This window comes from Motilimonas cestriensis, assembly GCF_021295315.1.
GTDB lineage: Bacteria > Pseudomonadota > Gammaproteobacteria > Enterobacterales > CBDFNC01 > Motilimonas > Motilimonas cestriensis.
On record NZ_JAIMJA010000001.1, the window covers coordinates 230,685 to 346,027 of the forward strand.

Annotated in this window: 104 protein-coding genes and 6 tRNA genes (2 of these 110 cut by a window edge); 51 read left to right on the forward strand and 59 right to left on the reverse strand. The window is 43.3% G+C overall.

The genetic code is table 11. From position 1 onward, the window contains the following. Window positions 1–794, reverse strand: the 5' portion of a protein-coding gene (locus K6Y31_RS01015) for a beta-ketoacyl-ACP synthase III (protein WP_233051012.1). It extends 310 nt beyond the left edge of the window; the window shows 794 of its 1,104 coding nt (coding positions 1–794); its start codon is at window positions 792–794; the stop codon falls past the left edge of the window. Between the two features lie 214 nt (window positions 795–1,008). On the opposite strand from K6Y31_RS01015, the gene cysK reads away from it, so the two are divergent. The 9 genes from cysK (at window position 1,009) to K6Y31_RS01060 (ending at window position 8,059) form a co-directional block, all read left to right on the forward strand. Then, the gene (cysK, locus tag K6Y31_RS01020; protein ID WP_233051013.1) at window positions 1,009–1,977 is read left to right on the forward strand and encodes a cysteine synthase A; all 969 of its coding nucleotides are present in this window, start codon (window positions 1,009–1,011) and stop codon (window positions 1,975–1,977) included. Window positions 1,978–2,401: 424 nt separating this feature from the next. Then, window positions 2,402–2,659, forward strand: coding sequence for an HPr family phosphocarrier protein (locus tag K6Y31_RS01025; protein ID WP_232801137.1), 258 nt, complete (start codon window positions 2,402–2,404; stop codon window positions 2,657–2,659). A 44-nt stretch (window positions 2,660–2,703) separates the two neighbouring features. Further along, window positions 2,704–4,425, forward strand: a complete 1,722-nt coding sequence (gene ptsI / locus K6Y31_RS01030; protein ID WP_233051014.1) for a phosphoenolpyruvate-protein phosphotransferase PtsI — start codon at window positions 2,704–2,706, stop codon at window positions 4,423–4,425. Window positions 4,426–4,460: 35 nt separating this feature from the next. Further along, window positions 4,461–4,970, forward strand: a complete 510-nt coding sequence (gene crr, locus K6Y31_RS01035) for a PTS glucose transporter subunit IIA (RefSeq protein ID WP_233051015.1) — start codon at window positions 4,461–4,463, stop codon at window positions 4,968–4,970. A 156-nt stretch (window positions 4,971–5,126) separates the two neighbouring features. Next, a complete protein-coding gene (locus tag K6Y31_RS01040) occupies window positions 5,127–5,471 on the forward strand; it encodes an ArsC family reductase (RefSeq protein ID WP_233051016.1) in 345 nt (114 codons plus the stop codon). Between the two features lie 33 nt (window positions 5,472–5,504). After that, window positions 5,505–6,650 (forward strand): succinyl-diaminopimelate desuccinylase, encoded by a 1,146-nt coding sequence (gene dapE / locus K6Y31_RS01045; RefSeq protein WP_427901885.1) that lies wholly within the window; start codon window positions 5,505–5,507, stop codon window positions 6,648–6,650. Between the two features lie 2 nt (window positions 6,651–6,652). Next, window positions 6,653–7,342, forward strand: coding sequence for a M15 family metallopeptidase (locus tag K6Y31_RS01050; RefSeq protein ID WP_233051018.1), 690 nt, complete (start codon window positions 6,653–6,655; stop codon window positions 7,340–7,342). Beyond that, window positions 7,342–7,479: a DUF2897 family protein gene (locus K6Y31_RS01055; RefSeq protein ID WP_232801130.1), complete on the forward strand. Its 138-nt coding sequence runs from the start codon at window positions 7,342–7,344 to the stop codon at window positions 7,477–7,479. The genes K6Y31_RS01050 and K6Y31_RS01055 overlap by 1 nt, the downstream gene beginning before the upstream one ends. Window positions 7,480–7,555: 76 nt before the next feature. Next, window positions 7,556–8,059 carry a TIGR00645 family protein gene (locus K6Y31_RS01060; protein WP_232801129.1) on the forward strand — a complete coding sequence of 168 codons (504 nt, stop codon included), beginning with the start codon at window positions 7,556–7,558 and terminating at the stop codon, window positions 8,057–8,059. Window positions 8,060–8,128: 69 nt separating this feature from the next. Here K6Y31_RS01060 and K6Y31_RS01065 read toward each other — a convergent pair whose 3' ends face one another. The 3 genes from K6Y31_RS01065 to dapA all read right to left on the reverse strand — a co-directional run bounded on the left by K6Y31_RS01065 (window position 8,129) and on the right by dapA (window position 11,313). Beyond that, window positions 8,129–9,235 (reverse strand): phosphoribosylaminoimidazolesuccinocarboxamide synthase, encoded by a 1,107-nt coding sequence (locus tag K6Y31_RS01065; protein WP_233051019.1) that lies wholly within the window; start codon window positions 9,233–9,235, stop codon window positions 8,129–8,131. An 86-nt stretch (window positions 9,236–9,321) separates the two neighbouring features. Beyond that, entirely contained in the window at window positions 9,322–10,419 is a 1,098-nt protein-coding gene (gene bamC, locus K6Y31_RS01070) for an NlpB/DapX family lipoprotein (RefSeq protein ID WP_233051020.1), read from the reverse strand. A 12-nt stretch (window positions 10,420–10,431) separates the two neighbouring features. Next, a complete protein-coding gene (gene dapA / locus K6Y31_RS01075; RefSeq protein ID WP_233051021.1) occupies window positions 10,432–11,313 on the reverse strand; it encodes a 4-hydroxy-tetrahydrodipicolinate synthase in 882 nt (293 codons plus the stop codon). Window positions 11,314–11,716: 403 nt separating this feature from the next. Here dapA and bcp point away from each other — a divergent pair, with 403 nt between their 5' ends. Further along, complete coding sequence (bcp, locus tag K6Y31_RS01080) at window positions 11,717–12,184, forward strand: thioredoxin-dependent thiol peroxidase (protein ID WP_233051022.1); 468 nt, start codon at window positions 11,717–11,719, stop codon at window positions 12,182–12,184. 40 nt (window positions 12,185–12,224) lie between these two features. On the opposite strand, the gene K6Y31_RS01085 is transcribed toward bcp, so the two are convergent. Next, window positions 12,225–13,307 carry an AI-2E family transporter gene (locus tag K6Y31_RS01085; RefSeq protein WP_233051023.1) on the reverse strand — a complete coding sequence of 361 codons (1,083 nt, stop codon included), beginning with the start codon at window positions 13,305–13,307 and terminating at the stop codon, window positions 12,225–12,227. 32 nt (window positions 13,308–13,339) lie between these two features. Next, complete coding sequence (locus K6Y31_RS01090) at window positions 13,340–13,558, reverse strand: sulfurtransferase TusA family protein (RefSeq protein WP_233051024.1); 219 nt, start codon at window positions 13,556–13,558, stop codon at window positions 13,340–13,342. Between the two features lie 185 nt (window positions 13,559–13,743). Between K6Y31_RS01090 and bepA the strand changes: the two genes are divergently transcribed. Continuing rightward, window positions 13,744–15,189, forward strand: a complete 1,446-nt coding sequence (bepA, locus tag K6Y31_RS01095; RefSeq protein ID WP_486624563.1) for a beta-barrel assembly-enhancing protease — start codon at window positions 13,744–13,746, stop codon at window positions 15,187–15,189. Here bepA and K6Y31_RS01100 read toward each other — a convergent pair. Continuing rightward, window positions 15,186–15,641, reverse strand: a complete 456-nt coding sequence (locus K6Y31_RS01100; protein ID WP_233051131.1) for a TlpA disulfide reductase family protein — start codon at window positions 15,639–15,641, stop codon at window positions 15,186–15,188. The two genes, bepA and K6Y31_RS01100, sit on opposite strands and share 4 nt — an antisense overlap. Before the next feature lie 61 nt (window positions 15,642–15,702). On the opposite strand from K6Y31_RS01100, the gene arsC reads away from it, so the two are divergent. Next, on the forward strand, window positions 15,703–16,053 hold the full coding sequence (gene arsC, locus K6Y31_RS01105; protein WP_233051026.1) for an arsenate reductase (glutaredoxin): 351 nt from the start codon (window positions 15,703–15,705) through the stop codon (window positions 16,051–16,053). Further along, window positions 16,053–16,442 carry a DUF2069 domain-containing protein gene (locus tag K6Y31_RS01110; RefSeq protein ID WP_233051027.1) on the forward strand — a complete coding sequence of 130 codons (390 nt, stop codon included), beginning with the start codon at window positions 16,053–16,055 and terminating at the stop codon, window positions 16,440–16,442. Before arsC ends, K6Y31_RS01110 begins: the two co-directional genes overlap by 1 nt. A 42-nt stretch (window positions 16,443–16,484) precedes the next feature. Here K6Y31_RS01110 and hda read toward each other — a convergent pair whose 3' ends face one another. The 4 genes from hda to upp form a co-directional block, all read right to left on the reverse strand. Beyond that, window positions 16,485–17,207 (reverse strand): DnaA inactivator Hda, encoded by a 723-nt coding sequence (gene hda / locus K6Y31_RS01115; protein ID WP_233051028.1) that lies wholly within the window; start codon window positions 17,205–17,207, stop codon window positions 16,485–16,487. A gap of 89 nt (window positions 17,208–17,296) precedes the next feature. Beyond that, the gene (locus K6Y31_RS01120) at window positions 17,297–18,346 is read right to left on the reverse strand and encodes a DUF2066 domain-containing protein (RefSeq protein ID WP_233051029.1); all 1,050 of its coding nucleotides are present in this window, start codon (window positions 18,344–18,346) and stop codon (window positions 17,297–17,299) included. 98 nt (window positions 18,347–18,444) lie between these two features. Next, entirely contained in the window at window positions 18,445–19,656 is a 1,212-nt protein-coding gene (locus tag K6Y31_RS01125) for a uracil-xanthine permease family protein (protein WP_233051132.1), read from the reverse strand. Between the two features lie 96 nt (window positions 19,657–19,752). After that, the gene (gene upp, locus K6Y31_RS01130) at window positions 19,753–20,379 is read right to left on the reverse strand and encodes a uracil phosphoribosyltransferase (protein ID WP_233051030.1); all 627 of its coding nucleotides are present in this window, start codon (window positions 20,377–20,379) and stop codon (window positions 19,753–19,755) included. 212 nt (window positions 20,380–20,591) lie between these two features. On the opposite strand from upp, the gene purM reads away from it, so the two are divergent. The 4 genes from purM (at window position 20,592) to K6Y31_RS01150 (ending at window position 26,516) form a co-directional block, all read left to right on the forward strand. Continuing rightward, complete coding sequence (purM, locus tag K6Y31_RS01135; RefSeq protein ID WP_233051031.1) at window positions 20,592–21,632, forward strand: phosphoribosylformylglycinamidine cyclo-ligase; 1,041 nt, start codon at window positions 20,592–20,594, stop codon at window positions 21,630–21,632. An 8-nt stretch (window positions 21,633–21,640) separates the two neighbouring features. Beyond that, on the forward strand, window positions 21,641–22,285 hold the full coding sequence (purN, locus tag K6Y31_RS01140) for a phosphoribosylglycinamide formyltransferase (RefSeq protein WP_233051032.1): 645 nt from the start codon (window positions 21,641–21,643) through the stop codon (window positions 22,283–22,285). Between the two features lie 138 nt (window positions 22,286–22,423). Beyond that, entirely contained in the window at window positions 22,424–24,406 is a 1,983-nt protein-coding gene (locus K6Y31_RS01145) for a S9 family peptidase (RefSeq protein ID WP_233051033.1), read from the forward strand. A 244-nt stretch (window positions 24,407–24,650) separates the two neighbouring features. After that, window positions 24,651–26,516, forward strand: coding sequence for an alpha/beta hydrolase family protein (locus K6Y31_RS01150; protein ID WP_233051034.1), 1,866 nt, complete (start codon window positions 24,651–24,653; stop codon window positions 26,514–26,516). A 59-nt stretch (window positions 26,517–26,575) separates the two neighbouring features. Here K6Y31_RS01150 and K6Y31_RS01155 read toward each other — a convergent pair whose 3' ends face one another. The 4 genes from K6Y31_RS01155 to K6Y31_RS01170 all read right to left on the reverse strand — a co-directional run bounded on the left by K6Y31_RS01155 (window position 26,576) and on the right by K6Y31_RS01170 (window position 30,871). Continuing rightward, the gene (locus K6Y31_RS01155) at window positions 26,576–28,393 is read right to left on the reverse strand and encodes a class I poly(R)-hydroxyalkanoic acid synthase (protein WP_233051035.1); all 1,818 of its coding nucleotides are present in this window, start codon (window positions 28,391–28,393) and stop codon (window positions 26,576–26,578) included. Window positions 28,394–28,451: 58 nt separating this feature from the next. Continuing rightward, window positions 28,452–28,799: a phasin family protein gene (locus K6Y31_RS01160; RefSeq protein ID WP_233051036.1), complete on the reverse strand. Its 348-nt coding sequence runs from the start codon at window positions 28,797–28,799 to the stop codon at window positions 28,452–28,454. Window positions 28,800–28,886: 87 nt separating this feature from the next. Beyond that, window positions 28,887–30,095 (reverse strand): acetyl-CoA C-acetyltransferase, encoded by a 1,209-nt coding sequence (locus K6Y31_RS01165; RefSeq protein WP_233051037.1) that lies wholly within the window; start codon window positions 30,093–30,095, stop codon window positions 28,887–28,889. Between the two features lie 35 nt (window positions 30,096–30,130). After that, entirely contained in the window at window positions 30,131–30,871 is a 741-nt protein-coding gene (locus K6Y31_RS01170) for an SDR family oxidoreductase (RefSeq protein ID WP_233051038.1), read from the reverse strand. Between the two features lie 525 nt (window positions 30,872–31,396). Between K6Y31_RS01170 and K6Y31_RS01175 the strand changes: the two genes are divergently transcribed. From K6Y31_RS01175 to K6Y31_RS01190, 4 genes are all read left to right on the forward strand, one after another. Then, a complete protein-coding gene (locus tag K6Y31_RS01175; RefSeq protein WP_233051039.1) occupies window positions 31,397–31,918 on the forward strand; it encodes a hypothetical protein in 522 nt (173 codons plus the stop codon). 163 nt (window positions 31,919–32,081) lie between these two features. After that, window positions 32,082–32,516 (forward strand): hypothetical protein, encoded by a 435-nt coding sequence (locus K6Y31_RS01180; protein ID WP_233051040.1) that lies wholly within the window; start codon window positions 32,082–32,084, stop codon window positions 32,514–32,516. Window positions 32,517–32,528: 12 nt separating this feature from the next. Then, a complete protein-coding gene (locus tag K6Y31_RS01185; protein WP_233051041.1) occupies window positions 32,529–33,803 on the forward strand; it encodes a hypothetical protein in 1,275 nt (424 codons plus the stop codon). Between the two features lie 604 nt (window positions 33,804–34,407). Beyond that, a complete protein-coding gene (locus K6Y31_RS01190; RefSeq protein ID WP_233051042.1) occupies window positions 34,408–35,934 on the forward strand; it encodes a GGDEF domain-containing protein in 1,527 nt (508 codons plus the stop codon). Window positions 35,935–35,983: 49 nt separating this feature from the next. Here K6Y31_RS01190 and ubiG read toward each other — a convergent pair whose 3' ends face one another. Beyond that, a complete protein-coding gene (ubiG, locus tag K6Y31_RS01195; RefSeq protein ID WP_233051043.1) occupies window positions 35,984–36,769 on the reverse strand; it encodes a bifunctional 2-polyprenyl-6-hydroxyphenol methylase/3-demethylubiquinol 3-O-methyltransferase UbiG in 786 nt (261 codons plus the stop codon). Window positions 36,770–36,825: 56 nt separating this feature from the next. Between ubiG and K6Y31_RS01200 the strand changes: the two genes are divergently transcribed. Beyond that, window positions 36,826–37,188, forward strand: a complete 363-nt coding sequence (locus K6Y31_RS01200; RefSeq protein ID WP_233051044.1) for a DUF2237 family protein — start codon at window positions 36,826–36,828, stop codon at window positions 37,186–37,188. A 36-nt stretch (window positions 37,189–37,224) separates the two neighbouring features. Continuing rightward, on the forward strand, window positions 37,225–37,665 hold the full coding sequence (locus tag K6Y31_RS01205; RefSeq protein ID WP_233051045.1) for a 5' nucleotidase, NT5C type: 441 nt from the start codon (window positions 37,225–37,227) through the stop codon (window positions 37,663–37,665). Between the two features lie 44 nt (window positions 37,666–37,709). Here K6Y31_RS01205 and K6Y31_RS01210 read toward each other — a convergent pair whose 3' ends face one another. Together K6Y31_RS01210 and K6Y31_RS01215 are read right to left on the reverse strand one after the other, a co-directional pair. Next, window positions 37,710–37,961, reverse strand: a complete 252-nt coding sequence (locus K6Y31_RS01210) for a DUF2999 family protein (RefSeq protein WP_233051046.1) — start codon at window positions 37,959–37,961, stop codon at window positions 37,710–37,712. A gap of 116 nt (window positions 37,962–38,077) precedes the next feature. Then, window positions 38,078–38,500 (reverse strand): secondary thiamine-phosphate synthase enzyme YjbQ, encoded by a 423-nt coding sequence (locus K6Y31_RS01215; RefSeq protein ID WP_233051047.1) that lies wholly within the window; start codon window positions 38,498–38,500, stop codon window positions 38,078–38,080. Between the two features lie 263 nt (window positions 38,501–38,763). Between K6Y31_RS01215 and K6Y31_RS01220 the strand changes: the two genes are divergently transcribed. Continuing rightward, window positions 38,764–40,470 carry a protein adenylyltransferase SelO gene (locus tag K6Y31_RS01220; RefSeq protein ID WP_233051048.1) on the forward strand — a complete coding sequence of 569 codons (1,707 nt, stop codon included), beginning with the start codon at window positions 38,764–38,766 and terminating at the stop codon, window positions 40,468–40,470. A 149-nt stretch (window positions 40,471–40,619) separates the two neighbouring features. Then, entirely contained in the window at window positions 40,620–40,892 is a 273-nt protein-coding gene (locus tag K6Y31_RS01225; protein WP_232801082.1) for a DUF3081 family protein, read from the forward strand. A gap of 185 nt (window positions 40,893–41,077) precedes the next feature. Here K6Y31_RS01225 and K6Y31_RS01230 read toward each other — a convergent pair. The 6 genes from K6Y31_RS01230 to K6Y31_RS01255 all read right to left on the reverse strand — a co-directional run bounded on the left by K6Y31_RS01230 (window position 41,078) and on the right by K6Y31_RS01255 (window position 41,954). Next, window positions 41,078–41,154 (reverse strand) — tRNA-Pro (locus tag K6Y31_RS01230). A 154-nt stretch (window positions 41,155–41,308) separates the two neighbouring features. Then, window positions 41,309–41,384, reverse strand: a tRNA-His gene (locus K6Y31_RS01235). A gap of 9 nt (window positions 41,385–41,393) precedes the next feature. Next, window positions 41,394–41,470 (reverse strand) — tRNA-Pro (locus tag K6Y31_RS01240). A 180-nt stretch (window positions 41,471–41,650) separates the two neighbouring features. Then, window positions 41,651–41,735, reverse strand: a tRNA-Leu gene (locus K6Y31_RS01245). A gap of 21 nt (window positions 41,736–41,756) precedes the next feature. Beyond that, a tRNA-His gene (locus tag K6Y31_RS01250) sits at window positions 41,757–41,832 on the reverse strand. Between the two features lie 45 nt (window positions 41,833–41,877). Further along, a tRNA-Arg gene (locus K6Y31_RS01255) sits at window positions 41,878–41,954 on the reverse strand. 222 nt (window positions 41,955–42,176) lie between these two features. Here K6Y31_RS01255 and folD point away from each other — a divergent pair. Continuing rightward, on the forward strand, window positions 42,177–43,034 hold the full coding sequence (gene folD, locus K6Y31_RS01260) for a bifunctional methylenetetrahydrofolate dehydrogenase/methenyltetrahydrofolate cyclohydrolase FolD (RefSeq protein WP_233051049.1): 858 nt from the start codon (window positions 42,177–42,179) through the stop codon (window positions 43,032–43,034). Between the two features lie 85 nt (window positions 43,035–43,119). On the opposite strand, the gene cysS is transcribed toward folD, so the two are convergent. Then, window positions 43,120–44,496 (reverse strand): cysteine--tRNA ligase, encoded by a 1,377-nt coding sequence (cysS, locus tag K6Y31_RS01265; protein ID WP_233051050.1) that lies wholly within the window; start codon window positions 44,494–44,496, stop codon window positions 43,120–43,122. A gap of 274 nt (window positions 44,497–44,770) precedes the next feature. On the opposite strand from cysS, the gene K6Y31_RS01270 reads away from it, so the two are divergent. The 3 genes from K6Y31_RS01270 (at window position 44,771) to K6Y31_RS01280 (ending at window position 46,763) form a co-directional block, all read left to right on the forward strand. Continuing rightward, window positions 44,771–45,265, forward strand: a complete 495-nt coding sequence (locus K6Y31_RS01270; protein WP_233051051.1) for a peptidylprolyl isomerase — start codon at window positions 44,771–44,773, stop codon at window positions 45,263–45,265. 10 nt (window positions 45,266–45,275) lie between these two features. Beyond that, window positions 45,276–46,022, forward strand: coding sequence for a UDP-2,3-diacylglucosamine diphosphatase (gene lpxH, locus K6Y31_RS01275; RefSeq protein ID WP_251080726.1), 747 nt, complete (start codon window positions 45,276–45,278; stop codon window positions 46,020–46,022). Window positions 46,023–46,166: 144 nt separating this feature from the next. Further along, window positions 46,167–46,763, forward strand: a complete 597-nt coding sequence (locus K6Y31_RS01280; protein ID WP_233051052.1) for a Yip1 family protein — start codon at window positions 46,167–46,169, stop codon at window positions 46,761–46,763. Between the two features lie 67 nt (window positions 46,764–46,830). On the opposite strand, the gene purF is transcribed toward K6Y31_RS01280, so the two are convergent. The 9 genes from purF to fabB all read right to left on the reverse strand — a co-directional run bounded on the left by purF (window position 46,831) and on the right by fabB (window position 57,983). Next, window positions 46,831–48,348: an amidophosphoribosyltransferase gene (gene purF / locus K6Y31_RS01285; protein WP_233051053.1), complete on the reverse strand. Its 1,518-nt coding sequence runs from the start codon at window positions 48,346–48,348 to the stop codon at window positions 46,831–46,833. Window positions 48,349–48,366: 18 nt separating this feature from the next. After that, on the reverse strand, window positions 48,367–48,855 hold the full coding sequence (locus K6Y31_RS01290; protein WP_233051054.1) for a CvpA family protein: 489 nt from the start codon (window positions 48,853–48,855) through the stop codon (window positions 48,367–48,369). Window positions 48,856–48,963: 108 nt separating this feature from the next. Beyond that, window positions 48,964–49,749: a cell division protein DedD gene (gene dedD / locus K6Y31_RS01295; protein WP_233051055.1), complete on the reverse strand. Its 786-nt coding sequence runs from the start codon at window positions 49,747–49,749 to the stop codon at window positions 48,964–48,966. 3 nt (window positions 49,750–49,752) lie between these two features. Continuing rightward, on the reverse strand, window positions 49,753–50,988 hold the full coding sequence (gene folC, locus K6Y31_RS01300) for a bifunctional tetrahydrofolate synthase/dihydrofolate synthase (RefSeq protein ID WP_233051056.1): 1,236 nt from the start codon (window positions 50,986–50,988) through the stop codon (window positions 49,753–49,755). 9 nt (window positions 50,989–50,997) lie between these two features. Next, window positions 50,998–51,786, reverse strand: a complete 789-nt coding sequence (truA, locus tag K6Y31_RS01305; protein WP_233051057.1) for a tRNA pseudouridine(38-40) synthase TruA — start codon at window positions 51,784–51,786, stop codon at window positions 50,998–51,000. 126 nt (window positions 51,787–51,912) lie between these two features. After that, complete coding sequence (locus K6Y31_RS01310; RefSeq protein ID WP_233051058.1) at window positions 51,913–54,264, reverse strand: FimV/HubP family polar landmark protein; 2,352 nt, start codon at window positions 54,262–54,264, stop codon at window positions 51,913–51,915. Between the two features lie 222 nt (window positions 54,265–54,486). Next, a complete protein-coding gene (locus tag K6Y31_RS01315; protein WP_233051059.1) occupies window positions 54,487–55,503 on the reverse strand; it encodes an aspartate-semialdehyde dehydrogenase in 1,017 nt (338 codons plus the stop codon). Window positions 55,504–55,555: 52 nt separating this feature from the next. Further along, window positions 55,556–56,680, reverse strand: a complete 1,125-nt coding sequence (locus K6Y31_RS01320; RefSeq protein WP_233051060.1) for a 4-phosphoerythronate dehydrogenase — start codon at window positions 56,678–56,680, stop codon at window positions 55,556–55,558. A gap of 91 nt (window positions 56,681–56,771) precedes the next feature. Then, a complete protein-coding gene (gene fabB, locus K6Y31_RS01325) occupies window positions 56,772–57,983 on the reverse strand; it encodes a beta-ketoacyl-ACP synthase I (RefSeq protein WP_233051061.1) in 1,212 nt (403 codons plus the stop codon). A gap of 122 nt (window positions 57,984–58,105) precedes the next feature. Here fabB and mnmC point away from each other — a divergent pair, with 122 nt between their 5' ends. Next, complete coding sequence (gene mnmC, locus K6Y31_RS01330) at window positions 58,106–60,085, forward strand: bifunctional tRNA (5-methylaminomethyl-2-thiouridine)(34)-methyltransferase MnmC2/FAD-dependent 5-carboxymethylaminomethyl-2-thiouridine(34) oxidoreductase MnmC1 (protein WP_233051062.1); 1,980 nt, start codon at window positions 58,106–58,108, stop codon at window positions 60,083–60,085. 36 nt (window positions 60,086–60,121) lie between these two features. Here the strand turns inward: mnmC and K6Y31_RS01335 are convergent, their stop codons facing one another. Next, the gene (locus K6Y31_RS01335) at window positions 60,122–60,721 is read right to left on the reverse strand and encodes a DUF922 domain-containing protein (protein WP_233051063.1); all 600 of its coding nucleotides are present in this window, start codon (window positions 60,719–60,721) and stop codon (window positions 60,122–60,124) included. Window positions 60,722–61,078: 357 nt separating this feature from the next. On the opposite strand from K6Y31_RS01335, the gene K6Y31_RS01340 reads away from it, so the two are divergent. Together K6Y31_RS01340 and K6Y31_RS01345 are read left to right on the forward strand one after the other, a co-directional pair. Further along, a complete protein-coding gene (locus K6Y31_RS01340; protein WP_233051064.1) occupies window positions 61,079–62,149 on the forward strand; it encodes a response regulator in 1,071 nt (356 codons plus the stop codon). A 3-nt stretch (window positions 62,150–62,152) separates the two neighbouring features. Further along, window positions 62,153–63,127: a sensor domain-containing diguanylate cyclase gene (locus K6Y31_RS01345; protein WP_233051065.1), complete on the forward strand. Its 975-nt coding sequence runs from the start codon at window positions 62,153–62,155 to the stop codon at window positions 63,125–63,127. Window positions 63,128–63,157: 30 nt separating this feature from the next. On the opposite strand, the gene K6Y31_RS01350 is transcribed toward K6Y31_RS01345, so the two are convergent. Together K6Y31_RS01350 and K6Y31_RS01355 are read right to left on the reverse strand one after the other, a co-directional pair. After that, on the reverse strand, window positions 63,158–63,421 hold the full coding sequence (locus K6Y31_RS01350; protein WP_233051066.1) for a YfcL family protein: 264 nt from the start codon (window positions 63,419–63,421) through the stop codon (window positions 63,158–63,160). A 5-nt stretch (window positions 63,422–63,426) separates the two neighbouring features. After that, the gene (locus K6Y31_RS01355) at window positions 63,427–63,966 is read right to left on the reverse strand and encodes an elongation factor P hydroxylase (protein WP_233051067.1); all 540 of its coding nucleotides are present in this window, start codon (window positions 63,964–63,966) and stop codon (window positions 63,427–63,429) included. A 222-nt stretch (window positions 63,967–64,188) separates the two neighbouring features. Here K6Y31_RS01355 and K6Y31_RS01360 point away from each other — a divergent pair, with 222 nt between their 5' ends. Beyond that, window positions 64,189–65,241: a 3-deoxy-7-phosphoheptulonate synthase gene (locus K6Y31_RS01360; RefSeq protein WP_233051068.1), complete on the forward strand. Its 1,053-nt coding sequence runs from the start codon at window positions 64,189–64,191 to the stop codon at window positions 65,239–65,241. A 43-nt stretch (window positions 65,242–65,284) separates the two neighbouring features. Here the strand turns inward: K6Y31_RS01360 and K6Y31_RS01365 are convergent, their stop codons facing one another. From K6Y31_RS01365 to K6Y31_RS01380, 4 genes are all read right to left on the reverse strand, one after another. Beyond that, window positions 65,285–66,265 carry a succinylglutamate desuccinylase gene (locus tag K6Y31_RS01365; RefSeq protein ID WP_233051069.1) on the reverse strand — a complete coding sequence of 327 codons (981 nt, stop codon included), beginning with the start codon at window positions 66,263–66,265 and terminating at the stop codon, window positions 65,285–65,287. A 90-nt stretch (window positions 66,266–66,355) separates the two neighbouring features. Beyond that, complete coding sequence (locus K6Y31_RS01370; protein ID WP_233051070.1) at window positions 66,356–68,830, reverse strand: glycogen/starch/alpha-glucan phosphorylase; 2,475 nt, start codon at window positions 68,828–68,830, stop codon at window positions 66,356–66,358. A 218-nt stretch (window positions 68,831–69,048) separates the two neighbouring features. Continuing rightward, complete coding sequence (gene pgm, locus K6Y31_RS01375; RefSeq protein WP_233051071.1) at window positions 69,049–70,695, reverse strand: phosphoglucomutase (alpha-D-glucose-1,6-bisphosphate-dependent); 1,647 nt, start codon at window positions 70,693–70,695, stop codon at window positions 69,049–69,051. Between the two features lie 21 nt (window positions 70,696–70,716). Beyond that, complete coding sequence (locus K6Y31_RS01380) at window positions 70,717–71,289, reverse strand: replication initiation regulator SeqA (RefSeq protein ID WP_233051072.1); 573 nt, start codon at window positions 71,287–71,289, stop codon at window positions 70,717–70,719. Window positions 71,290–71,676: 387 nt separating this feature from the next. Between K6Y31_RS01380 and K6Y31_RS01385 the strand changes: the two genes are divergently transcribed. The 5 genes from K6Y31_RS01385 (at window position 71,677) to fur (ending at window position 74,227) form a co-directional block, all read left to right on the forward strand. Next, window positions 71,677–72,444: an alpha/beta fold hydrolase gene (locus tag K6Y31_RS01385; protein WP_233051073.1), complete on the forward strand. Its 768-nt coding sequence runs from the start codon at window positions 71,677–71,679 to the stop codon at window positions 72,442–72,444. Between the two features lie 120 nt (window positions 72,445–72,564). Next, window positions 72,565–72,786, forward strand: a complete 222-nt coding sequence (locus tag K6Y31_RS01390; RefSeq protein WP_232801032.1) for a DUF2788 domain-containing protein — start codon at window positions 72,565–72,567, stop codon at window positions 72,784–72,786. 12 nt (window positions 72,787–72,798) lie between these two features. After that, on the forward strand, window positions 72,799–73,074 hold the full coding sequence (gene ybfE / locus K6Y31_RS01395) for a LexA regulated protein (protein WP_233051074.1): 276 nt from the start codon (window positions 72,799–72,801) through the stop codon (window positions 73,072–73,074). Between the two features lie 27 nt (window positions 73,075–73,101). Beyond that, the gene (gene fldA, locus K6Y31_RS01400) at window positions 73,102–73,629 is read left to right on the forward strand and encodes a flavodoxin FldA (RefSeq protein WP_233051075.1); all 528 of its coding nucleotides are present in this window, start codon (window positions 73,102–73,104) and stop codon (window positions 73,627–73,629) included. Between the two features lie 175 nt (window positions 73,630–73,804). Beyond that, window positions 73,805–74,227, forward strand: a complete 423-nt coding sequence (gene fur, locus K6Y31_RS01405) for a ferric iron uptake transcriptional regulator (protein WP_233051076.1) — start codon at window positions 73,805–73,807, stop codon at window positions 74,225–74,227. 93 nt (window positions 74,228–74,320) lie between these two features. Here fur and glnS read toward each other — a convergent pair whose 3' ends face one another. Further along, window positions 74,321–75,994 carry a glutamine--tRNA ligase gene (gene glnS / locus K6Y31_RS01410; RefSeq protein WP_233051077.1) on the reverse strand — a complete coding sequence of 558 codons (1,674 nt, stop codon included), beginning with the start codon at window positions 75,992–75,994 and terminating at the stop codon, window positions 74,321–74,323. A gap of 161 nt (window positions 75,995–76,155) precedes the next feature. Then, window positions 76,156–77,679, reverse strand: a complete 1,524-nt coding sequence (gene nagE, locus K6Y31_RS01415; RefSeq protein WP_282560132.1) for an N-acetylglucosamine-specific PTS transporter subunit IIBC — start codon at window positions 77,677–77,679, stop codon at window positions 76,156–76,158. Window positions 77,680–78,276: 597 nt separating this feature from the next. On the opposite strand from nagE, the gene nagB reads away from it, so the two are divergent. From nagB to K6Y31_RS01430, 3 genes are read left to right on the forward strand one after another with little or no spacing between them, the layout of a single operon-like run. After that, window positions 78,277–79,077, forward strand: a complete 801-nt coding sequence (gene nagB, locus K6Y31_RS01420; protein WP_233051078.1) for a glucosamine-6-phosphate deaminase — start codon at window positions 78,277–78,279, stop codon at window positions 79,075–79,077. A gap of 17 nt (window positions 79,078–79,094) precedes the next feature. Further along, the gene (gene nagA, locus K6Y31_RS01425) at window positions 79,095–80,231 is read left to right on the forward strand and encodes an N-acetylglucosamine-6-phosphate deacetylase (RefSeq protein ID WP_233051079.1); all 1,137 of its coding nucleotides are present in this window, start codon (window positions 79,095–79,097) and stop codon (window positions 80,229–80,231) included. A 3-nt stretch (window positions 80,232–80,234) separates the two neighbouring features. Further along, entirely contained in the window at window positions 80,235–81,458 is a 1,224-nt protein-coding gene (locus tag K6Y31_RS01430) for an ROK family protein (protein ID WP_233051080.1), read from the forward strand. A gap of 275 nt (window positions 81,459–81,733) precedes the next feature. Here the strand turns inward: K6Y31_RS01430 and ileS are convergent, their stop codons facing one another. Continuing rightward, window positions 81,734–84,868, reverse strand: a complete 3,135-nt coding sequence (ileS, locus tag K6Y31_RS01435; protein WP_233051081.1) for an isoleucine--tRNA ligase — start codon at window positions 84,866–84,868, stop codon at window positions 81,734–81,736. A gap of 361 nt (window positions 84,869–85,229) precedes the next feature. Further along, entirely contained in the window at window positions 85,230–86,033 is an 804-nt protein-coding gene (locus K6Y31_RS01440; protein ID WP_233051082.1) for an AraC family transcriptional regulator, read from the reverse strand. A 99-nt stretch (window positions 86,034–86,132) separates the two neighbouring features. On the opposite strand from K6Y31_RS01440, the gene K6Y31_RS01445 reads away from it, so the two are divergent. Further along, on the forward strand, window positions 86,133–86,849 hold the full coding sequence (locus K6Y31_RS01445; RefSeq protein ID WP_233051083.1) for a type 1 glutamine amidotransferase: 717 nt from the start codon (window positions 86,133–86,135) through the stop codon (window positions 86,847–86,849). A gap of 81 nt (window positions 86,850–86,930) precedes the next feature. Here K6Y31_RS01445 and yfcE read toward each other — a convergent pair whose 3' ends face one another. The 4 genes from yfcE to K6Y31_RS01465 are packed head-to-tail and all read right to left on the reverse strand — an operon-like array spanning window position 86,931 to window position 90,289. After that, window positions 86,931–87,479 carry a phosphodiesterase gene (gene yfcE / locus K6Y31_RS01450; RefSeq protein WP_233051084.1) on the reverse strand — a complete coding sequence of 183 codons (549 nt, stop codon included), beginning with the start codon at window positions 87,477–87,479 and terminating at the stop codon, window positions 86,931–86,933. 53 nt (window positions 87,480–87,532) lie between these two features. After that, window positions 87,533–87,778 (reverse strand): FeoC-like transcriptional regulator, encoded by a 246-nt coding sequence (locus tag K6Y31_RS01455; RefSeq protein ID WP_233051085.1) that lies wholly within the window; start codon window positions 87,776–87,778, stop codon window positions 87,533–87,535. Further along, the gene (gene feoB / locus K6Y31_RS01460; protein ID WP_233051086.1) at window positions 87,759–90,062 is read right to left on the reverse strand and encodes a Fe(2+) transporter permease subunit FeoB; all 2,304 of its coding nucleotides are present in this window, start codon (window positions 90,060–90,062) and stop codon (window positions 87,759–87,761) included. Before feoB ends, K6Y31_RS01455 begins: the two co-directional genes overlap by 20 nt. Next, entirely contained in the window at window positions 90,062–90,289 is a 228-nt protein-coding gene (locus K6Y31_RS01465; protein ID WP_233051087.1) for a FeoA family protein, read from the reverse strand. The genes feoB and K6Y31_RS01465 overlap by 1 nt, the downstream gene beginning before the upstream one ends. A gap of 222 nt (window positions 90,290–90,511) precedes the next feature. Between K6Y31_RS01465 and yciH the strand changes: the two genes are divergently transcribed. Continuing rightward, window positions 90,512–90,835, forward strand: coding sequence for a stress response translation initiation inhibitor YciH (gene yciH / locus K6Y31_RS01470; protein WP_233051088.1), 324 nt, complete (start codon window positions 90,512–90,514; stop codon window positions 90,833–90,835). Window positions 90,836–90,910: 75 nt separating this feature from the next. Then, on the forward strand, window positions 90,911–91,468 hold the full coding sequence (locus tag K6Y31_RS01475; protein WP_233051089.1) for a TMEM165/GDT1 family protein: 558 nt from the start codon (window positions 90,911–90,913) through the stop codon (window positions 91,466–91,468). 8 nt (window positions 91,469–91,476) lie between these two features. Here the strand turns inward: K6Y31_RS01475 and K6Y31_RS01480 are convergent, their stop codons facing one another. From K6Y31_RS01480 to K6Y31_RS01515, 8 genes are all read right to left on the reverse strand, one after another. Next, entirely contained in the window at window positions 91,477–93,825 is a 2,349-nt protein-coding gene (locus tag K6Y31_RS01480; RefSeq protein ID WP_233051090.1) for a DNA polymerase II, read from the reverse strand. A gap of 303 nt (window positions 93,826–94,128) precedes the next feature. After that, complete coding sequence (locus tag K6Y31_RS01485) at window positions 94,129–94,686, reverse strand: phospholipase D-like domain-containing protein (protein WP_233051091.1); 558 nt, start codon at window positions 94,684–94,686, stop codon at window positions 94,129–94,131. Window positions 94,687–94,785: 99 nt separating this feature from the next. Further along, window positions 94,786–95,232: an NUDIX hydrolase gene (locus K6Y31_RS01490; RefSeq protein WP_232804075.1), complete on the reverse strand. Its 447-nt coding sequence runs from the start codon at window positions 95,230–95,232 to the stop codon at window positions 94,786–94,788. Between the two features lie 122 nt (window positions 95,233–95,354). Next, window positions 95,355–95,612: a hypothetical protein gene (locus K6Y31_RS01495; protein WP_233051092.1), complete on the reverse strand. Its 258-nt coding sequence runs from the start codon at window positions 95,610–95,612 to the stop codon at window positions 95,355–95,357. A gap of 413 nt (window positions 95,613–96,025) precedes the next feature. Further along, window positions 96,026–97,468 carry a sodium:proton antiporter NhaD gene (gene nhaD, locus K6Y31_RS01500; protein WP_233051093.1) on the reverse strand — a complete coding sequence of 481 codons (1,443 nt, stop codon included), beginning with the start codon at window positions 97,466–97,468 and terminating at the stop codon, window positions 96,026–96,028. A gap of 297 nt (window positions 97,469–97,765) precedes the next feature. Beyond that, entirely contained in the window at window positions 97,766–99,628 is a 1,863-nt protein-coding gene (locus tag K6Y31_RS01505) for a formylglycine-generating enzyme family protein (protein ID WP_233051094.1), read from the reverse strand. Window positions 99,629–100,055: 427 nt separating this feature from the next. Continuing rightward, entirely contained in the window at window positions 100,056–100,568 is a 513-nt protein-coding gene (locus K6Y31_RS01510) for an NlpC/P60 family protein (RefSeq protein WP_233051095.1), read from the reverse strand. Between the two features lie 21 nt (window positions 100,569–100,589). Next, the gene (locus K6Y31_RS01515; protein ID WP_233051096.1) at window positions 100,590–100,877 is read right to left on the reverse strand and encodes a DUF406 family protein; all 288 of its coding nucleotides are present in this window, start codon (window positions 100,875–100,877) and stop codon (window positions 100,590–100,592) included. Window positions 100,878–101,163: 286 nt separating this feature from the next. On the opposite strand from K6Y31_RS01515, the gene K6Y31_RS01520 reads away from it, so the two are divergent. Continuing rightward, a complete protein-coding gene (locus K6Y31_RS01520; protein WP_233051097.1) occupies window positions 101,164–102,174 on the forward strand; it encodes a M14 family zinc carboxypeptidase in 1,011 nt (336 codons plus the stop codon). Window positions 102,175–102,410: 236 nt separating this feature from the next. Next, window positions 102,411–103,184 (forward strand): alpha/beta fold hydrolase, encoded by a 774-nt coding sequence (locus K6Y31_RS01525; protein ID WP_233051098.1) that lies wholly within the window; start codon window positions 102,411–102,413, stop codon window positions 103,182–103,184. Here the strand turns inward: K6Y31_RS01525 and K6Y31_RS01530 are convergent. Further along, the gene (locus K6Y31_RS01530) at window positions 103,174–103,794 is read right to left on the reverse strand and encodes a TetR/AcrR family transcriptional regulator (protein ID WP_233051099.1); all 621 of its coding nucleotides are present in this window, start codon (window positions 103,792–103,794) and stop codon (window positions 103,174–103,176) included. The two genes, K6Y31_RS01525 and K6Y31_RS01530, sit on opposite strands and share 11 nt — an antisense overlap. Before the next feature lie 536 nt (window positions 103,795–104,330). Between K6Y31_RS01530 and adhE the strand changes: the two genes are divergently transcribed. Both adhE and K6Y31_RS01540 read left to right on the forward strand, forming a co-directional pair. Then, entirely contained in the window at window positions 104,331–107,000 is a 2,670-nt protein-coding gene (gene adhE / locus K6Y31_RS01535) for a bifunctional acetaldehyde-CoA/alcohol dehydrogenase (RefSeq protein ID WP_233051100.1), read from the forward strand. A gap of 112 nt (window positions 107,001–107,112) precedes the next feature. Next, entirely contained in the window at window positions 107,113–108,384 is a 1,272-nt protein-coding gene (locus K6Y31_RS01540; protein WP_233051101.1) for a cyclic di-GMP phosphodiesterase, read from the forward strand. Between the two features lie 11 nt (window positions 108,385–108,395). Here the strand turns inward: K6Y31_RS01540 and K6Y31_RS01545 are convergent, their stop codons facing one another. After that, on the reverse strand, window positions 108,396–109,211 hold the full coding sequence (locus K6Y31_RS01545; RefSeq protein WP_233051102.1) for a helix-turn-helix domain-containing protein: 816 nt from the start codon (window positions 109,209–109,211) through the stop codon (window positions 108,396–108,398). A 675-nt stretch (window positions 109,212–109,886) separates the two neighbouring features. Between K6Y31_RS01545 and K6Y31_RS01550 the strand changes: the two genes are divergently transcribed. The 3 genes from K6Y31_RS01550 to K6Y31_RS01560 all read left to right on the forward strand — a co-directional run. Further along, entirely contained in the window at window positions 109,887–110,717 is an 831-nt protein-coding gene (locus tag K6Y31_RS01550) for a hypothetical protein (protein ID WP_233051103.1), read from the forward strand. 46 nt (window positions 110,718–110,763) lie between these two features. After that, window positions 110,764–114,732 (forward strand): zinc-dependent metalloprotease, encoded by a 3,969-nt coding sequence (locus K6Y31_RS01555; RefSeq protein ID WP_233051104.1) that lies wholly within the window; start codon window positions 110,764–110,766, stop codon window positions 114,730–114,732. Between the two features lie 246 nt (window positions 114,733–114,978). Then, window positions 114,979–115,343 carry the 5' portion of an ABC-F family ATPase gene (locus K6Y31_RS01560; protein WP_233051105.1) on the forward strand. 1,240 nt of this gene lie beyond the right edge of the window, so 365 of the gene's 1,605 nt are visible here — the first part of the coding sequence; the start codon lies at window positions 114,979–114,981; its stop codon lies off the right edge, out of view.

Consider the following 115,343-nt stretch of genomic DNA (forward strand, 5'->3'; position numbering starts at 1 on the left):
GCAGGGAAGCTCGGCGGCGTTTGGTGAAAGAGCTTGTCTTTGCTGTACAGAGAGTCGGGTGCTAAACGATTCAGAAAACCAAAATTATTGCGTATTTGGTTTGAAAACTGACTGGCAATATTGAAGTTAACGATTTCCAACGCATCAGTTTTAGCAATATTTTCAACTAGTAATGCACTGCAGGCATCCCCCAGTAAAAAGTGGGTTTCACGATCTCTAAAATCCGTTTGCGCCGAGCCAATTTCAGGGCTAATAATCAGCGCCTTGGTTGCAGTGCCACAGGCGATAGCTTGACTCGCTAACTGCATTGCCATCACCGCAGAACACTCTGCGCCGCACAAATCAAAGGCTAACCCAGATGCGCCTAATAAATCTTGAATTTCAATGGCTAAAGCCGGATAAGCGCGTTGCACGTTGCTAGCCGCAACAATAATCAAATCAACTTCATGGCCTTGAACCGACGCTTGATGTAACGCATCAAGGGCTGCATTTTTACCCATTTCAGCCATTAATGAAGTATGTTCTTCATCAATTTCTGGCAATAATGGACACATCACATCAGGATCAAGTACGCCTTCAGCAGTGACGTAATAACGCTGTAAAATACCTGAATGGCGTAAAATAAAATCATCATCGGATCGGAGTTTGGCTGCTACCTGCCCGACATCAATGGATGCCGCATTCTCGAGATTAAAAAATTGCGCGTATTGGTTATAAGCCACCACTAAGTCTTGGTTTTTTACACAAAATGGCGGGATGAAGATACCTGTTGCGGTGAGAAAAGATGGCACCATGAAAAACCCCTTTAAAAAGTGTGACAAAGCCAGCAGCAGCTCAATTCACAAGATGAAATAAACAGTAAAACCGATTAGGCTAGCCTCTAAAATAAAGTGATAAAAATTTAGTTTTTAATAACATAACGTTATAACAAATTGTCACTTCAAATCTTTTAGCATCAGGGTATGCTAACTAAGTTTTATTGCCATTTACTGCATATAAGGAATATCCATGAGCAAAATTTATGATGACAATACTCAAACTATAGGTAAAACACCGTTAGTTCGCCTTAACCGTGTAGCTAAAGGTAATGTATTTGCAAAAATAGAAAGTCGCAACCCAAGCTTCAGTGTCAAATGTCGCATTGGCGCCAACATGATCTGGGATGCAGAGAAAAAAGGCACCCTCACCAAAGAAAAAGAGCTGATCGAACCAACCAGTGGTAATACCGGTATTGCTCTTGCGTTTGTGGCTGCGGCTCGTGGCTACAAAATCACCCTGACTATGCCCAATACCATGAGTTTAGAGCGTCGCAAACTACTGAAAGCATTAGGCGCTAACCTGATCCTAACCGATGGCGCGAAAGGCATGAAAGGCGCAATCAATAAAGCCGAAGAAGTGGTGGCTGAGAACCCAGAAAAGTTTGTACTGCTTCAACAGTTCGATAACCCAGCTAACCCAGAAATTCATGAACAAACCACTGGACCTGAAATTTGGGAAGATACCGATGGTGAGGTAGATGTATTCGTAGCAGGTGTCGGTACGGGCGGCACCTTATCGGGTGTAAGCCGCTACATTAAACTGAAGCAAGGTAAACAAATCACCACAGTAGCCGTTGAACCAACTGACTCGCCAGTTATCACGCAGACGTTAGCCGGTGAAGAAGTTAAACCAGGTCCACACAAGATCCAGGGCATTGGCGCGGGTTTTGTACCAAAGAACTTAGATCTCTCGATGGTTGACCGTACCGCTCTGGTTACTAACGATGAAGCAATCGACATGGCGCGTCGTTTGATGGAAGAAGAAGGTATTTTAGCCGGAATTTCATCTGGCGCTGCCGTTGTTGCTGCGAATCAAATTGCCGCTTTACCAGAATTTGCTGATAAAAATATTGTAGTAATTTTACCAAGTTCTGGTGAACGCTACTTATCATCTGCATTATTTGCTGGAATTTTCACCGATCAAGAGCTAGAAGCCTAATCAGGCATTAAACCTGCTTTCAAGGCGCACTTGTGCGCCTTTTTCTTTTAAAAAGAATAACAAAGATAGACTATGCTATATAAACGTAAGACTTTTTTACGGCTTATTCGGCAGAAAAATCTGTGACATACTTATAAAAACATTGATCTTCTAGCACTAATTTAGGATGATTTTTTACTTAATAAAATGAAGTATTCTTATAATATGTTAATCCATGATGACAATCGGCAATATCTGAGTCATCATCAGTCTGATAGGCTAAAAACAGGATTTTCATAGCAGGTCGCAAAAAACTTGACGTGGATTAAACTTCTCAACGTCGTTTTTCGTTACTTTATTTCAAAATCAAAAAAGCAGAATTTGTCAGAAAGGTGCAATGTTCTTTCAAATATCTGCGACATTCAAACTAAAAATGGGGAAAACCATGTATAACAAGACTGTAACTATTACTGCTGAAAACGGCCTACACACTCGTCCAGCAGCTCAATTTGTTAAAGAAGCAAAATCATTTTCATCTGACATCACTGTCGAAGTAGGCGGTAAATCTGCAAGTGCAAAAAGCCTGTTCAAACTACAAACTCTTGGCCTAACCAAAGGCACCAGCGTTGTAATCAAAGCTGAAGGTGCTGATGAGCAAAAAGCGGTTGATACTTTAGTTGCGTTAATGGCGGAACTTGAATAAGCACGCTCCATCACCCGACATTTTTTGCAGTTAAAGGATAGGTTATGATATCAGGTATTCAAGCATCACCTGGCATAGCGTTTGGTAAAGCGCTATTGCTCCAAGAAGACGAAATTATCATCAACACCAATCGTGTTGAGGATAGTGAAAAAGAAATTAAATGCTTCTTAGAAGCACGAGACAAAGCATCTGCTCAGCTTGAACTCATCAAGCAAAAAGCACTTGAAACATTTGGTGAAGAAAAAGAAGCGATCTTCGAAGGGCATATAATGCTGCTTGAAGATGAAGAGTTAGAACAGGATATCATAACCTACTTAAAGGAAAATAAGAGTTCTGCTGGCGCGGCAATCCAATTCGTAATTGAACAAAATGCGAAGATGTTGCAAGAGCTAGATGATCCCTATTTACGTGAACGCGCAACTGATTTTCGCGATATTGGAAATCGTTTACTTAAAAATGCCTTAGGCATTGATATTGTGTCTTTGAGCACGATTCAAGATGAAGTCATTCTCATTGCTAATGACTTAACTCCTTCTGAAACAGCACAAATCAACTTAGATAAAGTGCTTGGTTTCATCACTGACATTGGTGGCCGTACTTCTCATACGTCAATCATGGCGCGTTCTTTAGAACTTCCTGCCATTGTCGGTACCAATGACATTACTAAACTCGTTAAAAACGGCGATACGGTTGTTTTAGATGCGTTAAACAATCAAGTCATCATTAACCCTTCTGATGCAGACTTAGCTCGCTTTAAGACTATTCAAGCTAAATTCCTCGCAGAAAAAGCTGAGTTAGCTAAATTAAAGGACTTACCCGCCATCACCTTAGATGGTCACCAAGTTGAAGTATGTGCCAATGTAGGTACAGTAAAGGACTGTGATGGTGCGGAGCGTAATGGTGCTGAAGGCATCGGCCTATATCGAACAGAGTTCTTGTTTATGGATCGTGACCAACTACCAACGGAAGAAGAGCAATTTGTTGCTTATAAAGCCGTAGTTGAAGCGATGCCAAATCAACCTGTGATTATCCGTACTATGGATATTGGCGGTGATAAAGATTTGCCATACATGGACCTGCCTGAAGAAATGAATCCATTTTTAGGCTGGCGCGCAATCCGTATTTGTTTTGATCGTCCAGAGATCATGAACCCTCAATTACGTGCTTTATTACGTGCATCAGCATTTGGTAAAGTTCGCATTATGTTCCCAATGATCATCGCGGTTGAAGAAATTCGTGCGCTAAAAGACATTTTAGAAACATTAAAAGCTGAACTTCGTGAAGAAAACTTAGCGTTTGATGAAAATGTTGAAATTGGTGTGATGATTGAAACACCTGCTGCTGCAGCGATTGCACACCATTTAATTAAAGAAGTTGACTTCTTCAGTATTGGCACCAACGATTTAACACAATATACACTTGCAGTAGACCGTGGTAATGAGCTAATTTCTAAGCTATACAATCCATTAACGCCATCTGTATTAACGTTAATTAAACGTGTTATTGACGCATCTCATGAAGCGGGTAAATGGACTGGTATGTGTGGTGAGTTAGCTGGTGATGACCGTGCAACTTTACTACTATTGGGTATGGGCTTAGATGAATTTTCAATGAGTTCAATTTCCATTCCAACGGTGAAAAAGCTAATCCGTAATACCAACTACAAAACAGCAAAAGAGCTGGCTGACAAAGCATTATCTGTTGCCACTGCTGCTGAAATTGAAGCGTTAGTTGATGACTTTATTAAACAGCAAGCTGTGTGTTAAGTAACGCTGCATAGATTAAATTTAGGAGCAATAAAATGGGTTTTTTCGATAAACTAAAAAAAATGGTTTCAGATCCAACACCCGAAGCGGGTGGCATTGAAATTTTTGCCCCACTATCTGGTGAGATAGTGCCAATTGAAGATGTGCCTGACGTTGTTTTTGCTGAAAAGATTGTAGGTGACGGTATCGCGATTAAACCAACGGGTGACAAGATGGTTGCTCCTTGTGACGGTACTATTGGTAAAATTTTTGAAACCAATCATGCATTCTCTATCGAGTCTGACACGGGTCTAGAGCTGTTTGTTCACTTTGGTATCGACACTGTTGAGCTAAAAGGTGAAGGCTTTACGCGTATCGCGCAAGAAGGCCAATCAGTGAAAAAAGGCGACACTATCATTGAGTTCGATCTTGCGCTACTAGAAGCAAAAGCAAAGTCGACATTAACGCCTGTTGTTATTTCAAACATGGATGAAATAAAAGATCTACACAAGCTTGCTGGCACAGTGACCTTGTCTGATTCAGTGATTTTGCGTATTACTAAATAAAACGAGTTAAAGTTCACACTTAACTTCTCAAGCCCAGCATTGCTGGGCTTTTTTGTGCCTGCTTGTTGTGCCGCTCACTAGAAACCAAACTTGATAATTTATGATAATAAAAGAGCGTGTTATGATGTTGTCAATTAATTGTAGTAAGAGGCCAAAATGACCGTTGTATATGGCATAAAAAACTGTGACACCATCAAAAAAGCCAAAGCTTGGCTTACTAAAAATGACATTGCATTTGAGTTTCATGACTATCGTGTTGAAGGGATTAACGAGAAAATGATCGCGGACTTTTTTGCTCATTTACCATGGCAAGAGGTGGTTAATAAGCGCGGCACAACCTATCGACAGTTGAGCGATGAGGCCAAAGCGAATTTATCCGCCGAAACCGCATTAGCCCTTTTAGTCGAACATCCGGCCATGATCAAGCGTCCGCTACTGATCCACAATGGCCAATATTACCTAGGCTTTAAAGCCGATCAATACGCTGAAATCTTTGCTTAATCTCGCAAAAATTGAATGAATAAAGGAATTATCATGCCAGACAGTGCCGTACTTAGCTTAGCAAAAGATTTAATTAGCCGAGAATCTGTTACCCCAGAAGATGCGGGTTGCCAACAAATGATGATCGAGTATCTTGAAGCCCTTGGTTTTGAATGTGAAACCATGGTCTTCGATGATACCACCAACTTATGGGCTCGACGTGGCACCGCTAAGCCACTTTTTTGCTTTGCCGGCCATACTGATGTCGTCCCCACCGGGCCACTTGCAGACTGGCATACACCACCATTTGAGCCAACAGTTATCGACGGCTTCTTACATGGCCGTGGCGCGGCTGACATGAAGGGCTCGATTGCTGCCTTTATGGTGGCGGTAAAACAATTTGTTGAGCAACATGATGATCACCAAGGCTCCATTGCTTTTTTAATCACCAGTGACGAAGAAGGCCCATTTATTAATGGCACAGTCAAAGTGGTTGAGGTGCTAGAAGCACGCAATGAAAAAATTGATTATTGTATTGTGGGTGAGCCATCAAGTACCCGTGAAGTGGGTGATATTGTAAAAAATGGCCGCCGTGGCTCACTAACCGGTGATTTAGTCATTAAGGGGATTCAAGGTCATATCGCCTACCCGCACTTAGTGGATAACCCAATCCATAAAGCAGGCCCAGTGATTGCCGAATTATCACAAAAAGTGTGGGACAACGGTAATGAGTTTTTCCCGCCAACCAGTTTCCAAATATCTAATATTCAATCAGGTACGGGCGCATCCAACATCGTACCGGGCGCATTAACGGCGCAGTTTAATTTCCGTTACTCTACGGAATGTACGGCTGCTGACTTGGTGGCGCGCACACATAACGTATTGGACTCGCAAGGCCTAGACTATGAGCTTAATTGGACCTACAACGGCGTACCATTTATTACTGGTGAAGGTGAGCTGATTGATGCCGTTAAAACAGCAATCAAAGAGGTGACTAAATTTGATGCTGAGCTTTCTACCTCTGGCGGTACCTCCGACGGGCGTTTTATTGCTCCAACCGGAGCACAACTGGTAGAACTAGGCCCAATTAATGCCACCATTCATAAAGTGAATGAATGCGTTAAAATTGCCGATTTAGAAAAGCTGGTTGATATGTACCGCCTTACCCTCACTAAATTACTTAGCCGTGATCCGGTATAGCCGTGAAACTGTCTAAGCGTGATATAGCCCTTAAATTAACTGGCCAAGTGAGTGAACATTTGGCGCCTTATGGGCCTTATCACTGGCTAGAGGCCAACGCCCTTGCCGCTTTTCTGTCAATGCAACAAGCGGCAAAAAATGATGGACTCGAACTGGATATAGCCAGTAGCTTTCGTGGTTTTTCTCGGCAACAACTTATTTGGGATGGGAAAATGAGTGGGAAAAGACCTGTACTGGATTGCCACTCCCGTCCCCTTGACACAGCTTTATTGACCCCACGAGATAAAATCCTCGCCATTTTACATTGGTCAGCCTTGCCCGGTGCCAGCCGACACCATTGGGGCACCGATATCGATGTATACAGCCCAGCACTGCTGCCTGATAACTATCAGTTGCAACTTGTTCCCAGTGAATATCAACTGGGAGGATGTCAGCATCCTCTTGCATTATGGCTTGAGAAAAACATGGCCAAATTTGGCTTTTATTTACCCTATCAAAAGCAGCTAGGCGGCGTCGCTATTGAGCCCTGGCATTTAAGCTATCACCCTGTCGCTGCTCGCTACCAACAGATGTTTACCATTGATATGCTAGATAGCGTATTAGCTCAGTCGAGTGTTTTGGGTAAATCAACACTGCGGATAATGTTACCCACGATATGGCAGCGTTTTATCACTCAGATCAGCACACCATAATGAGTACAATTTGGATTGTCATCATCATCGCTTTAGTACTTGGCATCATTGCCAGTAATATTATGTTACTTAAACACACTGCAAAGATGGATTTTAAAGCTAAAGACAAAAACAACGATAAAACAGATGACAACTAAACAACTCGGGATAGAATGAACTTTAGATACCAGATCCCTCTATTTTTTACCTTTTAACAAATTGTTAGGAAGACTTGTGTTGGAAAAAAAGATTGAAGCCGTCATATTTCAAGGCCGCTGGCTGTTAGCGCCCTTTTTTATCGGGCTGTTTGTGGCCATTATTATACTGTTAATTAAGTTTACTAAATCCTTATACTTAATGGTGCTAACGGCTTTTACTGCCAGCTCTGAAGAAACCATTATTAATATTTTAACCCTTGTAGATACCGCTCTATTAGCAGGATTGCTACTGATAATCATCTTTAGCGGTTATGAAAATTTTGTGTCTAAGCTTGATATTGATGATCATGAAGACAGACCATCTTGGATGGGAAAAGTAGGATTTTCGGGCTTAAAACAGAAATTGATTGGCGCTATCGTAGCGATTTCTGCTGTCGAACTGCTAAAGCTCTTTATTCACGCAGAAGCCTTAACCGAAGCCCAGATATTCTGGAAAATTATGGTGCACTTAACCTTTGTGATCTCGGGCGTATTGTTCGCCCTCACCGATTACATTGTTGAAAAAGCAAAAAGTCACTAACACTTTTACCGGAACAAAAAAGCCAAACATCAGTTTGGCTTTTTATAAAGATATTTCTCGGCGCGCTATTTAATCAGCGATTAGCTGATACTGCTCACGTAGGATCTCAATAATCTCGGCTTTTGGATTATCCGATAAGATAATCTTTTCACCGGTGATTTTTTCTGCCACACCTAAGTAGATTTCCGATACTTTCATGAGCACTGCTTCTGGAAGTGCATTATCACGCGCTAGTGCTTCGCGCTCTGGCATGCGATCTTTATTCAGCAAGATGTCCGGATCGGGGAAATGATTGAGCAGTAATTGACGGAATTGCTCTTTTGAGTTTTCGACCACGTTGCCATTGGCAAACTCAGCGGCATCCCAAATACGTGATGAATCCGGCGTACCTACTTCATCCATGTAAATCAATTTTTCTTGACCGTTTTTATCGGTGACGTAACCAAATTCAAACTTGGTATCGACAAACATCTGACCGATATTTTCTAGCGCTTCACTGATCACATTAAAGCCTTCTTTAAGCAGCTTCTCATAAAGGTTAATGTCTTCAGCCTTGGTAAAATTAAACGCTGCGAAGTTGTCTTCTATGTTCTTGCGCGTCACGTTTACATCATCAGCTTCTGGAACGCCCGGAATACCACGTAAAATACCTTTAGTCGATGGCGTGATCAGTAGTTCAGGTAGCTTTTGGTCTTTTTTCAAACCATCCGGTAGCTGAATACCACAAAACTCACGCTCACCCTTTTCATAAGCACGCCACATCGAACCGGTAATATACTGGCGACAAATCGCCTCTATCATCACAGGACGTGCTTTTTGTACTATCCATACAAACGGGTGAGGTATATCTAGAATATGGCTGTCTGCTAAGCCTTGCTCTTTGAATAAACGAAACCAATTATTTGAAATCGCATTCAACGCAGCGCCTTTACCCGGCACGCCATTCATGCCACCTTCTCCGTGCCAGATGCAGTCAAAAGCTGAAATTCGATCACTAATAACCATGATAGCCAATGGTGTATCGGGCGCCACGTCGTAATTTTTTTCCGCAATTAAACGGCGACTGTCAGCTTCGGTTAACCAGTAAACCGAACGAACTTTACCACTGTGAACGGATTTATCGGTACGGATTGGAAGATCATTATTGACTGCCAATACCTTGTCAGCAAGACTCATGTTCGTATGCCTTCTTAAATAGCAATAACTGAAATACAGCTAGTATTGTTAATTAAAAAAGGCGCGATATTATCGCGCCCTGTTGGTTATTTTGTTTCGACTCGCATGTGCTTTTGCATTAAATCGACAATGCTTAAATACATTTTACTCACTTGTTGTACAGACAACGGCTCTTTGTCACGACCAAAAATAGTGATCACCGTATCGCCTTGCTTAGATTGACCCAGCTGGAAAGTATAAGAGCCTTTTCTTAACTCAAAGCCTCGTACACCTTTCTCACGCCAATAGCTGTCAGACGGCTGTTTAAAGCTCATGACATACGCACCCAAGTTTTTATTGCTCGATTCATATTCAAAATTGAGTGCAGCTAAAGCCAAAGGTAATTTTGCCCATACAATATCGAAGTTTTTCTTCGTTACCCAAGCGGGTAAACCATTGTCATCAAAGCCTAAATCTAGTGGAACTCGATTATCGTGTGATTGCAATGATGCGTTTTTACGTTGATTTTCTGCTAGTGCAAATACCAACAAACGGTTAACCATGCCTGTTTCATAACGTTGTTTTTCAGCATCAAGTAATGGTTTAGTCTTTACTTCACCATTAACCGATTCTTTAGAGCTTAGTAGCTCCACACTTAAGCTTGCGGCGCGCGATGACGCAGCTTCTTGTAATGTGAATTTGTATTGCTCTTCAGAACGATAACGTGTTTTATTCCAAAATGAACCGAATTCTTGTTCAAAAACAAACGTCCCTGAGACCAATTCACCCTTAAATTTGTCAATGCTCTCAGCGGATACATTGAACTGAGCCATGAAATTGAGTAACAAAGCCCACGCGTCATCTTTTGCCACTACACCACGATCACGAGCCGTAAAAATCACCGTCACATTCTCTGCGGTGTCATCAGTTCGGGTACCTTCAAAAACGGTCAGCACTTGAGCAGGTGAGCGAACATCCACTTTTCCACCTAAATAGCTCGGCAATGCACCTTTACCTAATGGGGGCACGTTATAAGTAGGATCAAAAGCAACATCACCGATACCAACAGTTGAAATTGGCTGAGCTAAAGAAGCTTCCAAATAGTCAAAATCCTCTACGGCTTTCTTTCGTGACTCATGACTACTACAACCTGCCAGTACTGTTAACAACAGACCGCCAATGAGAATACCTTGTTTTTTTAGCACGCAATAACCGCCTTAATCGATGAGACTTGCTTGTTTTAACGCTGCTTCCACTTCCGGCTGCAACGGTGAAGAAAGAGTGGTTAAAGGTAACCGCAATGTGTCATTTGGGATCAATCCTAAACGACAACAAGCCCATTTTACTGGGATTGGGTTGGCTTCAACAAATAATTTGTCATGTACCGGCATTAAACGTTGATCTATCGCTTTGGCTGCTTCGGTTTCGCCCGCTTGCGCATGTTGGCACATCTTCGCCATTTGCGCTGCTGCCACGTTAGTCGTAACAGAAATAACGCCATGGCCACCTTGCAACATAAAATCAAGACCTGTGGCATCATCACCGCTGTACAGGGCAAAGTCGTCACTTACTAACGCTTTAATATCCGCTAAACGTTGTAGGTCACCGGTCGCTTCTTTAATGCCAATAATATTGTCTAGCTTAGCTAAACGCGCAACGGTTTCAGGTTTCATGTCTACAGCTGTACGACCAGGTACATTATATAAAATTTGCGGTAATGTAGAAGATTCAGCAATGGTTTTATAATGCAGAAATAAACCTTCTTGGGTCGGTTTATTGTAATAAGGAGTGACACTTAAGCCAGCCGCAACACCACTACTTTGAAATAGTTTACTTAGGGCGATAGCCTCGGAAGTTGAGTTTGCACCATTACCGGCAATGACAGGGATACGTCCATCTGCAAATTCTAACGTCTTCATGACCACTTTAACGTGGTCATCCACATTAAGTGTCGCTGACTCACCTGTCGTCCCCACAGAAACAATTGCAGCAGTGCCTGCTTCAACGTGGTAATCCACTAAACTTTTCAGCGCTTGAAAATCGATTTCACCGGCATCATCCATCGGCGTGATTAAAGCAACAATACTACCCGTTAGCATTTAGACATCTCCTTATAATCGAGCGAAATATGGTACTTTTCCAACTGACTAAAAACAAGCATCAGATATGAATAGCCAAATGAAAAGCCAAACAAGCTGGATTTTAGCGTACTAATTAAACTAAGCCCTTAACAATAAGCGATAAAACAGTGCGGCTTAGTCGGTATTTTCTGTCAAAATATCACTAAACTCGCTCTGTCAATAGAGCTAGCTCGTCACACTCTTGCAATAAATTGGAAAACTGCGACAAAAGATACCACAGTACAACAAATGACAGATACGTTTTCTAACACGAACCCTTGCGAGAAAAGTCTGTCAAAGTAAAATATTACTATTTATTGATCCAATAACTTGGTGAAATAGGTATAGAAGGAAAAACTTACCTAATAATATGGAGTAGAACATGCAAACACTTGTTGCTGGTGATAAAGCCCCTCTGTTTAGTTTACAAAACCAAGCCGACCAAACCGTGTCCTTGGCTGATTTAAAAGGTAAGAAAGTACTGGTTTACTTCTACCCTAAAGCCATGACTCCCGGCTGTACCACCCAAGCTTGTGGCTTACGTGACAGTAAAGCGCAGTGGGATGAAAAAAACTTAGTTGTATTGGGTATTAGCCCTGATGCGGTTAAACGTTTAACTAAGTTTGTTGAACGAGACGAATTAAACTTTGACTTGCTTTCAGATGAAGATCATCAAGTTGCAGATGCTTTTGGCGTATGGGGCTTGAAGAAATTCATGGGTAAGGAATATGACGGAATTCATCGCATCAGTTTTCTGATTGATGAACAAGGCAACATTGAGCATGTGTTTAATAAATTTAAAACCAAAGAGCACCATCAAGTCGTAATGGATTACTTAGCAAGCAAATAAAACCATTGCTCCCGCTCAATCAGGCGGGAGCAACATTTATTTACTCGGCAGAAGCTAACGACTCAGCCGCTTTGGCTTTATCCGATGGCCAAGCATTAACAACTGCTTTCACTAAGGTTGCTAAAGGAATTGCAAAAAATATTCCCCAAAAACCCCATACCCCACCAAATACAAGTACCGCAACAATAATAGCAACAGGATGTAAGTTCACCGCTTCAGAGAATAAAACCGGCACGAGTACGTTGCCATCAAGAGCTTGAATGACACCATAAGCTATCATTAAGTAGAGAAACTCAGAAGTAAAGCCCCACTGAAATACGCCCACTAACGCCACTGGCACTGTCACTGCTGCTGCGCCAATAAAGGGAATTAAAACCGACAGTCCCACCAGCACCGCCAATAAAGCAGAGTAACGTAAGTCAAGTACAGCAAATGCCACGTAACTAACACTACCAACAATCAAAATTTCAACCACTTTACCACGAATATAATTGATAATTTGACTGTTCATTTCAACCCAAACTTGGGTCGCTAACTGGCGATTTTCCGGCAAAAAACGCGTAACACTTTGGGTTAGCTCCGTTTTATCTTTGAGCATAAAAAACACCAGTAATGGCACTAAAATACAATAAACCAACAGGGCCGCGATGTTGATCAAAGAGCCCAAGGAAAACGACACAATCGCTTCACCACTGCTAATTAACTTATCTCGCACATTATCGACTAACGTAGACACCATTTCAGCATCCACCATTTCTGGATACTTTTCTGGCAAAGTCAGTAAATACCCTTGAGTTTGATTTAACATATAAGGTAGCTCACGTATAAAGTTGGCTCCTTGTTTAACCACGGTCGGCACCAAACCAAGCAATGCCAGAACCGTAAACCCAACAAAAGCCAATAACACGATAATGGCGGCACCGGTACGATTCACCCCCCAACGTTGCAGTGAGCTGACGGGCCAATCGAGCAAATAGGCGATAACAATCGCCGCAAGCAATGGCGCTAATAACGAGCCAAAAAAGAACACCACACTAAAGCCAAAAACCAACAAAATGGTTAATGTCACCGCGTGAGGGTCAGAAAACCTATCTTTATACCATCGAGAAAAAACATCTAACATAAGCCGAACCGACTCCTATAAAAACTCATTTATCACGCTAAAAAAATAATCAGCGACAATACTGCGCTGGGCAGCTCTTCACGCTCAAATTGAATACCGTGCTTAATTAAATAGCGTGGAACATCCTGTTTTGAACCGGGATCACTGACCAACAAAGTTAACTGTGCGGGAGGATGGGCTTTCGCCAACCATTGGCGCATATTGATTAAAGGCATTGGACAAGAAAGATCTCGGCAATCTAAAGTGGTCATATTTTACTCATTGTTCCCCATCACAAAACAACATGGTCATTATCAGTGCAATCAAATAACAACACAAATAATATCCTCACGCTAAGCCTATTTAGTTGTTAGCTGCCTTTTTTAATTCCACTAACCTTGCACCCGCCCTACAAGAGCGTTTATGCTGCAGTTATCACCGTAATTGAGATGACTTCGTGTTTGCAAAATCAGCCTTAACCTCACTCTTATCAGGCATCCTCTTGTTAACTTCAAGTAGCGCGACTTATGCCAATTTACCTGAAATTGGTACTGCGGGCGCCAGTGCGTTAACCATTAATAAAGAGATCCAATACGGTAAAGCATTTAGTGTAATGGCTCGTGGCGGCCTTCCTGTGGTAGATGATCCAGTATTAGTGGAATATATTAACGACCTTGGCCATACCTTGGTGGCTCACGCCGATTCGGTTAAATTCCCATTTAATTTTTTCTTAATCCAAGACAATGAAATTAACGCCGCTGCTTTCTTTGGGGGTTACGTCAAAATCCATACTGGCTTATTTTTATACGCAGACAACGAAAGCCAATTGGCCTCAGTCATCGCACACGAAATAGCCCATGTCACGCAGCGCCATTTAGCGCGGATGATGGAAGCGCAATCACGCAGTAACCCAGCAACACTCGCCGCTATGGCAGGCTCATTGCTATTAACACTAGTATCACCTGAAGCGGGCATCGCCATGCTGCAAACCACAGTGGCAGCCAATATGCAGGCCAGCATCAACTACACCCGCACCCATGAGTTTGAAGCAGATCGTATCGGTATTAACACCTTGAGCCAAAGTGGCTTTGACCCGAGGGAAATGGCCGGTTTTTTTGGTAAGTTATCGGCGCAATATCGCTATGCCAGCAAGCCGCCACAAATGCTGTTAACTCACCCTTTACCGGAAACGCGGGTCGCTGAATCACGTAACCGCGCCGCTCAGTTTCCGAGTGTAAAATTACCAGCTAGCCTGCCTTACCAATTAGCTAAGGCACGAATTGAAGCCAGATATTCATCCATGTCGGGTAACACTAGCTTAAGCTTTTTTAATAATCAGCTTAAGAATAAAGACTACTCGCTTGAAGCTGCCGCATTGTACGGCAAAAGCTTAGCGTTAATACAAATGGATAATTACCCTGAAGCAGATAAAATAATTGATGAATTGTTAGCGCAATCACCACGAAACCTGTTTTATATCGATGTAAAAACAGATCTAGACAACGCGCAAAACCGTCACCAGCAAGCGATTGAGCGTTTAGCAGCGCTTTATAAAGAGATGCCAAACAACTCAGTGGTGGTAATAAACCTTATTAATACCTACATGGAGAAAAAGGATTTTGCAGCAGCATTAACCGTACTCGACAAGTTCTTGCGTCAGCAACCCGACAACACCTTAGCTTGGTCGATGGCGATTAAAGTAAATCAAGGTCTTGGCAATTTAGGTAAAGCTTACCAAGCCCGGGCTGAATACCTTGCTCTACATGGTGATTATAAAAAAGCCATAAACGAATTAACCAGCGCCGCAGCCGAAACCAATAACAACCTAGACCGCGCCAGAATAGATGCGCGCATTGAGCAATTTAAGCAAGCACAAGCATCACTGGACGAACTGCGCTCTTAGGGCGCTGTCGAATCCGTAAGGCTCAGCCAGTGTTGGTTCAAACTGGTTAAGTCCTGCTCGCCGACGAGTGTTTGCACTAACTCACCTTGTGGGTTGATGACATAAGTGGTAGGAAGCACTTTCGGCCTTGGCAGCATAAAGTCATCCACCTCAACCCGCGCAAACAAAAAAGAAACATTTCGCGCCTGCCAGCTGGCTTGTAGCTCTGGCAAGGCCAGATCATCGAAAGTAATGGCAATAACTTGGCGTTGGTCTGAAACTAAATCAAACTCATTAAGTGCGGGCAGTTCTTTAATACAGGGCTTACACCAATCCGCATAATAATTCACCAACAGCCATTGGCCACGATAATCCGCCAAACTAGCCGGTTGGCCATTTGATAAGGTTAATTCTGTTTGACCACAAGCAGTCAAAAACAAAACACCAAGCAAGATCAGGTTGCGTATTTTCATCACTACTAAACTCTTGTTCCTTTGGTTACAATGCCAACATCACTGAAAATGGAGCGTCAGCATGTCACAAGTGCAAATTTATCACAATCCACGTTGCTCAAAGAGCAGAGAAACTCTCGCCTTATTAGAAGCACATGGTCAGCAACCTGAAATAGTATTGTATCTCACTGCACCACTAAGCATCGAACTGCTCAGTGAAATTATCCAAAAACTGGGATTTGATACCGCTCGCCAACTCATGCGTACTAAAGAAACCTTATACAAAGAACTGGCGCTAAAAGATGAAGTTGACGAAAAAGTATTGCTTAACGCCATGATCGAAAACCCGAAACTGATTGAGCGCCCTATCGTTATCAACGGCGATAAAGCTGTCTTAGGTCGCCCCCCAGAGCAAGTATTGGATCTTTTTTAATGCAAACGCAACATTACCAAACTATCGCCAGAGTCGGCTATTTCAGCTTACTGATTTACGTGCCCCTTTGGCATCTCTGGCTTTCGCCGCCACCTGTGGGCATAAGCCCTGTTCTAATGCTCGCGATGTGGCTGGTGCCTTTATTATTCCCGTTACGTGGCATTTTGAAGGGTAATCCATATACTTACGCTTGGGCGAGTTTTATTAGCTTGTGGTATTTTCTACATAGTATCACCTTGATCATAGCCGATCCGAATGAACGCTGGTTGGCTGTTATTGAGCTAATACTAGCAACCACTTTTTTCACTGGTAGTGTCTACTACGCTAAATACCGTGGCCGTGAATTAGGTTTAAGTATTCGCAAGCCAAAAGAGCCAAAAAAGAAGTAAAGCCGTGGCGCTGGTAAAGACATCAGCGCCAATTAGCAAAGACTATAAATGAAGGGTTTCTTTAACGAAGGGAATGGTCAGTTTACGTTGCGCTGCAATTGATGCGCTATCAAGGTGATCTAAGGTTTTCAGTAACATTGCCATTTCGCGACTCAACCTATTAAGCAAAAAGCGCCCCACTTCTACAGGCAATTTAAAACCGCGCAGTTGCGCACGTAATTGTAGTGCACCAAGCTTGGCTTCGTCATCTAAATGGTTGATTCTATAGCCAGTACCCCATTCCAGCCGCGATATTAAATCTTGCAATGAAATACCTAAATTCTTCGGGCTATTATTACCCGTAAAAATCAGACAATTCGTTAGCTCGGTGTGGGCTTTTTTCTCTAAACAGCGATTATAAAGATTAAATAACGCTTGTTCCCATTGCGCATTGCCCGCGATAGCTTCCAGAGAATCAATACAAATAAGAGGCATGTTCTCCATACCATCTAGCATGGCTGGGTTCATCATATGATGTAAATCGAGAGGGACATAAGCGGCGGCTTGACCACTGTCATTGGCCTCTGCGCAAGTAGCATGGAGTAAATGAGAACGACCTGAGCCTTCCGTTCCCCATAAGTAAATGACGTCGTCTCCCTGTCCGATGGCTGCATTTTTCAGTGCAGTTAACAGTTGGGAATTATCGCCCGGATAAAAACTGGCAAAGGTTTCATCATCCGGTAATTGCACTGACAGCGAAAGCTGTGAAGGGTTATGCTGTTCCACTAATCATTCTTAATCACATCGTGTGAGCTTAAGTGTAACATTAGCAACAATAATGGGCAAAAGGCATCACCTGAATAAAATTCAAATTATCATTCATTATCCATCACTTGCCAGCGCCAGCTCAGATCAACCCCGGCAATACCTGGCTCAATAGCGGTCATATTAGCTTGCATGTCAACGGTTTGTTTCAACTCGTTTTGGCTACCAATAAGTTGTAACTGCAATTGCATGTTGCCCGGTGAGATGGTTTTGAGTGTTACCTTACTCACATTAGTCAATTGTTGAAAATAGCGTTTTACCATCACCACATCGGCCATGGCTTTAACATTTTCAATTTGTACCACGATATAATCGTCATCACTGGCTTCCAGTACACGTGAAGATTGGCCGGCAAAATAATCCGCCAGTTGATTACTCACTTGCACGCCACTGTCTGCAACTAAGCCCGTTTCTTCACCTTGTAATAATGGCAAGCCTTGAGCATCCACCAACTGCCAAGTGAGCAGACTTTGTTCTGCCGCTAAGGTGACTTTAACGAGGACAATATAATCAACGTTATAACGTTGACTCGCCGTGACAACTGGCGCTAAAAAGCGGCCCCAAACATCGGTTAGAGAGAGTTGATTAAGATCGTCAAAGTCGAGTAGTGGAAAAAGAATGGGCATAGCGCGCCCTTGCTCCCCCTCCTTTAGCCCTGCGATCAAACTGCCACCATCATGCTCAGAGACTAAGCTTTTCTGGCCTTCTTGTTCTTGCGCTATCCAAAATAGGGTATTGGGCCTAGGCGTCGGCCAAACTGGGATTTGTGCTTGGCGCAGTAATTGATTCACTTTAAAAGGGTTAAACTCAATAAGGGTTCGTCCATCACCACTAACGGTTTGCTGATGGACAAGATCAGGTAAAGGGGGTAACTGCTTAAGTAGCATGTCGTTGTCCAATGTATCGTAGTGACCTGTCACTTTAAGCAAAACCCGCTCAAATGCTGTATTGATAAGCTCATTGTTCGAAGCATTCGCCCCACTATTCACTTCTACTTGATACATATTTTCTGCAGACGCAGCATTTAACCAGCTCGCCACCAACATCAAACAGCTAATAACACCTTTCACCTTAAACACGAGCACTGATTTCCTATTCATAAAATACACAGCCCGAGATCTTAACAGAGCTCGGGCTTTTTCTTAACATCAATTCTGGCAAATAAAGCAGCGACTAACAGCTGCGCCCTTTGACCAAATTAATTTCTTGGTAACAATAAATTAAGGGCGATGGCCACCAAACCACACAAGCTCACACCTTGTAAGCTAAATGAGCCCACCCCAAATGCCATGCCACCGATACCAAAAATCAATACCACTGACACAATACAAAGGTTACGCGCCTTGCTTAAATCTACTTGGTGGCGGATCAACGTGTTTAAACCAACCGAAGCGATAGTACCAAACAACAGCATCATGATCCCGCCCATCACAGCAGGAGGGATGGTTTGTAATACCGCGCCAAATTTGCCAACAAAGGCCAAAGCAATAGCAAACACCGCTGCCCAAGTCATTACAACAGGATTAAAGTTACGCGTTAGCATCACCGCCCCAGTCACTTCTGAATAAGTAGTATTAGGGGGGCCGCCAAAACAAGCTGCTGCCGCCGTTGCGACGCCATCACCAAATAAAGTGCGATGTAAACCGGGCTTTTTCAAATAGTCCTTTTTCGTCACATTACCGATTGCTAATATGTCACCGACATGCTCCACAGCAGGAGCGATAGCCACCGGCAACATAAATAAAATAGCTTGCCAGCTAAATTCTGGCGCCACAAAGTTAGGGATGCCAAACCATTTAGCATTAGTAATAGGAGAAAAATCCACTTGGCCAAACATAATGGCCAGAATATACCCCACCACCACTCCGGCGAAAATAGGCACTAATTTGAAAATGCCTTTCGCCATGGTCGACATTAATAAGGTAACGACTAAGGCCGATAAGGAAATGATCATCGCTGTGCTTTGTTCCATTAACACAGCCGAGCCATCACCGGTTTTACCTATAGCCATATTCACCGCAACCGGCGCAAGACCAAGGCCGATCACCATGATCACAGGGCCTACTACCACAGGAGGTAAAATGCGATGAATAAATTCACTGCCACGTACTTTAACAAAGCCCGCCATTAGCATGTAAACCACACCCGCAGCCATTAAGCCCGACATAGTCGCGGGAATGCCCCAAGTTTGTACGCCGTATAAAATAGGCGCAATAAAAGCAAATGACGATGCTAAAAATATCGGCACTTGACGCTTAGTGACCCATTGAAACAATAACGTACCTATACCCGCGGTGAACAATGCCACGTTGGGGTCTAACCCAGTGATCAGTGGCATGAGCACCAGCGCACCAAAGGCAACAAAGAGCATTTGTGAACCCGCTAACGCGGTTTGCCACTGGCTCGTCATCACCACTTCCTGTTCTATGCTCGACTCACTTGCAGTTGCCGACTCGTCTATCTGAGCCATAGTTCCTCCTGAATAATAGATTGCAACGTGAGTTGATTATTTGGTACCAAAAATCTTATCGCCAGCATCACCAAGGCCCGGCATAATATACCCCTGCTTGTTTAAGCCATCATCAATAGAGGCTGTGTATAGTTCAATATCCGGATGCACCGCTTCCACTGCGGCTAATCCTTCAGGTGCTGCAACGATGACCAGCACTTTAATATTAGTGCAGCCTTTTTTCTTTAATAGATCAAGCGTGGCTATCATAGAACCGCCCGTTGCCAGCATAGGATCAACCACCAGCGCCAAACGATCATCGATTTGATTCACTAATTTTTCAAAGTAAGGTACAGGCTGCAGGGTTTCTTCATCACGGTAAATGCCAACCATGCTAATTTTGGCACTCGGCATGTGCTCAAGCACACCATCCATCATGCCTAAACCAGCACGCAAAATCGGCACCACGGTAATTTTTTTACCCTTAATTTGTTGCACGGTAATTTCTTCAGACCAACCTTGAATATTGACATCTTCAAGAGCTAAATCGGAAGTTGCTTCATAAGTAAGCAAAGCAGACACTTCACGGGCCAATTCACGGAAACGTTTAGTGCTAATATTGGCCTCACGCATCAACCCTAGTTTATGTTGAATTAGCGGGTGTTTAACTTCAGTAACTTTCATTTTCTACTCCAATACACGATAAAACTGCAAAAATTCCGCCAATATTAGCAAAAACAGCCCCTACAGCCTCGCTATATTTATAAATTTGCGCATTAATACACAGAAAAATTTCTACTCGTGCTCTAGCCCTGCTAAAATACTCGCGAATTTTTACCAGTTAGTGGCACACTGCCATTAACAATACAATGTCTGGTTATGGGTGAGGGACTTCTGTGAGCAACAAAACCACTTCCTTGAGTTATAAAGATGCTGGCGTAGATATCGACGCGGGTAACGCTCTTGTAGAACGCATCAAAGGTGTAAGCAAACGAACTAAACGACCTGAAGTTATGGGTGGTCTAGGTGGTTTTGGCGCGCTTTGCCAAATTCCTGCAGGTTACAAAGAGCCATTATTGGTTGCTGGCACAGATGGTGTAGGTACTAAACTACGTCTCGCCATTGACTTGAAAAAGCACGACACAGTCGGTATAGACTTAGTGGCTATGTGTGTGAATGACTTAATTGTTCAAGGTGCTGAGCCACTCTTTTTCCTTGACTACTACGCAACCGGCAAACTAAATGTGGATGTTGCTGCTGAGGTTGTTACGGGTATTGGCGCAGGTTGTGAACTATCCAACTGTTCATTAATCGGTGGCGAAACCGCTGAAATGCCAGGCATGTACGAAGGCGACGATTTTGACATCGCTGGTTTTTGTGTTGGCGTAGTTGAAAAATCAGAAGTGATTGATGGCACTAAAGTAGCCGCTGGCGATGCATTAATCGCTTTGGGCTCAAGTGGTCCACACTCAAACGGTTATTCATTAGTGCGTAAAATCCTAGAAGTGTCTGGTGCTGATACCAGCCAAGCTTTTGGTGATACCACATTAGGTGAAGCGCTACTTGAGCCAACACGTATCTACGTTAAGCAAGTGCTTGAGCTGATCAAACAAACTGACGTACATGCCCTATCACACATTACGGGTGGTGGCTTCTGGGAAAATATCCCACGTGTATTACCTGCGAACACTAAAGCCGTTATTGATGGTAACAGCTGGCAGTGGCCTGAAATTTTCAACTGGTTACAACAAAATGGTAACGTTGAAACCGAAGAAATGTACCGCACCTTTAACTGTGGTGTTGGTATGGTCATCGCGGTTGCTGATGCAGATAAAGAAAAAGCACTTGAGCTATTAACTGGCCTAGGTGAAAACGCTTGGTTAATCGGCCACATTGAAAATGCTGCAGATGGCGAGCAACAAGTCGTTATTAACTAAGGTTTGTCATGAGTAGTAAGAAAATACTGGTATTAATCTCTGGTAGCGGCAGTAACTTGCAAGCCATCATTGACCAAGTTCATTTGAGTGATGAGCCGGGTAATATTGTTGCGGTGATCAGTAACAAAGCCGATGCTTATGGCCTTGAGCGAGCAGCTAATGCGGGCATCGAAACATCCGTTGTTGCCAGTAAAGGCATCACTGATCGGGCGCAGTACGATCAAGCCTTAATCAGCGAGATAGATAACTATCAACCTGACTTAATTGTAATGGCAGGCTTTATGCGTATTCTTACGCCTGAGTTCGTACAGCATTACTCAGGTAAAATGTTGAATATTCATCCATCATTGCTGCCTAAGTACCAAGGCTTAAATACTCACCAGCGCGCTATTGATGCCAATGATGAAGAGCATGGCGCCAGCGTGCACTTTGTCACCGAAGAGCTAGACGGCGGCCCGGTGATATTACAAGCTAAGGTACCGGTATTTTCTGATGACCAAGCAGAAGACTTAGCTGCGCGAGTACAAGATCAAGAGCATCGCATTTACCCACTTGCGGTGAAGTGGTTTGTTAATAATCGCCTTTGCATGCAAGGTGGTAAAGCTGTGCTTGATGACGTTGAACTACCTGAACAAGGTTATGCTAACGACTAAGTTTTACACGCAAACGAAGCCTTAAACAAAACCCTGCACTGCAGGGTTTTTGTTTATGCCGCCTGTGACATATTATGCCTTTACATCAATAAAAAATAAAAATACAATATTCTTAATCTACCTATTTAAGGATATTTCATGGAAACCAAGCTGCTACCTTGTTTACTATTGGCTGGACTATTAAGCGCCTGTGCTAATACAACAAACGACACTACAAGCACACCTAGCGCAACTTCTGATACTCAACAAGCTGATTCAATGCCTGCACTAGTAGGGCCTTATCAAGTTAAGCATCAAGCCGTTGACCTTTTCTTTAAAAAACCAGCTATCAGTAACTTCCAATTATCACCCAATGGTATGCACATCAGTTATTTAGCTAGAAATGAACAAGGAAGAATGCAGTTATTCTTGAAAACTGATGGCCAACAAGACAAGCAATTAACGCAAGTGACCAGTCAAAACCTGGATGGCTATTTATGGTTAGATGATAATCACTTGGGCTATTACCAAGACAATGATGGTGATGAAAACTATCAACTCAACATGATTAATGTAGACACAGGAACAATAACTAACCTGACCCCCTTTCCCTCAACGCGGGTCGGTGGCGTACAGAGAATCAAAAATAAACCCGGTAAAATCACCTTCTATATGAACAAAGAGGATAAGCGCTACTTTTATCCCTATTCCCTAGACATAAACACGAAAAGAATAACCCCCGAGTTTGCACGGTCTGATAGTCTATGGGGCCCGATATACGACCAAGATGGTTTCGCCAGAGTTAAGCAGCGCTGGGCACCTAACGATGATAGGTATGAAAAAATGGAATACCATTATCGTCATCCAGGCGACATGACCTTTAGTAAACTAATTACAGTAAATAAAGACGATGACTTCTCAATCATCCACTTTAATGATGCGACTAACGAAATTTTTGCTTTAACTAACCACAACTCCGACAAAGTAAGGGTCGTTAAATTCGATATGGATACGCACCAGATGGCGACCGTGTTTGAACATGCTGATTATGATGTATTGGGCGCAGGCTTTATCCCACAAGACAATGAACTTTCGTGGGTCTACTTTGCCGAAGGCAAAGGTAAATTAAAGCCTCTATCGCCTACGACAAAAAAGTTATATCAAGTTATCGAATCAAAATTCTCGACTCACTTCACGGTTAATTCGATGACCCAAGATGGCAAAAAAGTGATATTAGCCAATACCGATGCCAACATTCCCGTAGAGTACATGTTATTTGATACCGAAACGCAAAGCTTTACTGCGCTAGGCAAAGCCTCGCCTTGGTTAAAGTCCGAACACTTAAGCGACATGCGTCCAATTCAATTCCAAGCGCGAGATGATTTAACTATTCATGGCCTGCTAACCTTGCCTCGAAATAAAGAGAAAACTAACCTGCCTATTGTCATCTTACCCCATGGTGGACCATTTGGGGTACTCGACACTTGGGGTTATAACCCCGAAGTGCAAATGCTAGCACATCAAGATTACGGCGTTTTACAAATCAATTACCGCGGCTCAGGTGGCTATGGTAAAGAATTCCTTACCGCGGGTTTCAATCAGTTTGGGACAGGGAGTATGCAACATGATATTACCGATGGAGTGAAATGGCTTATTGAACAGGGGATTGCCGATCCTAAAAGAGTGATGATCTACGGCGCATCTTATGGTGGCTATGCCACCTTAGCAGGCTTAACCTTTACCCCTGATTTATATGCCTGCGGAGTAGATTATGTTGGCATATCTAACCTACATACATTCTTAATGAATATGGATGAATCTTGGGGTATGGGCCGAGAATTCTGGCTTGAGAATGTCGGTAACCCTTATACCGATATTAAGAAATTGAAAGAAATATCCCCGTATTACCATGTTGATAAGATCAAAGCTCCCTTGTTTGTGGCGCAAGGCGCTCAAGATCCTCGCGTCAAACAGCAGGAGTCAGATCAAATAGTCAATGCACTACGTAAGCGTGGAGTAGAAGTAAAATACATGCTGAAACAAGATGAAGGGCATGGTTTTCATAAAGAGGAGAATCAGCAACATTTTTATGATGAGATGATTGATTTTTTAGCGAGCTGCCCTGCTAATAATCGTATCTAATTTACGGAAAAAAACCGCCTTCTCTATAGCTGGCGGTTTTTTATAAATAATGTAATACGACATATTATGCCTTTACATCAAATTATGGTAAATGTAACCTCTCCCTCAATTTTTTTGAGGAATGTAAAAAATGATACGACTAGCCAGCCTTATATTAGTGGGATTATTAAGTGGTTGTGCTAATACAACCGATACTCAACCTGAAACTTCTTTAGATACGCAACAAGCCCATTCACTACCCGAGTTGTCAGGCCAATATCAAGTTAAACATAAAGCTGTTGAGCTATTCTTTAAAAAAGCTCAAGTTGGGCATTATGTATTGTCTCCTGATGGAGAGAAGTTAGGTTATTTAGCTCGAGACCAGCAAGGCAGAATGCAGGCATTTGTTTCTCATGATAATATTCCCAACCCTAGCACAGATAAACAGTTAACTCGCTTTGTAGATCAAGACTTAGATTATTACTTATGGTTAGATAATCACCACATTGGTTACTTGCAAGATAAAAATGGTGATGAAAATTTCCACTTATATGCCGTAGATATTAACAGCGGATTAAAAACTAACCTGACTCCCTATGAAAATACCCGTGCCGCAAATATTCAACGGGTCAAAAACCAACCAGGTCAGATTCACTTATTATTGAATAAACAAAACAAAAGCCACTTTTTACAGTATTCAATCAATATTAAAACAAAAAAATTAACCTCGGAATATTCACTCAACGACACATTATGGGCCCCCATATACGATGATAATGGCAACGCTCGAATAAAAGTACGCTGGCATCCAAATGATGACAATAAATTTGAAAAGCTCGAATATCACTACCGAGGTCCTAATGATTTAACGTTTCGCCCTTTTGTTACTTTAAATAATGGTACCGTTTTTTCTGTTATCAAATTCAATGATGATAAAAACGAAATGATTGTCCGAACCAACCATCGTTCCAACACAACTAGAGTTGTCAAATTCAATACTGATACTTTCGCGATGACGCCTATTATTTCAAGGGCAGGGTACGATATTTTATCGGCTGGTGTGTTACCTAATGATACACAACTATCTTGGGTCTACTACCAGAGAGATAAAGGCGTATTACTCCCTCTGTCTCAACAGGCTAAAGAACTTGACCAAGTAATAACTGAAAAGTTCTCTAGACACTACCGCATCACCTCCTTGTCTGATGATGGCAAAATCCTATTATTAAGTGACAAATCGCCGCAAAGGCCTGGTCGCTACGCAAAATTAGATACCAGCACTTTATCAATTACGACATTGCCAAATGCCTATCCTTGGCTTAACGATATCCCGTTAGCTGAAGTGAAAACTGTGCAATTTATGACGCGTGATGGTCGCAGATTAAATGGCTTGTTAACAATGCCAAATAACGCTAAAAAACCTATACCCGTCGTAATTCATCCTCACGGCGGACCTTTTGGTGTGCTCGACAAATGGGAATATAATCCTGAGACGCAGCTACTAGCAAGTCAAGGTTACGGCGTTTTACAAATCAATTATCGCGGCTCAGGTGGCTATGGCCGCTCTTTTGTTGCTGCCGGTTTTCACCAGTTTGGTACCGGAAGTATGCAACATGATATTACCGACGGGGTGGAGTGGCTGATTAAACAAGGTATAGCTGATCCTAAAAGAGTGATGATCTACGGCGCATCTTATGGTGGCTATGCCACCTTAGCAGGCTTAACCTTTACCCCTGATTTATATGCCTGCGGAGTAGATTATGTTGGCATATCTAACCTACATACATTCTTAATGAATATGGATGAATCTTGGGGTATGGGCCGAGAATTCTGGCTTGAGAATGTCGGTAACCCTTATACCGATATTAAGAAATTGAAAGAAATTTCCCCGTATTACCATGTTGATAAGATCAAAGCTCCTTTGTTCGTGGCGCAAGGCGCTCAAGATCCTCGCGTCAAACAGCAGGAGTCAGATCAAATAGTCAATGCACTGCGTAAGCGTGGAGTAGAAGTAAAATACATGCTGAAACAAGATGAAGGGCATGGTTTTGATAAAGAAGAAAACCAGCAACATTTTTATGATGAGATGATTGATTTTTTAGCGAGCTGCCCTGCTAATAATCGTATCTAATTTACGGAAATAAAAAAGCGTGGCAACCTGCCACGCTTTTTAGCTCATTCAAGCTGAATCTAAACCATTGCAGCAAACTCTTTTGTTTCCACCACCTCTTGCGAGGCTTCAATTGGCAAAGTTTGTTTTACATATATACCCGGCGCACTACAAAGCACAGGGTAATTAGCAGCGCCAATCTGATATGGCTCAACTCGCTCGGCAGGGTTAAAGCCCAATAGCCATTGATGCCAGTGCGGCCACCAAGAACCATCATTGTGCGCAGCGCTGTCAAACCACTCTTCAGCATTATCTGGCATCGCCTCATTGGTCCAAAAACCATATTTGTTTTTATCTGGGTGATTAACCACACCCGCGATATGACCAGACTCACCTAGCACGAAGGTTTTATTGCCACCCGTTTGCAACGCACCGCGATAAGTGCCTTGCCATAGTGCAATGTGATCTTCTTTGGTTGAAATAAAGTAACTCGGCACTTTAATCTTATCCAAGTCAATCCACACTCCACCAATCTTCACGCCCTTGTCTTGTACCAATTTATTCTCTAGGTATAACTCGCGTAGCAAGAAATTATGGCAGCTGGCAGCAACGTTAGTACTATCGCTGTTCCAATAGAGCAAATCAAAATCAACTGGACTATTACCTTTTAAGTAATTATCAACATAGTAATTCCAGTACAAGCTATTTTCACGCAGCAAACTAAAGGTGACACTTAATGAACGGCCGTCCATATAGCCCAAGGTGTTATTTTGCATTTCAATTGCACTTATCACAGTGTCATTGATGTACGCACCGACTTCGCCGGGCTGGGAAAAGTCTAACAATGTGGTGAAAAATGAAGCTGACTTAATGCGTTTTTTCATACGCTTAGCGGCATAGTAAGCGATTGTTGACGCTAATACAGTGCCACCAATACAGTAACCAGCGGCATTGATCTGCTCTTGGCCAGTAATTTCTTCAATGGCTGAAACCGCCTTGACCACACCTTCAGTTACATAATCGCCAAATTCAACATTAGCGTGAGCCGCACTGGGGTTACACCACGACATCATAAATACGGTATGGCCTTGATCGACCAACCAGCGCATCATCGAGTTCTTTTCGCGCAAATCTAGAATGTAGTATTTATTAATAAACGGCGGCACAATTAACAATGGCGTGGCATGAACGTTTTCGGTGGTAGGACGGTATTGAATCAATTCAAATAATTGATTTCTAAACACCACTTCACCTGGCGTGTTAGCCACATTTTCACCCAATTTAAAGGCATCGTTATTCGTCATGCGGATTTTAAGTACATCCGCACTACTAGCCATGTCTTGCTGAAATAGCGATAAACCTTCAACTAAGTTTTCCCCATTTCTTTCTAGGGTTAATTTTAATAGTTCAGGGTTTGTCGCAATGAAATTACTCGGCGACAAGGCATTAATCATTTGACGAGAAAAAAAGCCTAAGCGCTCTTTTGACTTCTCATCCACCCCTTCCACCGCATTAATCGTGTCGAGGTAAGTTTTACTAAACAGTAAGTAAGACTGCTTAATGAAATTAAAAATGGCTTGCTCTTGCCATGCACTATCTGCAAAACGTTTATCACCACGCTCGGCTTCAATTACGGAAGGTTTATCCGTTTCTTGCATAACAACATTTTGCCAAATTTCCATTTGCTGCTGCCACCAGTGCATTTGCAAATCAAGCATTGCAGCAGGTTGATTGGCGGCACCTTTTAGCAATTCATTGAAGTCGTTAAAGCCAACCTCATTCATTGCCTGATTAAGTGGAGAATTGACGGCTCCCTTGCCTTGCTCAAAGTCCTGCCACCATTGCTGGTTGCTTTCTTGCAATTTGACAAGATAGTCCGAGAAGAAGTGTTGAAACATAAGTTGACCCTCTTGAACGGAAAAAGCCACCCTATAAAGGTGGCTGGCTTGCCAATTATTAAGCAGGTGTTACCGCTTTAATGTTCTCGCTAGTCAATTCTTCAACGTCTTGCTTAAACTCTTTAGCAATCGATTGTAGTTTGCTGCTGTCTTCCATCATTTGCTGAGAAAGGCGTGTCAAAACAGCCACTTGATTGCTATTGAAAACCGCTAGAGAAGAAACATCCTTTACTTCAGTAGCTGCTTTCATTTGCGATAAGCCAATTTCACTGTAAGTGCGCACTGCGTTTAATTGTAGTTCCGTTAAAACTTCTGCATTTTTTGCCACTAACTTATTGAATTTTAAGTAAGGTGCTAATGCTTTTTCTGACTGCTCGTTAAACAATTTAAACATATCGGTATACATGGTTTATCTCCTGGGTTTTAAAATTTCACGCCTTAGATAAGACGTGTATCGCAACTAACTAGTTAATAACAAAGCTTAAATAAAGCTTTAAGAGCAACGTTTTACTAACACCGCTGTGCCCATGCCGCCGCCAACACAAAGAGAAGCTACGCCGTAGTCTCCTTGCTGACGCCCTAACTCATGAACCAACGAAACTAAAATTCGATTACCTGACGCGCCCAAAGGATGGCCAAGGGCAATAGCGCCGCCATTAAAATTCGCTTTGTCTAAAATAGACTGAACTGGCACTTTGTGATCCGATGCTAACTGCTTTGCCACACCTAATGCTTGTGCAGCAAATGCTTCATTAAGCTCAAACACATCAACATCGCTGATGGATAAATCTGATTTTTTCAGCGCCGCGGTTACTGCGCCAACAGGACCTAAGCCCATCAAGCTTGGATCTAAGCCCACTTGCGCGCAGCTAACAATTTCTACTAAAGGCGTTAACGCAAGACGCTTAACCGCACTTTCCGATGCCACGATAACCGTGCTAGCGCCATCATTAATGCCAGATGCATTGCCTGCGGTTACCGTTCCGGCTTTATCAAAGGCAGGTCGTAAACCACTTAAACCTGCAAATGTCGCATCAGCTTTTGGATATTCATCTACCGAAAAGGTTGTGGTAGCACGACGAGTCACTATCTCAACTGGTACAATTTCATCAACGAAACGACCTGCTTCAATTGCAGCGACAGCTTTCTGCTGACTGGCAAGGGCAAACTCATCTTGCTCTTCACGACTAACGCCCACTTTTTTAGCCACATTTTCTGCCGTTACACCCATGTGATATTGGTTAAACACATCCGTTAGGCCGTCGTTAATAAGTAAATCTGTCAAAGCTAAATTACCCATTTTTTGACCTTGGCGCATCACTGCTGGTGCCGTAAATGGAATTTGTGACATCACTTCCACGCCCGCAGCAACCACTACTTGCGCATCACCTGCGCGAATGTGAGAAACGGCATCCATAACCACCTTCATGCCACTACCACATACCATATTCACGGTATAAGCAGGCACATCTGCGGGGATATCAGCAAAGATTGATGCTTGGCGCCCCACATTCATGCCCTGGCCTGCAGCAATCACATTGCCCACAATCACTTCATCAATTTGGTCCACTGGCAATGCAATTGACGCCACTGCACCTTTAATACTCTCAGCCGCTAATTTACCTGCAGCAAAATCTTTCAAACTGCCCAAAAATGAGCCTATAGGGGTGCGCTTAGCCGCAACGATGTACACTTTTTCCATCTCAACCAGATCCTTAATTATTCTTAGAATTACAATTAGTGCATGTATAAGCCGCCGTTAACGGACAAGGTTTCACCTGTTATATAAGCCGCCGCATCACTCACTAAATAGCTTACTGCAGCTGCAATTTCTTCAGGCGTGGCCAAGCGTTTCATTGGAATTTCACCGGTAATTTTTTCAAGTACTTCAGGGCGCATCGCCGTTACCATCGGAGTACCAGTGTAGCCAGGCGCTACCACGTTTACCGTCACGCCACTACGCGCACCTTCAGCGGCAAGGGCTTTAGAAAAGCCAATCATGCCAGCTTTGGCAGCTGAGTAATTAGTTTGACCAAACTGGCCACGTAAGCCATTGACGGAAGAGATGTTCACCACTCGACAGTTGCCTTTTTCACACATCGCGGCAAATAAAGGGTGAGTAACATTGAATAGACTGTTTAGGTTGGTATTAATAACATCGTGCCACTGCTCAGCGGTCATTTTCTTAAACACTGTATCGCGGGTAACCCCAGCATTATTGACCAGTACATCGATGGTGCCTTCTTCTTGCAGTAACGCACCTAAACGTTCTGCACATTGGGCCGAATCAGACACATCTAATTCAAACAGTTTGACCTGTTCATCTGTGAAATTTTGCTCTTTAAACCATTTCTCTGCACAATCGCGATTGCCAGTATAGTAAGCGGCTATCACGCGGTAACCTTCTGATACTAATTTACAAGTAATGGCCGAACCGATACCACCTTTTGAACCCGTGATCAAAGCTAGCTTCTTCATTAAGACTCCATATAAACAATGTACACATATGTAAAGTGTCTGAAGCCACATCTGGAACCGCTTAAACCAGAATTACAGTCAACTTTATTCTTGAATTTCTTGCCATCCAGTTAGATTGACAATATAAAATCTAAATCAACTACATGACAATTTTATTAATAGTAGTTTGAAATTTAAACATCAGGGGAAGAAAATACTGATATGAGCAACTTGCAGTGAGAATTTAGAACTGGTTCTCAATAATAACGAAAAATGTTAATGCGATGTTAATATTGGTGGTTGTAATAATTTGAATAATTTACATTTTTTAACACTAACTTAACCCTTTACGATGCACATCGACCTAGTTTTTTCAGCCATACTTGACGCGTCTGGCGTCACTATTTAGCGATTGTCACCAGTCAAGCACCTAATGTTAATTGATACATTCATCGTTAGGTGTATACAATAATCACAGAAACATAAAGCCTTAACACTCAAGTTTAACGCTATCATGGTTCCGCTAATTACAACTAAGAAACCATCATGAAAATTAACTCAAGGTCAGAGCCTATTTGGGCACCAGAATATACCAAAGCAGAGAAGGCTAAATTTATCGGCTTAAGCCTTATCTTTGGAGTATTACTCATTGTGGCAAATAAACTCTGGTTTACACCTGAACTACAGGCTTTTTCAGCAACCGCCCACTGCCAAACGTTTTGGGGGATAAACGGCATTACATGGCTATGGTATGGCCTATTTGTCGCCTTACCACTGCACTTATTTATCCTTGTTGCCGCGTATGCAATACCAACGGCGCGAAGAATATTAACTGATGGACAATTTCCAGCTAAAGGAAAAAAGGTGTTTAAACCGACCCGTATCATCTTTGGCAATACAGCTAAATTGATTGGCTGGCTCCACCTTTTTAGCCCTATATTATTATTGCTTTTAATCTGTTGGGGAGCCCAACAAGCACATACCTTAAGCCAACAACCCGTAGCGACCAAACATATTGCACAATGCAAATTTAAGGCTGACCGGATTAACACAGACAGTGATGCCTAAAGCCCAAATAATCGCCAGCCAACCTAAATACTACCATCCGTAGTGAAGATAATTCCCGATAAGGTAAAGAAAAGAGATAGCGATCATGTTTCTTGTTTATCTTTATTCAAATATGCAACAAATAGCATAAATTAAGAGTAATAATCATCTCTATGGAAACACAATGAAACCCTTTTTAAGCCTCATCGCCAGCATGCCGATATGCCTTGCCCTCTTTGCATGTGGTGGCTCAGGTGACAATAGCCAAGATAATAGCAACAATAACAATGCAGGCTCAGAAATAGTCGCGCCTAATGTCACACCAACGCCGTCTCCCGCCTCTGAAACAACGCCAAAGCCATCAGCAGAGCCTACAACAAGCTATCGCTTAGATTGGGTCGCGCCGCAGCAGCGTGTTGATGGCACCCCCTTACTCAACAAAGAAATCACTGGTTATGTATTGCGATGGACTAACACCACCACCGCGCAAAGCCAGCAAGTTGAACTAGAGGCCAATATTAACCGCTGGGATCTCGATTTACCGGCCGCACAATATCGTTTTGAAATAGCAAGTAAAGATCACCAAGGCCGATTAAGTCAGTTCGTATCAGCACAATAATAGGAGTCCATCATGCTGTTATTCTCTCGTGCAAAATCGCTGCTACTAAGTACATTACTATTCACTTCATTAACCGCGCACAGCGCTAATTTATTAATAGAAGAAACCTTCGATAATTTGCCAGACTGGCATTCAGGTCTACCTGAAAATGGCCTCAACCTTTATGGCATTCATGATGGCCGCACCTTTGGTGAAGATAAAAAAGCCGACTTTGCCCAGCGCCGTACGGCAGGCCATATCTTACCGGGTAAGTTTTTATCCGCACGGCAACAAGGTCAACATTACAGTCCACGTAACGGCTATCAAAACCATCATGAAATTATCGAGATCCTTACCGCTAACAGTGATAAAGCGTTAGCTAAGCAAGGTAAATCTGCCGTTTTCTGGCGTGAGCCGACCCAAGACAACAGCCATGAGTGGACAACTGATGGTATTTTAACCTTATACCTGCCTGATCTAGTGGCAGGTAAACCAGTGTTTGATAGCAATACTCATCAAGGCCTTGATGAGGTTTATTTTGAATTTTGGATCACCTTTTCCGATAACACTACCGTTTACCCGCCGTGGCAGGATATTGGCAGGCGCGCCGATATGAGTAAAATTGCTCGGGTCGCAAGTTTTGATGAGCGCGGCAGTGAATACCAAGGCTTTTCCGGTGGCGATAAAGGTCCCACATTTATTTGGAATTGGATGACCGATTACTATGGCGTCCGTAATGTTGTCACCGTACGTGGCGGCCCACACGGCCATAGCTACACTTTTAGCAATGGTGAATTAAGCATCCGCCAAGGCTCATTAAATTTCGTCGATATGCTTGAAGGCATGGGCCCTAACGGCAGTACTGAACGTCCGCTCAATTTACGTGATGGTGGCATCATAGACAGCGCTCCCGTGCATCATGCGCAAATTTTTGGCAGTGAACATGACTGGGTCAAGATGGGCTTCTACGTCAAAATGAACTCAGCCATGGATGCACGAGATGGCATCTTGATCCAATGGATGAATGGACGACGGCTACTGACCGTCACCGACATACCCTATCAGCGCAGTGAACGAAACCCAGGTGAAGACGTTATCGTCGGAAATGACATGGTAAAATGGAATATTGTCGCTATTGGCGGAAATGACTTTTTCCATAGCTGGCCCAAAGAATCACTGCGTGAAGAGTGGTACGCCATCGACAATTTGCGCATCTATGACGGTTTACCGGACTTTGCTGAAACCGATATCAACGGCTTTACCATGCCGCCAAAGCCACCGTTACAATTCACGGTGATAACAAAATGAAAGCGACTTTAATCATCATTGACACCAACCACCCAAAAACACCGCGGCCACCAGCGTAACTATATGTCACAAAATTAAGGTAGCCCACACGGTTTTGCATCGCACTGGATTAACCATCATCGTCTTTATCCAGTGCCAGTCATGAAGAGCCGTTGATCTTTCGTGGTTAACGTTTGTTCGAGAGGGGAAGCTTAGCTTAAAGCGCTTTCAACTCAGTGAGCAAGAGATTGCGTATCTACTCTAAGACAGTGCTATTCACAAAGAGAGGTGCTATTGGCCACATTTGACTACCATTGATAATATTTGATGAAAGTTTTCCCTTTGTTCATTTCATAATAAAGCATAATGTTTTTTTACTCCTTGCTAGCCTAGCAACGTTAGGCCTTACTATTAATATTCACAAAATAACGTGAGAGCCTTGTACTTTTTTCTAGCTAGTTATTTACGCGCAATAAGCATCTACACTTAGACACATAGTTAATATATTCCTAGCTGATAATTTCAAGGAACGTCAGCAATGTAAGAGCCTATATACCCAATCAACTTGAAGATGCATATCAAGCATCTCAAGGTTGATTGGGTATATAATAAAAATGGACTAAGCATGTTTGAATTAGATAACCGCACCTTGCTTCTTGTCACGGCCCTTATATCCATTGGCTCTGCCATTGCATTAATTGCTTTATGGAGAGCACAAACAAAACCCAATGGCGCAGGCTATTGGGCCGCGGGCATGTCGACTATTGCACTTGCTGGTATATTGATCTCTAATCGCGGAATTATCCCGGACCTATTTTCTTTGGTTATCGCTAATACATTGTTCGTATTGGGTTTCTTGCTCATATCTCGGGGGCTGCGCATCTTTACAGATCAACCCGTCTTAACTTATCTAGACGTTGGCTTGCCCACTATATCAATCATAGGCTTTAGCTATTTTCACTACCATCAACCTGATTTAAACATCCGCGTAATCATCATCTCTACTGCGTTTGCGATCACTTGTGCCACGGCAACGATGACAATGCTAAATAATAAACAGGCGCCTTGGCGCTCTGCGGGTATCGCCGTTGCTATTGTTTTTGCAGTATTTGGCATTGCGCACGCAATACGTGTATTAGTCGCACTTTTTCATTCGTTTGAACACTCTTTTATGCATCCCACTGTGACATCGTCTTATGTGTTTTTAGTTGGCATTTTTGCCTTAGGTGGCATGGCAATTACCCTTATCTTGTTAACGTATTCTACCTTAGAGTCTGAGCTGCGGATTGTGTCACAAGCAGTTAAACAGTCGGCTTCTTCGGTCGTTATCACGGATACCAGTGGTAATATCCAATATGTAAATCCAGCCTTTACCGAAAAAACAGGCTACCAAATCGAAGAAGTACTGGGCGAAAACCCGCGTATTTTACGCACAGATGAAACTGATCCAGAGCATTATAAAGCGTTGTGGCATTGTCTTGCCGCAGGCGAAACATGGCGCGGAGAATTTCATAATCGGAAAAAAAATGGTGAACTGTTCTGGGAAATTGCCTCCATTGCGCCAGTGAAACAGCGTAATGGGGTAGTCAGTCATTACGTGGCAATAAAAGAAGACATTACTGCCCTGAAAAAAGCCGAAGCACGCATTTTACACATGGCCAACCATGATGCGTTAACGGGCTTACCCTCCAGAAGATTAGCAAGAGATCGGTTACAAAGTGCATTGGCAGCCGCAAAACGCAATAAACTAAAAGCAGCGGTTATGTTTGTTGATATCGATGGCTTTAAAGACGTAAATGATACCCTAGGCCATGATGTCGGTGATAATGTATTAAAAGAAACCGCGGCACGCCTTAGGGATACAGTACGAGAAGTTGACACCGTTGCCCGAGTGGGTGGTGATGAGTTTTGGATTATTCTCTCTGATTTTGAAAGCAAATCATCCGCAATAAAGATTGCCGAAAAAATCATTGATACGTTAGCGACCCCTTACCAAGTTGAAGACAATGAAGTACAAATCAGCGCCAGCGTTGGCATTGCGTTATATCCCGATCACGCCACTTCAGCGCAAGGGCTCATAAAATTAGCCGATCAAGCCATGTATAAAATAAAACGCAAAGGCAAAAATAACTACGCCATTGCAGATAGTTAACTGATGCGCCTGTATCTTGCCCTGTACCGACCATTAAATTTTTAAAAAGTCACGATTTATAAACTTGTATGTAATTCACCCCCAGATTGGCTGTTGTGCGCCATGTTTGGCTCAATGGGTTGTAAACCATGCCCATTTCTGCCACCCGCTTTAGCCCCATTGTTGATGCCATTGCCTGTAATTCATCTGGCTTAACAAAGGCGCGCCAACTGTGCGTTCCAATGGGCAAATAGCGCATAATATATTCAGCGCCAATAATGCCAATTAAATAAGATTTAATTGTGCGATTAAGCGTCGCCATGATCACGCAGCCACCCACTTTGCATAATTGACTGCATTGCGCCACCAATGCTTGTTGATCGGGTACATGCTCTATCACTTCAGCATTGATCACCACATCGTAACGACGCAAATCAACTTGGCTAGTATGCTGTGCGTGCTCATGACGATACTCAATCTTCAACTGTGATTGCAATGCATGTCGCTTGGCAACTTCAATACTGACCTCACTCACATCAATGCCAACCACGTTAGCGCCCGCTCTCGCTAGCGGCTCACAAACCAAGCCACCGCCACAACCAACGTCTAAAATATTTAAACCTTGCAGTGGATGGCTATCATTGGGATCGCGGCCATAAAATGTACAAATTTGCGCAATAAAATATTCCACTCGGGCGCGATTAAATTCCAATGCGGTTTTATATTGGCCGCCTGGATCCCACCAACTTTCAGCCAGCTGATCAAATCTAGCAATTTCTACTGGGCTAAAATTATCGCTATTCCTCCCCGCAGTGTTACTCTTTGGTACACTCTTTAGCTGACTTTTATCTAACATGTTAACTCTCTCGCTTATCTGATATTGATGGGCTAACAACAACACAAGGTGGTTTTATGGACAATCAATTAAATGTATTAGGTACGCATTTAGCGTTATGTGATTGCAATACGGGCTACGCCCGAAAAGGGTTTTGTGAAGTGCCTAATTCTGACGTTGGTAACCACAGTGTTTGCGCCGTGATGACCAATGCGTTTTTGCAATTTACCCTCGCCCAAGGCAATGATTTGATCAGCCCCAACCCGATGTACAACTTCCCCGGCCTAAAAGCGGGCGATAAATGGTGTTTGTGCGCCTCGCGTTGGCTGCAAGCAGCGCAAGCCAATGTTGCCCCGCCCGTCATCCTTGAGGCCACTCATCAAAAAGCACTGCAGCAGATTTCACTTGCCATTTTACAAGCTCATCAATATCAGGGTTAATCTCAATAATTCTATAGCTCAAAGGCGAGAAGTAGCATGATAGTTTACATAGATATGGACGATGTACTGTGTGATTTTAGTGGCGCGTTTCAACGTGCTATAACTCATACCCCACAAATCCAGTTCCCTCAATCCCAGTATGGATTCTACACGGCACTCGAGCCCATCGAGGGCGCAATAGAAGCCGTCAAAACAATGATCGAGTCCAGTGCATACACTCCGTATATACTCACTGCGCCATCGGTTCGAAATCCACTTTGTTACACGGAAAAACGCGTCTGGGTAGAGCTGTATTTTGGCTTAGATTTTGCCGAAAAGCTGATCATTTGCTCAAACAAAGGCCTGCTAATGGGAGATTATCTGATTGATGACAAATCAAAAGGTCGCGGTCAAGAAGGCTTTACTGGTGAGCTAATTCAGTTTGGTCAAGCACCATTCAAAAATTGGCAAGAAGTAAGGGAATACTTACGCTTTTAACCGCTGCATGCTCATTATTTTAAGAGCATGCAACAAATGAAACCTTACTGCTGAAGACGCTCTTTCGCTTCTTCAACTTTGGTAAAATCTAGCCCGAGTTCGTCAACCGCTTCTTTTAGCAAAGCTGGATTTTGCATGACTTGCGCCATTAATTGTTGCAGCTTATCTTGTGGTAGCCCTAGCTGGCTTAAGGTGGTCATCGCCGCTAGCGGGTTTTGCGTCAGAGTTTGAAATAACTCGTTGATCTTCTCTTCTGAGACATTGTTCTCTTTTAACAGTGCAATAATTGGGTTCATCGAAATACCTTTCACTAGTAAACATAATTTGGTGCCAGTTTAACATTTGCCTTGCTAGCTGGGTACTAGCAAATAACTCGCCCCCATCACCCTCATATTGAGACTTTGCTATCTAACTAAGACTGACCTTGGAGCGTCACCAGCAAGGTTCTGGCACCACCACAATTGCGGTGCTCACAAAGATAAAGCCCTTGCCAAATGCCCATATTAAAGTGGCCATTGGTAACGGGGACTGACACACTGTGCCCTAATAAACTGGACTTAATATGACTAGGCAAATCATCACTGCCTTCGTAAATGTGCTTATAATACGGCTCGTCTTCTGGCACAGTGCGGTTAAAAAACTGCTCAAAGTCTTGTCGCACAGTAGAGTCAGTATTTTCATTGATAGTTAAGCCCGCTGAGGTATGTTGAATAAAAATATGCGCAAGCCCAATAGATACCTCAGATATTTCCGGCAACAACTGTAATACTTCATCAGTAATTAAGTGAAAACCGCGCTTTTTCGGCGATAAAACAATTTCTTTTTGAATCCACATAACAGTCTCACAAATAACTCACACAAAACGATATTTTACAGTGAGCGCAGCCCATTAACCATCTATACCCACAATTGCCTTAACGGTCAGCAGCAAAATGATGATTGAGCGTATCATAACGCCAACGATTCGCGATAAGATCTAGTAAGTAAATAGCCAGCCAAGCAAAAAGAAATTAAAGTAAGCATTGCCTAAACTGTAATTCACCGCTCTTCGTATAACAGCGTGATAACTAACCACCATATAATAAAAGGATTTCAGCGATGACAGATCCATCAAGCACTGCCCCGCAGCCTAATATTTCAGATTTAGCGACCTTTGCTAAGGCTGTCGATTATTCCTTGATGGAGCAACTCACTCCCGATCCAGACGCCACAGCAGATGGCCATGATCACTATGCGCGACAAGTATTTTCAGGTCATTACGTCCCTGTAAAACCCACCGCTATAGCAGATGCTAACTATGTCAGTCATAGCCAAGCATTTTTTGCGCAGCTGGGATTAGCGGACGCCCTGGCTCATGATGCAAGTTTTCGTCAGCTTTTTTCCGGTGATTTAAGTAACGCCCCTGCCCCCATGAAGCGGTTCGGCTGGGCAACAGGCTATGCGTTATCAATTTATGGCACCGAATATACTCAGCAATGCCCATTTCATACCGGTAATGGCTACGGCGATGGTCGTGCCATGTCTATATTTGAAGGCGTCTTCAATGGCCAGCGCTACGAAATGCAATTAAAAGGTGGAGGCCCTACCCCCTATTGTCGCGGGGCAGATGGCCGGGCAGTATTACGCTCTAGTGTGCGTGAATTTTTAGCGCAAGAATATATGCACAACTTAGGGGTCCCAAGCTCTCGCTCTCTCACCTTATATGTATCCAAGTCAGAAACGGTCTCTCGGCCTTGGTATTCAAGCAACTCCTATTCCGCCGACCCCGATGTGATGGTTGAAAACCCAGTCGCTATCTCAACCCGCGTCGCGCCCTCATTTTTACGTGTTGGTCAAATAGAGCTGTTTGCCCGTCGCGTGCGCGATAATGCACACGACAACGCCTTCGCTGAACTAAAGCAAATAGTGGTGCATTTAATTGCGCGTGAATATAAATCTGAGATAGACGTAAAGCTTGGCTTCAATAATCAGGTTATAGAATTAGCAAAATTGTTCCAAGTGCGTTTAAGCAAACTCATCGCTAACTGGCTACGTGTTGGCTATTGCCAAGGTAACTTTAACAGTGACAACTGCGCCGCCGGTGGCTTTACCTTAGATTATGGCCCGTTTGGTTTTTGTGAAGCCTTTGATCCCGAATTTCAGCCGTGGACCGGCGGTGGCAAACACTTTTCTTTCTTCAATCAACCCGCAGCGGCCGAAGCTAACTTTCATATGCTTTGGACAGCATTAAGGCCACTGCTAGCGCAAGATGAACAAGCACTGGCCCAATTAGATGACGTTCGCCGTGGCTTTAAAGACGAAATACAACAGCAATGTCAATCAATGTGGGCCGCTAAACTGGGCTCAAGTGAATTCCACCCTGAACTATTTGGTCAGCTGATGCAGTTAATGATCCAAACCAAGGTTGACTACACTATCTTCTTCCGTGAGCTATCCCATATACCTAATGATATCAGCAGTTTGAAAAAGAGTTTTTACCTACCTACATCTGCTGAGCAAGATAAGCAATGGCAACATTGGTTAGACCAATGGCTCAATCTGCTAGCCAATGAGAAGCAAGATTTAAAGACCATTGCAAGCAACATGAAACGCACCAATCCAAAATACACTTGGCGCGAGTGGTTGGTTGCGCCCGCTTATCAGCAAGCAATGCGAGGCGATTACTCATTAATTGAAGAGCTAAAACAAGTATTTAGCGCCCCCTATGGTGAGCAAACCAAGGCGATTGAAGAAAAGTATTATCGACTGAGACCTCAAGAATATTTCCGCGCTGGCGGGATATCGCACTACAGTTGTTCGTCTTGAATAGCTAAATGGTCAGGAAAGCTTACGCCGTAACCACAGAAATATTAGCGTGGTTTCGGCGAAAATAATGTGGCTAATGCCAGTTTCAACTTGGCTAGAGCTGAGCTAAATAGGTAACAATTACGTATCAAATCTCAAAGGAGTGAGCGATGAAAAATGAGATTTGCAGTAAAACTATACTAACGGTATTTGAATATATTCAGCAGCATGGTGAAGACACCGGCCAAGGTAAACTCTGCTCAGGCATATTAGCGTTTACTGACTTCGACTGCTACACACTCTATCTGCAAGGTAGCGGTGTAACAATGCGATTTGGTTTTCATAATTCTTATCACTTAGATTATGAACAACAGTCGCAAAAAAATGATTTTTTAAAGAAAATTAACCTGATTTATAATCAAGCCATAAAGCGACACAGTTAGATACTACGCACTTGAAAATCGAATAGAAATGTTATTTTGATGCCCTTATCCGCGAGCTTAGAAAGATATTCGATAGCAAGGGCGCGCTGAAGTGGCCAACAAGCAATTAGTATCAGCTGACACCATTTAAGCTGCCGAAATCCAGACACAAAAAAACCGCTCATTGAGCGGCTTTTTTGTTAATTTGGTCGGTGATGAGAGATTCGAACTCCCGACCCTCTGGTCCCAAACCAGATGCGCTACCAGGCTGCGCTAATCACCGAACTTAAATTGTGCGCTGGTACATTGTAGATGCTCGATACCCTCTGGCCCCACTCTTTATGAGCTTCAGGGCGATGCGCTACCAGGCTGCGCTAATCACCAATGTGTTATATAACGAAGCAAATTACTTAATGGTTCACTATATATTTAAATAATGGGGCGAATGACGGGGATTGAACCCGCGACAACCGGAATCACAATCCGGGGCTCTACCAACTGAGCTACATCCGCCACTAAAACTGGTCGGTGATGAGAGATTCGAACTCCCGACCCTCTGGTCCCAAACCAGATGCGCTACCAGGCTGCGCTAATCACCGAACTAAAACTGTGCGCTGGTATATTGCAGAGGGTCGATACCCTCTGGTCCCACTCTTTATGAGCTTCAGGGCGATGCGCTACCAGGCTGCGCTAATCACCGAACTTAAACTGAATTCTTGCTTGGATTATTGCTTTTTGAGCAAGTTAACGCCTGACCAAACTTCATATGACGTTATAAATGGTGCGGAAGGAGAGACTTGAACTCTCACACCTTACGGCACTAGAACCTAAATCTAGCGTGTCTACCAATTTCACCACTTCCGCATTTTATCTTCTTGAAGAAGATGGGGCGAATGACGGGGATTGAACCCGCGACAACCGGAATCACAATCCGGGGCTCTACCAACTGAGCTACATCCGCCGCTATATCTCAACCATTTAAGCTGAATAATTATTCAAAGTTAAATGGCGCACCCTGAAGGATTCGAACCTTCGACCTACGGCTTAGAAGGCCGTTGCTCTATCCGGCTGAGCTAAGGGCGCTCATTGTTAGGAGCTATTTGGCTTTACAACCGTTTAGTGCCTGACAACGGGGCGGGATATTACTGAGTTGAGCCCAGTTGGTCAAACACTTTCTTTAAAAATTTTGCTGTTCGCTCATTTGTTAATCAGCCTGCATAAGGGTTGTACGAATTGGCTGACAAGCTTTCGTTGTTCTGCCACAATATAAGCAGTTTTAATGACAATAAAAGAGTAGCAAAATCAATGTCTGCGCAAATAATTGACGGAACAGCCATCGCTAAACAAATAAGAACAAATGTAGCTGAGAAAGTACAACAACGTTTAGCCTTAGGAAAAAGAGTACCTGGTTTAGCGGTAGTATTAGTAGGGCTTGACCCCGCTTCGCAAGTGTATGTTGGTAGTAAACGCCGTGCCTGTGAAGAAGTGGGCTTTGTATCTAAGTCTTATGATCTACCTGTTACTACCTCTGAAGAAGAGCTATTGTCATTAATTGATAGCTTAAACGAAGATGATACTGTCGATGGCATCCTAGTACAGCTGCCACTACCTGAAGGGCTTGACTCTACTCAGGTAATCGAGCGCATTCGTCCTGATAAAGATGTTGATGGCTTTCATCCTTACAATGTAGGCCGCCTAGCGCAGCGTATTCCACAGCTTCGTCCTTGTACACCTAAAGGTATCATTACACTGTTTAATAGCACCCAACAAGCGCCACACGGTAAACATGCGGTCATTGTAGGGGCTTCTAACATTGTTGGTCGTCCGATGATGTTGGAATTACTACTCGCGGGCTGTACTGTCACTTGCTGTCATCGCTTCACCGTTGATCTTGAACATCACGTGCGCCAAGCCGATTTACTGGTTGTTGGTGTAGGTAAGCCTAACTTTATTCCTGGTGAATGGGTGAAACAAGGTGCTACGGTTATTGATGTAGGTATTAACCGCCTTGAAAACGGTAAACTTGTTGGTGATGTTGAGTTTGAAGTGGCCCGTCAGCACGCCGCTTTTATTACGCCAGTACCGGGCGGCGTTGGCCCAATGACGGTCGCTACGCTGATTGAAAACACCTTACAAGCTTGTGAGTCTTTCGATAAGGCTTAAGTTAAGCGGTGATAAATAACCAATAACAAAAACGGAGGCATTAGCCTCCGTTTTTATTCATGCATTAAGTAAAAAACCAATTAGCTTAAGCTTTGCGCCATGTGGTCTTGCCTGCACTGTCTTCAAGTATAATATTCATGGCGTTTAGTTTGTCTCTGGCATCATCGGCACTGGCCCAATCTTTAGCGGCGCGAGCATCGTTACGTTGTTTAATCAACGCCTCAATCACAGCCACCTCATCATCTGACTCGCCGCCTTGCAAAAATTGCTCAGGATCTTGGTACAGTAAGCCTAACACCTCAGCGTAAGTTAATAACTCAGCAGCCAAGGCTTGTGCTTTTTCGCCATCGCTGTCTTTAACTTTGTTAATTTCTTTTGCTAGCTCAAACAATACTGGTAGCGCTTCAGGTGTATTAAAGTCATCGTCCATCGCCAGCTTAAACTGAGTAGCATAAGGCGAATCGGTTGCCGCAGTACTTGGCTTAATACCGCGCAGCGCAGTGTATAAACGCTCTAACGCCGATCGCGCTTGTTTTAAATTATCTTCACTGTAGTTTAGCTGGCTACGGTAATGGCCCGACAGTAAGAAATAACGCACCGACTCAGCATCATATTCAGCTAACACATCACGAATAGTGAAAAAGTTGTTCAGTGACTTGGACATTTTCACTTTATCAACCTGCACCATGCCAGAGTGCATCCAAGTGTTAACGTACTTGCCATTATGGGCACAACATGACTGCGCAATTTCATTTTCATGATGCGGGAAAGCCAAGTCTGAGCCTCCACCATGAATATCAAACACTTCACCTAAAATTTTGTTATTCATGGCGCTACATTCAATGTGCCAACCTGGACGACCTGCGCCCCATGGTGACTCCCAACTGGGCTCACCCGGCTTAGACATTTTCCACAACACAAAATCCAACGGATCGTTTTTACTTTGCTCTACTTCAACGCGCGCACCCGCTTGTAACATTTCTAAATTTTGCTGACTGAGTTTGCCATAATCCGCAAACGAGCTAACCGAAAACAGCACATCGCCCGTGCTTGACACATAAGCGTTGTTTTTAGCAATCAGTTTTTCAATCATCTCAATCACATCATCCATGTGATTGGTCACGCGTGGCTCGAAATCAGGTCGGCTAATATTTAAAGCATCAAAGTCATCGTGCATGGCTTGGGTGAAACGAGCGGTTAGCGCGTCGCAGCTTTCGCCGTTTTCGTTAGCACGTTTAATAATTTTGTCGTCAACGTCGGTAATATTGCGCACAAAGGTTAAATCGTATCCAGCATAGCGTAGGTAACGTGCAACCAAGTCAAACGCAACAAACGTACGGCCATGACCGATATGACAGTAATCGTAAATGGTTACCCCACACACATACATGCCAACTTTGCCGGCGGTTAAAGGTTTAAATTCCTCTTTTTGACGTGTCAATGTGTTGTATATCTTGAGCATCTGTTCCTCGATACTAAATAGTGGGGACAAAAATCGCATTCTACCGTGAGCGACGCTTAAATTCACCTGTTACGGGCAATTGCTTGTTAACAGCCTGCTCATATACCCAAGCACCTCACCAACAAAAAATATGTATGCATTGTCCAACCTGCCTCACCGCCTATTTAAATTCAGTTAAATACTGGGGTTTTGATGCGGTTTATCCGAAGCGGTGGTTTTCCCGCTGCTTTGCTTAGGTTAGAATACGGGCCTTATTAACAGGTAAGGTAACAAAATGATCACGTTAACAACTAACCACGGCGACATCCAAATTGAACTCGATTACGAGAACGCGCCGGTAACCGCTGAAAACTTTGCACAATACGTTAAAGAAGGCCATTACGATGGCACCATTTTTCACCGTGTAATTGACGGTTTTATGGTTCAAGGTGGTGGTTTTGCTTCAGGCATGGATGAAAAGCAAACGCGCGAACCAATTAAAAATGAAGCGAACAATGGCCTATCTAACAAAACGGGCACGTTAGCGATGGCTCGTACGATGGACCCACACTCAGCATCTGCTCAGTTTTTTATCAATGTGAACGACAATACATTTCTTGATTTTAAATCTGAAACAACTCAAGGCTGGGGCTACTGTGTATTTGGTAAAGTAGTTGCTGGCATGGAAGTGGTTGAAGCAATTAAAGCAGTTGCAACAGGTAACTACGGCATGCACCAAGACGTACCACTAGAAGAAGTGGTTATTGTTAGTGCGACTGTTGCTGAATAAGTAGTCGATAATGAGCACCTATTTTATTGCTGATTTGCATCTAACTGAATCCCGCCCTGATATCACGGCGTTGTTTCTGCAGTTTTTGGCTACTGAGGCGCGCCAAGCCGATGCCTTGTATATCTTAGGTGACTTATTTGAGATTTGGTTAGGGGACGATATTCAAACGCCCCTAACTAAACAAGTAGCAAAGGCTCTGTCTGATTTAAGCCAATCAGGGGTACCTTGTTACTATATTCACGGCAACCGTGATTTTATGCTCGGAGAGCGCTACGCACGCCTTTGTGATATGACTATCTTGGCTGAAAAATCCTTAGTACAACTCTATGGCGAAACCGCATTATTGCTGCATGGAGATACCCTTTGTACCGAAGATGAGGCATACCAAAATTATCGTAAATGGGTTTATAAACCTTGGTTACGGATGCTGTTCTTAGCGTTGCCAAAGTTTGTCCGCGCTAAAATTGGCGAGAAAATCCGCACCAGCAGTAAAAACCAAAGTAAAGAAAAACAGCAACAACGCAAAGAGATCATGGATGTGTACCCACCCGCAGTACAAGAAGATTGCCTTAAGTTTGGCGTAAACCTGATGATCCATGGTCACACTCATCGGCCAGCAATACACGAGTTTGAGATTAATCAGAGCCCCGCCACTCGTATTGTGTTAGGGGACTGGTATGAGCAAGGTAGCATGTTATTAGTTAACTCGGCTGGCAAGCAACTTATCTCACAACCCTTTCTTAACGATAAAGGTTAATTTTTAGCCAAATTTGCCTGTCGCTTCAAACCTCGACTAAAGTTAGAGCAGTGGAAAAATGTTACTTAGTTGTAAAATTTAACACTTGATCTACTTATTGGATGTGTAACGTATACATCTAAACCATTGGACGAGGGACAGATTATGATACTTAACCATATTTGGGGATTATATGCCCACCCAAAAACTGAGTGGCATACTATAGATCGTAACCATGAAAGCATCAGTGCCAGCTTAAGCCATATTTTGATAATTGCCTTAGTGCCTAGTGTTTGTATGTTTTATTCCACTGCTTTTATTGGTTGGAGTATCGGTGTTGGTGATCCCATATTCTTATCAGTCAACAGCGCCGCGATGATGTCGATTGCAACCTATTTTGCCTTAGTTATTGGCGTCTTTGCCCTCGCCTACCTTACCAATTGGATGAGCCAAACCTTTGGGGCAAAACCTAACTTTGTTCATGCTCTAGAGCTTGCCGCTTATACGGCAACACCCTTGTTTATGGTCGGCTTTGCTGCCCTCTATCCACACCCTTGGTTTATCATGCTGGTGGGCTTTGCCGGTTTAGCTTGGTCAATTTACCTGCTCTACACAGGTGTACCAATCTTGATGCATATTCCAGAAGATCAGGGCTTTATTTTCGCAAGCTCCGTGGTCACGGTCGGGCTAGTATTATTAGTGGCGATTTTAGCGAGTACAGTCATTTTATGGTCAGTCGGGTTTGGGCCTACGTTCATTTAATATATTTCAGCAATAAAAAAAGGCTACTCTAGGTAGCCTTTTTATTAACCTCTGAAGCAATTAAAGGTTATGCTCCTTCGTTATGCATCTCAAGGTTAGCAATTTCTTCTTTTTGCTCACGTAGCTCTTTGGCATCATCACTACGTAAGTTATTGAGGTAATCAAGGTAGTCTTGGTCTATATCTTTGGTGACGTACTCACCATTAAATACTGAGGTTTCAAACTTAGTAATTTCTGGGTTTTGGACTGAAACCGCTTTAACGAGGTCTTTTAGATCTTGGAAGATCAAGCCATCAGCACCAATGTTTTGACAAATTTGGTCAACATCGCGGCCGTGGGCAATCAGCTCGTTTGCCGTTGGCATATCAATCCCGTATACGTTAGGGAAACGAATTTCTGGTGCCGCTGAAGCGAAGTACACTTTTTTAGCACCTGCGTCACGCGCCATTTCAACGATTTGCTCACTGGTAGTACCACGAACAATCGAATCATCAACTAACAATACATTTTTACCAGCAAACTCGGCATCAATGGCGTTAAGCTTACGGCGCACTGATTTACGACGCTGAGTTTGGCCCGGCATGATAAAGGTGCGGCCAATGTAGCGGTTTTTCACGAAACCTTGACGATATGGTAGCTCAAGCTGGAGTGCAATTTGCAGCGCCACATCACAAGAGGTTTCCGGGATAGGAATAACCACATCAATATCAAGATCGTCCCACTCACGCTTAATTTTATCACCTAAAGTTTTACCCATTTCTAGGCGAGCGCCGTATACCGAAATATTATCGATAGTGGAGTCAGGGCGAGCAAAATATACATATTCAAAGATACACGGACAGTAGTCTGGATTAGCAGCACACTGTTGCGTATGGAGCTCACCTTTTTCGGTAATATATACCGCTTCGCCAGGCACCACATCGCGAATAAACTCAAAGCCAATGGCGTCAATCGCAACACTTTCAGAAGCCACCATGTACTCAGTTTGGCCGTCTTCTGCAACACGTTTACCCAATACTAAAGGACGAATGCCATTAGGGTCACGAAATGCTATCAAACCATGTCCATTTAAAATGGTCGCCACGGCGTAAGCGCCAAGGGCTTGCTCGTGTACTTTGGTGATGGCAGCAAAAATATCAGCAGCATCAAGCTGGTCTTTATCAACACGGGCTAATTCATGTGCTAGCACGTTTAACAGTGTTTCAGAATCTGACGTGGTGTTGATGTGACGACGAGATTTAATAGCAACTTTCGCCAAATCAGGAGCATTGGTTAGATTACCGTTATGGGCTAAAGCCATGCCGTAAGGAAAGTTCACATAAAATGGCTGCGCTTCGGCAGCACTTGAACTACCCGCAGTGGGGTAGCGCACATGGCCAATACCGATATTTCCTTTTAAGCGCTGCATGTGTTTTGACTCAAACACATCTTTGACCAAACCATTGGCTTTACGCTGCTTAAAGTTACCTTCTGAAATAGTCACAATGCCTGCTGCATCTTGACCTCTGTGCTGAAGCACAGTTAGTGCATCATAGATGCTTTGATTAACAGGGGTAGATCCAACGATGCCGACAATACCACACATGTCTCTTGTCCTTGTATTTTAGGGGCTGGTTAAAAAACTGGAGGAGGTTTTTACATACTCAAAAAACCACTCGATGACTATGCCAAATTCAGGTATTAGGGTTGACGCTTGCCACCAAAGCGTTGTTGGGAAGGCGGTAAACGAATCCATAAAAAAGAGTAATGCACTAACGACCAACGCGCCGCGAATAGCGCCAAAACAGATACCTAGTACTCGGTCTGTGCCTGATAGGCCAGTTTTAGTGACGAGTTGGCTAATAATGTAGTTGACGAGCGCCCCAAGCAATAAGGTGATAACAAACAAAGCAGCGATTGCAGCGGCATTGCGGATCATGGGGTCATTGATATTTGTGAATAAGGTAGCAAGATCGGAGTAAAATTGACTGGCAACAAAAAAGGCAGCAAACCAGCTGGCCAGTGAAAAGGCTTCTTTGACAAATCCCCTCACTAAACTGATTATCGCTGACAAACTGATAATCCCGAGGATGGCGTAATCTATCCAGACCATTTATTTACCCGAACGTGGTTAATCCTGTTGGACAACCTAGCTAAAAAACGCCGCGATTCTATCACCCTTGTTAACAAATTGCTTGCAAAAAATGGCATTAGATCACACTTAGCCAAGAGGGTTGTAGGCAATGACACGCCCTTGTAACCCAGTCAGTTTCTTTAATGCTGGCAATTTTTGTTCTAGTTTTTGTGCCGATACATCAGGACCAACAAATACCTTGTTAATACTTTGATCCGTCACCACGGCCGGAATAGTGTGTACTGTATAGCCCGCTTTCTGTAACTTTTTCACTAAGGCTTTAACGTTAGCAGCATTTCGAAAAGCGCCAAGTTGAACGACCCATGCCGCATCTTTAAATTCGGCTTTAGCTACCGGAGCGACGGGCTTAACTACGCCCGCTTTCAGCGGCTCTGGCGTTGGCTTTGGTTCGACCTTTGCTACCTTAACCGGCGCAGGGGTTGGTTTCACTTTTGCTACTTTAACTGGTTCAGGCGTAGCCTTAGTAACGGCTTTTTCTACTGGTTTAGCTGTGACTATTTTTATTGGCTCTGGTGTGGGGTTAGTTGTTTGTACTTTTTCCGCCGTATCAGTCCGAGCGGTTTGCACATTGTCAGCAGGCTTATTGTCTGGCTCGACATCATCTTGCGCTTTAATAACAACCGCATCGGGCAGCGTTTCAATCTCAAACTCAGTATCTTCTGCACTTAAATCAGCGGGCGGCTGATAAGCTTGCTGCTGGCTCGGCTCTGCCATGTCAGGTTGGATTGGAATAGCCACAAATTCTTCCCGATATGATTCTTTCTGGCCATCTAATAAATTTGGCAAAAATAAAACTGCCAACGCAACCAATATGATGGTACCGACTAACCGATTTTGAAACTGAGTTGCCACGCGCTAACCTTTTTGTTGTCTATCGATAATTTCAGCTACAGTGTAAAACGAGCCGAACACAATTACCACCGACTCGGCCTCACTGTCAGCAACTGCTTGTTGATAAGCAAGTTCAACATTTTTAAATAGTTGGCTAGTATCAGCAGGTGTGTATTGCGCTAATAATTCAGCTTTAGCCGCTCTTGGCCCTTGCAAGTCAGCTAAATACCAGTGACTGATTAAGCCATCAAATTGCGCCAATGTCGCCTTAATGTCTTTATCTTTTAGCATGCCAACCACTGCGCGAATGGGCTGTTTCGGCATTAGCTTTAATTGCTGTGCTAAATACCCTGCAGAGTGCGGATTATGGGCCACATCCAAAATAACCATTGGCTCAGTTTGAATACATTGCATTCTGCCCGCTAATCGCGCTTGGGATAACCCTTGTTTGATTTGCTCGGGTGTGATGTCAAGACCCAGTACCGATAACGTGGCTAATGCCGTTGACGCATTTTGCAATGGCAGCGGGATAATAGGTAAATCACGCAGTGCTTTATCACCACCTTGCCAATGCCAAACGCCCTCTCCTATTTCCATAGCAAAGGCTTGATTGGCAAGCATGAGGTGGGCATCAAGAGAATTGGCGTGCTCGATCAAACGCGCAGGAGTGTCAAAGTCGCCGCAAATGGCTGGCTTACTACTGCGAAAAATGCCCGCTTTTTCAAAACTAACATCTTCGCGGTTATCACCCAGCCATTCCACATGATCAATATCAATGGTGGTCACCACAGACACATCAGGTTCGACGATATTGGTTGCATCTAAGCGCCCACCCAGTCCGACCTCAAGTAAAATAACATCACATTGCGCCTGCTTAAGTAAATATAGTGCCCCTAGGGTGCCAAATTCAAAATAGGTTAATGCAGTATCACCCCGCCCCTCTTCAATCGCGCTAAAGGCGTCGCAGTGACTTTGCTCTGATAATTCTTGCCCATTTATGCGCACACGCTCGGTATAACGAATTAAGTGCGGAGAGCAATATACGCCAATCTTGTAACCAGCTGTCATCAGCATTGATTCCAGTAAGGCACAGGTTGTACCTTTACCGTTAGTGCCGCCAACAAGGATCACTTTTGCATCAAAGTTGATCAGTGCTAATTGCTCCGCGACGTGTCTAACGCGGGTTAAACCCAATTCAATCTCACTTGGGTGAAGCTGCTCAAGATGGCTTAGCCAGTCGGATAAATTTGTTGGTTTCATGAATGCTTCTTATTGGTTATCAATAAATAATGGACCGATATGGTGAGCTGGTAATTCAAATTCAGCTGGATAGTCCACGTCAACTAAATATAGCCCTCCGGCTTTAGCGGTAGCGGCTGCCACACTGCGATCTTTTGCTTCTAAAAGCCGCGCCAACCAATCAATCGGCTGTTTTGCTTTACCCACCTCAATCAAGCTGCCGGTGATATTTCGCACCATATGATGCAAGAAAGCATTGGCTTTTATATCAATGATAATATACGGCCCTTGACGGGTGATTTTAATATGTTCAATGTCACGACAAGGTGACTTAGCTTGGCAATGCTTTGCTCTAAATGAAGTAAAGTCATGACGGCCAACTAAATATTGCGCAGCTTGATGCATCCGCTTTTCGTCAAGGTGTTCATGATAATGACTGAGACCCTTACTTAAAATCGCGCTACGTAGGTTTGAATTATCGATAATATAACGATAGCGCCTTGCCGTGGCTGAAAACCTCGCATGAAAGGTATCCGGTACTTCTTTAACCCAGGCTACTGCAATGTCGTTGGGTAAATTGGCATTAACGCCAAGGGTCCAAGCGCGCTCATTACGGATAGCGTTTGTGGTAAAATGCACGACTTGCCCAGTCGCGTGCACCCCTGCATCGGTGCGACCTGCACAAAATGTATCTATCTTTTCGTTGGCTACTAGGCTTAGGGCTGCTTCTAAGCGGTCTTGCACCGTATCGACTTCAATTTGTTTTTGCCAGCCATAATACGCTGAACCATCATATTCGATACCGAGTGCTATTTGCATGAGAAAATGTGCCTATTGAAAAAGAGGCAATTATACCCAAACCTTTTCAAGATGGAACGAGTGCAATAAAAAAGGGATGCGCTTGGCATCCCTTTTCGTGCAGTTTTACTGGTTGTTACTCGTTAGTTAGCCCAAACGATTCAATAGTTTGGTCACTTCTGCGATTTGATCTTCACTGCCTTGGCCTTGAATCTCTTCTAAAATACTTTTTGCACCGTCTTTATCATCTATCTCTAAGTAAGCGCGGGCTAAGTCAAGTTTTTGACCGATTCCACCTTCATCGATGTCAACATCAATACCATCCGCTTCCGGTAATACTTCTGGGAAGTCGTCTAAGCCCAAATCAAAGCTAGCACCTTGGTATGGCTCATCAGTACTTTCGTCACCACTTTCTTCGAGTAAACGTTCGATATCAATGTAATCGTCTGATACATCAGCTACATTAGGCACATCCGCTGGAGAAGATGGCTCGTTAAATGCGATTTCACCCAGTTGGCTCGCTAATAGGTCCGTATCGTCAATGTCATCGACTTCTGTAATTTCAGGCTCGTTAACAGGCTCATCAACCGTATCTATCTCGGCAAAATCCCACTCTAGTTCGTTATCATCAGCGCTGCTTTCTTCTGGAGCTTCAACTTCTAACGGCTCAACGGCAGCCTCAACAGCGGGCTCTACAGGCGCTTCTTCAGCCATGTTAAAGTCAAACTCGTCTAAATCTGTTGCTGATTTAGGCGCATCTACTTCAGGTGCTGCAGTTTCAGGCTTAGGCGCTAAATCAGAAACCAGATCGTCGTCCATGGCACTTGGTGACAATTCTTCTAATAAAATGTCGTCATCTTCTGCCAGCTCAACAATCATGTCATCTTCTTGAACCAGATCATTACTCTCTGCTAGTTCAAATAAGTCGTCATCCGCTTCTTCAAATTCGATATTTTCGAGATCATCAGCAGATAATAGTTCATCAGGATTAAATGCTGATTCGACTTCAGCATCAGCCGTTACCGGCTCTGCAACTGGCTCTTCAACAAGGGCATCTTCTTCGACCGCTGGTGCTTCTGCAGCGGGTTCTTCAAATGAAAAGCTTTGTTCTGTTTCAGGCTCAGTTAATTCTTCTGCCAGATCAAGATTGTCGGACAAATCGAAACCAAAGTCGTCTTCGGGCTGGGTTTCTTCTGGTTCACTAATTTCGTTCAGTGAATCAAACTCATCATTTATGTTGTTGGCGTCATCATTGCCAAAATCTAAATCTGCGTTAAGGCTGTCATCAGAATCAAGGTCGATTTCACTCATTAAGTCAATGTCATCAGATGCTAAATTCGCATTGGTTAACTCATCGGCGGTTAAATCATCCTCAATCGTAAATTCTTGCTCCGAAGCACTCTCTTCTTTTTCCTCTTCATCAGCGGCAAGTAAATCATCATACTCGCTCTTCTCTTCCATCAAGGTACTGGTTGAGGTAGCGATTTCTTGCTCTTGCGCTTCTGCTTCTCTTTTTGTTTTGGCGCGTAACCAAAAACTTAAGATAACCAACAGAATTAAAATAGGCATCGCAATTAGCGCGCCTAAGTAGAGCCAGCTTGAGGTGATAATTTTTAGTAGGTCATCACTTTGCTCTGGCGCTGCCGCTTCTGGTGCTGGCTTGGTTAATTGCTGAGATAATAGCTCTTTGATTTCTAGCTGAACTTTAGAGTCTTCTTGTAGCTGAGTCTTTAACGTAGTTAAATCATCCGACAACGCTTCAAGTTTGATTTTCATGCGCTGATTAGATTCAGCCACTTGCATTAATTGCTCGTTTGAGTCATCAAGTTGCGTTTTTAACTGGTTTAGCTCCCCACTCACCGCCACATTATTGGCGGCAGCCATGTCAGGCAGGGTTTGTTCTGTTTTTGTTTCAACTACGTCTTGCTTTGGCTCAGGCGTGGCAACAGGCGCTGGCGTGGCTTTCGATTTTTCTGGTGCAGCTTGCTCTGCTACTTTTTCTGCTTTAGGCGGCTCTGTTGCTTTAACCGCTGGCTTAGCTGCCGGCTTTGCACCTTGGGTGTTTGCTATAAAGCTCTCGCGGGCTGCTTGTTTGTCAATGCCACTAATTTCTTCGTAGCTGGGAATGGTTAAGACGGCACCATTAACGAGGCGGTTAATATCATTGTTAAGAAATGCTTGTGGGTTTTTATTGAAGATAGCCGTCATCATTTGATGCACGGAAACATTTCGGTTTGGCCTTACCTTACTGGCAATAGACCACATGGTGTCAGAAGACTTCAACGGCCCATAAGTACCCGCTGATGCTCGGGTGCTTGCAGCTGTGGTTGTAGGCGTTGCTTCCACCGTTCGCACTTCTTTGGCAGTTTCACCTTTTGGCCCGGTTAGCTCAACATAAAAACCAGGGGCATCTTTAAACACATCTTCTTCGGCAATGATGTTACTCGCAGCAAGTAATAGAGGTAAAGCTACAGCCGCGCGGGAAAAATAACGTCCCATGTTTTATCCTTTATTTTGATTTGCTCAAAAAGCCAGCAAATATAACGCTGAGAGAGCGCATATACTTATTCAATAACTGATCACTATAAACCAGCATGGAAGGCTAATCTAGTTACAAAAGAAAGTGCGGAGGAGATAGGGGCTAGAATTGAGATCCAGCCCCCTATTTTGGAGCTCTTGATGATATATTTCTATTAAAACGAGTGCGTTAGCAACATAAAGTTATAAATAGTACTGGCCTATATGTTCAGCAATCTGTACTAAATTGGTTGCACTGCCTTTTTTCAAGTTATCTAGGGTTAACCAGAGTTGGATTCCATTATCACTGCATAGGTCTTTACGGACACGATCAACGTAAACAGTATCTTGGCCAACGGCATGGCTAACTTGAGTAGCGATTTCGTCGGCTTCTTCGACAAGCTCAACCCCTTGCGCATCACGGATCATGCCAGTGATTTCATTTATTTCCAGTGGAAAGCGTGTTTCAATGTGTAAGGCTGCACCTAAACCATGAAACACCGGTACCACGACACAGGTTGGACTAACCTTCAGTTCAGGATCTGAGAGAATGCGCTGTGTTTGCGACACGAGTAACATCTCATCTTGGCTGTAACCGTTAGCTAACCGATTTCCTGATTGAGGAATACAATTAAAAGCAATTTGCGCAGCAAAATAATCAGGCTCAATAGGTTTAGCATTCAGTAATTTCGCGGTTTGATTGGCTAAGGTGCTAATTCCCTTTTTACCCGCGCTAGACACCGACTGATAGGTTGAAATATTGACCTGAGTAATACCCACTTCATCATGGATCGGCTTCAGCACTAAAGCGCTAGCAATAACAGCACAACTTGGACTAACGACAATTTTCGATTGATGAATTTGTGCCAAAGCGCCTGCATTAATTTCCGGAATAACCTGTGGGATATCTGGATCATCAGTAAACGCAGCCGAGCTGTCTATCACTAAACAGCCAGCATCTGTCGCCACTGTTGCCCACTCTTTAGCACCTTGCTCGCCGGCGACAAAAATGGCAATTTCAACTTGGCTCCAATCAAAATCAGCGACATTTTGCACCCGTTGACGCTTGCCTTTATACATCAGGGTTTCACCCGCGCCATTATCACTAGACAGTAGAAATAATTGATTAACGGGGTATTCACGCTCTTCTAGCTGCTCGACCACAGCATTGCCTACTGTGCCTGTAGCGCCAAGTACTGCGATATTGATTAAACGTTCCATAATCCCTCTCCAAGCATCATATTGAGATGCATAGAATAATATTGTTATTAAATTAGTTTGCGATGGTAAAACCTAACGCAGCCAGTAAGTGAGCTTCTTGATTTGCGCCAAGAGACACATTCAGTGTCGAGAACTCACGCCGTTCACGATAATTTTTCCGCATTAAATCAAAACCATTAGGTAGACCTATCTCGGCACGAAAAATGTTGTCATCACGCCTTACGTCGTAAACAAGATGAACGAGTGACTTCACTAAGTTTTGGTTCAACTCTGCATTAATTTGAATACTGTCGACGACCGCAGGTGGTAAAAACTGGCTTACTTTTTTACTTGGCGTTTCACCTAATTGTTGGCATAAAGCCCGGTACAGTATTTCTGTACCATTGGCTTTTCCTTCTAAGCTATAGCCCGCGATATGCGGTGTCGCGATGTCAGTATAAGGTAACAAAGCCATTTCGATATTTGGTTCATTTTCCCATACATCTAAAATCAAGGTTGGTAACGATCCTGATTCAACACGCTCTAATAAAGCTTGATTATTAATTACATCACCACGTGAGGTATTGATTAACACTTGATGCTGATTCAACTGACGTAAGCGCTGCTGATCGAATAGATGCTTGGTTGCATACTCCCCATCCACCGTGAGCGGTACATGCAAACTAATGAAATCACATTCCATGATAGTTTTCATGTCAACAAACTGACGTCTGTCTCCGGCCTGCTCAAGCAGCGGATCACATAGGTGGCACTTCATGCCCAATGCCGTTAGCTTTTGCCAGACGGCACTCCCTGTATTCCCCGCGCCCACAATACCAACGGTTTTACCTTGTAAATTAATCAGGTGTTTTTCAGCATGTACTAAGATCGCACTCACGACATATTGTGCCACTGATTCTTTATTGCAACCTGGGGCACTATGGAATGGAATGTCACGCGAAGATAGATAGGCTTTATCAATATGATCCATACCAATGGTGGCGGTACCCACAAACTGAAGCCGTTCGTTCTTACATAATAAAGCTTCATTAACTTGCGTAATTGAACGCACCAAAAGGGCGTCAGCATCCTTTAATTGCTCAGCGGTCACATTTCGCCCTTCGAAAAAATGCAGTTCACCTAAATCACTGAACATTTCTTGGGCAAATGGGATATTGGAATCGAGAAAAATTTTCATCTTAGTAATAACGTTAGCCTAAGTTTTATAAGCGTCAGAAACAAAAAAGAGCAGAGAATGCTCCCTGCTCTATCCATTCAATCCAACTAAATTAGATTTTTTGAAATACTAACGTTGCGTTAGTGCCACCAAATCCAAAGCTATTTGACATCACTGTTTTCAGCTCTGCTGATTCAGCAACATTTTTAACAATTGGCAAGCCTTCCGCTTTTTCATCTGCTTGGTCGATGTTAATGCTTGGCGCAATAAAGTTGTTTTCAACCATTAGCAGGCTGTAAATGGCTTCATGTACACCTGCTGCACCAAGAGCATGACCCGTCATTGACTTGGTTGCACTGATTTTTGGTGCCTTATCGCCAAACACTTCTTTAATGGCTTCAAGTTCGCGAACGTCACCAACGGGTGTAGAGGTGCCGTGCGTATTAAGGTAATCAATGTCACCTTTAACCGTCGCCATGGCTTGCTTCATACAACGTACCGCACCTTCACCTGAAGGAGCCACCATGTCGTAGCCATCAGATGTTGCGCCATAACCGACAATTTCAGCGTAAATTTTTGCGCCACGTGCAACTGCGTGCTCGTATTCTTCGACCACAATCATACCGCCGCCGCCAGAGATAACAAAACCGTCACGATTAGCGTCATAAGTACGAGACGCTTTTTCAGGTGTTTCATTGTACTTTGTTGACAATGCACCCATCGCATCAAATTCCATCGCCAATGTCCAGTGTAGCTCTTCAGCACCACCAGCAAAAACAATGTCTTGTTTGCCTAGTTGGATCTGCTCTAGCGCGTTGCCAATACAGTGTGCACTGGTTGCACAGGCCGAACTAATTGAATAGTTAATGCCTTTAATTTTAAAAGGCGTTGCCAAACAAGCCGATGTAGTACTAGCCATCGTTCTTGGTACCATGTAAGGACCAACGCGTTTTACGCCTTTTTCACGTAATATATCTGCTGCTGCCACTTGGTTTTCAGACGAGCCGCCACCTGAACCAACCACTAAGCCCGTACGCTCATTTGATACGTCTTCATCGGACAGCTGCGCATCAGCAATTGCTTGCTCCATTGCTAAGTAAGCAAAACCGGCTGCATCACCCATAAAACGCATAACTTTGCGGTCGATGTGATCTTTTGGTTGCACATTCAATGCACCCCAAACTTGGCTACGTAACTTGTATTCTGCAAATTGTTCAGAAAAACGGATACCGGACTTGCCCTGTTGTAGTGACGTTAGTACTTCCTCTTTATTGTTACCAATACTGGAAATAACACCGATACCTGTGATGACTGCTCTTCTCATTTATAGACCCTGTGGTTCTCACGTTGCCGACTATTATATCATTTTGTTTATGACAACTGGTCGGCTTTCGACAATTTAAGGTAAAATCGGCGACATCATGCCATAAAATAGCGAAATTTTCCTTGTTAAATCAAAAACTCGAGCACGCAAACCTCAACTGGAACGACAATGGCACCCCGACATCGGAACAATTTGATGATATTTACTTCTCAAATATCAATGGATTAGATGAAACTAAACATGTTTTTCTCAGTGCTAACAAACTGCCAAATAGATGGCATAATTTTGCTCAAGATCACTTTGTCATCGCGGAAACAGGCTTCGGTACTGGCCTAAACTTTTTAACCGCTTGGCAGTGCTTCAACGAGTTTAAAGCCTGTAACCCCGATTCAGGCCCCAGCAGACTTTATTTTACCAGTTTTGAAAAATATCCTTTAACTTATGCCGACTTAGCTCAAGCTTTAAGTCAATGGCCCGAACTGGCCGAATTAGCGAAACAGTTGCTCGAGCACTACCCTAGCGCCACCCCTGGCTGCCATCGACTGAATTTACAACATGGTGAGATAGTATTGGATTTATGGTTTGGCGACATACACGATTCCTTACCAAAAATTTATTGTCCTATTGGCGGCTTAATAGATTGTTGGTTCTTAGATGGCTTTGCACCCAGTAAAAACCCGGATATGTGGTCGCAAGAGTTATTTAACGCCATGGCCAAACTAGTAAAACCCGGTGCCACTGTTGCAACTTTCACGGCAGCAGGATTTGTCCGCCGCGGTTTAATAGAAGCAGGCTTTACCATGTCAAAAGTAAAAGGGTTTGGCAGAAAACGAGAAATGCTAGCTGGGGAAATTGAATATCATCGCGCCGAAGAGCCTTCTGATCCTTTTCAGCGCAGAGAAGCCCCCCAATGCACAAGCAACAAAGCAACAATAATCGGAGGGGGGATCGCATCAGCAGCGACGGCTCTCGCGTTGGTCAATAAAGGCTGGCAAGTTGAGCTATTTTGTAAAGATGCAACACTCGCACAGGATGCCTCGGGCAACCGACAAGGAGCCCTCTACCCACTGCTGAGTCCTAACAATGTCAATAACAGCGAGCTTTTTGCTCATGCCTTTGAATTTAGCTGTCAAACCCTTAGACAACTCGCTCACCACCCTATTCGTCATGATTTTTGCGGTGTTGTTGAGGTGGATTACAATGAAAAATCTGGGAAAAAAATTCAACGAATTATCGATACACAATACCCTACAACTTTAGTGAAAGCGCTGAGTGCAGAAGAAATGGGCAAGACAGTTGGCTTAGACATTGGTGCCAGAGGACTGTTTTACCCCAATGGCGCTTGGCTTAGTCCAAGTGACTTAACCAACGCGTTGATCAAAGAAGCACAAGATCGCGGTCAACTAACCCTTCACCTCAACGCAGAGGTTAAGGAGATTGAGCAAAACCAATTAAGCTGGCAATTTTCCTGTAACGATCAAACCCATCAGGCGGATCTGCTCATCATTGCCAGTGGTGCGAATCAGCTAAACTTTGCACCGCTAAAGCAACTGCCTATTTATCCTGTGCGCGGGCAAGTGAGTCATGTACCGAGTACAGAGCAAACTAGCAATCTGAGCACGGTTTTATGCTACCAAGGTTACCTGACCCCAGCAGATGAAGGTATGCATTGCATTGGTGCTAGCTACGGACGAAATGATAACTCTCGCGCCTTTAGCTTGGAGGAACACGAAGAAAATCACACTAAGATAATCTCGTCTCTTGATAACGTAAACTGGCCGGAGTCATTAGACTTTTCTGGTCAAAATGCGCGTGTCGGAGTGCGCTGTGGCACCCGCGATAACTTACCTTTTGTTGGCGGCGTACCTATCTTTGAGGCGTTTTCGCAGTTTAACCCCGAGTCATCAAGCAGTGCCTGCTACCCTAACCTTTATATGCTGGGCGCATTAGGCTCAAGAGGCTTGTGTACCGCTCCGTTAATGGCTGAAATACTGGCCAGTGAGCTAAGTGGTGAGCCATTGCCAGTGAGCCAAGCTATTCTAGCGTTATTACATCCGAATCGGTATTGGCTTAGAAGCCTGAAAAAAGGCAGGCCGCTATAAGCGGCCTGTCTAATCAATATCTGAGGGAATGAAGTATTACTTGAACGATAACTTCATTCTTTTATCATAATTGGCACTTTCTGCTTGAGCTTGAGCCAAGAACTGGTGACCGGTTTTATCTATTTGCCGCTGCAACTGTCCGCATCCCTTATTAACGGGAGATGATTTGATATTATCAATCAGTTTGTCTGCGGCTTTCAACACGATGTCTTTGTGTCCACTTTCATGATCGAGCAATGCGCCGAGGTAAGTTTGCCAGTGCGCTTGTGATTGTTCTGACTGAGAATCAACGTTCAACCAACGTGGCACGACGATATCAATTTCAATATCAACAGCAGCATCGCCAACACGGCATTGTGCGCCATTTTTCTCAAAGCTTAACTGCCAGTTCATGCTGTAGCTAGCTTTACCGGCCGCTTTGTTACCTGTTTGACCGGCTGGTCCAACAATACGAATTTTTTGAAACAGTTCGTACATGTTCTTAGCTTCAAGATCATAGAACTTAAAGTTGACGTTCACATTTGGCGTTAGCCTGTCGAGTTTACCTGAAGCTTGCCATTGTGTGGCAGCATGAGCACTGTTTAAGCCAAGGCTAATTGCACAGCAAAACAGAGAGAGTAAAGATAAGTATTTCATTTTTAGTTATAATATTCCCTGTGATCGAGTCACAAATGAAACTGAGCAGCCCAATAAAAAATCCGCTTCAAGCTATCACTTGCATTCTAAATGAGCAAGTTTGAAGATGATTGTTTTGCTTTTTTACTGATGTTTCTCACAAAAAGTAGACTGTTTAGCTTTTTTCTTCTAATTATAGTGCAATCTAGCTGCATCTTCTCTTACCTTAGTCGATGATAGGAAAATTATCATTAGTCCCCATATATTTCACAAACGGCAGCTAAAAATGCCACAAAAATACAATATATATGGCCCGCTTACGTGGCAATAACCCATTTATTGCCATAAGATGAAATAAAGCAATTTTAGGAATTTCACATGTCATTACCCGTTCTTATTTGTGATGATTCGGCACTGGCCCGTAAGCAAATGGCACGCAGCCTTCCTGATAATTGGAATGTTGAAATCACCTTTGCCACCCACGGCGGTGAAGGCCTAGAAGCGATTAAACAGGGCCAAGGCAGTGTTGTGTTTTTAGACTTAAACATGCCTGTTATGGATGGCTACGAAGTACTAGAGGCCGTTTGCAAGCAAGACTTAAATGCCATGGTGATTGTTGTTTCAGGTGATATTCAACCTGAAGCCCGTGAAAAAGTAATGGGCTTTGGCGCATTAGATTTTATTAAAAAGCCGGTTAGCAAAGAGAAAATCGCTGATATTTTAAAAAAATATGGTGTTATCAATGAAGCGGACCTATTGCCTGACCCAACACCGGCTGCGATTCCAGAGCCTAGCGTAGTGGAGGCCGAATTAGCCGACGATGAAATGACCGCCTATGCGGGGCCAAAAATTGAACTTCCTAATGACGCTCGTGATGCCTACCAAGAAGTCGCAAATGTCGCGATGGGCCAAGCGGCTGATTTACTCGCTAGACTACTTAATGTATTTGTACTGCTACCAATCCCAACGGTAAACCTACTCGAAGTCAGTGAATTAACCATGGCACTTGAAGCGGCAGAGTCGACCGATACGATTTCAGCCGTTTGCCAAGGTTATATTGGTGCGGGCATTGCCGGTGAAGCACTGATTTTATTTCATGACTCCAGTTTTAAAGACATGGCTGGCTTAATGAATTTTAAAGGCGAGCTTAACGAGCAAGCCGAAGTAGAAGTAATGATGGATATCGCCAATATATTGATCGGCGCTTTCTTAAAAGGGTTTGCAGAACAATTAGATATGTCATTTAGTCAAGGCCACCCTGTGGTGCTCGGTCAGCATTGCCAGATTTCAGAATTAGTGAATGAAAACCAAGCCCGCTGGAAACAAACCTTAGCCATTGAGATAAACTATGTGATTGAAAATCATAATATTCACTGTGATTTATTGATGCTATTTACCGAAGATTCCATCACAACCCTAAATAATAAACTCACTTACTTGTTGAATTAAATTATGCAAAATAGCGCTTTTGATTTAAAAGAATTTCATTGGATGGTCGAGATGGTACAAACCATCGATGTTGGCCTAGTTGTCCTTGATCGTGAGCATAGAGTGCAAGCTTGGAATGGTTTCATGGAAAACCACAGTGGTAAAGGTGGCAGCCAAGTCCAAAACCAAGTGATGTTTGACTTATTTGATGAAATCCCCAAAGAATGGCTCAGTCAAAAAATTGAATCGGTGTTTTTGTTAAAAAACCGTGCGTTCACCACTTGGGAACAACGCCCGTATATTTTTCGATTTAAGAACTATCGCCCTATTACGGGTACCGCTGAATTCATGTATCAAAATATGACCATTATTCCATTGATGAGTTTAACCGGTGAAGTCACCCATGTTAGCTTAATTATTTATGATGTTACCGACAGCGCTGTTAACAAACTGCAACTTAAAGACCTCAATAATCAACTGAAAGATTTAAGTCGTATTGATGCCCTCACCCAGCTATTTAATCGCGGTTATTGGGAAGAGCAATTTAAGCATGAATATCTACGCTATAAGCGTACGCAAGCCAATGCTTGCTTAATTATGTTTGACATAGACCATTTCAAACGCGTTAACGACACCTATGGTCATCAAGCTGGTGACAAAGTGATCCAAGCGGTCAGTGCCACACTCAAGCAAAATTTAAGAGAAACAGACATTGCTGGTCGGTATGGCGGCGAAGAGTTTGCCGTGCTGTTAGTAAACACAGATGCTGAAAAAGCCCTGTTTTTTGCTGAACGTTTGCGTAAGGGGATTGAAGCCCTACACGTATATCACGAAGAGCATGATATCTGCTTCACCATCAGTTTAGGTGTGGCGCAAACTCACGATGAAATGACGGATGAAAGTATTTGGCTAAAAGAGTCTGACACTGCACTTTACAAGGCGAAAGAGTCAGGCCGCAATAAAACATGCACTGCAGCCCTACCCAAAAAGCCGAAATAACTACAGATTTAATATACGCAGTGCAGCGACTTATGATTGAGATAAAAACGCCCACATATCTTGCACCAAAATTTGATCAGGTGGCGTAAGCTCTTTTGCCTTAAAGGCTTGCGCTAATCCTAGCTCTACTTGTTGTTTGAAGTCTTGCTCTGTTAATGTGTGTTGCTGTTCACACTGCGCTAACGCCAAGCTCAAATGCCCCGATAGATAGCCCGATGCAAATAACTCATCGTTGCAGCCGCCATCTAAAATTGCTGCTACTTTTTGTTCTATTTTTTCATATAGGGAATACATAAAATTTACCTTGAATACATGCCGCGATAAGCAAATGAAGCTCGCGCTAATGGATCAACGCCATAAAACTCACCTAAAGCGTTAATTAAAAGTTGGGCTCTTGCCGGAAAGCCTTGTTCGAGATAGATTAATACCTGATCGTACACTCGGTGCTGAAAACCTAAACGGTCAATTTCAATGCCAGACAGGTTGTCACAACTGACCGAAAAATCAAACCCACAACTGGCTGCCAATGCCCACTCAATCGCCTGAGGTTTAATTTCTACCGCTTCAAAAGCAGCTTGCTGCTGTTCATTTCGGCCATCAGGCTCATACCAATAACCAAAATCGACCAACAAACGTCGTTTTTCACCCGCGATGCACCAATGAGAAATCTCGTGCAACGCACTCGCAAAAAATCCATGCGCAAAAATAATGCGATGATGTGCATGCTTTTCATCTGCGGGTAAATATATTGGCTCACCATCCCCTGCCACCAGCTGAGTATTCTCACAATTGAGAAAGCACCGTTCAAATACGGCAACTAAATCTTGATAATGATGCAACCAAACCTCGAAAAGATATCTGAATGATTAAAGCGCGCATTCTACCTATTCCCCCACCAAGGAACAAACATCTGTGAATTTTAGCCACTAGATAAGCTTTTTTAGCGCAGTATTAGCCTTTTTCTTTAAACACTTGACGTTTTTAGCTAAGGTGATGACAGTTACTATTCATCATTAAAAATTTGCTCAAAAAGCAGTTTAAACGATTAGGAAATAGGCCCGATGCCACTGAAAACTGACGAGTTACGTACAGAGAAACAAGACTTTTTAATTACCCCTGCCGAGCTAACCGCTGCCAGACCCGTGAGTGATGCTGCGGCCGGAGTAGTCACCAGAGCAAGACGAGAAGTAGAAGCAATATTATCTGGTGAAGACAAACGCTTACTCGTCGTTGTCGGTCCTTGTTCAATTCATGATCCTGAAGCTGGCATTGAATATGCTAAACGCTTAGTTAAGCTTAAGGACGAGCTCGGTGACGATTTATGCATTGTGATGCGTACCTACTTTGAAAAACCTCGTACCATTGTGGGCTGGAAGGGTTTGATTAATGATCCCAATCTTGACGGCAGCTACGACGTGAATAAGGGTATCGCCCTTGCTCGCAATCTATTACTGGATATCAACGAACTGGGTCTTGCCACCGCCACTGAATTTTTAGACATGGTTACGGGTCAATACCTTGCCGATCTCATCACATGGGGCGCGATAGGTGCGCGTACCACGGAAAGCCAAATTCACCGTGAAATGGCATCGGCACTTTCTTGCCCTGTTGGCTTTAAAAATGGCACAGATGGCAACTTACAAATAGCCATGGATGCTGTTCGCGCAGCTAAAGCACGTCACATTTTCTACTCGCCAGACAAAAATGGTCGCATGACTATTTATAAAACAGCAGGTAACCCTTACGGCCACATCATATTACGCGGCGGAAAAACGCCCAATTACAGTCAAGAGCATGTTACAGCCTCGGCCGAGCAACTGAGTGATGTTGGCCTTACTCCTCGAATCATCGTTGACTTTAGCCATGGCAACAGCTTGAAGCAATATAAAAAGCAATGGGATGTAGCAAGCGATATCATGGCGCAAATGCGCAATGGCAGCAAAGCCATAGCTGGGGTCATGATTGAGAGCTTTTTAGAAGAAGGCAACCAAGCCGTCGAAGATGGCAAAGAGCTCGTATTTGGTAAAAGCATCACTGACGCTTGTATTAACTGGCAAGATACTGAAAAAATGCTACGCGAACTGGCTCAAGCGAGCCGCGATAGCCGCAAATAATCACCACCGGTTAACCAATGCAACTTAAATAAGTTGTATTGGTTTACAAGGAGCAAGGTGTTAACGTTAATAACGCCCTTGCTCCTAGTTCAACCTTAGCGTTAGGAAACAAAATCACTTCTCGCTCTGCTTGCACATGATACTCCGCCCCCGCTTCTTGCGCTAACAAGGTGCCTTGCTGATACGGCGTAAAATTATCTATTTCTGCCGAAAAATTAAAATGAAAATCAGGTTGAGTTTTGATGATTTGTTGCGCTATTTGATAAACAATCAACGCGTCTGTGGCGATCGTTTCATCCTCGTCTTCAACATCAGCTAACAGCCGGATTAAATAACAGATTATCTTTTGGTGATCGCTCATCTCATTTTCATGCCATGGTAACGCTTTACCTAACTCCAAGGTGGCAGCTTGGGCTTTAAATTGTTGAAACGAAGCATAACTGAAGGTATTGGTTGCTAACTGACTCAGCACCGCAGCCTGGATCCCTGCATGTTGTAGCTCATCCATGTGATTCAATAAACTCAACTCGTGCGTGACGATAGGCACAATAGCAAAAGTTTTATAAACCGCCCCACGAATAGCACAATGACAATCCCAATGCAGCTTATCGGTATCTTGATAAATGGTATAAAACCGCTCCACACACCGCTCTAATAAATGGGCCCTTGCCGACTCTTTGCAAGGTGCAATACTGCGGTGTGCGCCGCAAAACAAACGATTTAGATTGGTATCCAGATAGCGCACGCCCAGCTCAATCGCATCCGGATTACCCAAAATGAACAGGCACGGATTAACCACCTCTAATTCGCCCGAGAATATCTGCTTAATCAATTGATTTATGATGATGATAGGCGCAGTTTCGTCACCATGAATGCCGGCAGAAATAATCAGGCTACGAGGGCCATTACCAGCCAGATACAATACTCCCGGCGCCCAGCATTCGACCCGAGTGTCACTCGAATTAGAAACTAAAAATTCTGCTGCCTCGCACCGACCTAAGGTGTAATCAATGAAATCCATCATCACTCTCCAGCCAAGCTTACTTAACTGAAGTATAGACAAAAAAGGGAAGCCAACTGGCTTCCCTTGGGTAACATCAAATAACGAGAAAGGCTAGCCTAATGGGCAAGCTTTCAAGTGCCAAATGGTATCAACATAATCTTGAATAGAGCGGTCAGAGTTAAACTTACCCATACAGGCAGAGTTAATGATCGCCATTTCCGCCCATTTAGCTGTATCACGATAAGCTACATCAATACGCGCATGGGCATCACAATAACCTTGATAATCGGCCAAACAGAGATACTGGTCACCCCACTCTAACAAGCTGCGTTTAATGTCTGATAGCTCACCAGGGTGACCCGGCGTAAAGAAATCGCTGTCTAACCAGTCCAGCACGGCTTTTAGCTCTGCATTACCATAGTAGTAATCGTACGGGTTATAACCTTGTCTTTTTATCGATTCAACTTGATCAACATTCAAACCAAAAATAAAGATATTGTCGTCACCTACTTCTTCGGCTATTTCAATATTGGCACCATCAAGGGTACCAATTGTTAAGGCGCCGTTAAGGGCAAGCTTCATATTACCTGTACCTGATGCTTCTAAGCCAGCGGTTGAAATTTGCTCAGATACATCTGCCGCAGGGATAAGCTTCTCGGCCAATGACACGCGGTAGTTTGGCATAAACACTACTTTTAGCTTGTCTTGAATGCGCGGATCATTATTAACCTTATCAGCTACTTTATTAATGGCATAAATGATTTGCTTAGCCATGTGGTAACCCGGTGCAGCCTTAGCACCGAAGATAAACACGCGAGGCACCATGTCTAGCTCTGGGTTGGCCAGTAAGCGGCGGTACAAAGTTAAAATATGCAGCAGATTAAGTTGCTGTCTTTTGTATTCGTGTAAACGTTTAATTTGGATATCAAAAATAGCATCGGCACTAACATCAACACCGGTTAAGGCTTTAATTTCTTTAACCAACCTAAGCTTATTGTCATGCTTTATGGCCATGAACTCTTTTTGGAATTTTTTATCCTTGGCTTTTGGCAGTGCATCTTTTAATAGGTTTAACTGCGTTGGCCAGCCTGTGCCCACTGTTTTGTCGTACAATGCCGATAACTCAGGGTTGGCGGCTTTTAACCAACGACGCGGCGTCACACCATTGGTCACGTTAACGATTTTTTCAAGATAAAGTTCATTAAACTCAGGGAATAAATCTTTTTTAACTAAACGGGTATGAATGGCCGCTACACCATTCACTTTATAAGATGAAACTACGCTTAAATAAGCCATGCGCACCATACGGCCGCCATCTTCTTTAATGATAGATAGCTTGCGCTTCATCTCATCATCACCCGGCCATTTCGCTTCCACTTCTGTTTCTAAGAAACGGCGGTTAATTTCATAAATAATCTCAAGATGGCGCGGTAATACTCGCTCAAACAAGCTTACTGACCAATTCTCTAAGGCTTCTGGTAATAAGGTGTGATTAGTATAGGCAAACGTATGACGGCATACATCCCACGCTTTAGCCCACGTTAAGCCTTCTTCATCGATTAAAATGCGCATCAACTCAGGCACTGAAATAGCAGGATGGGTGTCATTTAACTGGATCGCCACTTTATCAGCAAACACATCCCAATTATTGCCATTCGCACGCTTAAAGCGGCGAAGAATATCTTTGACTGAACAAGCGCAGAAGAAATACTGCTGAATTAAGCGCAGCTCTTTACCCTGCTCGGTTGAGTCATTTGGGTAAAGTACTTTAGACACGGTTTCGGCTTGCGCTTTTTCCGATTGCGCATCGACATAACCACCTGCGTTGAAGACATCCCAATCAAAGGCTTCACCGGGTTTACTTTCCCATAAACGTAACACGTTAACTAACTTAGCACCGTAGCCAACAATGGGGATATCCCAAGGCACCCCTTTTAATTTTCGACCTGCGTGCCACACTTTACGCATGCTACCATCGTCTTCAAATACACTTTCTACATAACCGTATAAAGGCACTTCTTGCACTGATTCAGGGCGGCAAATTTCCCAAGGGTTACCGTATTCACGCCAGCTATCAGGGCGCTCAATTTGGTGACCATCTTTAAATTCTTGACGGAACAAGCCATGTTCATAGTGAATACCGTAACCAATAGCAGGGTAACCCAACGTGGCTAACGAATCGATATAACAGGCTGCAAGGCGGCCTAAGCCACCGTTACCTAGTGCCATATCCGGCTCTTCTTCACAAACTTGATAGATGTCTTTGCCTAACGCTTTTAAAGCCTGCTCAGCTTCGCCAAATAATTCCAGATTATGTAAGTTATTTGACAGCAGACGGCCCATTAAGAATTCAAGAGATAAATAGTTAACTGCGCGGGTGTCTTGTTTTGAATGAGAAGCTTGGGTATCGGTTAACTTTTCAAAAACGAGTTCATTGATTGCAGAACAGGTCGCATTCCACCAAGCCTTATCGTTGGCTTTGTTTTCATGGGTACCTAAAGTGGAACGGAGATGGTGAACGATACGTTGTTGTAGGTTGTCTGCACTAAGATCAAAAGGTTTGGTCTGCTTCTTTGTCGCCGCCATTGTGGGTTCCTTTACAAATGGAGAGGGTTTAAACATCACAGCTTAAAGACGGTTAAACACGGATATGTTTGTAATTAAAAGTAAACCATTCATTGTTGATTTACCAGTAAATAAGGAAGCAGAATGACAAACTTTTGTTTCAGTTCAATGATCTAGACGCTATTAAGAATCAAAAAAGGGAGCCAAAGCTCCCTTGTATAAAATTACTTTTATAAAACTTATAAGCCAGCTTTAGTAAAAGCAGCCGAGACAATTTGCTGAGCCTCATGCTGAATATTAGCTAGGTGTTTTTCATCTAAGAAAGATTCCGCGTAAATCTTATAAATATTTTCGGTGCCGGATGGCCGCGCGGCAAACCAACCATTTTCAGTAACCACCTTTAAGCCGCCAATCGCTGCATTATTGCCTGGCGCATTGGTCAGTTTAGCGAGAATAGGCTCACCTGCTAGTGTGCTGGCTTCAACCATCTCAGGGCTAAGTTTACTAAGAACCGCTTTTTGTTCCGGTGAGGCTGGCGCATCTAAGCGTTGATACAAAGGCGCACCAAATTCAGCGGCAAGCGCTTGATAATGCACGCCAGGGTCTTTTTTGGTGACCGCAATAATCTCTGCCGCTAATAGCGCTAAAATAATGCCGTCTTTGTCAGTGCTCCAAACACCGCCGTCTTTGCGTAAAAACGACGCACCAGCACTTTCTTCACCACCAAAACCAAATTCGCTATTAAATAAACCTTCAACAAACCATTTAAAGCCCACTGGCACTTCACACAATGGTTTATCCAGTTTTTCTGCTACGCGATCTATCATCGAGCTAGACACTAGCGTTTTACCGATTTTCGCACTGGCAGGCCATTGAGGACGATGGCCAAATAAGTATTGGATCGCAACAGCAAGATAATGATTTGGGTTCATCAGGCCAACAGAAGGGGCAACAATACCGTGACGGTCATAATCTGGGTCATTGGCAACCGCAATATCAAACTGGTCTTTTAGTTTGATCAGACTCGCCATGGCGTAAGGTGATGAACAATCCATGCGGATCTTGCCATCTTTGTCTAAGGTCATAAACGAGAAAGTAGGATCAACTTTATCGTTAACCACGGTAATATCTAAACCATAATGTTTCGCGATAGCGGGCCAAAATGCCACGCCAGAGCCGCCTAACGTATCGACGCCAATTTTTACGCCCGCTGCAGCAATGGCCTTCATATCCAGCACATTTTCAAGATCCGCCACATAAGGCGCGACATAATCATAGTGCTCAGCTTTGGCCAGTGCGGTTTGATAATCCATACGTTTAACGGCGGTTAAACCTTGCGCTAAAATTTCATTAGCTCGGTCTTGAATAATTTTCGTGACATCGCCATCGGCAGGGCCACCATTTGGCGGATTATATTTAAACCCGCCATCACGCGGTGGATTATGTGATGGCGTAATCACGATACCATCAGCAAAGGGATTATCACCACTACGGTTAAAGCCCAGAATAGCGTGGGAAATGACCGGCGTTGGTGTATAGCCTAAACCCGCTTGCACCACAACATGAATCCCATTAGCAACCAACACCTCAATCGCACTAGCAAAAGCTGGCTCTGATAAAGCATGGGTGTCCTTACCTAAAAATAACGGACCTTGATAGCCTTGCTGCTGACGATATTCTGCAATCGCTTGGCTGATTGCCAAAATATGGTCTTCGTTGAACGCACTGTCGAACGAACAGCCACGGTGACCCGAAGTACCAAAGGCAACTTGCTGCTCACGTACGGCAACATCTGGCTTATTAGTATAATAAGCAGATACCAGCGTAGGAATATCCGTTAAATCTTGTTGCTCGGCAGGCAAACCTGCACGTGGGTGAAGTGACATAATTATCCTTAAAGTTTGATATCAGATTTTTTCACATGCTTTTTCTATCACATGATGGGCATACCCCATACTTGCCATCAACTGCGCGATAATAATACGTTTTCTACCTGTATTAGCATTGGTGATCACCCAAAATGGTGTATCAGGGATCGCTCTTGGCTTACAGGTTTTCCCCCCTTCTTCTAGGGCCTCTTGCGAGGTAGCTAAATACAAGCGCTTGCGACCACGAGTGGTTTCGCTGGCACTAGCAAATAAAGCTTGGTTATGTTTATACATTTCCGACAACATCAGTAAAAAACGTTCAACCGAATGTTCAACATTCGCCAACGTGGCACTGTCTAAAAAGGACTGTAAACCAGCTGAGTCAGGTGCCAGCTGTTTTTCTTCCGAGGGTTCGGAAATATCCACAGCCTTTTTAACTATTTGTTTTGTATCAATGGGCTCACTGATTTCTACTTTTATTTTCGACCCAGGCTCCGTTAGCGGAGGTAACGATAATAAACGACGTAAAATTTGTGAAGCGCTTTCACCTATATCTTTTGTTTGAGCTGCAATATATTGATACAACTCATCATCAAGCTCTATTTTCTTCATTTTTTACAGGTATTTCCGACAAAACATGGGGGGATTATACCCAGACTCAGGCTCACACTCCAAGACTTTGCGCTGATCTATCGGTACACTTGCTCAGTATATACTCAAGCTGTATCAAGATACGGCTCCAGAATACTCAAGACCAGTTTGAAATACGTTATTAATGCTTTACTAATACATGACTAATACATAAATGATTTTCGGCGTCGCGTAATGATGTCTTATGCTGAGAAGTCTACCCAAATTACTTAACACGCATTGCACAACAATCTGGTTATCGCTACTCATTCTCTTTATGCTAAGCATCCAAGGTGTCAGAGCCAGTGGCGAAGATAATTCATAGTTTATTGCGTTAAAATGACGAAAAAGTTAATTAAAGAGTAAACAATGCAACTTAATTACAAAATAAATGGCCAAGGTGAGACAGTCTTCCTCATCCATGGCTTATTTGGTAGCTTGTCGAATTTTGGCCTATTACATCAGGTATTAAGTCATCATTATCGAGTTATTTCGATAGACGTTCGCAACCATGGCGAATCTCCTCATCACCCTAGTATGGCCTACGAAGATATGGCTGATGACGTACTCGCGCTGGCGAAACTTCTCGGGGTTAAAAATTTCTCGCTGGTTGGCCATTCAATGGGCGGAAAAATTGCCATGATGGTTACCCTAAAAGCGCCGGAAAAAGTAGATAAGTTAGTGGTTGCTGACATGTCACCCGTTAATTACGAACCTCGCCATCAAGGCGTGTTTGCCGGCTTACAAGCCGTTGCGGAAAGTGACATAAAAACCCGTAGCGAAGCGCAACAATATTTAGCCAATCACGTTGAAGAGGTCGGTGTACAACAGTTTTTGCTCAAGTCTTTGTATCGTTTTAAAGATAAAATGATTTGGCGCTATAATCTGCCCGCTTTAGTAAACGGCTACGCAGACATTATTGCTTGGCCTGATACCGACCAGAAATTCAATGGACCAACCCTGTTTATAAAGGGGCAATTATCAGACTACATCATTGACGACTATTGGCCACACGGCCGCCGCTATTTCCCCAATGCCAAAATCAAGATGATCATGGGCACGGGTCACTGGTTGCACGCTGAAAAACCGGTCATTTTTAATAAATTAGTAAACGACTTTTTACACGCAACAAGTTAGCGCATGGACATCAGTTATGGTATATTCCCGCGGTTTATATACCCGAGCAATCCTCGCTGCACAACGCCTTGACGTTGCTGGGGTCTAAATGAGCCTAACGGATCTTAAATTAAGTGTCTTATGTTAAGTGAATATGTTGAAGAAATTGAAACTTTAGGCCTTTATGGCTTTTACATCATGATTTTCCTGCTTATTGGGCTTTCAATTAATGATGTATTAAAGCGCAGTAATGTGCCTAAATTCGGCCGTACAATTGTATGGATGGTATTGTTTTTAGGCTGTGCAGGATTTGTATCCAAAGGCATTATTGAAGTTTTTTGGGAGTCTAACGGGCTAGGTTAAGCAGTAAGAAACATGGCAAAAGAGCTAACTGATAGAACGACGATAGACCTTTTCTCTGAGGAAAAACGGCCGGGTCGGCCGAAAACGAATCCGCTATCGCGCGAACAACAACTTAAAATTAATAAGCGTAATCAAATCAAACGCGACAAAGCGAAAGGTTTGAGACGAGTAGAATTAAAGGTGGAGCAACAGTTGTTTGAACAGCTAAACGATTTAGCATTGCAGCAAAACATTAGCCGCAGTGAGTTGATCGTTTATATTTTGGAACAACAGCTCATACCACAATAGTAATCTTAAACAACAGGTAATTTCGATATGGCAAGTGTAGGGATATTTTTTGGTAGCGACACAGGAAATACTGAAGCCGTCGCAAAAATGATCCAAAAGCAACTTGGTAAAAAGCTAGTTGAAGTGAAAGACATCGCTAAGAGTAGCCAAGCTGAGATAGATGAATTTAGCTTACTTTTGTTTGGTATTCCAACTTGGTATTACGGCGAAGCTCAATGTGATTGGGATGATTTCTTTCCAGAATTAGAAGAAATCGACTTTAGCGAAAAATTGGTCGCTATCTTTGGTTGTGGTGACCAAGAAGACTACGCTGAATACTTTTTAGACGCCATGGGTACCCTACGCGATATTATCGAAGCAAAAGGGGCGACTATCATTGGTCATTGGTCTACCGAAGGTTACGAGTTTGAAGCTTCTAAAGCACTGGTAGATGACCAACATTTTGTTGGTTTAGGTATTGATGAAGACCGTCAGCCAGAGTTAACTACTGAGCGTGTTGAAACTTGGGTGAAACAAATCTACGACGAAATGTGCTTAGCTGAGTTAGAAGATTAACTGCCAGAGTAGATATGAACCTTAGCCATGCTGAAAGTGTCATATTATAAATACAATTGAATGCTATTTTTGTTAAGGTGGTCCTTGCCCACCTTAACAAAAGCATTGTAAGCTAAATATATTCGTATCGGAATAATTCCGATTTCACGCAACATATCAGGACAAGACCCCTACCATGGCCGATAACAATAAAGCACTGAAACAGGCAGGATTAAAAGTCACTCTGCCTCGGCTCAAGATTCTTGAGCTGTTAAGACAGCCTGATAGTCAGCACATCAGCGCAGAAGATCTCTATAAAAAACTTATCGAACTTGGTGAAGAGATAGGTTTAGCGACCGTTTATCGTGTACTTAACCAGTTTGATGATGCAGGTATCGTGACCCGTCACCACTTTGAAGGCGGTAAATCGGTATTTGAACTCTCCACCATTGAGCATCACGATCACCTAGTGTGTTTAGATTGTGGTGAAGTGATTGAGTTTACCGATCAAATGATTGAAGACCGCCAAGAAAGAATCGCAGCGGAGAATGGTATTACACTCACCAACCATAGCTTATACCTTTATGGCCGGTCAGTTGATGGAAAATGTAATCACTGATCGACGTCGCGCCAAACGGCACTTAATGGTGTCGCTTTAAGCTAATAAAAAAGCCGCTAATGCGGCTTTTTTTGGTGATTAAATAAGGCAAAGTTAACCTTCAACCTTACCCCAAGTATCACGCAAGGTAACAGTGCGGTTAAACACAAGCTTACCTTCACTGGTATCCACATCGTCTAAACAGAAATAACCCTCTCGTTCAAACTGATACGCTTTTAGAGGCTCAGCATTAGCTAATGACAATTCTGCAAAGCCTTGTTTAACCACTAAAGAGTCTGGGTTTAACACTTCGTGAATATCTTCAGCACTCCCCGGGTTGGCAACAGTAAACAAACGGTCATATAAACGAATTTCAGCAGGCACGTTTTGCGCCGCGCTCACCCAATGGATCACACCTTTTACCTTGCGACCATCAGCAGGGTTCTTACCCAAGGTTTCAGTGTCATAGCTACAACGTAGCTCAACAATTTCGCCTTGTTCGTCTTTAATTACTTGCTCAGCTTTGATCACATAAGCATTGCGTAAACGCACTTCTTTGCCTAATACCAAGCGCTTGTATTTTTTATTGGCTTCTTCACGGAAGTCATCACGATCAATATAAATTTCACGGCTAAAAGGTAACTCTCGAGTTCCCATGGTTTCATCTTTAGGATGATTAGCCGCATTGATCATTTCAACCTGATCTTCTGGGTAATTTTCAATCACGATTTTCAATGGGTCGATAACGGTCATTGCACGCGGGGCGTTCACTTCAAGATCTTCACGAATACACGCTTCCAACATCGCCATTTCAACAGTGTTTTCTTGCTTGGTAACACCAATGCGCTGACAAAAATCAACAATAGAAGCAGGTGTATAGCCACGACGGCGAATACCAGCAATAGTAGGCATACGCGGGTCATTCCAACCACTGACAATCTTTTCTGTCACTAAAGCATTTAGCTTACGCTTCGACGTTAACGTGCTTTCTAGGTTTAAGCGTGAAAACTCAATTTGCTGTGGATGACATGGGATGGTGATATTATCCAATACCCAGTCATATAGCGGACGGTGGTCTTCAAACTCAAGAGTACACAGGCTATGTGTAATACCTTCGAGCGCATCCGAGATACAATGAGTAAAGTCGTACATGGGATAAATGCACCACTTGTCACCGGTTTGATGGTGATGAGCGAAACGAATACGATAGATCACAGGATCGCGCATTTTCATGTTAGGCGATGCCATGTCAATCTTGGCACGCAACATCATTTCGCCTTCTTTAAACTCACCCGCACGCATGCGCTGGAATAAATCTAAGTTTTCTTCAATTGGGCGATCGCGGTAAGGACTATTTTTACCAGGCTCAACCAGAGTGCCGCGGTATTGGCGTGTTTCTTCAGCATTTAACTGACATACATAGGCTTTGCCTGCTTCAATTAGCTCAACCGCAAATTGGTACAATTGGTCAAAGTAGTTGGACGCGTAATTAATATCACCGTGCCAGTTAAATCCTAACCATTGCACATCACGCTTAATCGCTTCAACGTAGTCAATGTCTTCTTTTTCTGGGTTGGTATCGTCAAAGCGCAAGTTACATAGCGCATTATCGTAATCACGAGCAATACCGAAGTTTAAACAAATCGATTTCGCGTGACCTATATGTAAGTAGCCGTTTGGCTCAGGTGGAAAACGGGTATGTACGCGTCCACCGTGCTTACCGTTTTTAATATCTTCATCAATGATTTGACGAATGAAATTGCTAGGACGAATGTCCGCCTGACTCATCGCATACCTCGAGTAATTAAAATAATACCAATAAAATAGCCGCTAATGATCACCCATTCGCGGCTTAAGCACAATAGCTGATCGCATTGCAATGATATATTTTAGCAACAAAAAAGGGAGCCGAAGCTCCCTTAATTCATACTAGGTTAAGACCCAGTTAATTATTTGCCTGCGATGGCTTTCATTTCGCCAGCAACAAGCTCTGCTTGTGGACCTAGGATAACTTGTAAGTTGTTATCACCTAGTTTCACCACACCCATAGCACCTAAGCCTTTAAGGGTGCCTTCGTCAATCACGCTGCGGTCTTTAAGAGTAAGACGTAAGCGAGTGATACAAGCGTCGATTACCGTTAGGTTATCTGCACCACCTAACGCAGCTAAGTATTTCTCAGCTAGTTCACGCTTGCTTTCATTGCCACTTGCTTTAGAAGAAGTGTTCGCTTCAACAGCTTCACGGCCTGGTGTAGCTAAGTTGAACTTAACAATCACAAAGCGGAATACGCTGTAGTAGATAGCGAAGAACACTAAACCTTGCGCTACTAGCATGTACCATTTGTTCGCTAGCGGGTTGTTTGCAGATAAGAATAAATCCACAAGACCAGCTGAGAAACCAAAGCCAGCCGTCCATTGCATAGAGGCTGCGATGAATAGCGAGATACCTGTTAGTACAGCGTGTAAGAAGTACAGTACAGGCGCTACGAACATGAATGAGAATTCTAGCGGCTCAGTTACACCTGTGAAGAAAGATGCGAAGCCAGCTGCAATCATGATAGATAGCACGCGCTCTTTGTTTTCTGGTTTAGCTGTGTGGTAGATAGCTAAAGCAGCACCCGGTAGACCAAACATCATTACTGGGAAGAAACCAGCCATGTAGCGACCTGTTTCGCCTACAACTGCAATTGTGTTGCCATCAGCATCTAGTTTCACGCCATTAACCACTTCACCTGCTGCCCACCAGTTACCTAGATCGTTAATGCCTGCGAAATCAAACCAGAATACTGTGTTTAGTGCGTGGTGTAGACCAACTGGGATAAGTAGACGGTTGAAGAAACCGTATAGACCCGCGCCAACATCACCCATACCCGTAATCGCTTCACCAAAGTGAATTAGACCACCAAAGATAACAGGCCAAACGTACATAAGCACAAATGCTAATAAAATAGCGACCCATGAACATAGGATAGGTACAAGGCGTTTACCACTGAAGAAAGATAGCGCTTTGTGTAGCTCTACTTGATAGAAACGGTTGTAAATTTCAGCCGCTACTACACCCGATAGAATACCCACAAACTGGTTGCTAATTTTAGCAAACGCAAGTTTCGTTTCAGGGCTGTCCATTGCAACTAAGCCAATTTGCTCCACTGCACCTGGACCAAGAAGCGTCGTGATTACCATAAAGGTAACAAAACCTGCTAAAGCCGCTGCACCGTCTTTATCTTTTGACATACCGTAAGCCACACCAATGGCAAACAGTACCGACATGTTTTCAATGATCGCTCCACCTGATTTAATCAGAAATGCAGCAACAGGATTACCACCACCCCAACCCGTTGGGTCAATGTAGTAACCAATACCCATTAATACGGCAGCCGCTGGCAAAACGGCCACAGGGACCATTAGCGCTCTACCAATCTTTTGTAAATAACCAAGAATATTCACAATTACCTCTCCTTTCCAATAGGTCATTATGTGTGTATTTGAGTGTGTAGATTTTTTATTTTTAAACTAGCTTTTATCTACCTAAAGCAAGCATAGGCTGCAGCATAAGGGATTTATTTCGCTGCGCAAATTAATATTCAAAACTTTTGTGATCACGGTCAACAGCACTAAGCCTTTAGTCTCATAACTGTGCTTAATAGCACATAATTAGACCAAATCGACCGATGATGAGTTATCTGCATCGCATTTTTGCTCAAGACGGCCGACATCGCACGAGCAATATTAAAGAGGTCAATAGTAATAGAATAAAGCATGCTACATACGATAAATTGCCAGCTAGGTTATGTTTTAGATGGTTAGCACACCTGATACTTTTAAAAAAAATCATGCACTTACTTAATACCTCGGTCTGACAGATTCTGCCTCGATATAAGCCTTAACTCGAAATATAACGACTTAATAAAGAACATCGTAAAAGTGAATGAAAGTTTCTTTTCGCTGCGAATTAACTATTGCAAATTTATCCTACAATCGCCACAATGATCTTAATTAAGGGTTGAAATAAACACCCGCCATGTAAAAATTTCATTTTTAAACTTTTTAATTGTACTGGAGAGATACCTCATGAGACTTATCCCACTTGACACAGCAAAAGACGTTGGCCTTTGGTCTGCACGCTACATCGCTGACCGTATTAACAAGTTTGCCCCTACCGCTGAGCGCCCTTTTGTACTAGGTTGTCCTACTGGTGGTACGCCTCTAAACACTTACAAGCGTTTAATCGAGCTAAACAAAGCCGGTGAAGTTAGCTTTGAGCACGTAGTCACATTCAATATGGATGAATATGTAGGCATCGCCCCAGAACATCCAGAAAGCTACCGCAGCTTCATGTACAACAACTTCTTCAACCACATCAACATTCAAGAAAAGAACATCAACCTACTTGATGGTAATGCCGAAGATTTAGAAGCGGAATGTCAACGTTACGAAGACAAAATCAAAAGCTACGGCAAAATCAACCTATTCATGGGTGGCGTAGGCACAGACGGTCACATCGCATTTAACGAGCCAGCGTCATCGTTAGCGTCTCGTACACGTATCAAAACATTAACGCCAGATACCCGCATCGCTAACTCACGCTTCTTTGACAACGACATCAACCAAGTGCCAAAAATTGCCCTGACCATTGGTGTAGGTACGCTACTTGATGCAAAAGAAGTATTGATCTTAGTAACAGGTCATAACAAGGCACAAGCACTTGAAGCCGCAGTTGAAGGTAGCGTAAACCATTTATGGACTGTTTCTGCACTGCAACTTCACCCTAAATCAATTATCGCTTGTGATGAGCCTGCAACATTGGAACTAAAAGTGAAAACCCTTAAATACTTCAAAGAGCTTGAAGCGGGTAACGTAGGTAATCTTTAAGCCCAAGGAGTAGTCAGATGTACGCGTTAACTAACTGTACAATTTACACAACTGAAGCGGTGCTTACGGAACATGCCGTATTAGTTGAAGGGGATCAAATCCACTCTATCGTAGCGGCTGCTGATTTAGCAGCCGATATCGAGCAGGTTGATTTAAATGGTGCCAACCTTGCACCCGGTTTTATCGATCTACAGCTTAATGGCTGTGGTGGCGTGATGTTTAATGATGATGTGTCGATTAAAACACTGCAAATCATGCAAGATGCCAACCTAAAATCGGGTTGTACTAGCTACTTACCTACCCTTATCACGTCTTCGGACGAAGACATGAAAACGGCACTGCAGGTAGGTCGTCAGTACATGGATGCAACCCCTAATGAAGTATTAGGGTTACATCTAGAAGGCCCTTATTTAAGCCTAGAGAAAAAAGGCATTCACCGCCCTGAATTTATTCGCAAACCAGCTCAAGAAATGATTGATTTGATTTGTGAAAATGCAGATGTAGTGAGCAAGGTCACACTGGCACCAGAAAACACCCCTATTGAAGTAATTAAACAATTATCTCAAGCCGGTGTTGTGGTATCACTAGGCCATACCAATGCAACTTATGAGCAAGCCAAAGCAGCTATCGATGCTGGCGCGACTTTTGCTACCCATCTATTCAATGCGATGAGCCCAATGACAGGCCGTGAGCCTGGAGTACTTGGCGCAGTTTATGACAGTGAAGATGTTTACACTGGCATCATTGTAGATGGTTTCCATGTTGCTTATCCGAACGTGCGCATTTCTAAAAAAATCAAAGGTGACAAACTGATTTTAGTTACTGATGCGACGGCACCTGCAGGTGCAAATATTGACCAATTCGACTTTGTCGGTACCACGGTATACTACAAAGATGGTAAATGTTTCGGCGCAGACGGCACCTTAGGTGGCAGCGCAGTAACCATGATCGAGTCAATCGAACAATCGGTTAAGTTCGTTGGTATTGAATTAGATGAAGCTATTCGCATGGCCACTCTTTATCCTGCGAAAGCCGTCTCTGTCGAAGATAAACTGGGCGTCATCGCGCCGGGTAAAGTAGCCAACTTGGCTATTTTCAACAGTGACTTCAAAGTAACCGGTACCGTGGTTAACGGTCTTTATAAGAAGCAATAAATAATGAAAAACGGATTGATAGCCAATGTAGATTTAATTAAACAAGTAAATAGCGCAGCTGTTTATCGCTTAGTTGATTCTCAAGGGCCAATCTCTCGCGTTAAAATTGCCGAAGTCAGTCAACTGGCTCCGGCAAGTGTCACCAAAATTACCCGCCAGTTAATTGAACACGGGTTAATTAAAGAAGTTGCACAACAAGCTTCAACCGGCGGCCGACGCGCGATCTCACTCACCACCGAGACATCCAAATTTCATTTTGTCGCCGCCAAAATTGGCCGGCGACTTCTTACCCTTTCTTTATACGATTTATCCGGCAAAGAAATTGTAGGTATCCAGCTACCGATTCAAGTAACAGAGCAAGATGATTTAGTCGAGTTTCTCTGCCAAACATTAGCCGACTTTATTGACGAGTATGCACGTAAAACCAAAAAGTTAATCGCCATTGCGGTAACCTTATCGGGTTTGGTTAACCCGCAATCTGGTATTGTAATTTATACGCCCCGATACAATATGCGCAACTGCCCACTGGCAGACATCATTTCACGACGCTTTTCAATGCCAGCCTTTGTCGGTAACGACACCCGCGCCATGGCACTGGCCGAGCACTACTTTGGCGCATCAAACGATTGTGACGATTCTATTCTTATCACTATCCATCACGGTACCGGCTCAGGGATTATGTCTCGTGGCCAAGTATTTCTTGGAAGTAACCGAAATGTGGGTGAAATAGGCCATATCCAAATTGATCCATTAGGTAAACGCTGCCATTGTGGCAACTATGGCTGCCTCGAAACCGTGGCGTCTAATGAAGCCATAGTTGAACAGGTTAAGCAGTATATTGAAGAAGGCCGTCAAAGCAGCCTCGGCGGCAAGCAAATCGACATTTCCAGTATTTGCCAAGCGGCCAACAAAGGCGACGCGCTTGCGATTTCAGTGCTTACTAATGTCGGTAAATATCTCGGCCAAGCTATCGCGATCATGGTGAACTTATTTAACCCTGAAAAAGTGTTAATTGCCGGAGAGATAATGGCGGCAGACCAAGTATTGCTGCCAGCCATTAAACAATGTGTTCACCATCAATCTTTGCCTAGCTTTCATGACAACTTGCCGATTGTGCCAGCAAAATTTCAAAAGCAGCCAACCATGGGCGGTTTTGCCCTAGTCAAGCGCGTGTTACTTGATGGCTCGTTATTACAAACCATTATGGAAGGCAATCGTCACCAGTAATGGCTCTTTGTGTGACTACCCGCTCCCAATTATACCCAATCAACTTGGAGAGGCTTGATTTCAGCAAGATTTTACACACGTTTAGGCAAGGCATTGATTGCAGGTAATGGCTTCTCCTTATCAATAACACAGCATAAACACGGTGGCGCTCTGAAACATGCATCTTCAGTTGATTGGGTATAAAAGTATTAACACTAATCGGCAATAAACTCTTAGCCCAGCGCTGTTCACTAACAATGCGCTACCGCATTTAGCTGAGTAGCGCATTGACTAAGTTATTTTCGAACATCAATATAGATAGTACCCAGCTCTAACTCATAAGGCTCACCTAATCCTTGCGCTAGCTCGAAATCCAGCTCAATGGCCAAGGTTTCCGTCTTTAAGTAGTCTTCATACTTTTCTAGCCACAGCCGTACTTTGTCTGAAGTATTTATTGCAATCCATATTCTATCGGTAACATTGAGCCCCATTGATTTTCGCTTTTTTTGGATCCCACTGATTACTTCTCTCACCATGCCCTCTGCAATCAGCTCTTCAGTTAACTCAGGATCAAACTCCATCGAAATAAACCGATTTGACACGGCATTTACACCAGCTTTGGCCTTGCGAAAGATAACTATCTCATCTTCATTAAAGCGTTGGCCATCGACTTCCAACTGGCCTTGTTGCTGCAGCTGATCAATATCTTGTACCGTCAAATTAGCGATTAAACTCGCGTAATGCTTCATCTGCTTGCCAAGGCGTTTACCCAACATAGGGAAATTTGCTTTAGCGTACAAATCAATAAATTGGCTCTCATCTGTGCTGAAACTAAGTGTTTTGATATTCAACTCAGATTTAATGTAACTCGACAGGCACTTTATATCTTGTAATTCAGCGGCATCTCGATGCAAAACAGTGGCACTGCTTAGTGGCGTTTTTAGCTTTATTTTTAGATCATTGCGTTGCTGACGCCCCATCACTACTAAATGCTGCAAACGTTGTACACTCAGCTCCAACGCTGGCGATTTAAGTTCGGCTTTTGCTTGTGGATAGTCGCACAAATGAACAGAAATAGGCCGTTCTTTATCGTTAGCATAACCGTTAAGTTGTTGATAAAGATATTCAGATAAAAATGGTGCGAATGGCGCCATCAAAGTCGAAAAGGTATTTAAGCAATAGTAAAGGGAGGCATAAGCACTTGCTTTGTCTGCATTCATTTCAGCTTGCCAAAAACGGGCACGATTAAGGCGAATATACCAATTGGTTAAGTCTTCTAAAAACGCAAACAGTGGTGGGACAACCTCGTACAAACGATAGGCCTGCATTTCGCTGTTTACTTTCTCTATCAAGCTTTCCAACCGTGATACAATCCATTGATCTAAAACGTTTTCTTTAGCTAACTCGCCGGATGCCTGCCATTTATCGATATCGGCATACGTACTAAAAAATTTAAATGCGTTATACCAAGGTAACAACACCTTACGCACCATTTCTTGAACACCACTGTCGACAAATTTTTGCTCTTCTGCTTTTACTAAACCCGAGTTGATCAGGTATAAGCGCAGCGCGTCAGCACCATATTGTTCCATCAACGAGTCAGGCGCGGTATAGTTCTTTAACCGCTTTGACATCTTTTTACCGTCTTCAGCCATCACAGTGCCATTTACAATGACATTGGTAAATGGCGGTTTGCCAAACAAACTCTCACTCAATACCTGTAGGGTATAGAACCATCCGCGCGTTTGATCGACCCCTTCAGCAATAAAAGAGGCAGGGAAGTTAGCCTCAAACTGTTGTTTATTTTCAAACGGATAATGAACCTGCGCATAAGGCATAGAGCCAGACTCAAACCAACAATCAAATACTTCAGGTATACGACGATACACACCCTCTTCATTGGCGACAGTAAATGTGAGCCCATCAACGTGGTCGCGATGTAAATCCGATATTGCTTTACCCGTAAGCCTAGTCAGCTCGGCAATTGAACCAACACAAACATGATTACCAGTGATGTCATTGACCCAGATGGGTAGCGGAGTGCCCCAATAACGGTTCCTGGACACAGCCCAATCGATGGCATTTTCTAACCATTTTCCCATTCGACCTTGCTGTATGTGCTCAGGTACCCATCTGATTTGTTTATTATTCTCAACCAACTTATCGCGGATAGCGGTCACTTTGACATACCAAGAAGGCACAGTACGGTAAATGATTGGCGTATCAGAGCGAGGACAAAAGGGGTAACTGTGCATCAAGGTTTCATGGTGATACAAGTGTCCCTTGTCTTTTAATGTTTGGATGATTTGCTTGTCCGCATCTTTAACGTACATTCCGGAAAAATCATCGACCTCTTGCGTAAAACGGCCTCGACCATCTAATGGACAAACACTGGCGCTCACGTTATGCGCTCGGCAAACACGTTGATCATCTTCGCCAAATGCCGGCGCCATATGAACGATACCCGTCCCGCTTTCAAGGGAGACATAATCATCCGATAAGACTTGGAAAGCCCCCTCTTGCCGCTGACTAGCAAAATATGAGAACAAAGGCTGATATGCCTTACCAACCAATTCAGTGCCCTTGACCGTTGCAAGGACTTCTACTTGATGATTTTTTACTACTGTCTCCATAAGGCCTTGAGCAAGCCAGATTACCTTATTAACCGTTTTATCCCAGACTTTGACATAATCGAACTCCGGATTAACACATAAGGCTAAGTTTGAAGGTAAGGTCCAAGGTGTTGTGGTCCAAGCGGCAAAATAGGCTTCGTCATTCTCCAGTTTAAATAGCACCGTCACTGCAGGATCTTGCACATCTTTATAGTTAGACGACGCTTCAAAGTTAGACAATACGGTTTCCAGCTCAGTAGAATAGGCAACCACTTTTTCGCCCTCATAAACCATGCCTTTATCCCATAACTGCTTAAATACCCACCAGACCGACTCCATGAAATTAGGGTCCATAGTGCGATAGTCATTTTCAAAGTCGACCCAACGACCTAGTCGAGTGATGGTTTTTTCCCATTCTTGGCTATAGCGCTGAACAATGGCACGACACTCATCGTTGTAGGCAGCGATGCCGTATTTTTCGACCGCCTCTTTAGCCGACATACCAAGAGCTTTGTCTATCTCGTGCTCGATGGGCAAACCGTGGCAATCCCAACCAAAGCGACGTTCAACATGATAGCCAAGCATCGTTTGATAACGCGGCACTATGTCTTTTATGGTCGATGCGACAAGATGGCCATGATGGGGTAGCCCCGTTGCAAAAGGAGGCCCATCATAGAAAACAAAGGTGGGTTTATGTTGCGATTGTTCGAGAGATTGCTGAAAAACCTGATTTTGCTGCCAAAAAGTCAACACGTCATGTTCAGCGTTAACGAAAGAAAAGTTTGTCGATGACGAATGTTGTTTTTGCTCTGTAAACATACTTACCTCTGTAAATTTGCCTAGAGGTGAAGTTATAAAAAACCCGCCTTCTAGGCGGGTTTTTTATTTGTTAGTTACGCAAACTATCCCACCACTTCAAAAGAAATGATGCTAATAATTCGTTGGCTAAGCGTTTGCGTATTCATGAGGTAAAAATGACATCATCGGCAAAAGATGTCAACTGCTCCTAATAATTTTGTCTAAACCTGAAAATATTGCGGGCCTTATTTTCAGGATTTAAAGTCAAGAGCACTGTTGCGCTAATTTAAAAGGAGCCTACATTCCTACATGAACGTGCCTAGTATTGAAAACTCGGGTGCTCTGAAACATGCATCTTAAGTTGGTTGGTAAATCCGAAGTATTAGCCTAGAAGTGCACTAATGGTTAATCCGTGAGCCAAACTATCACTGCGATATTTGCTTGGAGTCTGGTTAAACATTTTTTTGAACGCATAAATATAGGCTGAATCCGAGGCATAACCCAACTCCAAAGCAATGTCTTGAATCGTTCGCGTTGAGCTTAATAACTGTAAAGATAAAACCAACCTGACACTTTGTCGCCACAAAGAGAAAGACTGACTAAATTCTTTAGCGCACAGCCTTGATAGGGTTCGCTCTGATGCCCCCACCTTGACTGACCACTCTTTAAGTGTGAGTTTCAAGTTTGGTTGCTGTCTCAGTTGAGTAAAGATCGACTTCAATCGCTTATCCGCTGGGATTAACAATGGAATATCATAACTACCTGCAATTTTAATTTGATCTCTTAACACCACAAGCAAATTTGTAAGATTAACATCCGATAATTTACTAATACCTTCACCGAATAAAAGCAGTATTAATTCTTTAATGAATGGGGTTACTAAACAGGATTTTGGGCAATCACCATATTGCACGCATGCACTTGGATTAAGATAAATTGCCAAAAATTGGGTATCCGTAACAGCAACGGATTTATGCACTGTACTTTCCGGTATGAATAACATTGCATTATGAGGAACAATGGCAGATTTTTGGTCAATTGTTGACTGCAATAAGCCAGTTAAGGGAAACACTATTTGGTGCCACGGATGTGAATGAAACTCGTCAATATAGCCAGCAGGCATATGGATTGCTTTGGTAATTAGTTGGCTATTGGAGGATGTCAGGATGAGTTCATTTGCTTGCATACTTGGCGACTTATCTATGTTTTATGTCAGTTAGTATAATATTTGCCATATTAATTTAATATAGAATTGTCATTTAATCGTCAGTTTAAAGGCCAAAAAATGCACATCCATTTTATTATTCATGAACATTTTGAAGCACCAGGTGCTTATGAAAGCTGGGCAAAAAACCGTGATTTCACGATTAGTTATTCCAAAGTTTATCAGGGGGATCCCTTGCCAAAAAATGTTGATGATTTCGATTTTTTAATCGTAATGGGCGGACCTCAAGATCCGTCAACGAGTAAAGAGCAATGTCCTCACTTTGATACAAAAGGTGAACAAGATGTCATCTTGACAGCCATTGATGCCGGAAAGGCAGTGATTGGGGTTTGCCTTGGCTCACAACTAATTGGTGAAGCGCTAGGTGCTCAATATGAACATAGCCCTGAGCGTGAGATTGGCAAATTTCCCATTAACTTAACCAAGGAAGGATTAACACACCCACTTTTTTCTCATTTTGGTAGCACACTAGACGTCGGTCATTGGCACAACGACATGCCCGGATTGACCTTGGATTCTAAAGTTATCGCTTACAGTGAAGGCTGCCCAAGACAGATTGTTGCCTACAGTGACAAGGTATTCGGTTTCCAGTGCCATATGGAACTAACAAAAGAGGTGGTTTCGCTGTTAATTCAAAATGACGATTTAAGTAGAGCGGCAGAGTATCGCTTTGTTGATGAGGCAGACATATTACTGAATCATGACTACCATGAAATGAATCTAAAACTACACGAATTCTTAGATAAATTGGCGCAACGCTATCAGGCAACAGTCTAGCTCACCATATCCGCTACTTATTGACATCATTGGCGATTTGCTAATTTTTTGCCGCTGCCTTAGCAAGGTTCACGATCATGCCTAAGCGAGATCTTGATACAACATTAGCTCGTCATCAAACAACCGCTTTACTGATAAGCCCTGTTGATCAATCAGCCCATAACTAGCGGGCGCTTCTCCCCTTGGCAATGCGATGGAGCCGGGGTTGAAATAAAACAAATGTCCCCGCTTTTCCGCTACTGGTTGGTGGCTATGGGCAAAGCAAAAAATATCACCTTTGCTCAGTGGCGGTAAAGCATCTGTGTGATACACATGGCCGTGAGTTAAAAAGAAACGTCTGTCATTAGCTAGTAATTGGTTATAAGTGGCATCAATGGGAAAGTTCAACAAGCCTTGGTCTACTTCACTGTCGCAATTACCGCGTACAGCAATAATGCGCTTAGCAAATTCATTGAGCTTAGAGGCAACCATCGCTGGCTCATAACCATTGGGCAAAGCGTTGCGTGGACCGTGATTTAGCACATCACCTAAAATGACTAGATAGTCAGCCTGCTGGCGAGTAAAGGCTTTTAGCGCGAGATTTAAAGACGAGAGCGAGCCGTGAATGTCTGCAATAATAAAGAGTTTCATAATATCCCAGTAAAATAAGCTAATCACGCCCCTGCAATAGAGGCGTGTTAATGTTAGCTAATTTCAATCATGGGGATTTGCGCTACATCATGCCAGCTGTACCAAATTTCATTTTCTTTGCCGCAGCCACAGGCACTGGCTGCTTTTTCCGACATGGATTTATGCACATTGCCCCGCTTGATGAGCAGCGCCAGCATGGCGTCTAAACCTTGAGGCGAAACGCGATAACGGCGGCATAACTGCTGCTGACTGATCCGCCCTGCTTGTTGTATCTCTTGCTTAAGCCTTTGCAATATCACCCATCACCACCTTAGGCTTTAATAGGTCGCCTTTAACTTTCATCACAGTGATCACGCTCGCTAAGCTAACCACAATGCCCACCAGCCAAGCCAATGAGCTTGCAGGATGCACTGAGATACGCGCGGCTTGATAAACAAATACCGCCACTAAATAGGCAATACCTGTGGTCCAACAAGCGGTAAATATCGCCCATTTTTGACCAATTTCACGTACCAACGCGCCCATTGCTGCGGCACATGGAATGTAAAGCAGGATAAACAGTAAGTAAGCAAATGCCCCCGCTTGACCGTCAAACCTTTGTTGCATGTCAGCAAAAACACTGATATCAACTTCTTGCTCTGCCGCCACCGACGCCGAGTCAGAAAGGTCGCCCACATTGACGCCCATCGGGTCACTAAAACTCAGCCCGGCCAAGTTATCAGGAATTGTGTTCAACGCTTCCAGCAATTTATTGCCTAAATCAAATGCTTCTTCCTCGGCCTCACGTTGACTGGCATACAAACTATTCAACGTGCCCACCAGCGCCTCTTTGGCAAAAACGCCTGTGATAACACCTACCGTCGCAGGCCAGTTATCTTGCGTCAGCCCCATTGGGGCAAATATGGGGGTCACTTGCTGCGCCACCACACTCAAAATTGACTTATCGCTATCTTGGTTACCAAAGCTGCCGTCGGTCCCGAGTGAGTTAAAAAAGCTCAGCGCGGCCACCACTATAATGATGGTTTTGCCGGCGCCGAGTATAAAACTTTTCAACTTATGCCAGGTTTTAATCGCGATATTGCGTGCGCGCGGCACTTCATAATCAGGCAGCTCAAGTAACATGTTTTCACTGTTGCCCGGTAATAACGTTCGGCTCAGCACAAAGCCGGTAAATACTGCCACTAATATTCCCGTAAGGTACAAAACAAACACCAAGTTCTGACCATTTTCAGGAAAAAAAGCCGCCGCAAATAAGGCGTATACCGGCAGTCTCGCGCCACATGACATAAAAGGCGACATAATACTGGTAAGTAATCGCTCACGCTCTTTGTCTAAGGTGCGCGCCGCCATGACTGCTGGCACCGTACAACCAAACCCAACAATCATCGGCACAAACGATTTACCGGGCAACCCAAGTTTTTGCATTAGCTTATCAACCACAAAGGCGGCACGCGCCAAGTAACCCGAGCTTTCAAGCAAAGATAAAAACAAATAAAGGCAAGCAATCACCGGAATAAACGTCGCCACGGTTTGTATGCCTGAGCCTATACCATCCGCCAAGATCGCATTTAACCAAAGCGGAGCCCCCCACTGAGTGAGCAATAACCCCGCTCCCTCAACAAAAACAGCGCCAAAACTAATATCAAAGAAGTCGATAAAACTGCTACCTATATTAATGCTGAACATAAAGAGCAGATACATCACTAACAAGAAAATAGGCACACCAAACCAACGATGTAACACCACCGCATCGATTTTCTCTGATACGCTAATGGACAACTTACCTGCCGTGCTAATGCCTTGCTGCACTAGCTGATAGATAAACGAATAGCGCGCATCAGCAATGTGTAAATCCAAATCATGACTTTGTTCTAAAGTGCGCCTCGATTGCGTAACGTCGAGTTGATCCTGAGTGGATAATTGCCCTTGTAACTGTGGATCCGATTCAATGAGTTTCATCGCCAAGCCACGGCTATGACAATTAAGCCCTAAGGTATCCGCGATAGGCAATAAACGGGATAGCGTGGCTTCAAAATCATCGCCATAACTTAAAGCGAGCGGCTGATTGTTAAGTTGCTCAAGTAAATTAGGTAACTGCTGCTTAAAGGTACTGACTTGATCAACTTGATGCGAAGAAAGCGCTAGCACAGGGCAGCCTAGAACTTGCGCAAATAAGTCTAAATCAAAACGCAGGCTTTTCTGCTCGGCGCTGTCCATTTTATTCAGTAGCACCAGCATCGGAAAACCAAGCTCTTTGAGCTGCAGTGTTAAATACAAACTGCGCTCTATCGCGGTAGCATCCAGTACATTAATGATCAAATCGGGTTGCTGACTAAGAATAAAATCAAATGCAATTTGTTCATCAAGTGAGTAACTATCTCCCGCGTTATCAAAACTATAAATGCCGGGTAAATCAGTCACGCTAAAAGACTGCTGGCCTACTTCAAACTGCCCTGTTTTCTTATCAACGGTTACGCCGCTCCAGTTACCCACTTGTTGGCGTGCGCCCGTTAGACCATTAAACAGGGTCGTTTTACCGCAGTTAGGATTGCCTACGGTGATAAGGTGTTTGACTGCATTCATTAAATGACCTCTACCGTGATTTTTTCTGCTAAGGTTTTGCGCAGTGCCAAGCTGATATTTGAGGTTTTAATTTGCAGAGGATCGCCAAAAGGCGCCACACGTACAAAATGGATCCTCGTTTGCGGTAATAATCCCATCGCTAATAGTTTTTTACGGTGCCCGACGCTGATACCCTCATAGCCAATAATTTTAGCTTGTTGGCCAACTACTAATTCTGATAACTTCATCTAAACACCTTTAGTAATGCGAATTGTTTTTATTTGGGTGTATTTTAGAAATACTGGAATAAAAATGTTTGCGGTAGATCAATTTTTATCGAGACCACGACAAGTTGCTTGTTCAGCAAAGGCCTAAGCCAATAAAATTAAGTGCAGACAACAATCCAGTAGGCATTCACCTTTGCGCTCAAAATCAGGTAAAATAGCGCGAAAAAAATAATGGGAAGCAATATGAGTGATAATAGCCGTTTGGTCTATTCAACCGAAACAGGCCGAATTGATGAAACTAAAAAAGCCGAAACCATTCCTGAAACCGATGGTATAGTGAGAATTCGCCGAGAAACCAAAGGCCGCAAAGGCAAAGGCGCAACTTGCATTAGCGGCTTAGGGTTAGCAGAAAAAGAGCTCAAAGAGCTAGCTAAAGCCTTAAAAAAACGCAGTGGCAGCGGCGGTACCGTAAAAGACCATGTGATAGAAATGCAAGGCGAGCAACGTGAGTTGGCCAAGGCATTTTTAGAACAAAAAGGGTTTACCGTAAAATTGGCCGGCGGCTAATTACAATATTATTCATTTCCTAATTCGGTTTGCCCCCATATTAAGGTGAGCCGATTAGCTGTATAGGTATTTTTTGTGGAAGCTTTACTCACTTCAACTCTCGCGGTAGCCATCGCTGAAATCGGCGACAAAACCCAATTATTAGCTTTTCTATTAGCCACCCGATTTAAAAAACCGTTGCCTATTATTTTGGGCATTTTTATCGCCACCATCGCCAATCATGCGGCAGCGGCTTGGATGGGCGATTGGGTTGCCAGTTTAATCTCACCACAAGTGCTTACTTGGGTGGTCGGCTTGTCATTTATTGCCGTGGCTATCTGGATATTAGTGCCCGACAAAGCCGATGATGAAGATAACAAGCTTTATCAATATGGCCCTTTTGTGGCGAGCTTAGTGCTGTTTTTTATTGCCGAGATAGGCGATAAAACGCAGGTGGCAACGGTGCTACTCGCGGCTAAATATGATCAACTGTTTATGGTCATCATAGGCACCACGCTGGGTATGTTAATTGCAAACGTACCTGTGGTATTTGCCGGCCAATTCAGCGCGGATAAATTACCACTGAATTGGATCCGTGGCATTACCTGTGCGCTGTTTGCCATCATGGGTATTTCAACTCTGATTTGGGCTTAAAATTGGCGTTAAAACAGGCCGAGCTGATCCTCTGCAATGGCTGAAAAATTGAGCCCTATGGCCGGTAAAATGGCGTCGGCAATCGGCTGCAGTTGTTTTTCAACATAGTGGTCATAGTCAATCGCACTGCTAATGTATTCAAGGGGCTGTGGCCCCGCTAAAGTATTCAGGTAACGGATAACGCCTTTATTTTGATAGCGTAAAGGCAAACCTCGTCGCTGGTTTTCAGCATCCGCTAACATCGCCGCCCGAGCATGGGGCGGTATGTTTTTAACGTAGCTGTTTAATGGCTGGCCTAAGCGTTTTTTATATACCAATAAATCATCCTTTTGGCCGCTGCGAGTTTGCACCACAAAATCACGAATAAATGCGCTGGGATCTTGCTCTGAAAAAATCATTTGGTATAACCGCGTCTGAAAAATGCGCGCCAGCTCGGTCCAATCGGAGCGCACGGTTTCGAGCCCTTTAAATACCAATTTTTGCTCGGCGCCGGTGCCTGTTAATCCCGCGTAACGCTTTTTGCTGCCTTTTTCTGTTCCTCGAATAGTGGGCATAAAAAATTGCTGATAGTGGGTCTCAAATTCCATTTCTAAGTGACAAGACAAATTCATTTCTTGCTGTAACTTTTCTTGCCAACACTGATTAATATGCTCGGCTAAGTCACGCCCAATGGCATCAGGATCTTGGCTACTTTCAAGAGGCTCGTTCAATAATACAAACGTTGAGTCGGTATCGCCATAAATCACTTGATACCCTTTGGCTTCAATCCAGCTGCGCGTTTGCTTCATGATTTGATGGCCACGCAAGGTGATTGAGCTTGCTAAGCGCGTATCATAAAAACGGCATCCCCCAGATCCCAACACACCATAAAAAGAATTCATAATGATCTTAATGGCTTGTGAGGCTGCCGCATTTTTTTGCTGTTTCGCTTCATCTCGCGCTTGCCAAAGCTCGTTAATAATATCCGGTAGAAAATGAGTGTGACGGGAAAAGTAAGCGCCTAAAAACCCTTCAATGGCTTGCTCTGGCTGTTTTAACCCTTCTATCATTCCGACAGGATCGATTTTAAAGGTTCGGATAATCGACGGATAAAGGCTTTTATAATCCAGCACCAAAACGTGCTTATACAAACCCGGCTGGCTTTCCATCACATAGCCTCCAGGGCTAGCAAGGCCACCATCGGGCGGAAGGTTGGGCGCAACATAGCCAGCGCGGTGGACCCGAGGTAAATATAAATGAGTAAACGCCGCGACCGAGCCACCACTGCGACCAAGCTCAAGACCGGTTAAGCGGCTACGTTGCTGTAAAAAAGACAGTAGCTGGGTGTGTTGGAATATTTGCCACACGAGACGACAGTCTTGCAAGTTGTATTTTGCTAGGGCCAACTTGTCATAATTAAACTGATAATTTATCTCGGCCATTTTGTCTACGCTTTGGTTAATACTCTTACCTTCGCCGAGTAAACTTTGCGCAACAAACTCAAGGGAGAAACTATCAAACTGATAAGTGGCCGCCTTGAGGGCTTCAATACCATCAATCACAACTCGGCCAAATAAATCTAAAAATCCCCCGCCCTGCTGACTATCGCGCCACTTGGCCAAGGTGTTCGCCCTGCCATATCTGGGCTCTATGCCAAGTGCCTGCGCGCGTTGCACTAGCAGTCGCATATCAAAACCGATCACCGCCCAGCCGATAATAATGTCAGGGTCGTAACGCGTTAACCACTGCATAAAGTGCTGCAGTAACTCAGCCTCATTACGACACCAGATGATATAACCTAAGTCATCGGCCTGTTCCTCGCCGATCATATAAACCCACTGCCCCCAATCGGCATAAAGGCCGATAGAGTACAAATGGCCTAGTTCAGAGCACTCTATGTCCAATGAAACGGTGTTAAGGGAGCACGCCACTGGGGCGGGTTTAATCTTGGCGTTATGCACCTCAATGTAGCCGGCTTTTTGCACAAACTTACCCGTAAAACAAATTTCAGCATGAACAAATCGCTCCATTAAATATCGATCATAAGGCTTAATATCGGCTTCAAAAGTTTCTATCTGCGCGGCTTGTAATAAGCGTGAAGCCTGAGTGGCCTGATAACTAGAGTTGAAATACAAACCGAGGGTAGCTTGCTGACTAAAGGTGTGTAAATCGAGTGACTTGGTTTGGTACTGAAAATCAGCAAGTAAGGTGGCAATGGCATTACGATACTCAACGGCAACAAAAAACACCACTGGCTCCGCTGAGGTAAAAAGGCGATATACGCCCGCTTGCCCCTTAAGCCAAAATTCATGTTTAACCCCTAGTGAGGTGTTGTGGCTGTGGCGCGTTAATAAAAAGCCTGACTCGATAGCCTGCATTGTTTCTCCTATGCTGGCCCATCAGTTTACCTCAATCGCCAAATAATCATACCCTGAGCAACAGAGATGCCAAGCAGCGTGATTGCCAAGTTCCTAACACACTTTTGCCCCAAAGTGAGCTAGGAGTAACTAGAAATAGTCCAGTATAGACTTCACTCTGATTCGTGGGTGAGGGATACATCAATATTTACCATTAGGTGGTTTACCCGATACGACATAATATTTCCCTATACACTTAAAGCCTGCGACAGCGGCCAAGCGTAGCGAGGTCCAGGCCCGCAGGGCCGATGCTGCTTGCACTTGTTATAGCTTTTTCCATATCGTCACATCGCTACCGGTAGCGGAAACCAAATATTTACCGCACCATGAAAAACCATAAGCCCTAATATGCTCTGACTCTAGCTTTTTGCAAAAACTGCCATGACCGTCAATCAAAGCAGATTTGTACTCTTTGCAAAAATACAAATCATATACCGGCCAGTTTGGAGCTACGACTTCGATACTTTCGCCAAACTGATTTGATAGTAGAAGCCCACCACCTTGCAACCCGCAAGTGCAAATATTCTCGGATTCTATCGGGCCGATACCCTCACAGATTAGCTCTCGTTCATTGAACCACTCGCCATAAAGCTCATCATCTCGTGCGACTTTATCACCAGTATTACAATCGAAAACTCCACGCCCCTGACTTGAGATTACCAGTAGAAATGGGCCTTTTTTTGAAAACCCTAAATCTGTCAATCCACCCACGGCAGCGCTAGTAACTTTCTCCCATCCATCAGGTGAGTCCACAGACTTAATTTGATCAAGGATCCTTGCAAGCCTTTCTTGGTTAGAATCCTTTTTCTTGAATAGTGGCATGATCTACCTTGAGTTATAACTCTCCTAAGTTGCGGCGAACGATAGTGAGTCCGATGCCGCCGCGGAGCGGTTTTGGCGGGCATGATCAACCTTGGCTTGTTAAGAGCTAAGCCATTTATTTACTGCTTCAAGTGCCAGCTTATTGGTATTGAAGTGCATCAACTCTTTAGCTTCAGATTCTGAAACCCATTTATATTCGCTGTGTTCAGCTGATAACTGTGGTTCACCTTCAACTTTGGCACAGTATACTTTTTCTATTATTTCGGTCGGCTCTGAACCGTAAGAATCGCGCCATTCATCCTTAATGAGAAATGAGTACTCGAAACCTACAGCCTCAATCAAATTTGGCTTATAACCAGTTTCTTCAAATACTTCTCTAGCAGCTGCTTCTTCAAACGTTTCGCCTTCTTCCATGCCGCCAGTAACGCCTTGCCAGAAAGCAGGCAGACTAAACTCTGAACGTTGAACTCGTTTCAGCAAAAGGAATCGAATACTCCCTTCTTCAACACGGTAAAGAAATGCATTTATAGAAAAAGGTTGTCTCATTATTAACTCATGCTCTTAACGCCCTGTTAACAGGCAAAAAATTGTTGGCTAAAATAGTGACGAAGGAACAAAAGCCAACTGTTTTTTGTCCTTGTTTAACAGCTTGTTATATGCCGATTTATCTACAGAAGCTTAGATAAATTCCAAAGACCAAAACTAAATAATGCTAGCCCTATTACACAACCAATTGGAATTAATGTTTGCTTTGAATGTTGGATTGACTTTTCCATTCCGTATTTTTGCACCCACGCAATACCTTTAGCGCTTGTTTTCAAATAGTCTTTAAGGCGCTCCTCATTGATGAGAAATAATAAATTTCTGATTAAGAAGAACAGTCCAGCGATAATACACAATGCTGTGATGATATAGGCTTGATTCATTGATACCCTCTAGGCATATAACAGCTTCTTAGATCCCATAATGGGGTGATAAAACGCCCCAAAACGGCACGTAAAACATATCTACAATATTTGCATTATTTTTATCTATAGTAAACAAGCAATTAAAGAGCGCGTTGCGCCTTCGCTGCTATATTCCGACAAAACGGCGACCAATAATATTATGCGACAGGAGCTAAAACGTTTCTGCACCCGTATCATTTAGCCTTGTTATGACGTTGAACGGATTTATCGGTGCTGTATCAGGATTCGCGCTGTTTTTGAATAGAGTGTATTGTAGATTGTTGCGAGCATATTTTTGCCTAAAAATGAGCCACCTTAAGTATTCACGACGCTTGCTACAAACCAAAAAGCGCTGACCTGCAGCGCTTTCTCTCACCGTCAAACCAGCAAAATTAAAATAAATGGCTGTTCAACCAAAGGTGAACCAAAATACTGGCAATGTAGCCAAGGGCGATAGCAGGTGCCCACTTAAGATGGGCGCCAAAGGTATAAATGCCGCGAGCTTGCCCCATAAGTGCCACACCAGCAGCCGAGCCAATCGATAGCAAACTACCGCCTACACCCGCCGTTAACGTGACCAGTAGCCACTGACCATGAGACATTTCTGGATTCATGGTCAGTACAGCAAACATGACCGGAATATTATCGACAATCGCCGATAAAATACCGACCGCAATGTTGGCGTATGTGACATCCCACTGGGTGTACATGGCGTGTGAAACCAAAGAAAGATAGCCAATAAAGCCTAAGCCGCCGACACATACCACTACGCCATAGAAGAATAACAAAGTATCCCACTCGGCCTTAGCAACTCGGTTAAAGACGTCAAATGGCACCACTGAGCCTAGGTAAGACAAACGCTTTTGATCATTGGCTTCTTGTGCCAGCGCTCGTTTACGCTCCAGTGATTTGTGCAGCGTTATACGCAAATAATAACCAAAGAATTGCAATAGGCCTAAACCCGTCATCATGCCTAATACCGGTGGCATGCCAAGTAACGAATGAGCCGTCACTGCCATAACAATCGTCACTAAAAACAGTGCTACAACCACAAATGCACCACGTTTTAGTTCTACTTGTTCATCATTGGCTTGGGGCTTTTCGTTAGCAATGAATATGCTCATAATAATGGCTGGAACAAGAAAGTTAATGGCAGAAGGAACCAATAAAGCAAAAAACTCACTAAAGCCCAGGATCCCTTTTTGCCATACCATCAAGGTGGTGATATCGCCAAATGGGCTGAATGCGCCGCCAGCATTGGCTGCCACCACCACATTAATACAGGCCATGGCGATAAATTTCTTATTATCGCCCCCCACCTTCATGATCACCGCGCACATCAATAGTGCTGTGGTTAAGTTATCTGCCACTGGTGAAATAAAGAAAGCTAACACACCCGTTAACCAAAACAAGCTGCGTAAACTAAAGCCTTTATTTACCATCCAAGAGCGCAAGCTATCAAACAGCATCCGCTCTTCCATTGCATTAATATAAGTCATTGCAACCAGTAAAAAGAGCAGTAACTCGGCATATTCAAGCAGGTTATGTCTAAAGGCTTGTTCGGCTTCATGGCTCATGCCATGTTGCATGTATACCCAACCGATCATACCCCAAATAACACCCGCAGCGACCAGCACGGGCTTGGACTTGCGTAAATGAATAACCTCTTCACTCATGACTAGAATATAAGCAAACACAAATACAATAATGGCAATATAACCAACCGCGTGAGTGGTAAGATCGAGCTGATCGCCACCTGTACTAGCAAGGGTTAGAGGTGAAAAAAACAGCGCCGCTATTAGCGTAATCAAATTAACTATGTATTGTCGTCTCATCTATTCAAACCTATCTGCTTTAGATCCGTAAAAAACTGGCGCGACAATAACATAAGCAAGATCGCATTTTGTTTAGCAGGGTCAAAGTTTTAGTTCACAAGTAAAAATGGCCGATAGTTAAACACGAGAAAAACGAATAGACTTTACGCTTTCATCGGCAATTCAGCAGTATTAACACTATCAATAATACGGTTGCAACAATGAATAAGAGAATAAAAGGAGACAAAATTCGGACATAAAAAACCGCAGTAAACTGCGGCTCTTAAATGGGTTTAATCAATGGCTAATACGAGCTAACTATTGCTCTCTCACGACGCGAAAGCCAATGTAGTTAGATGCAAAGCTTGAGCTAATTTCTAACCGCGACGAAGCACGCGCTAAACTAGGAGCAAAGTTCCAAGAGCCTCCTCGCACAACAGCAGGTGAGCCTTCGGTTATTTCCCAAACATTACCGACGGTGTCATATAGACCAAATTTGTTCGCTTTAAATGAACCTGTTGGGGATGTACTGTTATTAGACCAGCGACTACCACACCAACCACAGTTTGCATTGCCGGCACCAATATTGTTACCCCACCAGTAATCTGTGCGTGAGCCAGCGCGAGCCGACACTTCCCATTCAGATTCCGTAGGCAGACGGTATTGGTAGCCAGTGTTGCGACTTAGCCATTTACCGTAAGCCGCTGCATCATCTTTAGTCACACAAACAACCGGTGATTTTTTCGATTGTTCAAACCCCGGCTTACGCCAAGATAAATTTGCGTTATATTCTGGTGCGCCGCTTTCATAAATCGCACAACCACGACCTTTTTCCGCACTGGTTTGATAACCAGTTTCGTTAACAAACTTCTCAAACTCAGCAACGGTTATTTCTTTTTGGCTTATCGCAAACGTATCTGCAATATTCACATCATTTGGCGCCTGCTCATTACCTAAGCCGCGACCTTGTAGGTCGCCCACCTTGTAACGACCACCCGCAATGGCAACCATCGCTGGCGACGCAGTGCCATCGCTATGACGGTCGGTAAATTTTTGTCCAGGCGTTAGATTAACCACTAATCGACTAAGCTCAGCACGAACCGTCTTGGCACCCGACAATTTAATTGAAGTATTGTACGGATGAAAACCTGGCTTTTTCACCGTTATCTTGTATTCACCCGGTGGTAACATGGCGTCGATACGGCTAGCGCCATAGCTTTTACCATTGATAAACACTTCGTCATTGTATTGATCAGAGCGTACAGTCAAGGTGTACATGCCGGGTTCATTTTGCTGTGACGAAAACTCCACTTCTTTGAAATCGCCCATATCAGCGACGTCAGCATTCACACCACAGTAACGGTAATCAAGGCTCAGCAAGCGACAAGCTTGCGCTTGAGGTAAGCGACCTTGCATTTCAACCAACATCTTGACCGAGTAGTCGCCTTGACCACTGAAACCACTTTCTAGTACTTTCTCGTCAACAATCTTAATACCCGCCGCAGCAGTATCACGATGTTTGGCAACTAAGGCTTGTTCTGTCACGTTTTGAAACAGCTTGTTAGTTAGCATTTGACTGGCTGTTTTCTTCGCTAAGTCATTACCTTGTTCGGCACATTGTTTAAATGTTACGTCCTCACCACAGGCAATGCTTTGACTTACTTCCATTTTGCCGCCTTGACCGAACTCGCGTTTAATGCGTTCGACACGGGCAAAATTGTAACGTTCTTTTAGGTTCTCAATTTCGTTTAGCATACTAAATTGAGTCATTTTAGAATTGGCGAGCTTGTCCTGATTTGACGCCAATAATGTTTTTTGTGCTTTAACTTTCGCTTTATTCAGACTTTGTGCTTGAAGAGCATATTGATAAGCTTCAATAGACGCAGAAATATCCAGCGATGGATCGGCAACCAGTCGTTCATACTGTTTGTCCATGTCTAGCAGCGCTGATTTTCGCTTATCTTCAAGTGTGGTATTGAGTTTGATTAAACGCTCTAATTCATCTTTATCTTGCTTAATTGAGCTTCTAATCTGTTCAAGACCGTTAACATAAGCGTCAAACTCAGCCTGCTTTGTCTGAATTTTATTATCTAACTCAGAGACTTGGCTTGCATACAACGGGAAGGCAGCCATGCCTAAAGAGAAGATACCAGCCGATAATACCAGTGGAGCTATCCGCATTTTTTCTATTCCATGCCAAAAACAGTCTCATCACCAAAAATAATGAGTAAAATGTTTGATTATTATGATCTTTATATTTGTTTTTTCGCTGTAACATAAGAGCCACAACAAATTTTCTTGTCAATCCTATTGCCTAACGCATTAAATGACAAGTGTAGCCTTACCTTAAAAACACGCTAAGGACAGGAAAAATCGACATTTTTTGATATTAACCATACCATGCTGTGTCCTCATGCTAATGGCTAATGCCTTGTTATATCAATGCTTACGTAGAGCTTAAGGAAATATGACTACGCTAATTTTACAATTCAGTAATACGGCGTAAACTAATTCGGAAAAATATCAAATTATTGGGCTTAGTCACGATTTTTTAATTGAGAGCTTCATTTAAGTAAAACTCACCACAATTTTCATGACTAAAACTGCATTATTGGATCCGTCTCGACATCCAATAGCGCTTTTTCCAATAAGGATTATTTAATTGCGAAATGATCACGCCTTTACTCGTACTGGCGTGAAGAAATTGCCCATCCTCAAGATAAACGCCAACATGTTTGGTGCGCCGAGAAACGTTGAAAAAAACCAAGTCACCCGTTTGCAAGTCGCTACGTTTAATTTCAATACCTTGTTTCGCTTGTTGCAAGGTAGTACGCGGCAACATTTCAGCAAAACTATCACGAAACACATGCTGAATATAAGCCGAGCAATCAACGCCTTGCTTCGTGGTGCCACCATAGCGATATGGCACCCCTTGCCAACGCTCATAATGAGCAAGCAGTAACTCAATATCATCTTGTTGCCTGCGAGCTTCTTTTTTATCCACGCTGGGGGGGCGCTCTGTCATAGGATGTCGCGGTTGTCGCTCAGGTTGAGAGCTACAACCCGCTAACCCTATAGCAAAAAGAGCCATCAATAAGATAGGCAATGAGCGTAACGTCAAAATAGTAAATACTCCCTACGACTAGCGTAAAGCCATCTCAAAAATCAACCGTTCAGCGGTACAAGAGAAGCGGATATTAAGTTGTAATGCCACACCCGCTTCTAAGCCTTCCGTGATTTCTTCTATCTCACAGTCTGCATACTTAGCTTTAGCTTGGTTAATTAGCTGGTCTGCCAACACGCGCGCTTGTGCTTGATCACTGGCAGTAATTGGTAAACTTAAAACGTTGTCATCTTCATGGATCACACTGCCAAGCTCCACTAGCACGCCACACGCTTCACAAACATCATCATTTTTCTCAATCGACATCGCTCTATCCTCTTAATATGTTTAACTGCAATATGCTTTTGCGTTACCGCATTAAACCCTATGGGTAAAAACAAATACAAGGATTGCTTTACTTGTGCAACAGAAAATTCAGCCAAACCTTAATTTAGAACAACAATAGAACACTTTTGCTATTAGTAACATCAGGCTGCACTGATCAACATACCTGAATAGTTAAGCGATAGACTAAGTACAGCTGTAAATATTTCATCAAATTGTCTTACCTACCAGCTAGACTTTTATTACCGTCACTCAACTGCCTCTTTGCATGCAATCAAACATTCCCGAGCTGGAAAAATTAGAACAACTGATCGATTTACACAGCCATAAGCTTAAAGCCACTACCTTGGGTTACGCTTGCAGTAAAGGTCAACAATTTCCGATTCATGGTATTGAGCTTGGCAGCCAATCAAGTACCGCGCCAACGGTTATTTTTGTTGGCGGAGTACACGGCGTGGAGCGTATAGGCAGTCAAGTGGTGATTGCCTTTTTAAGTAGCTTGTTAGAGCGCCTAGAATGGGATCTACACTTTCAACAATTATTTACCCAAGTGCGTGTGGCTTTTTTACCACTACTTAACCCGACAGGTTTTTTTAATAATACTCGATCTAATGGCCAAGGTATTGATTTGATGCGTAACGCGCCTGTAGATGCTATTTGCCGCACCACTCCGTTAGTAGGAGGCCATCGTATAAGTCATCGCCTGCCGTGGTTTCGTGGCAAAGACGGCTTGGCGCCCGAAAGCCAAATTTTAGTGGATTTTGTCAGCGACTTAATCGAGCGGTCGAGCATTACCTTAAGCTTGGATGCGCACTCAGGCTTTGGTCTGCGCGATTATCTTTGGTTTCCCTTTGCTGGGAATATCGCGCCCTACCCGATGTTGGCGCAAACCTATGGTTTGATGAACCTATTTGACAATACCTATCCTTACCATGCGCACTATAAGGTGTCTCCACAAAGCCACTTTTACACCACTCACGGCGATCTGTGGGATTATTTAAGTAAGCAGCACAAAAAGGCACGCTTTATTCCCCTAACCCTAGAAATGGGCTCTTGGCTTTGGGTTAAGAAAAACCCCAGACAATTATTCAATTTCGCGGGCTTTTTTAACCCGCAAAAACAGCATCGTCAGGAACGAATACTAAGACGCCATACGGTGTTAATGGACTTTTTAATCCAAGCTGCTTATTCATCGGCTTCGTGGTGGCCTCAGGGCAAAGAGCTCGCCTTGTTAAACGATGCCGCGAAACGATTATGGTATACCGACTTAAAACGCTAGGAGCTAGGCAAAAGCAGGACAACAAAAAGCATGGCTAATAAACCAGCGTTAGCCGCAGTACGCGGTATTTCGATGTCGCGAAACGATTATGGTATTCAGACTTAAAACGCTAGGCGCTAGGCAAAAAGCAGGACGACAAAAAGCATGGCTAATAAACCAGCGGTAGCCGCATTACGCGGTATTTCGATGTCGCGAAACGATTATGGTATTCAGACTTAAAACGCTAGGAGCAATCGATGACGAACAAACCCACGCTAGTGTTATTACGTGGCCTTTCCAGAGATCAACGCCATTGGGGAAGCTTTAAAACATTACTGCAACAAACCTTGCCTCATTATCAGGTTACTTGTCTTGATACGCTAGGCAATGGCACGCTAAGAGAGCACAAAAGCCCGTTAAAAATGGATGAATATGGCCAAGATTTATTAGCGCAACTAGCCGATAATGACATTAAACAACCGGTGCTTGTTGGTCTATCGTTAGGTGGAATGGTCGCCCTGAGTGCATTGGCTCAACAGCCAGAGCAAATCCATCATGTAATAACACTTAATACCAGCTCAACTCTGTCGCCTTGGTGGCAGCGCTTTTCTCTGCCTTGGGCGTTGGGCCACCTACTGTTCGCGAAAAAAATGCCTCATTGTAGCCGCTTAGAATATGGCATTTTGCAATTTACTAGCTCGCAACAAAATCAAAACATCGCCTTACTGCAGCAGTGGAGCGATTACCGCAAAGAAGCCAACACTAAGTTAAGCAATAGCTTGCGCCAAATTTTAGCCGCATCGGCTTTTACAGTTGATGAGGGACTTAAAACCGCAGGGAAGGTAAGTATTATTTCTGCCGTTCAAGATCGATTGGTCAACCCAGAATGTAGTCAAAAATTAGCGCAACATTTAGATGCGCCATTGTTTAGGATTGATAACGCAGGACATGACTTGGCGTTAGATCAACCCAATAGGTTGATTGAAACGATAATTAAAATATTAGATAAAAGGGAAACCACTATGCAATGATGGCTTCCTCTGCAACATCCATCTGGACATTGTAATTAGTCTGGCTGATCTCAGACTCAACTAATTGGCGCATTAATTTGATTTGCGCACGCGCCATCGCAGGGGTCATTGATGGGTCTAAACGATTCACACTTAAACCCGTGATGAAAGTGCGAACGAGGTTAGCCAAGGTATCAAACGCGTCTTTATCTTCATGATCAAAGCAAGACCACAATTTAGCACTGCCTGCATAAAACTCTGGACCAACAAGTTCTGCCAACTTTTGATCGCCACGCATCGACAACCATAAGTCCATCATGACCAACTGCATCTCGTTTTCGGGATCCTGATAAAAGGAGTCGATCATTGCCAACACTAAGTCGAGTGGTTTACATTCGCCTTGGCCGTAATAAAGGTTCACTTTATCGGCAAATAATGTCTTAACCATATCGGCTAGCAAGCCATATTTACCCTCAGGGTACTGATGGTTTAACGCCCCGCGTGTCACGCCAGCAGCAGCGCAAATCGCACTAGCATTGGTCCCCGCGTAGCCAAAATTAACTAGTTGGTTCAAAGCTGATTGCTTTAATTTTTCGCGAGTTGCTGCATTTCGCTCCGCTTGGGTTGCCATATACACTACTACCATTTACAAAAACAATAAAATAACACCAAAATATTAGATGATGAAGGTAAAAAATCTTTAAATATTAATAAACACAACACAAAAAAAACATAAACCCCCCGCCAAACTGGCTAATATAGGCCATGCTGATAGATCCTAACGGCTTGTTGTGTAAGCTTGATACCAAAAGTTTAATTAATGTGATCTCACGCCGATGTATTAGCAAAAAAGATGAAACTTTCCTACCATTTAAGGCAAAATGATCAAGCGTTGAGCAAGATTTTATAACTAATAACTTATCTGAAGGCCTATTAAACAAAGGAAGAACGCCGTAAAAAGAAGCAACGTTGTCGCTCGGTAATAGATTTTCTTTTGTAATTTAGCAACAACTGATCCAAATCAACTTTTTAACTGCGATCAGACCTATAATCCTTCATGAAAGTTATTTACTAAAGGCAACAACGCAGTCAACTCCAATAACTTCACTTGGTTTGATAGCAAGTTTCACCCTTAATAAAAAATTTTTATTTACTAGGAGTAACAAGATGACAGTTAGCAATCTTGCTGAATTAGATGCAATGGTCGCACGCGTTAAAGCGGCGCAAAAAGAATACGCAAACTATAGCCAAGAACAAGTTGATAAAATCTTCCGTGCCGCGTCTTTAGCAGCATCAACGGCTCGTATTGAATTAGCACGCATGGCTGCAACAGAATCAGGCATGGGCATCATGGAAGACAAAGTGATTAAAAACCACTTCGCTTCTGAATTCATCTACAACAAATATAAAGATGAAAAAACCTGTGGCGTGATCGAGCGTAACGACGAAGGCGGTACTATTACTATCGCTGAGCCAGTAGGCATTGTATGTGCAATCGTACCCACCACTAACCCAACTTCTACCGCCATCTTTAAAGCGCTTATCTCTTTAAAAACACGTAACGGTTGTATCTTCTCACCTCACCCACGCGCTAAAAACGCAACTAACTTCGCCGCTAAACTAGTTTTAGACGCAGCAGTTAAAGCGGGTGCGCCAAAAGATATTATTGGTTGGATTGACCAACCTTCAGTAGAGCTTTCAAATGCCCTAATGAAGCATGACGATATCGCACTTATCCTTGCAACGGGTGGTCCAGGCATGGTTAAAGCGGCTTACTCTTCTGGTAAACCAGCTATCGGTGTTGGCGCAGGTAACACACCTGTTGTTATTGATGAAACTGCAGATATCAAACGTGCTGTTTCTTCTATCTTAATGTCTAAAACATTCGATAACGGCGTAATTTGTGCTTCTGAGCAAGCTGCCATCATCGTTGAATCTGTATATGACGCAACTATCGCACGTTTCGCTAAATACGGCGCAGCGGTACTAAGCAAAGCTGACGCAGATAAAGTACGTAAAGTGCTATTAATTGACGGCGCGCTAAACGCGAAAATCGTTGGTCAACCAGCATACAAAATTGCTGAACTAGCGGGCGTTAAAGTACCTGAATCAACTAAAATCCTAATCGGTGAAGGCCTAGAAGCGTCTTACGATGACGAATTCTCTCACGAGAAACTGTCTCCTACGCTAGGTGTGTACAAAGCGAAAGACTTTGAAGACGCAGTACGCCAAGCTGGTATCGTGCTAGATATCGGCGGTGTAGGTCACACATCTGTACTTTACACAGACCAAGATGCTAACGCAGACCGCATTGCATACTTTGGCGACAAGATGAAGACTGCACGTATTCTTATCAATACGCCTTCTTCTCACGGTGGTATCGGTGACCTTTACAACTTCGAACTCGCACCTTCTCTAACGCTAGGTTGTGGCTCTTGGGGCGGCAACGCGATTTCTGAAAACGTAGGTCCAAAACACCTAATCAACAAGAAAATTGTAGCGAAGCGAGCAGAAAATATGTTGTGGCACAAACTACCAAAATCTATTTACTTCCGTCGTGGTTCATTACCAGTAGCAATGGACGACCTAGATGGTAAGAAACGTGCCATGATCGTCACTGACCGTTTCCTATTCAATAACGGTTACATCGACGACCTACGCAACATCCTTAAAGAAAAAGGCATGGAAGTGGAAGTGTTCCACGAAGTGGAAGCTGATCCTACGCTAACAGTTGTAAAAGCAGGTGCGGCAGCATGTCATAGTTATCAGCCAGACGTTATCCTTGCAGTGGGCGGTGGTTCACCAATGGATGCAGCGAAAATCATGTGGGTAATGTATGAGCACCCAGAAACTGATTTCGAAGACCTATCTATGCGCTTTATGGACATCCGTAAACGTATTTACAAGTTCCCTAAAATGGGTAGCAAAGCAGAACTAGTTTGTATCACAACGACTTCTGGTACTGGCTCTGAAGTAACACCGTTTGCGGTTGTAACAGACGATGCAACAGGTCAAAAATACCCACTAGCTGATTACGAGTTAACGCCAAACATGGCCGTTATCGACGCTAACCTAGTAATGGATATGCCTAAGTCACTATGTGCCTTTGGTGGTTACGATGCAGTAACACACGCAATGGAAGCTTATGTTTCTGTACTAGCAAACGAATACTCTGACGGTCAAGCTCTGCAAGCACTTAAGATGCTTAAAGAATACCTACCAAGCTCTTACGCTAACGGTAAAAAAGACCCAATTGCTCGTGAAAAAGTACACAACGCGGCAACTATCGCTGGTATCGCATTTGCCAACGCTTTCCTAGGTGTTTGTCACTCAATGGCACATAAACTAGGTGCTGAGTTCCACGTACCACACGGTTTAGCTAACGCGCTATTGCTAACTAACGTAATTCGTTACAACGCAACTAACACGCCAACTAAACAAACTGCTTTCTCACAATACGACCGTCCAAAAGCACGTGCTCGTTACGCAGAAGTAGCTGACCATTTAGGTCTTGGTGGTAAGAACACAGAAGAGAAGCTAAACAACCTACTAACATGGTTAGACGAGCTGAAGAAAGCAGTTAACATCCCTATGTCTATTCAAGAAGCAGGTGTTAACGAAGCTGAATTCCTAGCGAAAGTTGACGAGTTAGCGGTAGATGCGTTTGATGACCAATGTACTGGTGCAAACCCACGTTACCCACTCATCAGCGAGCTTAAAGAAGTGCTAATCGCGTCTTACTACGGTGTGCCTTACGTTGAAGGTCAAAGCGTACTGGCGAAAGAAGAGCAACCAGAAGCAAAAGCCGCTAAAGGTAAAAAAACAACTAAAGCATAAGTCATTTAAACTTATACAAAAGTTGTGAAGCTAGCCCGCTATTTAGCGGGCTTTTTTGTATTTAATATAAAGACAACTAAAATATACATAACAGTCAATAATATAAGAAATAATGACGAATCCAGAGCATTCCAAATCTAAAATCCCCGTCCAACAACTTGCCATCGGGCATTTTGTCGAGCTTCCTCTTGGCTGGAAAGATCACCCCTTTATGTTTAGCAATTTCAAGATAAAGAGCCAAGAGCAACTGACTATCTTATATTCACTAGGGCTTACTGAGGTTGAGATTAACTGGAAAAAGAGTGACAAACACCTGAAACCGCCAGTGTCTCAGGATACCGAACCAACAGAGCAGCCCACGGTTAAAAAAACCACCGCGCTCACTCCTGAACAAATGCAGCAAATACAGTCCAAACAACTTAGGCTTGATAACAAACGTGCCGAAGCCGCCTATCGACACAGTTTATCGCTATTCCACAGCGCCATGAGCAAGTTTGGCCTCTCACCCGAAGAAGCGTATTTCGATATCAAAGGCCTCATTAATGCCCTTTGTAATGATGTCTTTACTAGCTCAGAGACGAAGGTGATGCATGTTATCCAAGCGCAACCTAGTACTGATGACCTTTTTTATCACAGTTTGAATGTCACTATATTATGCTTGGTGGTTGCGAAAGAATTAGGCTGGAGTGAACAAGAAGCTCAACTGTTGTGTTTAGCGGCATTTACTCATGATGTCGGGTTGATTAAAGTGCCTTCAACCATTAAAAGGAAAATGACAGAGCTAACTAAGTCGGAAGAAAACTATTATAAAATGCACTCAACCTACAGCGTTGAGCTGATAAAAAAAGCGAACTGCTTCCCCGATGCTATTTTACCGATTATCGCCGCTCATCATGAACGATTAGATGGCTCTGGCTATCCAAAGCAAGCCACAGAAAGTACCTTAGATGAAATGACCCAGCTACTAAGCTTAGTGGATGCCTACGATAGCTATTGCTTCCCTCACCCATCAAATAAAGCCTTTACGCCGCGTAATGCCATTGCCTTGCTATTTAAGCAAAGCCAGAAGAAGTTCAACCGTGCGATGTTGGAAGTAATGGTGAAATTGCTCGGCATTTATCCGCCGGGCTCTTTAGTTGTACTAAGTAATGGCGCCCCTGCATTAGTTATCTCAACCAATAGCAATAACGCCTTGTGCCCCAATGTGTTGATGTTTGAATCTGGTAAAAACGAAAATACCGGGCTTATCTTAAACCTAGCTAAAGAGTCGTTAGACATAACTAAAGGCATCAGTTTTGATGACTTAGAAGAAGCGCCTGCACGTTACTTTAACAACCATGTACGTTATTGCTTATACTTCTCACCACAACCACCCGCACCTTAATACCTAAACCTTTAAGAGCTCTGTGAGTCGTGAGTTTCTGGGACACCATATGCTTCAATACTACTGGAAACATGAGCAAGAAACTCATTAGGTAAATTAACAATACCAGTCGAAAACAGTATTTTTTTATGGGGTCTAATCATCAGCACGACATCATGTTGCAACTGTTCGGTTTCATGTGCTTGTAACCAGTGCTCCGTATTAGATTCCAAAATCTTACGGATCACCATATCTTCAATTTCTTGAATACACTTCTTGGTTAAGAACATTCTTGAGCAAGCAATATTAGCTTTATCATCATCTCCCTCAAACACCAGTTGCTTCAATTTTTGGTTGAATAAATAACTCAACTTTGACTGCTCTGAAAAGCGATAATGACAAGGGCCTTTAAGAAAGAATTTATTGTTAGGCATTAACTCGATAAGCCCAATCATCTCAAGCGCTCTCAAATATGCATAGGTACTTGTAGGGGTGAGATCATAGGCTTTAATCATCTTATCGAGTGATTCTGGAGCCAATCGTAATTCTTGAAAAAAATCATAAAGTTCAGGGAACTGAAAGAAAACTTCATCCTGTATTTCAGTAAACAAATCATCACTTTGTGATTGCAATAACTTAGCTTGCTTAATCAACTCATCTAAGCTGAGCTCAACGACACGGCAATATTCAATTAACTTGTCTAAGGAAATAGCAGTGCTATGTAAATGACGTTTTAGTGTAGAGAGGGGAACGTCCAACTGCTGCGCAAGCTGCGCATAAGTTAGGTGACTTTCTTTAATTCGTTCTCGTAGGGCTCTTAATAAATAGTCTGGTTTTACAATATGCATTTGGCTGTTCCTAGTTCATTAAATACCTTATTTAATTTAAGAAAAATGAAATAACGGGTACTAAATGATGATGGTTCCTGTTGTTACATTATAGATTAGCCCACACCATTTTAACGATATGAAAATTTAATTTAAAAAATACAATCATGTATAAAAGACGGTTAAATCGAATTTAAGTATTCTAAAAAATAATAGATAACACTATTAGCACTAGCATTAATCCTTAATGACATTCATTCATAGCAGTAGCTTCTTTGCGATTACTTGTTTATCATCCAGAAACAGACATCAAATAAAAACAAATACACTATTGTATTAAATATAAACACACACAGATCCTAAAAATGAAACCCAAAGCAGAGTAAAAAACCATTTTAAACCGAATAAACCCGAACAAATAACAACCCAAAAACATAAAGCAAAATATATAACTAAATAAAACAAAACCAACACTATATAACTCCAAAAATACACTCATTTTTCACTTTCACACTCGAATCACCAGAAGATCCCCAAAGGTTCGCCAAGTGAACCCCTGTCTTACCAAGATAAAAAAATGTTCATTTTTCATTCATTTCAGTTTAAAAATCCCCCTTCTATTTGTATGGGCGTAGATCTATCAAGTGGAAATAGCAAGCACACATAAATAAAAAAAATCATAGAGCAGGCCAAAACATGATATGGAAATTTTCTCAAGGCATTTTGCCCGCTGCACTTTGCTGCGTACTTTCAAATAACGCATTTGCTCAGAGTAGCGAATCGACGGAATCTTCAGTGTTCGATCGCATTTCTGGCTCTATTGCGGTGGACTATTCGCGAAATGCTTATGACAGTGACAGCTATAAAGCACGCCGCTCTACAGGCATTAGCTACGGACTTAGCTACACGACTGAAAATGACATCGCATTGGGTGTGAACGGCCGTACTCAATACAGCTATGACCAAGAAATTGGCTGGTTTCCGCAGGATTACTGGCTATCTATCAGTAAAAGCAACCTCTACCAACCGACCGAATGGCTTACCATTGGCGGCGACATTCGCGCAGCCATTCCAGTGTCTGAATACTCAGACAAAACCAAACTAAATACGGCAGTACGCGGCGCGGTGACCTTTGCTGTTGATTTGTCAGCTTGGGCCGAAGGACTCTCATTTACCTTTCAACCACGTTTGCTAAAAAACTTTCATCAATACAAAACAGCCGGTGGCAGAAACTTAGTTGAATATGATGCAGGCGCATATTATGGCTTAGCGTATGACTACCAAGATTGGACGTTCTCAGCCAGCGCCATCAACAATCATACTTGGACTTATAAGGGTAACTACAACCACCCTTCTATCAGCCATCAAGAATATATCGGTTATCAAGTAACCAGCAAGGTGAGTTTAGGAGTCGGTCACACTAACAGTGTGAGCTTCTTTGATCCTTCTCGTGGTCCATCACCTGTATCACGTTTACTCGATTACAAACATTCAACTTTTTATGCACTAGCTGTTTATTCCTTTTAATAACTATAAAAGTAGAACATCGTAAACACACGAAATGGAGTTATCTATGAAACTAACTAAATTGGCTCTAAGCATTGCGCTTGGCCTATCCCTAGTTGGATGTGGTGCCGGAGATGCACCTTACGACACGTTGGTGAAAGACAAAAACGAAGTAACTGTTACTAGTCTATCTGACGAAGCGCCGATTTATGTTGATGGTGAGGTCGTTGCTGTCCCTATCCCTGGACTATGGTTATACAGACCATCGACTTCATCAGCACCAAGAAACGCAAATATGCTTTCCTATTATGAAAGTGGTGAACAGCTAGTGAAGCTGCACTTAACCCGTGACGGATTAACAGCAGTAAAAGTTGATAATGACATCGTTAGATATGTTACCGATGCAAACGGCAATAAAGTCGCAGAGACCAGTCGCTGGGAAGATCAAATTAATGCCACTCGCGTTTTCGTTATTCCCGGTGAGTACACTTCATACCGCTGTAAAGAGGATGACTACGATGAATGTACTAACGCAGAAGAAAAGGTACCCGAACTCGAATTAGAGTGGTGGGAAAGAAGTTATTTCACACCTGATTACAGCGAGTTTGAATCTTACGTAACAGATGTTAATGAACAATTTAGCAGCGATGCAAAATCCAGCGAAGTAACACATAAACAGATGGATACCAAGGGTGGTGTTATCAACCTTGAAATTCAGCGTCACTTTAAAGACGATATTGGTAAGGCTAACTTCTTCTACTCTTTGGTACGCCTCGATCTCGTATCAGATCCTCAATACACGCCGGTATATGCCTCTGTAAAAGATAAAAATACATTCGGTTTTTTCACCACGGACTTTGAAAAAGCTGACATAGCAGGCTCGATTGGTAATCAAGATACTAAAGGGTCATATGTTGCTCGATTTTCACCCAATAAAGACAGTATTGATTACTATTTAAGTGATTCATTCTTTAAGCCGGGTAACGAAAAATGGTTGCAAGCCACTAAAGAAGCGTTCGCGATCATGGCAACTCAAATGAAAGAAGCAGGAATACCGCCTCTTCATATCATCAACCCAAGCGCCCCTTCAGGCGTTGTTTCTGGCGACTTGCGTTACAATGCAATAAACCTATTTTCTGAGCCGCTCAACGTAGGCTTATTAGGCTATGGTCCATCAGCACAAAACCCACTTACGGGTGAAACAATTAGTGCTTATACCAATATGTATCCAGGCGTAATCAAATCCGGCATCTATAGACAATGGAATCAATTTGCAAGCCTATACAATGAGGGGTCACTTGGTGATCACACTAAGCTTCAAACCGAGATAAAAGAAGGTATTGCTAAAGTACAGCAAATGAAACTGGTCGAAGAAGGTGAAGTCGCTGATAAAGCAACAGATACTTATACTGGAATGATGCCTGACGACTACAGTAAAGAAATGCTAATTCGAAGCCAGCAAAACCTAGTTCGTAAATCTTTAGCTGAAGATCTTAAGAGCCACCCGGCTTATAATGAGTTAAGCACTGATGCATTAAAGCCGATTGAAGATATTCTTGCTGAAGAAAAGCGTAAAGAATTTTGGTCAAGAAACAACATGTTCTCATCTGATAACCTTTGGGTGTCGAGTACTGAGAAGAAAAGCTTACCCGGCTTTGACTTTGTCGCGGAAGGTTTTATAGATAAAACTGGAGATTTTCTCAAACCTTGGGAAGAGTTAAATGATGTTCAAAAACAAAAGGTTATTGATGTTTTTGGCGTTCATAACTACAAAACAACGTTAATACATGAAGTTGGCCACAACCTTGGCCTAAGACATAACTTTAAAGGGTCGTCAGATAAAGCAAACTTCTACAGTGAAGAAAGAGCTGCAGAGCTTGGCTTACGCGGTGCACCGGCGGCAAGCTCTATCATGGACTACGCCCCATCAGAACTTGATATCGAGCCATTGTTTGGCAGTTACGACATAGCGGCACTGCGCTATGCATACAACCGTGAAGTAGAAGACTCAACTGGCTCTTTCCACAGTCTGAAAGACTTTGATGTGAAATACAGCAACTATTTCACTCAATCTGATGCAAATTCTAAAGTAGAACGCTCTGAAATTGGTCCAATTGCACAATTGTCGCTGCATTTAGAGCAACAAGGCCCAGCCACAGAAGAAAACGCACCTATCGCACTAAGAGAATACCAGTTCTGTACCGACGGTAACGTAGGTAGCACTTGGTCTTGTGACCGATTCGATGAAGGCACAACTCCACTTGATAACGCTCGTTATCACTTTAAACGTTTTACCGACATCCACGAGCAATGGAACTTCAGAGGTGAAGATTTTAGTTTCAGAGAAAACAATACTGTTCGTCGCTATTTTTTCATGCGCAACCAACTGCAAGATGTCGCGGTCCATGGCATGAATGGTTGGGGTTTCGTTGAAGCGGCCGCTGAATTTAATGGTTGGAGTGATGGTGATACTTTTGGTACCGCTATGTGTGAAGTTCAGAACAATGGCGAGCCACGTTGGCCTGTTGCTTGTGAACAATACACTGCAGCACAAAAAGCCGGTAAGCTACTGGTCAATGTGCTGGCGACACCAGAAAAAACCTGTCAGGTTAAATTGGCAAATGGCACCTTCAAAAATTTCGAGTTAAAAGACGTTTATAGTTGGGCGGCTCGAGATTTAGGCCCAGCCCACACACTACCAACGAGCTGTTTTGACGAAACGTTAAATGATTACTTTGCTAACAATAAAGTTTACATTGATAGAGCAACACAAAGTGTAGAAATCTATGCTGAGCTTAATGGTGGGCAATTCCTTAACAACCAAACGGCTTGGTCGACTGAGAATCAAGAATACAGCGATTGGACAAACTATGATGAGATTGACGCGTTTGGTGTTTGGTTCTACCGTCCTATAGCAGCGGAACTATTAGCTAACCGAAACCTGATCATCGGTGGCAGTTCAGCCCCTATTGATATTCCATCTGTAAAAGCGAAAGTAGACGAGCTGATCAGTCACTGGCTAACAGGCTCTAATTACAGCGGTTATTTCTTTGTCGACAAAGACGGAAAGGAAGTAACTTCGATGGCCTCTTACAGCCCTGATTATACGAAACAGCTTGCGCCTCGACTATTGTGGCCTGAAAGTTCCATTATGAATTGGTTTGCACAAACTAACCTAAATCAAGAATCGAACTTAGTAGGAACCACAATAAAGCAGTTAGTGAAAAGCTTAGAAACCGAACACCCTGATAAAAAGTTCAGAACATATGAACAAATCCAGGCATTATCGGTGTTTAAGAAGCACGCAGCATCATCACCTAAAAATACACATCTGGAAATTGAGCTAAATGGTGAGGATTACACAGCTGGGCCGCTTAATAAGTTCGCTTATAGCATGATTTCTGAAGCTAAGACTTCACAGATTTTTGCTCAAGAGAAAGTGCTAGATGGACTAAGTTCATTAACGCCAATTAATGAATTTTTGACCTCAAAGGAAACAGCTTGGCAAAATGCTGTAGCCTTAGTAACGGAGCCTACAAATCAAACCAGAATAAACTCTGACCTACAGAGATCTAATCTGCAGATTGCGAATGCTGGTTTCATTATTGATGCAGCTAACTACTATAAAAAGTTCTATATGGAACAAGGCCAAAGTGAAAACGAAGCATTTGGCAGTACGTTATTGCAAACCGTTCGTGAAAGTATTAGATATCAGGTAATTACATCTGCCGTAGATAGTGATAGTTGTATGTTTGCGCTAAAAGACCACACTTGTATTGTAAATAGTCGTGGCACAATAATGCGAGTAGCAGAGAACTTGGTGGCATACCCATTTGACCAAAGCCCTGAGTATGTAGCTGATGCGATAAAGGTCAGTAATGCTTACACAAGCAATTTCCTAACAACGGAAAATTTGGCTAACCCTCTATTTCCGATTAATGCTAAAACTCTTGAAGCATACCGGAGCGGTGGTTTTGAAGAACTTAAGTATAAGCAAATCAAAATGTTGGATAAGTTAGCGGTTGAATATTATTAATCCGCCAATTTAGCTTAATATTATAACTCTTCATTAACTTGAATATAAAAAGCCAGCTAATCTCTAGCTGGCTTTTTTATACAATAAATTTATCCCTCTCTCACCAACATTTAACTCCTTGCAGACCTCTTAATGCTGTATACTTCGCGGCCGTCTTAATCGACAACTTTTTAACATAGTGCAGATTTCACTCAAACTTGTTTGTCATCTGAATGCTTATTTTTAGCTACATAGAGGAACTTGTTTTTGATCTCCACCGCAAACATCACCATGCAATTTGGCCCAGAGCCGTTATTTGAAAATATCTCCGCTAAGTTCGGCCACAACAATCGTTACGGCTTAATTGGCGCCAATGGCTGTGGTAAGTCGACCTTTATGAAGATCTTAAGTGGTGAGCTGACGCCCTCTTCAGGTAATGTGTCTATCACACCGGGCTTAAAAGTGGGCACGCTGAGCCAAGACCAATTTGCCTTTGAGCAATACAGTGTTATTGATACTGTGATCATGGGTGACGTTGCACTGTGGAAGGTCAAACAAGAGCGAGACCGCATTTACGCTAAGCCTGACATGACCGAAGCCGATGGTATGCGTGTCGGCGATTTAGAAAGTGA

Excerpts from the sequence above, each read along its gene's own strand:
- K6Y31_RS01220 (WP_233051048.1), top strand. The coding sequence starts at position 38,764 with ATGACAGATCCATCAAGCACTGCCCCGCAGCCTAATATTTCAGATTTA.
- fur (WP_233051076.1), top strand. The coding sequence starts at position 73,805 with ATGGCCGATAACAATAAAGCACTGAAACAGGCAGGATTAAAAGTCACT.
- truA (WP_233051057.1), bottom strand. The coding sequence starts at position 51,786 with ATGCAAATAGCACTCGGTATCGAATATGATGGTTCAGCGTATTATGGC.
- K6Y31_RS01530 (WP_233051099.1), bottom strand. The coding sequence starts at position 103,794 with ATGGCAACCCAAGCGGAGCGAAATGCAGCAACTCGCGAAAAATTAAAG.
- K6Y31_RS01225 (WP_232801082.1), top strand. The coding sequence starts at position 40,620 with ATGAAAAATGAGATTTGCAGTAAAACTATACTAACGGTATTTGAATAT.
- K6Y31_RS01085 (WP_233051023.1), bottom strand. The coding sequence starts at position 13,307 with ATGTTAGATGTTTTTTCTCGATGGTATAAAGATAGGTTTTCTGACCCT.
- K6Y31_RS01040 (WP_233051016.1), top strand. The coding sequence starts at position 5,127 with ATGACCGTTGTATATGGCATAAAAAACTGTGACACCATCAAAAAAGCC.
- nagA (WP_233051079.1), top strand. The coding sequence starts at position 79,095 with ATGTACGCGTTAACTAACTGTACAATTTACACAACTGAAGCGGTGCTT.
- K6Y31_RS01310 (WP_233051058.1), bottom strand. The coding sequence starts at position 54,264 with ATGGGACGTTATTTTTCCCGCGCGGCTGTAGCTTTACCTCTATTACTT.
- folC (WP_233051056.1), bottom strand. The coding sequence starts at position 50,988 with ATGAAACCAACAAATTTATCCGACTGGCTAAGCCATCTTGAGCAGCTT.
- K6Y31_RS01190 (WP_233051042.1), top strand. The coding sequence starts at position 34,408 with ATGTTTGAATTAGATAACCGCACCTTGCTTCTTGTCACGGCCCTTATA.
- K6Y31_RS01100 (WP_233051131.1), bottom strand. The coding sequence starts at position 15,641 with ATGAAAATACGCAACCTGATCTTGCTTGGTGTTTTGTTTTTGACTGCT.
- K6Y31_RS01205 (WP_233051045.1), top strand. The coding sequence starts at position 37,225 with ATGATAGTTTACATAGATATGGACGATGTACTGTGTGATTTTAGTGGC.
- glnS (WP_233051077.1), bottom strand. The coding sequence starts at position 75,994 with ATGAGTCAGGCGGACATTCGTCCTAGCAATTTCATTCGTCAAATCATT.
- K6Y31_RS01090 (WP_233051024.1), bottom strand. The coding sequence starts at position 13,558 with ATGACCACTTTAGATTGCCGAGATCTTTCTTGTCCAATGCCTTTAATC.
- K6Y31_RS01485 (WP_233051091.1), bottom strand. The coding sequence starts at position 94,686 with ATGCCACTATTCAAGAAAAAGGATTCTAACCAAGAAAGGCTTGCAAGG.
- K6Y31_RS01545 (WP_233051102.1), bottom strand. The coding sequence starts at position 109,211 with ATGCATATTGTAAAACCAGACTATTTATTAAGAGCCCTACGAGAACGA.
- ptsI (WP_233051014.1), top strand. The coding sequence starts at position 2,704 with ATGATATCAGGTATTCAAGCATCACCTGGCATAGCGTTTGGTAAAGCG.
- pgm (WP_233051071.1), bottom strand. The coding sequence starts at position 70,695 with ATGTCACTTCACCCACGTGCAGGTTTGCCTGCCGAGCAACAAGATTTA.
- nhaD (WP_233051093.1), bottom strand. The coding sequence starts at position 97,468 with ATGAGACGACAATACATAGTTAATTTGATTACGCTAATAGCGGCGCTG.
- K6Y31_RS01175 (WP_233051039.1), top strand. The coding sequence starts at position 31,397 with ATGAAAATTAACTCAAGGTCAGAGCCTATTTGGGCACCAGAATATACC.
- bcp (WP_233051022.1), top strand. The coding sequence starts at position 11,717 with ATGCAAACACTTGTTGCTGGTGATAAAGCCCCTCTGTTTAGTTTACAA.
- K6Y31_RS01430 (WP_233051080.1), top strand. The coding sequence starts at position 80,235 with ATGAAAAACGGATTGATAGCCAATGTAGATTTAATTAAACAAGTAAAT.
- K6Y31_RS01465 (WP_233051087.1), bottom strand. The coding sequence starts at position 90,289 with ATGAAGTTATCAGAATTAGTAGTTGGCCAACAAGCTAAAATTATTGGC.
- K6Y31_RS01490 (WP_232804075.1), bottom strand. The coding sequence starts at position 95,232 with ATGAGACAACCTTTTTCTATAAATGCATTTCTTTACCGTGTTGAAGAA.
- fldA (WP_233051075.1), top strand. The coding sequence starts at position 73,102 with ATGGCAAGTGTAGGGATATTTTTTGGTAGCGACACAGGAAATACTGAA.
- K6Y31_RS01125 (WP_233051132.1), bottom strand. The coding sequence starts at position 19,656 with ATGACGAGCCAGTGGCAAACCGCGTTAGCGGGTTCACAAATGCTCTTT.
- cysK (WP_233051013.1), top strand. The coding sequence starts at position 1,009 with ATGAGCAAAATTTATGATGACAATACTCAAACTATAGGTAAAACACCG.
- K6Y31_RS01290 (WP_233051054.1), bottom strand. The coding sequence starts at position 48,855 with ATGGTCTGGATAGATTACGCCATCCTCGGGATTATCAGTTTGTCAGCG.
- fabB (WP_233051061.1), bottom strand. The coding sequence starts at position 57,983 with ATGAGAAGAGCAGTCATCACAGGTATCGGTGTTATTTCCAGTATTGGT.
- lpxH (WP_251080726.1), top strand. The coding sequence starts at position 45,276 with ATGAGCACCTATTTTATTGCTGATTTGCATCTAACTGAATCCCGCCCT.
- K6Y31_RS01365 (WP_233051069.1), bottom strand. The coding sequence starts at position 66,265 with ATGATGGATTTCATTGATTACACCTTAGGTCGGTGCGAGGCAGCAGAA.
- arsC (WP_233051026.1), top strand. The coding sequence starts at position 15,703 with ATGTCACAAGTGCAAATTTATCACAATCCACGTTGCTCAAAGAGCAGA.
- K6Y31_RS01495 (WP_233051092.1), bottom strand. The coding sequence starts at position 95,612 with ATGAATCAAGCCTATATCATCACAGCATTGTGTATTATCGCTGGACTG.
- ileS (WP_233051081.1), bottom strand. The coding sequence starts at position 84,868 with ATGTTTACAGAGCAAAAACAACATTCGTCATCGACAAACTTTTCTTTC.
- K6Y31_RS01385 (WP_233051073.1), top strand. The coding sequence starts at position 71,677 with ATGCAACTTAATTACAAAATAAATGGCCAAGGTGAGACAGTCTTCCTC.
- K6Y31_RS01320 (WP_233051060.1), bottom strand. The coding sequence starts at position 56,680 with ATGAAAATTTTTCTCGATTCCAATATCCCATTTGCCCAAGAAATGTTC.
- K6Y31_RS01170 (WP_233051038.1), bottom strand. The coding sequence starts at position 30,871 with ATGAAGAAGCTAGCTTTGATCACGGGTTCAAAAGGTGGTATCGGTTCG.
- K6Y31_RS01270 (WP_233051051.1), top strand. The coding sequence starts at position 44,771 with ATGATCACGTTAACAACTAACCACGGCGACATCCAAATTGAACTCGAT.
- K6Y31_RS01525 (WP_233051098.1), top strand. The coding sequence starts at position 102,411 with ATGACGAACAAACCCACGCTAGTGTTATTACGTGGCCTTTCCAGAGAT.
- yciH (WP_233051088.1), top strand. The coding sequence starts at position 90,512 with ATGAGTGATAATAGCCGTTTGGTCTATTCAACCGAAACAGGCCGAATT.
- K6Y31_RS01120 (WP_233051029.1), bottom strand. The coding sequence starts at position 18,346 with ATGAATAGGAAATCAGTGCTCGTGTTTAAGGTGAAAGGTGTTATTAGC.
- K6Y31_RS01315 (WP_233051059.1), bottom strand. The coding sequence starts at position 55,503 with ATGGAACGTTTAATCAATATCGCAGTACTTGGCGCTACAGGCACAGTA.
- K6Y31_RS01345 (WP_233051065.1), top strand. The coding sequence starts at position 62,153 with ATGCAAAATAGCGCTTTTGATTTAAAAGAATTTCATTGGATGGTCGAG.
- K6Y31_RS01110 (WP_233051027.1), top strand. The coding sequence starts at position 16,053 with ATGCAAACGCAACATTACCAAACTATCGCCAGAGTCGGCTATTTCAGC.
- K6Y31_RS01155 (WP_233051035.1), bottom strand. The coding sequence starts at position 28,393 with ATGTTTCAACACTTCTTCTCGGACTATCTTGTCAAATTGCAAGAAAGC.
- K6Y31_RS01550 (WP_233051103.1), top strand. The coding sequence starts at position 109,887 with ATGATATGGAAATTTTCTCAAGGCATTTTGCCCGCTGCACTTTGCTGC.
- K6Y31_RS01480 (WP_233051090.1), bottom strand. The coding sequence starts at position 93,825 with ATGCAGGCTATCGAGTCAGGCTTTTTATTAACGCGCCACAGCCACAAC.
- K6Y31_RS01440 (WP_233051082.1), bottom strand. The coding sequence starts at position 86,033 with ATGCAAGCAAATGAACTCATCCTGACATCCTCCAATAGCCAACTAATT.
- dapA (WP_233051021.1), bottom strand. The coding sequence starts at position 11,313 with ATGCTAACGGGTAGTATTGTTGCTTTAATCACGCCGATGGATGATGCC.
- K6Y31_RS01555 (WP_233051104.1), top strand. The coding sequence starts at position 110,764 with ATGAAACTAACTAAATTGGCTCTAAGCATTGCGCTTGGCCTATCCCTA.
- K6Y31_RS01380 (WP_233051072.1), bottom strand. The coding sequence starts at position 71,289 with ATGAAGAAAATAGAGCTTGATGATGAGTTGTATCAATATATTGCAGCT.
- K6Y31_RS01515 (WP_233051096.1), bottom strand. The coding sequence starts at position 100,877 with ATGTCGATTGAGAAAAATGATGATGTTTGTGAAGCGTGTGGCGTGCTA.
- upp (WP_233051030.1), bottom strand. The coding sequence starts at position 20,379 with ATGAAAGTTACTGAAGTTAAACACCCGCTAATTCAACATAAACTAGGG.
- K6Y31_RS01165 (WP_233051037.1), bottom strand. The coding sequence starts at position 30,095 with ATGGAAAAAGTGTACATCGTTGCGGCTAAGCGCACCCCTATAGGCTCA.
- purN (WP_233051032.1), top strand. The coding sequence starts at position 21,641 with ATGAGTAGTAAGAAAATACTGGTATTAATCTCTGGTAGCGGCAGTAAC.
- K6Y31_RS01540 (WP_233051101.1), top strand. The coding sequence starts at position 107,113 with ATGACGAATCCAGAGCATTCCAAATCTAAAATCCCCGTCCAACAACTT.
- K6Y31_RS01390 (WP_232801032.1), top strand. The coding sequence starts at position 72,565 with ATGTTAAGTGAATATGTTGAAGAAATTGAAACTTTAGGCCTTTATGGC.
- nagE (WP_282560132.1), bottom strand. The coding sequence starts at position 77,679 with ATGACCTATTGGAAAGGAGAGGTAATTGTGAATATTCTTGGTTATTTA.
- cysS (WP_233051050.1), bottom strand. The coding sequence starts at position 44,496 with ATGCTCAAGATATACAACACATTGACACGTCAAAAAGAGGAATTTAAA.
- K6Y31_RS01145 (WP_233051033.1), top strand. The coding sequence starts at position 22,424 with ATGGAAACCAAGCTGCTACCTTGTTTACTATTGGCTGGACTATTAAGC.
- K6Y31_RS01185 (WP_233051041.1), top strand. The coding sequence starts at position 32,529 with ATGCTGTTATTCTCTCGTGCAAAATCGCTGCTACTAAGTACATTACTA.
- K6Y31_RS01350 (WP_233051066.1), bottom strand. The coding sequence starts at position 63,421 with ATGTATTCCCTATATGAAAAAATAGAACAAAAAGTAGCAGCAATTTTA.
- K6Y31_RS01065 (WP_233051019.1), bottom strand. The coding sequence starts at position 9,235 with ATGAGTCTTGCTGACAAGGTATTGGCAGTCAATAATGATCTTCCAATC.
- K6Y31_RS01445 (WP_233051083.1), top strand. The coding sequence starts at position 86,133 with ATGCACATCCATTTTATTATTCATGAACATTTTGAAGCACCAGGTGCT.
- adhE (WP_233051100.1), top strand. The coding sequence starts at position 104,331 with ATGACAGTTAGCAATCTTGCTGAATTAGATGCAATGGTCGCACGCGTT.
- K6Y31_RS01210 (WP_233051046.1), bottom strand. The coding sequence starts at position 37,961 with ATGAACCCAATTATTGCACTGTTAAAAGAGAACAATGTCTCAGAAGAG.
- ubiG (WP_233051043.1), bottom strand. The coding sequence starts at position 36,769 with ATGTTAGATAAAAGTCAGCTAAAGAGTGTACCAAAGAGTAACACTGCG.
- yfcE (WP_233051084.1), bottom strand. The coding sequence starts at position 87,479 with ATGAAACTCTTTATTATTGCAGACATTCACGGCTCGCTCTCGTCTTTA.
- K6Y31_RS01160 (WP_233051036.1), bottom strand. The coding sequence starts at position 28,799 with ATGTATACCGATATGTTTAAATTGTTTAACGAGCAGTCAGAAAAAGCA.
- K6Y31_RS01360 (WP_233051068.1), top strand. The coding sequence starts at position 64,189 with ATGCCACTGAAAACTGACGAGTTACGTACAGAGAAACAAGACTTTTTA.
- K6Y31_RS01340 (WP_233051064.1), top strand. The coding sequence starts at position 61,079 with ATGTCATTACCCGTTCTTATTTGTGATGATTCGGCACTGGCCCGTAAG.
- K6Y31_RS01055 (WP_232801130.1), top strand. The coding sequence starts at position 7,342 with ATGAGTACAATTTGGATTGTCATCATCATCGCTTTAGTACTTGGCATC.
- K6Y31_RS01180 (WP_233051040.1), top strand. The coding sequence starts at position 32,082 with ATGAAACCCTTTTTAAGCCTCATCGCCAGCATGCCGATATGCCTTGCC.
- nagB (WP_233051078.1), top strand. The coding sequence starts at position 78,277 with ATGAGACTTATCCCACTTGACACAGCAAAAGACGTTGGCCTTTGGTCT.
- K6Y31_RS01335 (WP_233051063.1), bottom strand. The coding sequence starts at position 60,721 with ATGAAATACTTATCTTTACTCTCTCTGTTTTGCTGTGCAATTAGCCTT.
- K6Y31_RS01370 (WP_233051070.1), bottom strand. The coding sequence starts at position 68,830 with ATGGCGGCGACAAAGAAGCAGACCAAACCTTTTGATCTTAGTGCAGAC.
- crr (WP_233051015.1), top strand. The coding sequence starts at position 4,461 with ATGGGTTTTTTCGATAAACTAAAAAAAATGGTTTCAGATCCAACACCC.
- ybfE (WP_233051074.1), top strand. The coding sequence starts at position 72,799 with ATGGCAAAAGAGCTAACTGATAGAACGACGATAGACCTTTTCTCTGAG.
- feoB (WP_233051086.1), bottom strand. The coding sequence starts at position 90,062 with ATGAATGCAGTCAAACACCTTATCACCGTAGGCAATCCTAACTGCGGT.
- K6Y31_RS01520 (WP_233051097.1), top strand. The coding sequence starts at position 101,164 with ATGCAATCAAACATTCCCGAGCTGGAAAAATTAGAACAACTGATCGAT.
- K6Y31_RS01280 (WP_233051052.1), top strand. The coding sequence starts at position 46,167 with ATGATACTTAACCATATTTGGGGATTATATGCCCACCCAAAAACTGAG.
- dapE (WP_427901885.1), top strand. The coding sequence starts at position 5,505 with ATGCCAGACAGTGCCGTACTTAGCTTAGCAAAAGATTTAATTAGCCGA.
- K6Y31_RS01505 (WP_233051094.1), bottom strand. The coding sequence starts at position 99,628 with ATGCGGATAGCTCCACTGGTATTATCGGCTGGTATCTTCTCTTTAGGC.
- purF (WP_233051053.1), bottom strand. The coding sequence starts at position 48,348 with ATGTGTGGTATTGTCGGCATCGTTGGATCTACCCCTGTTAATCAAAGC.
- K6Y31_RS01200 (WP_233051044.1), top strand. The coding sequence starts at position 36,826 with ATGGACAATCAATTAAATGTATTAGGTACGCATTTAGCGTTATGTGAT.
- folD (WP_233051049.1), top strand. The coding sequence starts at position 42,177 with ATGTCTGCGCAAATAATTGACGGAACAGCCATCGCTAAACAAATAAGA.
- K6Y31_RS01215 (WP_233051047.1), bottom strand. The coding sequence starts at position 38,500 with ATGTGGATTCAAAAAGAAATTGTTTTATCGCCGAAAAAGCGCGGTTTT.
- K6Y31_RS01025 (WP_232801137.1), top strand. The coding sequence starts at position 2,402 with ATGTATAACAAGACTGTAACTATTACTGCTGAAAACGGCCTACACACT.